We start from the raw sequence: 110,771 nt of genomic DNA on the forward strand, positions 1-110,771 counted from the left end.
CCGAACGCGACGCCATCGACCCACTCGGCACCCAGGTCACCGCCGGTGGCATGCCCGGCCGGGTCAAGTGCCTGCACGCACTGGCCGCCCACGCGCTGGCCGCGGGCCCCGGGGTGAACCCGTTCGGCGACGAGGCGCTCGCCGAGGTCGGCGAGTGGTGGTGCACCAACCCCTGCTCGGCCACCCTCCCCCCGGAGCAGTAACCCCCACCCGCGAGTTGGCCCGTCCCGCACGGCGAGTTGCCCGGTTCGGCAGGGCGAGTTGGCCGGTTCGGCAGGGCGAGTTGGCCGGTTCGGCAGGGCGAGTTGGCCGGTTCGGCAGGGCGAGTTGGCCGGTTCGGCAGGGCGAGTTGGCCGGTTCGGCAGGGCGAGTTGGCCGGTTCGGCAGGGCGAGTTGGCCCGTCCGCGAGGGACTGCCCGAGTGGCCGTCCTGTCGAGACGGCCAACTCGCCCTGCTCGGATGGCCAACTCGCGGGCGCGGGGTGGCCTACCTTGGTGGTGTGGCTGAGGAGAACACCGCTTGGGCGCCTGTCGACGCTTGCACCTTGCCGACCGCGGAGCTGCCGCTGCGGCTGGCCGAGTTCGACCAGCTGTTCACGCTGGCCCAGGGCGTCGAGCGACCGCAGCCGGAGCACCTGCGGGTGCGGCTCTCCGGTGGCCCGGGGGTGGCGGAGCAGGCGCGGGACGTGACCGCCCGGGAGTCGGCATGCTGCTCGTTCTTCGACTTCGACGTCCATGCGGACGGCGCCACCGTCGTCGTCGACGTGCGGGTGCCGGCGAACCGCGTCGACGTGCTCGACGGGCTGGCCCGCCGGGTCAGCCCTGGACGGTGAGCTCGCCCTGGGCGGCCAGTGACAGGTCCTGCCAGTCGGCCCAGTTCTGGAGGCGCTCGGCGTAGACCTTCTGGAGCATCGGGTAGAAGCCGAGGCCCCAGAGGACGCGCAGCGGCGGGCGGTCCAGGTCGACGAGCGTGAGCAGGGCCTGCGCGGCGGCGGCCGGGTCGCCTGCGGGCTGGCCCTTCATGGCGCCGGCGAGCTGCTGGCGGAGGGGGACGTAGGCCGGGTGCGCGGTGGCCATGTGGCCGTTGTCGAGCGGGTCGGGGTTCTTGCCGTTCCTGGTCGCGAAGCCGCCCGGCTCGATGATCGTCACCTTGATCCCGAACGGTGCGACCTCGGCGGCGAGGGCCTCGTTCAGCCCTTCGAGGGCCCACTTGGACGCGTGGTACGCCCCGCCGAGGGGCATCGCGACGAGCCCCGCCGCGGACGAGAGCTGGATGATGTGGCCCGAGCCCTGCGCGCGCAGCTGCGGCAGGACGGACTGCACGACCCAGACCGCGCCGAAGAGGTTGGTCTCCATCTGGTCGCGGAGGTCCTGCTCGGTCAGCTCCTCGACGGCGCCGACCTGCGCGTACCCGGCGTTGTTGACGACGACGTCGAGCCGGCCGAAGTGCGCGACCGCCTGCTCGACGGCGTCGGCGACGGCCGCCTTGTCGGTGACGTCCATGGCGAGGGGGAGGACGGCGTCGCCGTACTCGGCGGCGAGGTCCTGGAGGCTCGCGGTGGACCGCGCGGTGGCGGCGACGCGGTCGCCCCGCTCCAGCGCGGCTTCGACGAACGCGCGGCCGAGACCGCGGGACGAACCGGTGACGAACCAGACCTTGCTCATGGAAGTGCTCCTTCGGTTGCGGGTCGATGTGTTCGCGACCTGAACCGAGCGGCCCTGCGGTCCCTGACAGGCTGTGATGCACGCCACCTACGCCGTGGGCGCCACCCGCGCGAGCAGCGCGTCGGCGTGCGCCTCGGCGGGCAGCGTGCCGGACGTGCGCCACGGCCCGTCGGGCAGGAACCGCGACATGACGAACGCGGACGCCACCTCGGTGGGCGCGTGCTGCAGCAGCAGCGCGCCCTGCAGGCACAGCGCGAGCATCTCGGCGAGCCGGCGGGCGCGGCGCGGCTCCCGTCCACGCAGCTCGGTGCGCAGCTCGCGCACGCCACGGTCGTACCAGGAGTCGCGGCCGGTGGCGGCCTCGATCTCGCCCATCACGGCCTCGACGGACCCCGGCTCCTTGGTGACGGCACGCAGCACGTCGAGTGCGGTGACGTTGCCGGAGCCCTCCCAGATCGAGTTGAGCGGGGCCTCCCGGTAGAGCCGCGGCATGCCGGACTCCTCGACGTAGCCGTTGCCGCCCAGGCACTCGAGGGCCTCGGCGACGACGGTCGGCGAGCGCTTGCATACCAGGTACTTCGCCGCGGGCAGGGCGAGGCGCAGGAACGCGCGCTCGTCGCGGTCGACGGCGCCGGCCAGGCGCATGGCGAGCGCGGTGGCGGCCTCCGACTCCAGCGCGAGGTCGGCGACGACGGTCTGCATGAGCGGGGCGTCGGCGAGCCGGGTGCCGAACGCGCTGCGGTGCAGCACGTGGTGCGCGGCCTCGGTGAGGGCGGCGCGCTGCAGCGACGCGGAGCCGAGGACGCAGTCGAGCCGGGTCATGGAGACCATCTCGATGATCGTCGCGACGCCGCGGCCCTCCTCGCCGAGCCGCCAGCCGATCGCCCCGGCGTACTCGATCTCGGCGGACGCGTTGGAGCGGTTGCCGAGCTTGTGCTTGAGCCGCTGGAGGCGGATGGCGTTGCGGGAGCCGTCGGGCAGCACCCGGGGCAGCACGAAGCAGGTGAGCCCGGCCGGCGCCTGCGCGAGCGTCAGGAACAGGTCGTTCATCGGCGCCGATGTGAACCACTTGTGCCCGACGAGCTGGTAGGTGCCGTCGGCGGTCGGCACGGCCTGCGTGGTGCCGGCGCGCACGTCGGAGCCGCCCTGCTTCTCCGTCATCGACATGCCGGCGAGCAGCCCCGTCTTGGTGGACGGCTCGGCGAGCCCGAACTCGTAGGTGGTGGCGAGCAGGCCGGGCTCGTAGGCGGCGGCGATGTCGGGGTCGGCGCGCAGCGCGGGCACGGCCGCGTACGTCATGGAGATGGGGCAGCAGTGCCCCGACTCCAGCTGCCCCATCAGGTAGAACCCGGCGGCGCGGGCCACGTGCGCGCCGGTGCCGCGCTCGGCGGTCCACGGGGTGCCGTGCAACCCCCAGCCGACGGCCGTGCGCATCAGCCAGTGCCATGACGGGTGGAACTCGACCTCGTCGACGCGGTGGCCCCAGCGGTCGTGCGTGTGCAGGACGGGCGGGTGCTCGTCGACGAGCCGGGCGTGCTCGCGCGCCTCCGCCGACGCGACGAGCGCGCCGAGCTGGGCCAGCGTCGGCAGCGCCTCGCCCGCTCCCTCGCGCGTGACGGCGTCGGTGAGCGCGGGGTCGCAGGCCAGCGGGTCGAACCCGGCCAGCGGGGGCGGCTGGTTGTCGACGACGTGCGTGCGGCCGTCCCCGGGCTGCAGCGGCGGCTCGGGTGCCCGGGCCGGTGCGAACGAGACGGCGGTGACGGTGGTGTCGCGCGGCAGCGGGGCCGAGGGAGTGAACCGGCGAGGCAGCTCCGCCTCCGTGACCTGCCGTTCCGCCATTTCCGGAGCGTAGCCCGCGACCCACCCGCTCCGGGCCGGGTTCGCCGCATCCGTAGGGTCGAGGGCCCGAGGTGAAGGAGCGCGCATGGCACGGGTGGCAGCGATCGACTGCGGGACGAACTCGATCCGGTGTCTGATCGCCGACGTGACGGAGGCCTTCGACGGCCGCCCCGAGCTGCGCGACCTGTACCGCCAGCAGAAGGTCGTCCGGCTCGGCCAGGGTGTGGACGCGAGCGGCGAGTTCGCGCCGGAGGCGATCGAGCGCACCCGGGTCGCGCTGGCCGAGTACACCGCGATGCTGCGGCGCAAGGGTGCCGAGAAGGTGCGCATGGTCGCCACCAGCGCCGCTCGCGACGTGGCCAACCGCGAGGCGTTCTTCGGCATGGTCCGCGACACCCTGGGCGTCGACGCAGAGGTGATCTCGGGCGACGAGGAGGCGCAGCTGTCGTTCGTCGGCGCGGTCGGCGACCTCGATCCGGACGACGGCCCGTTCGTCGTCGTCGACACGGGCGGCGGCTCGACCGAGCTGGTGGTCGGCACGCTGACCGACGGGAACGCGACGGTGACCGCCGCCCGCTCGGTCGACATCGGCAGCGTCCGGATCACGGAGCGCTGCCTGCACGGCGACCCGCCCACGGCCGACGAGGTGGCGGAGGCGCGTGCGGTGGCCCGCGGCATCCTGGATCAGGCGTTCGACGCGGTGCCTGTCGAGGGCGTGCGGACCTGGGTCGGGGTGGCGGGCACCATCACCACGCTGTCCGCGGTGGCGCAACGACTGGAGGAGTACGACTCGGCCGCCGTGCACCTGTCGCGGCTGCCGCTCGACCAGCTGCACGCCGTTGCGGAGGACCTCCTCGGCCGCACGCGCGAGCAGCGCCGGGAGCACAAGGGGATCGACCCCGGCCGGATCGACGTGATCGGCGGCGGCGCCCTGATCGTCGACATGCTCGGGGCCGAGCTGCACGAGCGGGCCGGCATCACCGAGCTGGTGGTGAGCGAGCACGACATCCTCGACGGGATCGCGCGCAGCCTTGTCTGAACCCCGACGTCACACATCGAGCGCGGTCCTCACACACGTCGCAGCATGTGTGACGACCGCACTGGGTGTGTGACGTCGAATGACCGTGGACGGCTACACCTCCGTCGCCGAGCTGGACGCCGCGCTCGTCGAGTGCCGGGCGTGCCCGCGGCTCGTCGAGTGGCGGGAGCGGGTGGCGCGGGAGATGCGGGCCGCCTTCCGCGACCAGACGTACTGGGGACGGCCGGTGCCCGGGTTCGGCCCGACCGACGCACCGCTGGTCATCGTCGGGTTGGCGCCTGCGGCACACGGCGCCAACCGCACCGGCCGGATGTTCACCGGCGACCGGTCCGGCGACGTGCTCTACGCGGCGCTGCACGCCGTCGGGCTGGCCAACCAGCCGACGGCCGTCCACGCCGGCGACGGCCTGGAGCTGCGCGGCGTCCGCATCACGGCGCCGGTGCACTGCGCGCCGCCGGAGAACAAGCCGACCCCCGCCGAGCGCGACACGTGCGGGAACTGGCTGCGCGCCGAGCTGCGACTCCTGTCACCACGCGCCGTGGTCGTGCTGGGGGCGTTCGGGTGGCAGTCGCTGCTCCCGGTGCTGGCCGACGCCGGGTGGGCGGTACCGCGGCCGAGACCGGTGTTCGGGCACGGTGTGCACGTCGAACTGCCTGGTCACAACAGTGTGCTTCACCTCTTCGGCTGCTACCACGTCAGCCAGCAGAACACGTTCACCGGACGGCTGACCCCGGCGATGGTCGAGGACGTGCTCACCCGAGCGGCGGACGTAGCCGGTCTCACTCGGTAGCGATGGGGTGAACCGGTCCAGTTGGTGGGAGCATGAAGACATGGCTCGCAACACGCGGATCGTTGTGGTAGGCGGCGGCTACGTCGGCATGTACACCGCGCTGCGGCTGCAGAAGAAGCTGCGGCGCGGCGAGGCCGAGATCACCGTCATCGACCCGCAGCCGCACATGACCTACCAGCCGTTCCTCCCCGAGGCGGCGGCCGGTTCGATCGAGCCGCGGCACGTGGTGGTGCCGCTGCGGCGGGTGCTGCGCAAGTGCCACCACCTCACCGGACGGGTCACGGCGATCAACCACGCCGCCCGCGAGGTCACCGCCGAGCTCTCCGCTGGCCACGTCACCACCGTCGGCTACGACGTGCTGGTCGTGGCGCCCGGCTCGGTGGCGCGCACGCTGCCCGTCCCCGGGCTCGCGGAGCAGGGCATCGCGTTCAAGACCGTCGGCGAGGCGATCTTCCTGCGCAACCACGTGCTGTCGCGGCTGGACGCCGCAGCCACCACGATCGACCCGGCCCTGCGCCGCCGGCTGCTCACCTTCATGGTCGTCGGCGGCGGGTACGCGGGCGTCGAGGCGCTGGCCGAGCTGCAGGACATGGCCGTCTACGCCACCCGCTACTACGAGAACATCGCCCCGCAGGACATGCGCTGGGTGCTCGTCGAGGCGGCCGGGCGGATCATGCCCGAGGTGAGCCACGACCTGGGCCTCTACACGGTCGAGCGGCTCCTGGAGGCCGGCATCGAGGTCTTCCTCGACACCCGGGTGAAGTCGATGGTCGGCGGCCACGTCGTCCTCGACGACGCGACCGAGTTCGACGCCGACACCATCGTCTGGACGGCCGGCGTCAAGCCCAACCCGATGCTGGACCACACCGACCTCCCGCGCGACGAGCGCGGTCGCGTGATCTGCGGCGCCGACCTGCAGGTCCAGGGCATGCCCGAGGTGTTCTGCGCCGGCGACTGCGCCTCGGTGCCCGACCTCACCAAGGACGACCCGGAGGCGCGCACGGCCCCGTCGGCGCAGCACGCGGTGCGGCAGGCGAAGACGCTGGCCGACAACATCGTCCGGCACCTGCGCAACAAGCCGCTCACTCCGTACAAGCACGCCAACGCCGGCTCGGTGGCGAGCCTCGGCCTCTACAAGGGCGTCGCGATGATCTACGGCATCAAGATGCGCGGCGTCATCGCGTGGTTCCTGCACCGCACCTACCACGTGAGCCGCATGCCCACGTGGAACCGGCGGATCCGCATCGTCTTCGACTGGACGGGTGCGCTGTTCCTGGGTCGCGAGGTCGTGTCCCTCGGCCAGATCAACGAGCCGCGGGCCGACTTCGACCGGGTCGTGGGCGCCGGGCGGCGCCCGGCCGACCCGGCGCAGCCGAGCACGCCGGCGCGCACGGGTTAGCGGCCGCGCGCCGTCTCGATCACGTCGTCGAGCACCTCACGGGAGCGCGCGAGGTCGGCCATCGTGCGGTCGATGCGCTCGCGCTCGAGCTCCAGATCGGCCACCAGCTTCTCGTCGGCGATCTCGCTCGGCCCGCCGTCGGCGTCGCGCATGCACGGCAGCAGCCGGGCGATGCGGGCGCTGGACAGCCCGGCGGCGTACAGCTCCTGGATGCGGATCACGCGGTCGACCGCGGCCTCGGAGTAGCGGCGCTGCCCGCCGTTCGTGCGCTCGGACGCGAGCATCCCCTGCTCCTCGTAGTAGCGCAGGGAGCGCTCGCTGACGCCGGTCCGTGCGGCGAGTTCACCGATCTTCACCTTGAACCTCACATGGGTGTCAGGAACTAGCGTACCGAGGTGACGAACCTCTTCGCGCCCGTCCGAATGGGCGACCTCGACCTCCCGCACCGGCTCGTGATGGCCCCCGTGACCCGCAACCGCGCCACCGCCGACGGCGTGCCCACGCCGATGATGGCCGCGTACTACGCCGAGCGGGCCTCCGCGGCCCTGCTCATCGTGGAGGCGACGACGCCCAGCGCGGTGGGGCAGACCTACCCGAACATCCCCGGCATCCACTCCGCCGCGCAGGTGCAGGGCTGGCGCGCGGTCACCGACGCCGTCCGTGCGGCCGGCGGGCACGCGTTCGTGCAGCTGCAGCACGGTGGCCGGGTCGGGCACCCGGCGACCAGCGGCCTCGTCCCCGTCGCGCCGTCGGCGGTGGCGCTGCCGGAGACCCTGCGCACGCCGCTCGGCGAGCGGCCGGCGCCCGTCCCGCACGCGCTGACCGAGGACGGCATCCGTTTGACGATCGGCGAGTTCGTGACGGCGGCCTGCAACGCGATCGACGCCGGGTTCGAGGGCGTCGAGGTGCACGGCGCGAACGGCCACCTGCTGCACCAGTTCCTGGCCGGGGCGGCCACGAACCGGCGCACCGACGGCTACGGCGGCAGCGTCGCCGGACGGATCCGCTTCGTGGTCGAGACCGTCGCCGCGGTGGCGGAGGCGATCGGGCCGCAGCGCGTCGGGCTGCGGATCTCGCCCGGCAGCACGGTCAACTCGATCCGCGAGGACGAGCCGGAGGAGCTGTACCGCGCCCTGCTCGGCGCCCTCGATCCCGGGCTCGCCTACGTCCACGTGGTGTTCGCCGACCGCGACGAGCGGCTCTACCGGCTCGTGCGCGACACCTGGCCGGGGTTGCTGGTCGCCAACCCCGGCGTGGATCTGAGTGATCCGGTGCCCGCCGACGGTGGGCTGGCCGCAGCGGAGCGGTTGCTCGGTGCGGGAGCGGACGTCATCGCGGTGGGTCGGGCGTTCGTCGCCAACCCGGACCTCGTGGCCCGGCTGCGCTCGGGTGCGCCGCTCAACCCCGTCCGCGACGAGTACTTCTACACCGGTGGCGAGCGCGGCTACCTCGACTACCCCCACCCTCGCCGGAGCTACGACGGGTCAGTTGGAAGGAAGGTCCATCTGATCGAGCAGCGCTACTAGTCCACGACGCTCGGGCGGCGGCGGGTCGTAGGGTGAGGTGCCGGCAGCCCCTGTAGCCCAACCGGCAGAGGCAGGCCCCTTAAAAGGGTCACAGTGTGGGTTCGAATCCCACCGGGGGCACGTACAGCATCTGCACGTGCGCCGGTGTCAGCGTTCGACATCGCCACATAAATCGAACACCGGTGTACAGTTTACTTGGGTCGGGCGGGCCTCGCGTGGAGCAGAGCTCCTCGATCGGGAGCGGTGGGATGGTCGTGGCACAGGTGGAGACGTCCGGTGGGCTGGCGTTCGAGCGGCGGGGACGCGGATTCGCCGTCGTGCTGCTGCACGGTGTCGGTCACGACCGAACGGGCTGGGATCCCGTCGTCGAGTACCTCGAAGCCGATCATGAGGTCGTCGCCGTCGACCTGCCTGGGCACGGCGACTCCCCGTTGGGGGACTCATCCGGTCCGCTGGGGGTCGTCGAGCTCACCGACCGCGTCCAGCAGTTCCTCGACGACACCGGGCTGGAGTGCCCGACCGTCGTGGGGAACTCGCTCGGCGGCGCGATCGCGCTGGAGCTTGCCGCCAGAGGCAGGGCCGGCAAGGTGGTGGCGTTGGCGCCGATCGGCTTCTGGTCGCGGTTCGAGGTCGGTTACGCGGTGGCCGTGTTGCGTGCCTCGCGCGCGTTGGCCGCGCTTCTCGCGCCGGTCAGGTCGGCGTTGCTCGGCTGGACGCCGGCGCGCGCCGCGCTGCTCGGGATCTACTGCGCGCATCCCGGCCGGATGAGTTCGGCGCTTGCCCTCCGCACGGTGGCCGGTTTCGTCGCCGCCGAGGGGCTACCGGCGATCCTGCCCCACAGCCGCCGCTACCGCTTCGAACGGGCCGGCGATCTCAGCCGTGTTCCGGTCACGATCGCGTGGGGCGACCGGGACCGCCTGCTGATCGGCGGTCAGGCACGCCGCGCCCGGGCAGCCTTGCCCGCCGCCCGGCACGTTCGACTGGCCGGCTGCGGCCATGTCCCGATGTTCGACGACCCCAGGCTGGTCGCCGAGGTGATCCTCGGGGCGTAGCCGCTCGGCGACGGACTCCTGAACGCTGATGGCGAGGTGTGGCGTCGACACCGGAGGGGGCCCGGCCGATGCGCTGATCGGGGGCCTGTCGGTCACCCCGTCGGCGGTTCGCCGCGCATCGCCACGGCCGACAGGACGGTGGCCTCGAGCACGCGGCCGGCGTCGCGTTGGGGTAGGCGGTTGGTGTTGACGTCGTCCGCGGCCGCGTGCATCAGGGCGTAGACGGCGGTCACCAGCCAGCTGAGCGGCAGGTCGGTGCGGATCGTGCCTTCGGACCGGCCGCGGGCGAGCAGGGCTTCGATGCGGCTGAACGCGGGGTCGTGGCGCTGCCGGAGGCGGGCGGCGCCGAACTCGCGTTGGGTGGCCTCGAACAGTCCGCGGTGGCGGTCGAGGACCTCCCAGGAGGAGCGCACCAACCGCTGCAGCGCGACATCGGCCGGACCGTCGTCGGGCCTGGTCTGCTCGATCACGGCGGCCGCCTGCGCGATGGCCCGGTCCAGCACCGCCTCGAGCAGCACCTCGCGGGAGGAGAAGTGCGCATACAGCGTGACCCGGCCCACCCCAGCGGCGGTGGCCACCTCGGCCATGCTGACCTGGGATCGCCGACTCAGGCATGCCGCCGCCGCATCCAGGATCGCGGTGATGTTGCGCTCGGCGTCGGCGCGCCGCCGGGGCGGGTTCTGCGCCTGGGCCCCGGCGCCGCGTGGACTCGTGCTCACGACGTCGAGCGTAGAGCCGGTCAGTGCGCGAAGACCGGTCCGGCCGCTGCCGGTGGCCGCCCGGCCGGCACCAGCCACGCCGCGACCACCAGCATGACCACCGCCGCGACGGCAGCACCGGTGAACGCCGTCGAGAACCCGTCGACCCCCGGTATGCGCCCGGCAGCGGCGCCCAGGCTGGCAGCCGCCAACGTCGAGACGAACGCGATCCCGAGGCTCGCGCCGACCTCGTGACCGCTGTTGATCAGCCCCGCGGTGATCCCGGCGTCGGCGGGTTCGACGTGCGCCATCGCCGTCGTGGTCGCGGTGACGAACGCCGCGCCCAGACCCAACCCGGACACGGCCATCCCCGGCGCCAGCGTGAGCCACGGGTTGCCTGCGCCCGGCAGCTCGCTCAGCATCAGCGCCCCGGCCGCGGCCAGCGCGAACCCGGCCACCGCAGCGGGGCGCCCGCCGAACCTCCCGACGATCCGGACCCCGACGTGCGTGCCCAACCCGATCACCAGCGCAACCGGCAGGAACAGCAGCCCCGTCGACAACGGGTCGAACCGCAGCACGTGCTGCAGGTACTGCGACCCGAGGAAGAAGTTCGACAGCAACAGCCCGGACGCGACCAGCATGACCAGGTTGCCCGCAACGACCGGACGGCGGGTGAGAGCGCGCAGCGGCACCAACGGGTTCCCGACCCTCCGCTCGACGCCGAGGAACACCGCGAGCAGCACCACGCCCACGACCAGCCCAGCCAGCGTCAGACGATCACCCCATCCCGCGTCTCCCGCTCGAACCAGCCCGTAGATCAGCGCCGCCATCCCACCGGTGGCGAGCAGGGCACCCGGCGCATCGACCCGGCCACGTCGTTCCGCCGCACCGCCGGGCAGCAGCATCGGCAGGACCACCGCGACCAGCACAACGGTCGGGACGTTGATGAAGAACACCCACCGCCACCCCGGTCCGGCGGTGAACAACCCGCCCAGCACCACACCGATCGCGGCCCCGGCCCCACCCAACGCCGCCCACACGCCCAGTGCCTTGTTCCGGTCGGGGCCATGGAACGTCGTGGTCACGATCGACAACGCGGACGGCGACAGCATGGCCGCCCCGACACCCTGTGCGGCACGGGCAACGATCAGCATGCCCGCGTCCGCCGCCAGCCCGGAGACCAGCGAGGCCCCGGTGAACACGACCAACCCGGCCAGGAACAGCCGCCGGCGCCCGAACGTGTCGGCCAACCTCCCACCCAGCAGCATCAGCCCGCCGAAGCACAGCGTGTAGGCCGTCACCACCCAGGTCAGGCCCGCACGATCCAGACCGAGCTGGTCCGCGATCACCGGCAACGCCACGTTCACCACCGTCACGTCCAGGATGACCATGAACTGGGCGAGCGACAACAACGCCAGCACCCACCACCGGTGCTGCACCGACGGGGCCCGTCCCGGCCCTCCGCTCGTGAGTCCGACCCGATCCATCACCACTCCTTAACCTGAACAACCATGTACGGGTTAAGGTACCGCTCGCACGTTGCTAAGTCGAACACGCGAGTTCGGGTTGTCGGCGTAAGCCCGTGGGTTGGAGGGGTCATGCCGCTGCTCGTCGTCGTCGGCGTTGTCGAACTCGCCGTCGCTGTGGTGTCGGGATGGCTGATGGTCCTCGTGGTCCAGTCGCCGGCCCTGCTGCGCCGCGCGGGCGTGAGGCAGCTCAAGAGGATCCGTCAAGCCCACCTGGACCTGGTGATGATGGGTGCTGTCCAGGTCGCGGTCGGAGGGGCCGTACAGCCCGTCCCCGTCTGGATCGCCGTCTTGATCACCTTTGGTGCGATTGCTCAGCCGCTCGGCTTCCTGCCACTGGCCGTGCGTCCGCAACTCGTCCACCTGCCCGCGTTCCAGGTCCTTGCGGCGACGGTCTTCGCCGTCACGACCGTGGGCTGGGTCGCACTGGCCATCACGGTGATCACGTAGCGATGCCGCGGTCCGTTGCCGACGTCAGTCGTCGTCGCCCGAGTCCGGTTGGTCCCGCCCGTCCGGCGCGGCGGGCTGGGCCGGATCGGGACGCGTCGGGCTGTCGCTCGGTTCGGTCGGCTCCTCCCGCTGGTTCGTGATCGGCGACGCGGCGGCGCCGGACGGCACGCCGGCCGCGGCGACGGCGAATCCGGTGACGGTGAGCGCGACAGCGACGATGATCGTCGCTGCCCGCTTGCGCGCTGAGACCGCGGACGTCGCGGACGGGGAGCTGACGACGGCGTCGACGAGGGTGCTGACGCCGGTTTCGAGAGGACCGCGCCCGACCCGTCGCTGCCACAGCATCCCGACCACCAGGGCGAACGAGAGCTGGAGGAGGTAGAGCACCCACGGGTCGAGATCGCCCGCGACGCCGGCGACGATGACGTGGAGCGTGTAGAAGGTCAGGGTCATCGCCCCGGCGGCCGCCAGCGGCGCCTGCACCGCGCCGGCAACCCGCAGCGCCGGGTTCGGGCGGGCCCGGTCGAGTGCGCGGTCCAGCAGCAGCATGGCGCCCAGTACCAGCAGCGACGTCCCGATCGTGCGTGCCATCGACAGCGGGGTCGAGGTGTGCGCGGTGTCGACGGCGAGCCACCACCAGGTCGTGGTGGGCGTGACGCCGCCGAGTCCCTCCGTCAGCGCGGCGCGCAGTTCCTCGGCCGGCAGGCCGGGGTTTGCCTTGATGGAGTCCAGGCCCCCGAGACCGATCAGCGCGATGCGGGAGATGGCGGCGGCCGCGACGGCGAGCACGACGCCGCTGACCACGAGCCGGCCGGCGGTGCGGATGTGCGTGAGCGAGCAGCGCCCCACGCCGATACCCACGCAGAGGTAGGCCAGCCACGGCAGGACGGGGTAGGCGCCGGTGAAGAACAGCGTCGTGAGCAGGCCGCCCGGATCGGCGACGAGCGCGGTGAAGGAGGGGTCGATCAGCTCGGTGGGGGGCAGCTGTGCGCGTACGGCGAAGCTGATCACGGGGGCGATGACGACGATCAGCGCTGCGCCGACGAACAGCGCCCGCGTGGAGAGCAGCACGAGCGGCACGGCGAGCAGGAACAGCACCCCGTAGTAGGTGAGGATGATGTCGACGCTGCCCACCGCGACCTGGCCGAGCGCCAGGCCCAGCATGCCCACCGCCAACCCGCGAACGGCCAGGCGAAGCCCGTGCCGCGCGGCCGATCCCGTGTTGGGGACGACCCGCTGCCGGCCCGTGAGCAGGGCGACCGAGACCCCGGCGAGGACGGCGAACAGAGCCGCCGAGTTGCCGCCCGCCACGAGGCCGACGGGGGTGATGCCGTTGTCGTCGGACAGGGGGAACGTGTGGACCGCGATCATGCCCAACAGGGCGAGACCGCGAGCCGCGTCGATGCCGCGGACCCGCCGCTTCGGCTCACCGCCGGAGCGACGGCGCGGGAGGCGTTCGGTCGGCCCATCGGGGGCAGCCGCGGCGAGCCGACCCGGGATCGTGCCGGTCATCCGCGCCACCGGTTGGTCCACCACGGCGTGTGCCCCGCGCATCGGTTCGGTGAGTTGATCCGCGGCCGCCCGCGCACGGTGTGCCCCTCGCCGACGAGGAGGCACGAAGCCGCCGCGGGCCGTGGGCTCCGCGCGCCGGGTCCGAGCGGTTCCGCGTCGGTCCGGGGAGGGGTGGTCGTCGTACCGCAGAGGTGCGGTATTGGTCATCGCGGGCTCCAGGGCACTGGGGCAGGTTCTGCTCTGCGAGCGTCCAAGCCCGAGCGCTCTCGCCCCATCACCGCCGGGACGACAGTTCTCCGGTATCGGATGCAGAGTTTCCTTGCCCGACGGCAAGGGCCCGGCCAGGTTCATCGTCCTGCATCGCGAACTACGGAAGATCTCGACGATGACGCGTCCTACGCCGGCTGCCGGTCCTCGCATAACGTTTCCACGTGGTGCGGCCGCGCCTGGGGCAGCGACGGTCGCGGTGAGGCACTCGCTCATGGTGCGCCGGCACTCGGCAGACAACGCGGACGCGATCAGCGAGGTCGTCGTCCACGGACGACACCGACGCGATCGCTAACCTTCAGCGTGGTACGTGCAGATGCTGGACGAGCCGCGCCGGGGGTACACCCGGATCGGTGCTGAACACGGGGGTGCCGCGCGCCTCCCCGACCTCCAGGAGCCACCGTGTCCGATCCCGAACTCGTCGAGCACGCGCAGGCCCTGCTCGCCCGCAACGCGTACCTGACCCTGGGCACCGTCGACGCGAGCGGTCGTCCGTGGACGTCGCCCGTCTACTTCGCCGCCGACGGGCTCACCGACTTCTACTGGGTGTCGAGCCCGCAGGCGCGCCATTCCCGCAACCTCGCCGAGGAGGCTGCGGCGAGCCTCGTCGTCTTCGACTCGACGGTGCCGCCGTACCACGGCCGTGCCCTCTACGCGGAGGGCGCGGCCCACGAGATCGACGCCGACGAGCTGGACCGCGCGGTGCAGGTCTACCCCGGCCCGCCCGAGCGCGGCGGCTCCGCGCTGACCGTCGCCGACGTCACCGGTGCGGCGGCGTGGCGGCTCTACCGGGCCCGGGCCAGGCTGGTGTGGTGCTCTGCCCGCGCGAACCCCGGCAGGCCTGCCCGCGCCACGGGCGCACCGACGACCACCGCGTGCTGGTCGAACCCGATCAGTGAACGGCCCGGTACGCGGTCGTGCGGAGCCGGCGGGAGGCCTGCCGGACGTCGCGGAGGCCCGCGCGGCGCATCAGCTCGGGGATGGTGCCGCCGGCGCTGAAGCGCCCGGCGAAGGGACCGTGGGCGACGATGTCGACGAGGTGCACCTGCGCGCCAGGGCGCAGCACGCGCCGGACCTCCTCCAGCGTGCGGGCCCGGTCGGCGGGCCGGAGGTGGTGGAACATCAGCGCCGACACGACCCGGTCGATGCTGGCGTCCGGGTAGGGGAGCACCGCCGCGCTGCCCTGGTCCCACTGCACCGAGACACCGGCCCGGCCTGCCTTGGCCCGCGCGATGTCGAGGGCGTGTGGATCGGGATCGAGACCGGTGACGTGGGCGTCGGGATGGCGCCGGGCGATCATCAGGGCCAGGTTGCCGGTGCCGCAGCCGATCTCCAGTACCTGGTGGCCGGCCGCGATCTCCGCGTCCTCGACCAGGTCGCTGTGCAACCGGGGGACGCCGAGGAGCCGGGTGAGCGGGTCGTAGAGGCGCAGCAGCCGGTCGGTGCTCATCGCGGGCAGGTAGGTGTGCTGGTCGCGGGCCATCGGGCTCCTCCTGTGTGACGATGGGGACGAGTCCGATCGTGGAGCGCGGACGGGCCGGCCGGTGGGACGGAGCATGGGCGAAGTAGCACGTTCGTCGGTTCTGCTGACGGCCCGGCGGATCCGCTGGGACGCGGCCGGTGTGCCGGTGTACGGGTACCGCTGCGAGCCGGGCGCACCGCCGGTGAACGTCGTGCGCACGCACGATCCGGGGTCGGGGCTGCGGCGGCACGAGCACGCGCACGACTTCGTGGTGCTGGTGCTGGTGGAGAAGGGGACGGGCAGCGTGCAGGTGAACCGTCGCCGCATCGAGCTGCGGCCGGCCGACCTGGTGATCGTCGGACCGGGTGCGTCCGTCGACCCCGGGTCGCTGGCGAGCGACGCGGTGGAGGGCCGAGCCGTCACCTTCCCGCCGGAGGTGGTCACGGGCGGCAGCGACCTGATCTCCTTCGTGGGTGGGATCGGGGACCGCGCGCACCGCGTGCCGGTGCCCGAGCACCGCCGCGCCGCCGTCCTGGCGCGGTTCGCGGACGTCGAGCGGGAGCTGACCGAGCGTCCCGACGGGTGGACCGAAGCGGTCGTGGCCCACCTGACGCTGCTGCTGATCGAGGTGGCGCGCATCGCCCCGGCGGACCCTGCGATGCGGGTGGATCCGCTGCTCGCAGCGGTGCTGGCCGTCATCGACGAGCGGTACGGCGAGGCGCTCGCGGTCGCCGATGTCGCGGCTGTGGTCGGGCTCAGCCCCGGCCACCTGTCGACGGTCGTACGGCGGCGGTCCGGCCGCACCGTGCAGACCTGGATCGCGGAACGGCGGATGCACGAGGCGCGCCGCCTGCTCGCCGAGACGGACCTGCCGGTGCAGGAGGTGGCGGCGCGGATCGGCATCCCGGACGCGAGCTACTTCATCCGCCGATTCCGCCGCGTGCACGGCCGCACACCGCTGCAGTGGCGGCGCGCGGGCGGTCACCTGGTGCCGACGATGCAGCGGGCCATGCCCGGGACGCCGACCTCGTCACCGTCCGCGTAGGCGGCGACCTCGGCGATCACGCTCTCCGCGACGCGGGCGCGCGCCGGTTCGTCGAGCTGCTGGAGCGCGGCGACGGCGAGGGAGACGTGCTCGCTGATCATCGCCCAGTACTCGGCGGGGGATCGCGTCACGAGCACGACGGGCACGTCCCACTCGACGACGTCGTGCAGGCCCGCCGCCGTGTACAGGGCGCTGATGCAGCCGGGTGCAGCGCACCGGTACATGTGCGGCCGGTCGGGGTCGGGCGGCGCCTGCGGTGCCTCCTTCGCGATGGCCTGCACGGCGATCGTCGTCCACGGGTTCGCCTCCGGCCGCACCCACACGGACGAGGCGAGCCGGCCGCCGGGCCGGAGCACGCGGACGAACTCGGCCGTGGCCCGGGCGAGGTCGGGGAAGAACATGTACCCGAACCGCACCGTCACGCTGTCGAACGTGGCGTCGGCGAACGGCAGGTCGTCGGCGCTGCACGTGCGCGTCTCGACGTTGGTGATCCCTTGCGCGCGGGCTCGGCGGATCGCGACGTCGAGCATCTGCGGGGCCAGGTCGGTCAGCACGACGTGCCCCTTCGGCGCGCGCCGGGCGACGGTCAGGCCCGGCTCCCCGGTACCGGCGGCGACGTCGAGGTGCTGCTGATCCTCGGCGATGTCGAGGCTGTCGACGAGCGCGGCGCCGACGGGGGCCAGCTGGCCCATGATCACCGCGTCCCACTTCTCCCAGCCCGTGGACAGCGCATCCCAAGCGGTGCGCTGGCTCTCGAACGGGCTGGTCATGGCGAGATGGTCCTCGCCACACCGGCCACGTCAAGGGCCGCACGTCCAGCAGCTTGCCGCCGCTCGAGCGCCGCACGAGACTGGTCGCAGTGATCCGGCGCGTGCTCAGGAGGCGGTGAGGTGCGCACAGCCCGAACCGCCGGCCCGGTGGGTCGACGTGCCGAGATCGCGCGCATCGACGGATTGCTGACGGAGGCCGCCGCGGGGGTGAGCGGCGTCGTCGCGGTGGCCGGCGCGGCCGGTGTCGGGAAGTCCGTGCTGACGCGGCACTGCCTGGCCGGGGCGGTTGCGCAGGGGTTCGTCGAGCTGCACGGCACGCCTGCGCCTACCAGGGCGACCTGTCGTTCGCGCCGGTCGTCGAGGCGCTGCGGTCGCTCGTGCGCGGCGGTGACCGCGAGCTGCTCGCCAGCCTCCATCGTCGGCCGCGTGGGGGAGCCGGCCGCGCCCACCGTGCCGACGCTCAGCGCAGCAGCTTCGTGAAGAACACCCGCCGGTACCCGTTCTGCTCCCGGCGGTCGGTCTCCACGTACCCCTTGCGCGGGTAGTAGGCGAGGTTCTCCGTCATGGCCTCGTTGGTGTAGAGCTCGACGCGGTCGTGGCCGCGGCGGCGGGCCTCGGCCTCGGCGAGGTCCAGGAGCCGCCCGCCGATGCCGCGGCCCTGCGCCTGCGGGTCCACCGCCACGTTCTCCAGCAGCAGGTGATCGGCGGCGTCGAGCAGCACGGCGAAACCGAGGATCCGACCGTCGCTCTCCGCCACCCAGGTCGTGCCGGCGGCCACGGCGGCGGCGTAGTCGGCCGTCATCGGTGCCGGTGGCCGGCCGATGCGGGCCGTGTAGTGCTGGTAGGCGTCGTGCGCCAGCCGTGCGATCGCGGCGACGTCCGCGGGCTGCGCCGGTCGGGTCGCGGCCGTCTCTCCGACCATCAGACGCAGCGCAGCGGGGTGCCGCGCACGCTGCACCAGAACGCGCCGGCGAGGGCGTCCGTCATGCCGAGCGTCACCCGCGCCGTGGCGTCGGCCCCGAACCGCCGCTTGAGCGCCTTGCGGGTGACCTTCTGGAGGCGTGCCTCCAGGTCGTCGGGCACGTCGCGGATCGACAGGAGCGCGACGAAGCCGTGCCGGCGCAACCCGTGCCGGCGCGGCGGGCCGGCCTCCGTCGCGAGGGTGAGCTCGGCCGACATCGGGCGCTTGCGGTAGGTGCAGATCGCGCGCGTCAGCTCGGCCTCGATCACGTGCGGGTCGAGCTCGGCGGGCGCCTTGACGTGCACCACGGCCATCACGGCCTCGTCCCGTCCCATGGCGCATCTCCTCCGCTCGGCTCCCTGCACCGTAGGCCATCCGCGGCCCGGACGGTCCTGACGCGTCCCGCGGACGGGTCGCCCGGCGGCGAGGCTTTGCGGTGATCAAGGGCAAAAGGTCGCTGGACGATCTTCCAAGACGACACTTTGCCCTTGATCACCGCCACCTCCAGCCCGGGCACCGGCGCGACGGCCGAAGGCACGACCGGTCGCGCGGAACTCGATCCACGCCGAGTCAGGGCAATGCCGCGACCTGCACGGCCACCGGCGCCGCCCCCGCGCGGTTGTCGATCTCCACGTGCGGAACGGGCGGCGGCTCGTCCGGCCGCATCCGCGCGACGAACGCGGCGAAGTCGGCCAGCTTCCCCCCGTCCGCCGGTCGACCGCGGGCCACCAGGCGCGCGTGCAGCGTGGCCGGGTCGCAGCGCACCCACACCAGCCGCACCGGGGCGCCGCCGAGCTCGTCGACCCACGCCGACCAGCGCGCCGGCTCCCGGATCTGCTGCGTGAACGGCGCGCACAGCAGCACCGGGCAACCCGGCGCGCGGATGCGCCGTGCCGCCGCCGTCAACCCGCCGTACTCGTGCACCTTGACGTGCGCGTCGTACCACGGTCCTTCGCGCTCGCCGTCCGGGCGACCGGCCGCGGCGAGCGTCGCCGCGACGAACCCGCCGAACAGCACGTCCTTGTCCAGCAACGCCGGCGTCGGCTGCAGGTGGGCGAGCAGCGCGTCGGCGACGGTGCTCTTCCCGGCGCCGGGCGCCCCGGCCACGACCCACACCTCGGCAGGGGACATGCCGGCGAGGGTAGGCGCCGCATCGACGTCACCGGCCCTCCTCCCGCAGCTCCGCGATCCGCTCGTCGGCCATCCGCACCAGCGTCGCGAGCGAGCACGGGTGCAGCACCCACGGCGTCCCGCGGCCCGGCGTCGTGCACTCCCGGCAGCGGCCCGTCCCGTCGTCCACGTGCTCGGCGCGCAGTCGCGGCAGCGCGCCGGGGAGGTGGATCAGCTCGTCGATCAGCTCGGACCAGTCATGCACGCCAGCGAGCATAGTGGTCTAAACGGTTACAACAGAAACAACGGCTCGAACAGATGCAACGATCACAGTGGGTTACATCGGTCACGCAGCGCGACTAGCGTCGATCACGTGGCACTTGTGACGACCGGACAGCTCGCCGAGGAGCTAGGCGTCTCGCGCGGCGCCGTCAACAAGTGGCACCGCGAAGGCCTGATCACCCCGGTTCTGACCACGCCGGGGGGCCACCACCGGTGGGACGTCGACCAGGTGCGCGAGCAGCTGTCGGCCGGCAATCCGCGGTCGCGCGAGCGGTAGCGGCGTCGTCCGGCGGCGCCGGCCCCGGGCTTGGTGTGTTGATCATGGGCAAAACGTTGCCGTTGAAGATCAACTAGCCACGGTTTGCCCATGATCAACGGCGATGCGCCGCACCCTCGAACCGCCACCCCGGCCTGACCCTTTCGCCCACGACCGAAACGGTCGGCCCGACGCCCCCGCGCGAGTTGGATCACCGCCATGGACGCATTCGACGCGCGCCGCTACGGCGAGGACTGGGCCGACGTCTACGACGAGGTGCACGAGGGGGCCGTCGATACCCGGGCGACCGTCGACGGGTTGGCGAGTCTCGTGGGGGAACCGGCCGCGATCCTCGAGTACGGCGCCGGCACGGGGAGGCTGGCGATCCCGCTGGCCGAGCGCGGGCACGAGGTCGTCGCGGTCGAGATCAGCGAGCCGATGCTGGCGCAGCTGCGCGCGAAGCCGGGTGCCGACCGGGTGACGGCGGTGCTCGGCGACATGACCGACGTGGCGCTGGACCGCACGTTCGACCTGGTGTTCGTCGCGTTCAACTCGATCTTCGCGTTGGGTTCGCAGGACGACCAGGTGCGGTTGTTCGCCAACGCGGCCACCCATCTGCGTCCGGGTGGCCGGTTCGCGCTGGAGACCGTGGTGTCGCGGGAGCCGAAGCCGCGGATCGTCCAGCTGGGCGGCACGCGGGTGGCCATGACGACGGGCGAGCTCGATCCCGTGACCGGCCGCTACTCGGGCACCTGGGTGCTCGTCGGCGCGGACGGCATCTCGGTGCGCCCGATCACCGGCCGGCACGTCGGGCACGCCGAGATGGACCTCATGGCCCGGCTGGCCGGCCTGGAGCTGGAGCACCGCTGGACGGACTGGTCGCGGGCTCCGTTCACGGCCGGGTCGCACGGCATCGTCACGGTGTACCGGAAGCCCTGAGGAGCAGGTGCTCGCGCTCGCGCCGGTTGTCGGTGAGCTCCGCCGCCCTGGTGAACGCCGCGGTCGCCTCGGCGGTGCGTCCGAGCCGGGCGAGCAGATCCCCGCGCACGGCGTGGAAGACGTGGTAGTTCTCCAGCGCCAACCCGTCGACGACGTCCAGCGCGGTGGCCGGGCCGGCGACCTCGGCGAGCGCCACGGCCCGGTTGAGCGCGACGACGGGGCCGGGGTCGAGCCGGGCGAGCTGGTCGTAGAGGGCGAGCACCTGCGTCCAGTCGGTGACGGGGTCGGTGTGCACGGCGTTGATCGCGGCCTGGAGCTGGTAGCGACCGGGCCGGTTGCGGCGCAGGCAGGCGCGCACGATCGCCCGGCCTTCAGTGACGAGCGCGGCGTCCCAGCGGCTGCGGTCCTGCGCGGCGAGCCGGACGAGCGCGCCGTCGGCGTCGGTGCGGGCTTCGCGGCGCGCCTCCGTGAGCAGCATGAGGGCGAGCAGTCCTGCGGCCTCCGGCTCGTCGGGCATCAGCTCGACCAGCTGCCGGGCCAGCCGGATGGCCTCGGCGCAGAGGTCGGCGCGCAGCAGCTCGTCACCGGCCGACGCGGTGTAGCCCTCGTTGAAGATCAGGTAGAGGACCGCGAGCACACCGTCGAGGCGCTCGGGCAGGTCGGCGGCGTGCGGTACCCGGTAGGGGATGCGCGCATCGCGGATCTTCGCCTTCGCGCGGACGATGCGCTGCGCCATGGTCGGCTCGGGCACCAGGAACGCCCTGGCGATCTCGGGCGTGGTCAGCCCGCCGAGCAGGCGCAGCGTGAGCGCCACCTGCGCAGGGCGGGCCAGCGCCGGGTGGCAGCAGGTGAACACGAGCCGGAGTCGGTCGTCGGGCACGGCACCCTCCTCGACGGGCTCGGCCGGCGCGAACGTCATCGCCGCTTCTGCGTGCTTGCGCGGGCGGGCGGTCTCCCGCCGGGCCTCGTCGATGGCGCGCCGGCGGGCGGTGGTGATGATCCATCCGGCCGGGCTCGGCGGGGCGCCGTCGGCCGGCCAGCGCTGCAGAGCGATCGTGAACGCGTCGGCGACGGCGTCCTCGGCGAGCCCGATGTCGCCGAGGACGCGCGTCAGCACGGCCACCGCCCGCCCGTACTCGGTGCGGAACACGGCCGCGATGTCGTCCGGCGTCATCAGAACGGCGGGCGGTCCTGGAAGGCCCGGACCTCGATCGGCAGCGTCGTCGCGACGGCGACCCGTCGACCCCACTCGAGCGCTGCGTCCAGGTCCGGCGCCGTGATCACGTAGACGCCGCCGACGTGTTCCTTGCCCTCCAGGTACGGGCCGTCGGTGACCATGCCGTCGGCCCGCACCACAGCGGCCCCGGCATCGAGGCCGCCGGTGAAGACCCACGAGCCCGTGTCGCGCAGCTCCTCGTTGAGCCGTCCCAGCTCGGCCGCGATGCGGTCCATCACGGCGGGCTCCGGTGTGCCCGCGGGCTGGTAGAGCGACAGCAGGTACTGCGGCACGGACGGTCCTCCCTCAGCGGCGGACGTACCTGGCGATGATCACGCCGGTGGTCGACGGAACGCAACCGACGAGCTCGAACTCGGTCGCCGGCGCCGGACCGTCGAACAGCCGCGCGCCGCAGCCCAGCGTGATCGGCGTGATCAGCAGCGTGTACCGGTCGATCAGCCCGGCCGCGTGCAGCGTCCGCACCAGTGACGCGCTGCCGACGATCCCGAGGTTGCGGCCGGGTTCGGCCTTCAGCTTCCGCACGCTCTCCACGGCGTCCCCGTGCAGCAGCACGGAGCCCTGCCAGTCGTCGACGTCCTTGAGCGACTGCGAGACGACGTACTTGGTCGTCGAGTTCATGCGCGCGCTGTACGGGTTGCCGTCGGTCGCCCTGCCCCACACCTGCGCGAAGTCCTGCCAGGTCCGGCGGCCGAGCAGCATGTCGCCGGGCGCGGTCAGGTCGGCGCCCATCTCGCGGGCCAGCACCTCGTCGTGGAAACGCACGCCCCAGCCGCCGTGGGGGAAGCCGCCGCGGGTGTCCTCGTCCGCCCTGGCCAGGCCTTGGACGACGCCGTCGAGGGTGACGTGCATGGTCGCGGTGATCGTTCGCATCGGGTTGTCCATGCCCCTACACGAACGGGCTTCCGCGGATTCGACAGCTATCCCGCGCGGACGAGGAAGCCGCCGATCAGCTCGGACACGACGTCCGGCACCTCGACCGCGGCCAGGTGCGCCACGCCGGGTAGCACCACGAACTCCGCGTGCGGGATCGCGCCCGCCAGCTCCGCGCACTCGGCGACGGGGAAGGTGGCGTCCTCGTCGCCGGCCACCACCAGCACCGGGCAGGTGACGGCCTGCAGCAGCCGGCGCTGGTCGGGGCGCTGCGGCACCACGCTGGTGACGGCGTGCCCGACCGACGCCGGGTCGGCGGCGTGGACGGCCTTCCGCACCCGTGCGACCACCTCCGGCCGTGCCCGGCGCGTGGTCGGACCGAGGAACGCGTCGAGCGCCGGACGCGTGAGCGGTCCCCGGATGCCACCGAGGAGTGCCGCGGCCCGCACCAGCAGCGGGTACTCGATCCGCTGGCGCAACCCCGCCGGAGACGCCGTGCCGTTGAGCAGCACCGCGGCGCGCACCCGTTCCGGACGGGTCGCGGCACACCGCGCGCTCACCATGGCGCCCCACGAGTTGCCGACGAGCACGGCCTGGTCGACGGCCAGGTCGTCGAGGATCGCGGTGATCACCTCGACGCAGTCGTCGAACGTGAACGGGCCGGTCAGCGGCTCGGACGCGCCGTGCCCCGGTGGGTCGACGGCGATCGTCGTGTGGGTGGCGGCGAACCGGGCGACCTGCGCCGACCACAGCTCACCCGTCATCAGCAGGCTGGGCCAGAACAGGATCGCGGGGCCGTCGCCGGCGACCGACACGCGGATCCGGCCGAGCGGAGTGGCCACGTCACGTGGCGTCGGCTCCATCGCCGCACCCTATGCGAACCCGTGAGTAACCGGCGAGGACGGCGGTGATCCTGCCCGGGTTGTGCAGGGCACGCGCGCCGGTGCCGTCGAAGCAGAGCACCGCGCCCTCGCGGAACAGCAGCACGTCGCCGAATCGACAGTGCAGCTCCACGCAGCCGCGTTCGAGCAGCACCAGCGTGCCCAACCAGTCGGCCTCGATGAGCGCGTGCCAGTCGTCGGGCTCGATCCGCAGTTCTCGACGGCGGATGCGGCGCCCCGTGAACACCTCGCCGTCCGGCCAGGACATGCCCACCCCCGTCGGGCCGCGGGGTGCGGCCCACACAAGTAGGACCACGGCGGGCACCGGAAGTAATCGGCGCCGCGTCCCTCAGCGGTACCAGAGGCGGTAGGTGAAGCCGACGGTACGGCCGTCGGGATCGGGCCCCGTCCACGGCTTGGTGATGGTCAGGAGCGCGATGTTGCCCTCCTCGGTGATCACGCAGATCGAGCGGCCCACCGCCACGCCCGGCACGTTCTTCGTCCAGCCGGGGACGGCCGGGTCGCAGTCCTGCCGGGTGTAGGGCCCGGAGCGGGGCGGCAGCCGTTTGAGGAGTCCGCCTTCGCCCGTCGCCAGCGAGTCGAAGTGGTACTGGTCCGACTGGCCGCTGATGTCGAGCCCGGGCTTGTCCTCGGGGCCGCCCGCCTCGTCGAGCTCGAAGTCGAAGCCTTGCTCCGGGACGAGGCCCGTCACCTGTCCGGTCCGCTCGGTCGGCGCCGCACTCGGCGTGGCCGCGTCGGGTGTGGGGAGCGCCGCCGACGTCGACGGGCCGGCCGAGGTGCGCATGCCGAGCGCGGTGACCCCGGCGCCGACCGCGAGCGCGGCGAGGAGCGCGGCCGTCGTCAGGAACCACCGCCGGGGTCTCGGCTCGGCGGCCACCGGCGTGCCCGGGACGTCGGTGACCTGCGACAGCGCGTCACCGGTCGAGTCGAGCCACCGGCGCAGCTCGCGCGGGCGGCCCTCCGGCGGTGCCGTGATCGCCTCCATGACCGTGCGGACGAGCAGCGGGCGCCGCCTCGTCACGGGTGCGGCGCGCAGGAGCGAGTGGAGGGCGGGCAGGTCGGTCCAGCCGTCCGGGCCGGTGGGCGGCCGTTGACCGGTGAGGACCTGGGCGGTGGTCACGGCGAAGGCGTAGCGGTCCGCCTCCGGTGTCGCCTGCGCGCCGGGGACGCGCAGCTCCGGGGCCGCGTACGGGGCGCTGCGGCCCGACCCGCCCGCCGCGTCGGTGAGGCGGACCAGTCCGAGGTCGACCAGGACGGAGCCGGCGCCGTTCTCGCGCACCACGATGTTCGCCGGTTTCACGTCACCGTGGGCCACGGGGACGCCCGTGGCGGCGCCGGAGTGCATCTCGTCGAGCGCGGCCGCGACGGTGCGCAGCATGCGCAACCGCTGGCTGCCGGTCGCGTCGGGGTTCTCGTCGCACCATTCCCGCAGGGTGGGCCCGTCGATGTGGTCCATGACGACGTACCCGGCCACCGACGCGGGATCCGCCTCACCGCGGCGGTGCCGCAGCGGGCCGGTGAACACGTCGGTGACCCGCACCAGGCCAGGGTGCGCGAGGCTGCGCAGCAGGTGCCCGTACGGCACCCAGTCCACCGCCGCGTCGGGTTGCACGATCTTGACCGCCACCGTCGTCCGACCACTCGTGGACAGCGGCAGCTCCGCGCGCCACACCTCGCCCTCTCCGCCGCCACCGAGCAGCGCGACCAGGCGATACGTGTCGGGTGCTGCGGCGGGGCCGACCCAGACGTCACCGTCGGTCATGCGGTCGCCGCGAGATCGCTACCGTGCGTCCGATGGCCGAGCAGCGGTGGGTGCTGGCGTACGAGCACGACGACGTGCGGTCGTCCGTGCCCGTCGGCATGAAGATCGAGGTCGGGGCGTCGCTGACGGTGGGGCGGCACGGCGACGTCCCGCTCGGCGTCGAGATCGAGGACCGCGGCATCTCGCGCGAGGCGGCGCACGTCACCGCCACCGAGCAGGGCTGGCACGTGGAGATCGGCAACCGGAACCTCGCGATGCTGCACCCGTGGGGCCAGGGCCCGAGCCTGGCCGACCCGACGCTCGACCTCACCTGGCCGCGCGTCGCGATCCGGCTCCTCAACGGCTCCCCCGCGGACGGCACCGACCCGCGACGCCACTGGCTCCTGCTGGAAGCCGACATGCTCGACCCCACCCCGGCAGGCGCCCGGCGCGCGGCCGACTCCGCCACCAGCACCCACCGCCCGCCCCGACCGGGGAAGCTGGCTCCCGGTCAGCTCGCGGCACTGCAGGTGGTGTTCGCCGAGCACCTGCGCTGGCCCCCCGTGTCGCGGGCCGAGCCGCGCACCCTGACCGCAGCCGGCCGCGCGCTCGGCATCACCGAGTCCGGGGTGCAGGACCGGCTCGACGGCGCCGTGAAGCGCGCGGTCGCCCTGGGCCTGCACCGCCCGCTCGGCTCGACCAACCCCGAGTACCTCTACGTGCTGGTGAGGGCGGGCTACTTCCCGCCGCCCCAGCGGGAGCTGCACCGGATCCTGCTCGGCTGACGGCGAGGCGCGCATGGTCGCGTTCCTTCCACATCGGACGACCCGGCGCAAACCTGCTGCGCAGCAGGATGTCCGGTTCGCCCGATCGTTGCTTCGCTGTCGTCACCGGTTCGGACAAGGAGGCGACGGGTGATGCGCACGATCACGAGGAGCACCGCACGTGTGGCCGTGGCCATCGCGGTGCTCGCCGCGGCGATGGCGGGATCGTTCGCCGGAACGGCGAGCGCCGCACCGCTGCCACAGCGCACCGCTGTCCAGGAGTGGACGGCCCTCGGCACGACGCCGAGCCCCACCTGGTGCCCGCTGGGGAAGGCGCACAAGGGTGGGAAGGGCTGCCGGGGCGGCAGCCTCGTGCCCAAGGTCGACGTGGGCAGCGTGCACAAGACCGTCGGCGCCGTGACGGTGAACTGCAGCGTCGGCTCCTGCTCGATCTACATCTCCCGTTCGGCGACGAAGGAGCTGAACGAGCACGGCGACCTCCTGGTCGGCGGCTCGACCTCCGGGGCGACCGGGCTCGCCGCTGCGCTCGGCATCAGCGGCCAGCTGGCCGTCGTCGTCGGCGCCGCCGTCACCCTGAACGCGCAGGTGGTCCGCGACACCATCAAGCAGGCCGCCGAGCACCACGGCAAGAAGGGCGCCTGCTTCAAGATCACCAAGCCGCACGTCCCAGGCCTGGGCGGTCTGGGGATGGCCGTCAACTCCTACACCCACTACTCGACGAACAACGGCCCGTTCTGCAAGGACTAGGAGCAGAGCACCAGCGCCAGGACCACGACCAGCGTGGCGCCGGTGGCGAGCCTCGCCACCGGGCGTCCGACCCGGGCCAGCAGGGCCCGGGTCGGACGCGCGACGGGTGCAGCCGCGGCCGGTGCCACCCGCATGTGCGGCAGCCGCAGCTCCACCTCGACCAGGCCGTGCCGCCCGTGCTCGACGTGGGCCCGGCACCCGATCCGTTCCCCGGCGTCGAACCGCGCTTCGAGCTCGGGGAGGTAGTCCTGTGCGGTGCGGTAGGGCAGTTCGCCCACCCGGCCGCCGTCGATGCGGACCTCGATGCCGGCCCGGCCGGCCCAGCTGCCGCCGGTGACGGGCGCGCGCACCAGCTCCGCGAGGAGCCGACGGGGCGGCTCGCCCACAGCCGGGAGCAACCCGGCGAGCACGAGCTGGTGGTGCTCCACCTCGCCGACGGCTACCTCGCGCTCGGGCGCGAGGACACTCAGGGCGACGGTCGAGTGGTCTGTCACGGGCGCGGTGCCTCCACGGACGGAGTGACGGCGGACACACCGGAATTCGCAATCGGACGCGATCCGTTACGGACCACTGGTCCGAACGGGTGCCGGACCGGTCAGTGCGGCACCAGCGCGCGGCTGATGACGAGGCGCTGGATCTGGTTGGTGCCCTCGAAGATCTGGGTGATCTTCGCTTCGCGCATGTACCGCTCGACGGGGAAGTCGCGGGTGTAGCCGTAGCCACCCAGGACCTGCACGGCGTCGGTGGTGACCTTCATGGCGGCGTCCGTCGCGACGAGCTTGGCGACCGATGCCTGCCGGCTGTACGGGCGGCCGAGGTCGCGCCGGCGGGCGGCGTCGAGGTAGGTCGCGCGGGCGGAGTCGACCGCAGCGGCCATGTCGGCGAGCAGGAAGCCCAGCCCCTGGTGGTCGGCGATGCGCTTGCCGAACGCGGTTCGCTCCTGCGCGTACTGCACGGCCGTGTCCAGCGCGGCCTGCGCGATCCCGGTGGCGACCGCGGCGATGCCGAGGCGGCCGCCGTCGAGCGCGCTGAACGCGATCGGCAGGCCCTGCCCCTCCGCGCCGATCAGCCGGTCGGCCTCGATGACGGCGCCGTCCCAGTGGGCGGTGACGGTGGGGATCGCGTGCAGGCCCATCTTCTCCTCGGGACGGCCGAACGACAGGCCGTCGGTCTGGCCGGGGGCGAGGAAGCAGGAGACGCCGCGGCTGCCCTCGCCGGTGCGGGCGAACAGGGCGTAGTAGTCGACCTTGCCGCCGTGCGTGATCCAGGCCTTGGTGCCGGTGATCCGGAAGCCGGCGTCGACGCGCTCGGCGCGGCAGGTCAGCGCGGCCGCGTCGGAGCCCGCCTGCGGTTCGGAGAGGCTGTAGCCGCCGATCAGCTCGCCCGCGAGCATGCGCGGCAGCCAGCGCTCCTTCTGCTCGTCGGTGCCGAACGCCGCCAACGGGTGGCAGGACAGCCCGTGGACGCTCACGGCGACCGCGACCGCCGCCCAGCGCATCGCCAGCTCCTCGAGGACCTGCAGGTAGACCTCGTACGGCTGCCCACCCCCGCCGAACTCCTCCGGGTAGGGCAGGCCGAGCAGGCCGGCGGCGCCCAGGGTGCCGAAGAGCCCGTCGGGGTAGGTCTCGCGCCGTTCGTGCTCCTCGACGCGGGTGGCGAGCTCCTTGTCGGCGATCTCGCGCGTCAGGTCGATGAGGTCGTGCGCCTCGGCGGTCGGCAGCAGCCGGTCGACGGTCATTGCGGCTCCAGGGATACGGAGTGCTGTACGATCGTACGGTGAATCGTACTGTACGGCAGGCGGAGCTGTTCGACCAACTCGTCGAGACGTTCCTCTCCGACGGCTTCGGCACGCTCACGATCGACGCGCTCGCCGCGCGCCTGCGCTGCTCCAAGAGCACCCTCTACGCGCTCGCCGGCACCCGCGACGAGCTGGTCCGCGCCGTCGTCGTGCACTTCTTCCGGCGGGCCACCGAGCGCGTCGAGGCCGGCCTGGCCGAGGCCGTCGACCCGCGGGCGCGGCTCGTCGCGTACCTCGAAGGGGTCGCCGCGCAGCTCAAGCCCGCGTCGGCCGCCTTCTTCGACGACGTCGCCGCCTCACCCGCGGCCCGCGAGATCTACGAGCGCAACACCGCGGCCGCGGCCCGACGCGTCGAGCAGCTGGTCGCCGAGGGTGTGGCGAGCGGGGCGTTCCGGCCGGTGCACGTCGGGTTCGTGGGGGACCTGATCAGCGCCGCGATGGTCCGCATCCAGCAGCGCCGCGTCGCCGCGGCCACCGGCCTGGACGACAGCGCGGCGTACGCGGAGCTGGCCGCGCTGGTGGTGGACGGCCTGGCCCCGCGCCCCTGACGACCTCGCGTAGTCCATCAGGGGCATTTCCCCTCGCTAGGCCTCAGCGCCCGGCGTACCGTGCTGATGCATGCCAGGTGGGCCGCCGCCCCTGGTGGGGCTGGTGCTCTTCGTCGTGGCTGCCACGTGTCCGGCGCTGATCGCATGGCTCGCGGTGCGCATCGCCCCGACGCTCCTCGGCGCGCTCGGGCACTGCCTGCGCGACCGCCGGCCGCGCCCGGAGTGCCAGCCGCTGGAGACGGTCGTCGCCTCGCTGCGGCGGCTGCGTCGGGAGATCCGCGACGTCCCGCCCACGACGAACGTGCGCGCCCAGGCCCTCGCCGCCGCCTACGACGACGTGCTGATCGACGTGTGCCGCATCGTCGGGGTGGAGACCCCGCTCGCCGGAGCGGAGGCAGCGGAGCGCCCGTTCGCGCGCCTGCAGACGGAGGCGGCGCTGGAGCAGGCCGGGATCGCGCTGGACCCGCCGGGAAGCGTTACGGCAGGGTGATCCACACCCCTAGTCCCGCACGGTAAATTTTCCTTTACCCCCTTGGGAACGTGCTGGACCCCCCGCTCGTTGTAACCCATGGAAGCGCCCACATCGCGCCCAAGATCCTTGGAGGAGGCCCAGGTGCGCACCAGCAGCAACCCGGCGTTCCGCAACCTGCCCGGAAACGGGCAGTCCGGCGGCTACGCCACGTTCGACCGCTCCGGCGGTGCACTCGGTGCCGCCGGTGCCTACGGCGAGATGGCCGGACCCGACGTCGATCCGGGCCGCGCCGGCGTCGACGAGCGCCCGCTCACCATCGACGACGTCGTCATGAAGACCGCGATGACGGCGGGTACGGCGATCATCGCCGGCGTGCTGACGGCCTGGTCGGGCCTGTACGTCCTCGCGCTCCCGGCGGCCATCGTCGGCCTCGTGCTCGGCCTGGTGCTCACGTTCAAGCCGCAGTGGGCCAACGCGCCGATGGTGCTGCTCTACTCGGCCGTCGAAGGTGTGTTCCTCGGCGGGCTCACCGGCATCCTCGAGCGGATCCCGAACCTCCAGGGCGTCGGCTTCCAGGCCATCGTCGGCACCATGGGCGTGTTCCTGGGCATGCTGTTCGTCTACAAGACGGGCGCCGTGCGGGTCACGCCGCGGTTCACGAAGTGGCTGACGGGTGCCATGATCGGCGTCGTCGTGCTGATGCTGGTCAACCTGGTGGTCAGCTTCTTCACCACCGGCGGGATCGGCCTGCGCGACGGCTCGCCGCTCGCGTACCTCTTCAGCATCGTCTGCATCGGGGTGGCCGCGTTCAGCCTGCTGCTCGACTTCGACCAGGCCGAGCGGGCCATCCGCAACGGCGCCCCGGCCCGGTTCGCCTGGTACATCGCGTTCGGCCTCATGGTCACGCTGGTCTGGCTGTACCTGGAGATCCTGCGCCTGCTGTCCTACCTGCGCGGGGACTGACACCCGCCCGCCCCACGGCCCGTCCCTCGCACGAGGGGCGGGCCGTTGTGTTCCGTCAGTAGTACGTCACCCCGGGCACGCCGCCGCCGACGGCCACCGCGTCACCGTTGATCGCGACGCTGCGCGGCGAGCACAGGAACGCGATGACGTCGGCGACCTCGGCGGCGGTCACCAACCGGCCGATGGTGGTGCCGGCGGTGAGACTGGCCATCGCCTCGTCCTCGGAGATGTCCTGTGCCGCGGCCATCGCCGCCACCGCGGCGGGCGTCTTCTCGGTGACCGTGATGCCGGGGTGCACCACCGTCACGTTGACCCCGTGCGGGCCGAGCTCGGCGGCGAGCGCGCTGGTCATCGAGGCGACGGCGACGTTGCGCACCGACCCGACCAGCGACGTCGACCGGCGCGCGTTGAGCCCGCTGACGTTGACGATCCGGCCCCATCCCTGCGCCGTCATGTGCGGCGCGACCGCGCGGGCGCAGCGCAGGTAGCCGAGCACCTTGATCTCCAGCTCGGCGCGCACGACGTCGTCGGAGGTGGCGCTGGCGGCCAACTGCTGCCCGGCGGACGCCGGCCGAGCGGCGGCGTTGACGAGCACGTCGACGCCCCCGAACCGCTCCACCACGGCGTCCACCATCGCCCGGACCGACTCGTCGCTGCCGGTGTCGGCGCTGAACGGCTCGGCACCGATCCCCTGCGCCGCAGCGTCGAGCGCGTCGGCGTCCCGCGCGACAACCGCCACCCGCGCCCCTTCCGCGATCAGCGCGGTGGCCGCGGCCAACCCGATCCCGCGACTCCCACCGGTGACGATCGCCCGCTTCCCGGTGAGCTGAAGATCCATTCGACGAGCCTACTGCTCACGCACGTCGTCGTGTGCTCACGCACATGGCGGAACATGTGCGCGAGCACGTCAGCGTGCGCGTGAGCGGCACCTCAGTCCTCCATCGACGACGCCACGCGGAGGCAGAAGTCCGCCGCGGCCTTGCCGGTCAGTGCTGCGTCGACGAGCAGGTCGAGCCAGCGGGAGTAGCGAGCGACGGACCGGTCGTCGGTCAGCTGCAGGACCCCGCCCGCGGTCTCGATCCGCACCAGTGCCCGGTCGTAGATGGCGAAATTGGCGGGCGGCGCCGGGCACGGGGTCGTGAACGGGATGACGCCGAATGTGTGGCCGGGCAGGGTGGCGAGCTCGGCGAGGTGCGTGAGCTGTGCGCGCATCGACGTGACTGAGATGGTGCCGATGCGCAGCCGCAATGCTGCTTCGGTCACGACGTGGACGAACTGCCGGCCCGGTTCATGCAGGAGCGCCTGTCGACGGATCTTGGCGGCGACGATCCCGCCGTGCGTCTCCGGCGGCGTCCCGTCCTCGGCGTCCTCAGCGGGAGATGCAGTGTCCATGTCGCGCATGTACGTGGCGGTCTGCAGCAGGCCGGGAACCAGGGCTGGCCAGAACTCGGCCACGAACGTGCTCGACTCGATGAGTGCTGTGAGGTTGTCGTGGAGTTCCAGAACCCCGCCGGCCTGTTGGATCCGGTCCTTGTGCGAGCGGTAGTCGATCGCGGCTCGGTCGCGCAGCTCGATGAGCGGTGCGGGGTCGCTACCGGTAGCGGCGCTCCATGCCTCGATGTCGGCATGCGTGGGCAGCTGCCGGCCCGTCTCGATCTTCGAGATCTTCGACTGTCGCCATCCGTCGCCAAGCAGCTCGGCGAACTCGGCGCCGGTCGCGCCGGCCCGCTCACGCATGTTGCGCAGCCGGGCACCGAGTTCGCCGAGGCTTCTGCTGACGGGTCGTTCGCTCACTCTGTGGCGGGCTCCTTGCCTGACGGTCGCGACGCAAGGTACTCGTCGAGCGATACCGCCATCGCGAGCGCACGGTCGCGGGCGGCGCGGTGCTCCTCCAGCGCTGCCGGGTCATCGATCCGCTCGGCGCCCTTCCACCGGAAGTTCTCGTGGTAGTGCATCAGCCAGAGCTCGCGATCGTCGAAGATCCAGTAGTCATGGTGCGGCTGCTCTTCTGGCCATTCGCCCTGCTGGACACCCACGAACCGAATGTCCTCCCCGATCTCCAGCAGCTCGGGATAGATCGTGAGCGCCATCTCCGTGTACAGCGTCGCCGGCTCGACGACCACGCGTACCCGTGTCTTCGTGCGACCTGCTGCGATCTGCGACCCGGCCGTGGCCCTCATGAAGCCCCAGCTCGTCTTCGGGCGCTGCCCGCTGAGGAACTGGGTGAGGTACTCGTCCTCCTCCGGGCTGGCGTACACCTGCTGGCATTCAAGACGGTACGACGAGACCTCGTACGAGGTGAGCAGGGCGCGCCAGCTCTCGTCATCCCCGGGACGGATCCAGCGACTCATCCGGCCGCCGCCGCGACTTCGAGTTCGGCGAGCACGTTCTCCAGCTCGGTCGCGAGGTCCGGACGGCCCCGTTCCACCAGCAACTTCTCCACTGCGCGAATGACCGTCTCGGTTGCGATGCGGACTGCTGTCTCGTCGTCCATGAGCTCCAACAACCCCGCCAGCGTTGGCGCATCGAGGAGCTTGCCCTGGACGATCATCGTCAGCAGGTCCTCGCCGAGGTACACAGCCGGGCAGCCGTCGGCCTTGCTCAATGAGTCGTTCGACTTGCAGAGTCGCCGGAACTTCACGCCCACATCGCCCCCCAGAGTCGATTTCGGAGACTCAGGATCGCATCTTTGCGCGTCATCCGACAAGGGCCTTGCATCGGAAGAATATCTGAGGATATCGTGTGGTTTGCACAGGGCGGGCCCGGTGGTTGCACCCACCGGGCCCGCGAGCAACCACCTCTCGGCCAGGAAAGGCGTTGCCATGACGATGCTATCTGCCCTCAGCCGGCTGTTCGGCTCGCGCGGACGGCACAGCCGGCCCGTCGCGCACGCGACCCTCGTGCTGCGGTCCCGTGGTTGAGCCGAGGTTCGTCGTGGCCGAGCTGATCGCCGCATACGATCCGGGTATCGCCACGCGCCTGATGGCGCAGCACCGGCCGACGGCTGGTGTCGGGTGTGCCGGGCGACCGCGCCTTGCTCCACGCGCACGCTGGCCGATGCCGTCGAACGTTGTGCCCGGGAGGCCCGGAGTTAGCGGGTCAGGCAGTTGCGCCCGCACAGGCGCTCGCCGATCAAGGGCAGAAGGTCGCCGCCGAAGATCCGCCAGCAACCTTCTGCCCTTGATCAACAAAACCTGGGCCGAACCACCGCGCCTCATCCGCCGCGGCTGGGCCCTCTCAGCTGAGCCGCTCCAGCACCATGGCCATGCCCTGCCCGCCGCCGACGCACATGGTCTCCAGGCCGATGGACTTGTCCTTGGCCCGCAGCCCGTTGAGCAGCGTGTTGGTGATGCGGGCGCCGGTCATGCCGAACGGGTGGCCGACGGCGATGGCGCCGCCGTGCACGTTCAGCTTGTCGCCGAACGGGTCGATGCCCAGGTCGCGCGCGGACGGGATGACCTGTGCGGCGAACGCCTCGTTGATCTCGACGAGGTCGACGTCGTCGATGGTCATGCCGGCGAGCGCCAGCGCCCGCTTCGACGCCTCTACGGGCCCGAGGCCCATGATCTCCGGTGACAGCGCGGACACACCGGTCGAGACGACGCGGGCCAGCGGGGTGATGCCCAGCTCGGCGGCCTTCGTGTCCGACATGATCACGAGTGCGGCGGCGCCGTCGTTGAGCGGGCAGCAGTTGCCCGCGGTGACGAGCCCGTCGGGCCGGAACACCGGCTTGAGCTGCGACACCGCCTCGTAGGTGACGCCGGCGCGCGGGCCGTCGTCCTTGCTGACGACCGAGCCGTCGGGCAGCGTGACGGGCGTGATCTCGCGCTCGTAGAACCCGTCGGCGATGGCGGCCTCGGCGAGGTTCTGCGAGCGCACCCCGAACCTGTCCATGTCCTCGCGCGTGACGCCCTTGGCGCGGGCCAGGTTCTCCGCGGTCTGGCCCATCGGGATGTAGACGTCGGGCACCAGGTCCTGACCGCGCGGGTCGTCCCAGGTGTCGAGGCCACCGGCGGAGAGGCCGGCCGTGCGCGCCTCGGCATCGGCGAACAGCGGGTTGCGGGTGTCGGGCAGCGAGTCGGAGCTGCCCTTCGCGAACCGCGACACCGTCTCGACGCCGGCGGAGATGAACGCGTGGCCCTCGCCGGCCTTGATCGCGTGCAGGGCCATCCGCGTGGTCTGCAGCGACGACGAGCAGTAGCGCGTGATCGTGGTGCCGGGCAGCTGGTCGTACCCGAGCAGGACGGCGACGACGCGACCCATGTTGAAGCCCTGCTCACCGCCGGGGAGCCCGCAGCCGAGGATGAGGTCGTCGATCGTGTTCGGGTCGAGCTGCGGCACCTGGTCCAGCGCTGCCCTCACCATCTGCGCGGCCAGGTCGTCGGGCCGGATTGTGGGCAGCGAGCCCTTCACGGCGCGACCGATCGGGGAGCGGGTCGCAGCGACGATCACGGCTTCGGGCATCGTCTTCTCCTCACAGGGCGGATGGTCCTCGCTCCCGAGCGTACTGCCGGGTAACACCACTGGCACCAGAGCTGTGACGCGACGAACGATCGTTCGGTTGAGCCTGCGTGGAAGTCTGCCGAGAATTTCTCCCGGCAACGTGTCGATGTCGGGCCGCCCCGTTCGTCATCCCCTCGTCACCACCCCCGAACTCGAGGAGACACCGTGAAGTACATGCTGCTCATCGCCGCCCGCGACCCCCAGCAGTACGCCGACGAGGCATTCGTCGGACGAGAGATGCAGGCCTACATCGACTTCGAGAAGGCGGTCGCGGAGGCCGGTGTGAAGCTCGCCGGCGAGGCCCTGCAGGGCGTCGAGACGGCCAGCACCGTCGCTGTCGCCGAGAGCGGCGAGCGGGTCGTCACCGACGGTCCGTTCGCCGAGACCCGCGAGGGCCTCGGCGGCTTCTACCTGCTCGACGTGCCCGACCTGGACGCCGCGCTGGACTGGGCGGCCCGCTGCCCGGGCTCGCAGTTCGGCGGCAAGATCGAGGTCCGGCCGATCCAGAGCTACGACTACTGATGCACGCGCGGGCAGCCGGCCCCGGAACGTCCGAGGTCGAGGCGGTCTTCCGGGAGGACCGGGGCCGGCTGCTCGCGATGCTCGCCGCGCGGCTGGGCGACCTGGACCTGGCCGAGGAGGTCGTGTCCGAGGCGATCGAGTCGGCGCTCGCCCGCTGGCCCGTCGACGGCGTGCCGGACAAGCCGCTGGCCTGGCTCGTCACCACGGCCCGGCGCAAGGCCGTCGACCGCATCCGCCGCGACCGCAGCTATGCCCAGCGCCTGGCGATGCTGCAGGTGGAGGCCGACCGCGCCGCACCGGTCGCGGAACCGAGCCCCGAGATCGACCTGCCCGACGAGCGGCTGCAGCTGTTCTTCACCTGCTGCCACCCGGCCCTGCCGCCAGAGGCGCGCACCGCGCTCACCCTGCGGTTCCTCGCCGGCCTGACCAGCGCCGAGGTCGCCCGCGCCTTCCTCGTGCCGACGGCGACGATGCAGCAGCGGATCGTGCGCGCGAAGCGGAAGATCCGCGACGCGCGCATCCCGTTCCGCGTGCCGGAACCGGCCGAGCTGCCCTCCCGGCTGCCCGGTGTGCTGCGCGTCGTCTACCTGATCTTCACGGAGGGCTACTCCGCCACCGGCGGCGACGACCTCGTCCGCGCCGACCTCACCGACGAGGCCATCCGGCTCGCCCGCATCCTGCGCGTCCTGATGCCGGGGGAGCGGGAGGTCGCCGGCCTGCTGGCGTTGCTGCTGCTCGTCGACGCCCGCCGCGCCGCCCGCGTCGGGCCGGACGGCGAGCTCGTGCTGCTGGAGGACCAGGACCGTGCCCTGTGGGACGCCGACCGCATCGCCGAGGGTCGCGCGCTGGTCGTCGACGCGCTCAGCGGTGGCCCGCCCGGCCCGTACGGCGTGCAGGCGGCGATCGCCGCCCTGCACGACGAGGCCGCCGACGTCACCACCACGGACTGGCCGCAGATCGTCGCCCTCTACGACGTGCTGGGCTGCCTGGAGCCCTCACCCGTGGTGGCGCTGAACCGGGCGGTCGCCGTCGCGATGCGCGACGGCCCCGCCGCCGGACTGGCCCTGGTCGACGAGCTGGCCGGCGAACTCGGCGACTACCACCCGCTGCACGTCGCCCGCGGTGAGCTGCTGCGCCGGCTCGACCGCCCCGCCGATGCGCTCGTCGCGTTCCGCAGAGCCCGCGAGCTGGCCGGCAACGCCACGGAGCGACGACACGTGGACCGACGGATCGCGGAGCTGGGGTAGCTCAGGTGGCCGGCTCGGAGAGCTGCTCGGCCATCATCGCGCGCAGCTTCGAGAGCGCGCGGTGCTGCGTGACGCGCACGGCGCCCGGCGTCGAGCCGACGGCGCGCGCCGTCTCCTCTGCGCTGAACTGCATCGCCACCCGCAGCACCAGCACCTCCCGGTGCGACGACGGGAGCATGTCCAGCAGCACCCGCAGCTGACGGGCCTCCGCGGAGCGCAGCGCGCCCGTCTCCGGCTCCAGTGCGTTCGAGACCCGGTCGGGCACGTCGTCGGTGGGGTCGGACTTGTCGCGGCCGGACGCGCGCAGCGAGTCGGCGACCTTGTTGCGGGCGATCCCGTAGATGAACGCCATCGCCGGCACCTCGCTGGGCCGGTACCGCGGCAGTGCCTCGACGACGGCCATCAGCACGTCCTGGGCGACGTCCTCGCCCGTCTGCAGGCGCACAGCGGGACCCACCCTGGCCCGGCAGTAGCGCAGGATCGGCTGGCGGATCAGCTCCAGGAGGTGGTCGCGGGCCCGACGGTCACCGGCCGAAGCCGCGGCCGCGGCGTCGTTCAGTTCGGCCGTACGATCGGCGCGCGAGGAGTCTCTGCCCTCCCGTTCCGCCTCGCTGCCCGTCAACGGACCTCCCGGTCCCGTGGTCCAGCTGGACCAATGCCGTGATGTGTAGGGACGAACCCTAACCCGTTAGAGGGCATTCCCGCCCTCCCCGGACGAGATCGTGATCCGGCGCCGGTCGACCCTGGGCGCCCAGTGGATGGGAGCATGACGGGCATGCGTTACGTGGAGCACGTCGCCGATCTGGTCGGCAACACGCCGCTCGTTCGGCTCGGACGGGTTGCGGAAGGCATCGTCGCACCGGTACTGGCGAAGGTGGAGTACTTCAACCCCGGCGGCAGCGTGAAGGACCGCATCGCGCTGCGGATGGTCGAGGCCGCGGAGGCCTCCGGCGAGCTGAAGCAGGGCGGCACGATCGTCGAGCCCACGTCCGGCAACACCGGTGTCGGGCTGGCGATGATCGCGCAGCGCAAGGGCTACAAGTGCGTGTTCGTGTGCCCCGACAAGGTCAGCGAGGACAAGCGCAACGTCCTGCGCGCCTACGGGGCCGAGGTCGTGGTGTGCCCGACGGCCGTGGAGCCCAGCCACCCGGACTCCTACTACAACGTGTCGGACCGGCTCGTCACCGAGATCGACGGCGCCTGGAAGCCCAACCAGTACGCCAACCAGCAGAACCCCGAGTCGCACTACCTCACCACCGGCCCGGAGCTGTGGGAGCAGACCGAAGGGCGGATCACGCACTTCGTCGCCGGCATCGGCACGGGCGGCACGATCAGCGGCACCGGCCGGTACCTCAAGGAGGTGTCCGACGGCCGGGTGCAGATCATCGGCGCCGACCCCGAAGGCTCGGTGTACTCCGGCGGCACCGGGCGGCCGTACCTCGTCGAAGGCGTCGGCGAGGACTTCTGGCCCACCACGTACGACAAGAACATCTGCGACCGCATCGTCGCGGTCTCCGACGCCGACTCGTTCCACATGACGCGCCGGCTCGCGCACGAGGAGGCGCTGCTCGTCGGCGGGTCCTGCGGCATGGCCGCCTGGGCGGCGCTGGAGGTCGCCCGCGAACTGCCCGCGGACGCGGTGGTCGTCGTCCTGCTGCCCGACGGCGGCCGCGGCTACCTCGGCAAGGTGTTCAACGACTCGTGGATGGCGAGCTACGGCTTCCTGCCGCCCACCGAGGGCGCCACCGTCGGCGACGTGCTGCGCCGCAAGGACGGCTCGATCCCCGACCTCGTCCACGCGCACCCGAACGAGACCGTCGCCGACGCCGTGCAGTACCTGCGCGAGTTCCACGTCTCCCAGATGCCGGTCGTGCGGGCCGAACCGCCCGTGATGGCGGCCGAGGTCGCCGGGGCCGTGGTCGAGCGGGACCTGCTCGACGCGCTGTTCACCGGTCGTGCCCAGCTGTCCGACCGGCTGGAGCGGCACATGTCCGCCGCCCTGCCGACGATCGGGGCGGGGGAGGCGCTCGAAACCGCGATGAGCGCGTTCGCCACGGCCGACGCCGCGCTCGTGCTGGTCGACGGCAAGCCCGCCGGGGTGGTGACGCGCTCGGACGTGCTCGCGTTCCTCGGCTCAGGGGCCTGACGACCCGCTCACGCACACCGTCGTGTGGTCACGCACATGGTCGACGGTATGCGCCGGCACACGAACGTGTGCGTGAGCGATCGGCCGGCGTGAGGGCCGCACCGCCACCCGCGTAGCCTCGCTCCATGCCCGGCTTCTCCACGAACGCCATCCACGCGGGTCAGGAGCCCGACCCCACCACCGGTGCGGTCACGGTGCCCATCCACCCGTCGTCGACCTTCGCCCAGGACGGCGTCGGCGGCCTGCGCGGCGGCTACGAGTACTCGCGCAGCGCCAACCCCACCCGCACGGCCCTGCAGGAATGCCTGGCGGCGCTGGAGGAGGGCCGGCACGCGGTCGCGTTCGGCTCGGGCATGGGCGCGTCCGACGTGCTGCTGCGCGCCACCCTCACTCCGGGCGACCACATCGTCATCCCGCACGACGCGTACGGCGGCACGTTCCGGCTGGTCGACAAGGTGCTCGCCGGCTGGGGGATCACGTACACGGCCGTCGACCTGGGCGACGTCGACGCCCTGCGCGCCGCCCTCACCCCGCGGACCAGGCTCGTGTGGTCGGAGACGCCGACCAACCCGCTGCTCGGCATCGCCGACATCGCCGCGATCGCGCAGATCGCGCACACCGGCGGCGCCCGGCTCGTCGTCGACAACACGTTCGCCTCGCCGTACCTGCAGCAGCCCCTCACCCTCGGCGCCGACGTGGTGCTCCACTCCACCACCAAGTACGTCGGCGGGCACTCGGACGTCGTCGGCGGCGCCGTCGTGACCAGCGACGACGCCCTCGCCGAGAAGATCACGTTCCTGCAGAACGCCACCGGCCAGGTGCCCGGCCCGTTCGACGCGTGGCTCACCCTGCGCGGGCTGAAGACGCTCGCCGTGCGCATGGAGCGGCACAGCGACAACGCCGAGCGGATCGCAGAGCTGCTCACCACGCACCCCGCCGTCGACCGCGTGCTCTACCCCGGCCTGCCCGAGCACCCCGGCCACGAGATCGCCACCAAGCAGATGCGCCGGTACGGCGGGATGGTGTCGTTCACCGTCAAGGGCGGCCAGGAAGCGGCGCGGAAGGTGTGCGCGGCGACGAAGGTCTTCACCCTCGCCGAGTCGCTCGGCGGTGTGGAGTCGCTCATCGAGCTGCCCGCGGCCATGACGCACATGTCCGTCGCCGGCTCGGAGCTGGAGGTCCCCGACTCCCTCATCCGCCTCTCCGTCGGCATCGAGGACGTCGAGGACCTCACCGAAGACCTCCGCACGGCCCTCGCCCAGGCCTGAGGTCTCCCCGCGCGAGTTGCCCGGTTCAGTACGGCGAGTTGCCCGGTTCGGGACGGCGAGTTGCCCGGTTCAGTACGGCGAGTTGCCCGGTTTGACGTTGCGATCGGCCGATCGGATGGCCAACTCGCCCTGTCAGGATGGCCAACTCGCGGTCCTGAACGGGGCAACTCGCGGACACCAAACCGCGACTCGCGGACACCAAAACCGCAACTCGCGGGCAGGGACGGGCGCTGCCCGGTCGTCGGTGAACCTCAGCCCTTCGCGGGCTCGCCCACGGGGGCAGTGGGCGGCGCGGGGACCGCGGCGGGTACGACGATGTCGCCGGGGGCCACGCAGCCGCCGACGAGCCGGTAGCCGTCGCTGGTGCGCTCGATGCGCCCCGGGTCGGCGCACCCAGCGTTCGATGCCGCGACGAACGCCCCCGCCATCAGCGCCGCTGCCGCAACGAGCGGTGCGACGCTGCGCAACCGAACCACCCGAACCTCCCCGATCCGCCCCCTGGATCGAGGCTACCGGTCCCGCCGGAGCGACGCTGCCGGACCCGCAGAACCGACCGGTGCGAGGATGCGCCCCATGGCCGAACCGACCACCCCTCCCGTCAGCGTCGACGAGATCCGGGCTGCCCGGGAGCTCCTCCGCGGAGTGATCAACGAGACGCCGGTGGCCGGTTCCCGAGCGCTGTCCGAGCTGGCCGGCGGGCCGGTGTGGCTCAAGTGCGAGAACCTGCAGCGCACCGGCTCGTTCAAGATCCGCGGCGCGTACACCCGGCTGTCCCGCCTCGACGACGCGCAGCGAGCCCGCGGCGTCGTGGCGGCGAGTGCCGGCAACCACGCGCAGGGCGTGGCGCTGGCCGCGTCGATGCTCGGCATCGCGGCCACCGTGTACATGCCGGAAGGGGCGGCCCTGCCCAAGGTCGGGGCCACCCGCGGGTACGGCGCCACCGTCGAACTGGTCGGCGACACGATCGACGACAGCATCGCCGAGGCGACGGCCTTCGCCGCGCGCACGGGCGCCGAGTTCGTGCACCCGTTCGACCACCGCGACATCGTCGCCGGTCAGGGCACCGTGGGGCTGGAGATCCTCGAGCAGGTGCCCGACGTCGCAACGGTGCTGGTGTGCACGGGCGGCGGTGGGCTGCTGGGTGGCATCGCGGCGGCCGTGCGTGCCGAGCGACCGGACGTGTGCGTCGTCGGTGTCCAGGCGGCGGGTGCAGCGGCGTGGCCGGCGTCGATCGCCGCTGGCGCGCCCGTCGCGCTGGAGTCGATGCGCACGATCGCGGACGGGATCGCGGTCGGCCGGCCGGGCGATCTCACGTTCGACCAGGTCAGATCGCTGGTCGACGACATACTGACGGTCGACGAGGACGCGCTGTCCCGCGCGCTGCTGCTCCTGCTGGAACGGGCGAAGATGCTCGTCGAGCCGGCCGGTGCCGCGGCCGTGGCCGCGCTGATGCAGGAGCCGCGCCGGTTCGCCACGCCGGCCGTGGCGGTGCTGTCCGGCGGCAACATCGACCCGCTGGTGCTGTGGCACGTGCTCCAGCACGGCATGGCCGCGACCGGGCGCTACCTCACGCTGCGGGTGCGGGTCGGCGACCGGCCCGGCGCGCTCGCCGGGGTGGTCTCGCTGGTGGGACGGGCCGGCGCCAACGTCGTCGACGTGGCGCACAGCCGCATCTCCGGCGCGCTCCCGCTGGGCGACGTCGACATCGACCTCGTGCTGGAGACGCGCGGACCGGACCACTCCGCCGAGGTGGTGGCGGCGCTGGGCGCCGCCGGCCACCACGTGGCGGGCTGGCCAGGGTGAGGCTCAGGCGGCGCGGAACGGCTCGGCCGAGACGAGGGTGACCGTCATGCGGCCGCCGTCGGGCAGCGGGTACTCGCGGGTGTCGCCCACGTGCGCGCCGAGCAGCGCGGCGCCCAGCGGGGAGTTGGGCGAGACGACCTCGAGGTCGGCGCGGCTGCCCTCCTCGCGGGAGCCCAGCAGGACGGTCTCGGTCTCGTCGTCGCCCTCGTAGCGCAGCTTGAGCACCATGCCGGGCGTGGCTGTGTCGGAGCTGGTGGGAGCGACGCCCACCTGAGCGGTGCGCAGCAGCTCCTGCAGCTGCCGGATCCGCGCCTCCTGCTGGCCCTGCTCCTCGCGGGCGGCGTGGTAGCCGCCGTTCTCCTTGAGGTCGCCCTCCTCGCGGCGGGCGTTGATCTCCGCGGCGATGACGGGACGGTTCGCGATGAGTCCGTCGAGCTCACCCTTCAGCCGGTTGTAGGCCTCCTGGGTCAGCCAGCTCACCTGCGTTTCCGTCACTGTCACCACTCCTCAGCATGGGTCACGGGCACTCGCGGTCTGCGACGCGCCCTGGTTGCGGCGGCCGCCGACCGGCGGTCCCGGTACGGGGCAGTAGGGCCCCCGAGTAAAGGAAAACACGACCCGCCCGCGGGTCGTGTGCCGTTAACGGTAACACGCTGCAGTCCGCTCGTCGCTTCTTTTGCGGTGAACGGTCGGAACTCCTCCTGAGTTCCCGGGCCGTTATACGTGCTGGTCACGGCCTTGCCGCCGCACGCTCGGCGCAGTGCTGAGCGATCGCGGAGCGCTCACCGTAGCGGCCCTTTCCGTCCCACGCCAACGCTGCGGCCGAGCGTGGTCGGCGACCTGGCAGTGACGCCCATTTGGTCACCACGCGTGACCGCGGCAGGATGGGAAGTCCGTGGCCCGTTGCGCTGTTGTGGGAATGGAAGAAGGCCGTCCGACCCATCGACGGCCGGAGGAAGAGAGGACGTCGAGCGCGCCCATGTCCCAACCCGGAACCGCTTCCGCGCTGCGCCTGATGACGGTGCACGCACACCCCGACGACGAGTCGAGCAAGGGCGCCGCGACCACCGCCAAGTACACCGACCAGGGCCACGAGGTCATGGTCGTGACGTGTACGGGCGGCGAGGCCGGCAGCATCCTCAACCCCGCCATGGACCGGCCCGACGTGCTGGAGAACATGGCCGCGATCCGCCGCGAGGAGATGGCGAAGGCCGCCGAGATCCTCGGCGTGCAGCACCGCTGGCTCGGGTTCGTCGACTCCGGGCTGCCCGAGGGCGACCCGAAGCCGCCGCTGCCGGAGGGCTGCTTCGCGCTCGTCGACGACGAGGTGGCCACCGAACGACTCGTCCGGGTCGTCCGCGAGTTCCGCCCGCACGTCCTCGTCACCTACGACGAGAACGGCGGCTACCCGCACCCCGACCACATCAAGACGCACGTCATCTCCGTCGCCGCCTTCGACGCGGCGGGTGACCCCGACCGGTTCCCCGACGCCGGCGAGCCGTGGCAGCCGCTGAAGCTGTACTACTCGATCGGGTTCACCCGGGCCCGGCTCGTCGCCTTCGACGCGGCCATCCGCGCCCGCGGCGAGGAGTCGCCGTACACGGAGTGGCTGGCGAACTGGGACCCCAGCCGCCCCGACCTGCAGGACCGCGTCACCACCCGCATCGAGTGCGCGGAGTGGTTCGACCGCCGCGACGCCGCGCTCATCGCGCACGCCACCCAGATCGACCCCACCAGCCGCTGGTTCGCCGTCCCGCGCGAGGAGCAGGCGGAGATCTGGCCGTGGGAGGACTACGAGCTGGTCCGCTCGCTGGTCGACAGCCCGACCCCCGAGGACGACCTGTTCGCCGGCATCTCGGAGCGCGTCGGCGTCAGCTGAGCGGGACGGACCAGGCGCGCCGTCGGGAGCTGCGCGACCGGTGCAAGGCGGCGCATCGCACCGTGCCCGCTCGACTTCGGACGATGACCGGCACTTCGGCGTGTGCGCCACGCCGGAAGTGCCGGTCGCCCGCGGTGATCCTCAGACCCGGCCCGCCGAGAAGTCCGCCACCAGCTGCGGCACGGCCGCGTCGAACCCGGCGACGTCGAGCATGCCGGCGTCGTCCGGGTCGGCGATGGAGAAGCCGGTGGAGCTCAGGGCCGCCACCACCAGCCGGGCGTCGATGCCGGTGCGCTGCCGGTAACGCTGCAGCGCCTGGTGCGGGTGGATGTCGCCCGCCCACGTCTCGTTGTCGGTGTAGACGACGAACGTGTCGAACTCCCGGCCCGTGGCCTCTGCCCACAGCATCGGCTGCGCGCAGTCGGTGCCGCCGAACTCCAGGCGCGAGATCGACCGGATCACGTCGTCGATCCGCTGCCGCGGGCTGATCGCGAGCGGCGCCAGCTCCGTGGTGAACCCGACGACCTCGGTGGCCGGCTCGGTGCGCATCGTGACCAGCGCGAGGGCCGCCGACACCTCCCGGCAGGTCGCCCCCTGACCGGCCGCGCTCCAGCCCATGGAACCGGACACGTCCAGCGCCAGCAGGGTCCGCTTCCCGGCCGGCTCGACGACGTCGAACGCGGCGTAGAACGCCGCGTCCAGCGCGTCGACGACCTCCCGGACCGGATTCCAGGTGCTCGAGCCCCGGACGCTCATCCCCAGGGCGTAGGTGCGCTGCGCGACCAGCACGTTCACCGGGTGCACGCGTGCCTTCAGCAGCCGCCCCGGATCCGCGAGCTGCGCCGCGACGGCCGCCCGGCGGGCGCGGTCGTCGAGCACGCCGAGACGGGTCAGTCGCGGGAGCTGGCGCATCAGCGCCGTCTGCGGCAGCCCCTTGTCGACGAGCGCCGCCCACACGTCCGGCTCGACGAGCGCGGCGTCCGGCAGCATCTCCCAGCTCAGCGGGTGCTCGCCCACGAGCCGTACCCACTCGGCCGCCGTGGTGGCCTCCTGGGCCGCGACGAAGGCGCTGACCAGCGGCGGAACGTCCGGGCCCAGTGCGCCCGAGACGATCCACGCGAACAGGTCGCGGCGGGCCTGCTCGGTGGTCGCCGGGTGCGCGAGCCGCAGCAGGTCACGGTGCGACCAGCCCACGCGCTGCCGGTACTTGACGCTCTGGAAGGCGACGTCGTCGACCGGGCGCTCGGTGTACCAGCGACCCACGGCGCGGCGCAGCCCGCGACCCCACCCGCGGAACTGCTCCACGTACTGCGCGAACAGGAACAGGTGGGTGCCCGTGCGGCAGACGGCGCCGAGTGCGTCGAGGGCGGCGCGGCGGCCGTCGTCGTCGGCCAGGGCGGCCGCTGCGGCCAGCGCGAAGATCGCCGGGTTCTGGCGCGGCGCCCGTCCCGCGCTGGAGACGGCGACGGCCTGCGCGACCAGCCACGAGCCCCGCTCCCGGGCAGCGCGCAGCACGACCTGCGCGTTGTCGGCGGTCAGGTCGGCGGCCGAGCTGTAGTAGGTGCCGCCCTCGGTACCGAGGGTGAGGAACCGCGCGACGCGGACGTCGTCGGTGACGGCGAAGCCGTAGCCGCCCGCGGAGTTGGGCACCTGCCGCTCGTCGGCAGGGGAGTGCTGCGGCGTGGTGCGGGTGGAGACGGAGGTCAGCGGATCCATGGCGGCCCCCTCTCGGAGCGGCGCGGGCGGACGGAAGGGCGAGGACGGGCGTGGGTGTGATCGCCGGAAGGCGCTCTACCGACTGAGCTACGCCGGCCGCAGCCGGCGGCGGGACTCGAACCCGCGACATCCCCATCTGCAGTGGTAACCGATGATCTCCGGCCCGCCCCCGACGACGACCGTAGCGGGACGGGTCCGGCCGTGGCGAGGAGGTTTGCGAGGGCGGGCGTGGGTGCAGCCGCCGGAAACACGGATGCTCGTCCATCGAGCTGCACACGCCAGGCGTGCGGCGGGAATCGAACCCGCACCTTCCGTCCCGGTTAACCGACGACCTCCGGCCCGCCCTCCCCTCGGAGGATAGCCGGGGAGCAGGGCGGGCATGGCGTCGATCAAGGGGAGAACGTCGCTGCTGCATCGATCCCGAACGACATTCTGCCCTTGATCACCGAACCTCCGGACGGCCGGCCCGCCCGGCGTGCGCATCCCCACACGGCGACCAGGCCCGTCGTCCGTGATCTACCGTTGGCCGGTGCAGGGATCGAGCCGGGCCTTGGCGCTGCTGGTCGCGGGCGCCTTCTTCATGGAGACGCTCGACTTCACCGTCATCGCCCCGGCGGCGCCGCACATCGCGGCCGATCTGGGGGTCGACCCGGTCGCGGTCACCACGGCGGTCACGGCGTACGTCCTCACGCTGGCCGTGCTGCTGCCGGTCAGCGGCTGGCTGGCCGACCGGTTCGGCGGCCGCCGCGTCTTCGCGACGGCGCTGGTCGTGTTCACCCTCGCCTCGGCCGCGTGCGCGTTCGCGACGAGCCTGCCCATGCTGATCGCGGCACGGGCGCTGCAGGGCGCGGGTGGCGCGCTGCTCGTGCCCGTCGGCCGGTTGGTGGTGCTGCGCGCGACCGCCAAGACCGACCTGGTCCGCGCCATCGCCTACCTGACGTGGCCCGCCCTGCTGGCGCCGGTCTTCGCGCCGGCGCTCGGCGGGTTCCTCGCCGACCACGCGTCCTGGCGGTGGATCTTCCTGATCAACCTCCCGCTCGGGATCGTGGCGCTCGTCGTCGCGCTGCGGATCGTGCCGGATACGACCGCAGCGGAGCGCAGGCCGCTCGATCGCACCGGGCTGGTGCTGACCGTGCTCGGGGTCGCCGGTGTCGTCGTCGGCATGGACGCGGTCAGCGCCGTCGTTCCCCACGGGACCGTGGCCGCCGTCGCGCTCGGCGTCGGCGCGGTCGCGCTGGTCGCGGCTGTTCGGCACCTGCTGCGCGCGGAGTTCCCGCTGGTCGACCTGCGGGTGCTGCGCACCCCGACGCTGCGGTTGCAGGCCGCCGGCGGCTCGGTCTACCGCGGCACGATCCTCGCCATCCCGTTCCTCGTGCCGCTGTTCCTGCAGCTCGGGTTCGGCTGGACCGCCACCGCGGCCGGGCTCGCCGTCGTGGCCGTGTTCGTCGGCAACGTCGGCATCAAGCCGATCACCACCCCGCTGATGCGCCGCTTCGGCATCCGAACCGTGCTGCTGGGCTCGGTGGGCGCCGGGATCGCCTGCGTGCTCGCGCTGGCGTTCGTGCAGCGCGACACACCGGTGCCGGTGCTCCTGGCCGTGCTCCTGGCCGGCGGGGTGTTCCGCTCGATCGGGTTCACGGCGTTCAACAGCGTCGCGTTCGCCGACGTGCCGGAGGGCGAGCTGGCGCACGCCAACACGCTCGTCTCGACGGTGCAGGAGCTCGCCGTCGGCGTCGGGGTGGCCGCGGCCGCGCTGTTCGTCCGGCTCGGCGAGCTGGTCGTGCCGGGAGCCGACGGGCCGTTCCGCGTCGCGTTCTGGCTGCTCGCGGGGCTGCTGCTGGTGCCGGCCTACCAGTCGTGGCGGCTGGCGCGCACGGCCGGCGACCACGTCACCGGACGGGCGTGATCAGGCGGTCGTGATCGCGATCGCCCGCCCCGCCTGCCGGCCGCTGAACAGGCAGCCGCCGAGGAACGTGCCCTCCAGCGAGCGGTAGCCGTGCACCCCGCCGCCGCCGAACCCGGCCACCTCGCCCGCCGCGTACAGGCCGGGGAACGGGGTGGCGTCGGCGCGCAGCACCCGACCGGATAGGTCGGTCTGCAGGCCGCCGAGGGTCTTGCGGGTCAGGATGTTCAGCTTCACGCCGATCAGCGGCCCGTTGGCCGGGTCGAGGATGCGGTGCGGCGCCACCGTGCGTGAGAGCCGGTCGCCGCGGTAGTTCCGCGCTCCGCGGATGGCCGTGACCTGCTGGTCCTTCGTGAACGGGTTCTCGATCTCGCGGTCCCTGGCCGCGATCTGCCGCTCGATCTCGGCGGCGTCGAGCAGCGGCTCCTCGGTCAGCTTGTTCATGGCGGCGACGAGCTCGCCGATCGTCGCTGCGGTGACGAAGTCGGCGCCCTTGTCGATGAACGCCTGCACCGGGCCCGGCGCACCGCCGCGCACCCGCGAGAGCACCTGCGTCACGCTCTTGCCCGTCAGGTCCGGGTTCTGCTCGGAGCCCGACAGCGCGAACTCCTTCTCCACGATCTTCTGCGTGAGCACGAACCAGGAGTGGTCGTAGCCCGTCTTCATGATCGACTCGAGGGTGTGCAGGGTGTCGAACCCGGGGAAGTCGGGTGCGGAGAACCGGCGGCCGAGCGCGTCGAACCACATCGACGACGGGCCGGGCAGGATCCGGATCGCGTGGTTCGGCCAGATCGGGTTCCAGTTGCGGATGCCCTCGGTGTAGTGCCACATGCGGTCGCGGTTGACGATGCGCCCGCCCGCCTTCTCCGTGATCCCGAGCATCCGCCCGTCCACGTGCGCGGGCACGCCGGTGATCAGGTTCTTCGGCGGTGCACCGAGCCGCTCCGGCCAGTTCGCGCGGACCAGGTCGTGGTTGGCCCCGATCCCGCCGGACGTGACGAGCACCGCCTGCGCCGACAGCTCGAAGGTGCCCACCTCGGTGCGCGAGCTCTCGGTGCCGCGGGCAGCGGTGGTCGGTTCGAGGACCGCGCCGCGCACCCCGTCGACGATGCCGTCGGTGACCGACAGCTCGTCCACGCGGTGCCGGAACCGCAGCTCGACCCGGCCCTGCGCCACCGCGGCGCGCACCCGCTCCACGAACGGCGCGACCACCCCGGGGCCGGTGCCCCACGTGACGTGGAACCGCGGCACCGAGTTGCCGTGCCCGTCGGCGAGCCCGCCACCGCGCTCCGCCCAGCCGACGATCGGGAACCAGCGCACGCCCATCGCGTGCAGCCATGCGCGCTTCTCGCCGTTGGCGAAGTCGAGGTAGGCGGTGGCCCACTGGCGGGCCCAGAAGTCCTCGCCCGCCGGGTCGTCGACGCCGCGGTCGAAGCGGGCGCTGCCCAGCCAGTCCTGCATGGCGAGGTCGAACGAGTCGCGGATGCCCATCCGCCGCTGCTCGGGCGAGTCGATCAGGAAGAGGCCACCGAACGACCAGAACGCCTGGCCGCCGAGGTTCGCCTCGTTCTCCTGGTCGAGCAGCAGCACCTTCCGCCCGGCGTCGGCCAGCTCGGCCGTCGCCACCAACCCGGCCAGCCCGGCCCCCACCACGACGACATCGGCGTCCATGGCACGACCCTAGCGACGTCACACATCGTTGGGCCCGTTCACACACGTCCGGACATGTGTGAACGGGCCCAACCGTGTGTGACGTCGGTCAGCGCGGGTCTGTCGCGCGCGACAGGGCCGCCATGAGCGCCGTGTAGCCGGAGTCGGCGGCCTCCCGTACGCGCGGCACGTCGATCGTGAGGCCGCGGACGCCCAGACCGTGCGGCGGCGCCACGGCCAGCACGTGCGCGCCGGCGCGCTGCGGGTGCCCGGCGTTGCTCAGCAGCGCCACCACCTCGCCGTGCCGGCGGCTCTCCTGCGCCATCGCCCCCAGTCCAGGCACCACCCGGTCGATCGCGGACGCCCACCGCGCAGGCGGCGCGTCCGGTTCGGCGCGGACCAGCTCCGGCACCGAGCGGTTGAGCAGCGCGAGCACGTGCGTGGCGCCCTCGCGCAGCGCCCGCGGTACGGGCAGCGGCTCGGCCACCGACCCGTCGATCCACAGCCGCCCGTGCAGCGCGACCGGCGACCCCGCGACGAACGGGATCGTGGCCGTGGCCCGCAGCGCGCGGCGCCACTCGTCGATCGTGCGCGGCGCCAGTACGTGCCCGGACAGGTCGTCGGCCGCCGTAGCGACGACGCGCAGCGGTATCCGCGAGTCGCGCAGCCGCGCCCACGGCATCGGCTTCGACCGCACCATCACGTCGTCGATCAGGTAGTCCAGCGACACGATCGGCTTCCCGGCACCGAGCCGCCGCGGGTCGACGAACGCACGGCGGGCCATGTCCTCGTAGAAGATGGCCGCGGCGTCCGCTCCGTGGCCGAGCACGACCGCCGACCCGACGAACGCCCCTGCGGAGCTGCCGTAGACCACGTCGAACCACGGTGCGAGCCCGGCGTCGTCCAGCGCGTGCGCCATGCCGCCGGAGTACGCGCCGCGCATCCCGCCACCGCCCACGACCAGCGCGATGCGGTGCCCGTCGTCGCGCCGCCCGCGGTCACGGCGGTGCACCAGCGCGCGCAGCACCTCGTCGTCGCCCGCGAGGAGCTCGTCGGTGGTGACGTCGAGGTCGGCGGTCACGCGCGGATTCTCGCCCCCGAACCCGATCGGGTACCGAGGGGGAGCGGCAAATGCGGTGCCCACCGGCCGTCCGCCTCGACGTAGAGCACGGCCTGGTCGATCTCCGCGACGACGGGCAGGCCGCCGGCCAGCTCGGCCGCCACCGCCTGCAGCCGCTCCGCCGGCGCGTCGTAGGCCACCGTGAGGTGCGGGACGGGTTCGTGCTCGCCGCCGTACGGCTGCAGCCCGAACCGCTCGCCGACGGCTTCGGTGAGCGCGACGAACGGGGCTGCCGGTTCGGGTGCCAGGTACACGAGCCGGTCGTCGAACCAGCGCACCTGCGTGAACGCGACGTCGAACGCGGGCACCGTCGCGACCACCGCGGCCAGGTCGGCGACGGTCGCCGCGTCCAGCGCCGCGGCCGGCAGGAACGGCGCCATCACGGTGACGTGCGCCGGCACCCCGAGCGCCGCGTGCCGGTCCAGCTCCGCCCGCAGGGCACCGACCAGCGGCTCGGCGGCCGGCACCGGGACGATGACGGCACTCAGCAGGTCCACGTCTCCATGATGCCGTGGCTACAGTCGAGCCCGTGGCATCCCTCAAGATCGACGCCGAGCCCGCCGAGGTCGGCCTGGACGCAGCGCGCCTGCAGCGCGTCGACACCCACTTCCAGCGCTACCTCGACGACGGCCGCCTGGCCGGCTGGTCGGTCGCCATCACCCGGCGCGGCCGGGTCGTCCACTACAGCCACGCCGGGGTCACCGATCTCGACACCGGCGCACCCGTCACCGACGACGTGCTGTGGCGCATCTACTCCATGACGAAGCCCGTCACGTCGGTGGCGGCGATGATGCTGGTCGAGCGCGGCCTGATCGACCTCAACGAGCCGGTCTCGCGGTTCATCCCCGCGTTCGGCGATACGCGGGTGTACGTGGCCGGTTCGGCCGGGAACCCGGCGACGGTGCCGGCCACCGAGCCGATCCGCGTGTGGCACCTGCTCACCCACACCGCCGGTCTCACCTACGGGTGGCACCACGCGCACGCCGTCGACGAGATCTACCGCTCCCGCGGGTTCGAATTCGGCACCCCGCGCGGGGTGGACCTGGCCGGTGCCTGCGACGTGTGGGCGAGCTGGCCGCTGCTGTTCGAGCCCGGTTCGGCGTGGAACTACTCGGTGGCGACCGACGTGCTGGGGCGGGTCGTCGAGGTGGCGTCCGGGCAGCCGCTCGACCGGTTCTTCGCCGACGAGATCACCGGTCCGCTCGGCATGACCGACACCGGGTTCGCCGCGCCGGAGGACGAGCTGCACCGCCTCCCGCCCGTCTACACGATGACCGCCGAGGGGCTGCGCCCCAACGCGTTCTTCGCGGGTACCGGATCCCGTACCCCGACCATGCTCTCCGGCGGTGGCGGCCTGGTCTCGACGGCGGGCGACTACCACCGCTTCACCCAGATGCTGCTGCGCGGCGGTGAGCTGGACGGGGTGCGGCTGCTCTCGCCGCGGACCGTCGCGCACATGACGCGCAACCACCTCCCCGGCAACGCCGACCTCGACACCTTCGGCCGCCGGCTCTTCGCCGAGTCGACGAACGTCGGCGTCGGGTTCGGGCTCGGGTTCTCCGTCGTCCTCGATCCGGTGGCGAGCAAGGCCCTGACGAGCGTGGGCGAGTACGCATGGGGTGGGATGGCCAGCACCGCGTTCTACATCGATCCCGTCGAGGAGATCACAGCGATGTTCTTCACCCAGTTCGTACCGTCGAGCACGTACCCGATCAGACCGCAGCTGCGCGCGCTCGTGACCCAGGCGGTGGTGGACTGATGCGTCCCATCCCGTTCGTCGTCCACGTCATCGTCGTCGCCGTCGCGCTGTGGGTCTGCACGCTGCTGCCCATCGGCGTCCACGCCGGCGGCAGCTCCACCGGCGCCCGGATCGGCACGCTGCTGGTCGTCGCGCTGATCTTCGGCCTGGTCAACGCCGTGATCAAGCCGATCGTGAAGACCGTCGGCTGCGCCTTCTACGTGATCACGCTCGGGCTGATCGCGCTGGTCGTGAACGCGCTGCTCTTCCTGCTGGTCGGCTGGATCGCCGACAAGGTCGGCCTGACGTTCTCCATCGACGGCTTCTGGAGCGCGTTCTGGGGCGCGATCGTGGTCGCGGTCGTCAGCTGGCTGCTGCACGTGATCATCCCGGACAGCATCGACGAGCGCTGAGGGATCAGAGCGGCCACTGCTCCTGCCGCCACGCCGCGTCCCAGAACATCCACTCGTAGCGGGACGTCGTGGTGAAGTGCGTGCGCATGGCCGCGAGCTCGGCGGGGCTCGCGGCGGCGCCGATGCGGTCGGTCTCGGCCAGCACCTCGTCGACGACGGTCTGGAACTCGGCGCCGCCGTAGGTCGCGATCCACCGCGCGTACAGCGGGTCGGCCGAGCCGGCGGCGACGAGCTCCGCGCCGACCTTCGCGTAGATCCAGTAGCAGGGCAGCACCGCCGCCACGGCCTCGGCGTAGGAGCCGCCGTGGGCCGTGGCGAGCAGGTAGCTGACGTAGGCCTGCGTGGCCGGTCCGACCGGCTCGGCCGCCGCCTCCGCCGCCGACGAGCCCAGGTCGGCCATGAGGGAGGCGTGCAGCTCACGCTCGGCCGCGATGGCACCGCCGGCGTGGGCGGCGAACATGGCGGTGGCGTCCGCGGTCGGCGCCTTCGCCGCGCAGACGGCGAGTGCCTTCGCGTAGCCGCGCAGGTAGTGCGAGTCCTGCACGATGTAGTACCGGAACGCGGGACGGGGGAGCGTCGCGTCGGTCAACCCGGTGACGAACGGGTGGGCCAGGATCGCGGCGTGGACGGGCTCGACGTCGGACCAGAGGAGATCGCGGGTGCGCACGTCTGCGCACGCTAATGCGTGAGATCGCGGCCACCACGACTCGCCGTCGAAACATCCATCAGTCACCATCGTTGTCACAGTGGGTGGCGCTCAGCGCTGAGATGCACCGCACCGCACGTGAAAGCGGAGGTGAGTGATGGATCCCGTCCCCATGGACCACCACGAGAAGATGCGGCTGCGGGCCGCCGCGTTCCGCGCGACCCGGTTGTACCCGGGACCCGTCGGAGAGCTCGTGTCCCGTGAGTTGCTGACCTGGGAGGAGTTCGGCTACCGGCTGGGTGGCAGCGCGCTGGTCATGCGCCTGGTCGACCAGGTGCTGCAGAGCCCGCTGGACGGCCGGCAGGAGAGCGCGGCCTGATCCGGCCCGTCACCTCGCCATCTCGAAGGTGACGACCTTGGTGGGTGGCTCGTGCGGCACGACCGACAGTCCGGCGGCGGCACCGGCCACCACGACGAGCGCGGCGAGCGTCACCGCGCTGCCCACCTTCGCCGTCACGTCCAGCACCCGGGTGCGGACGGGGTTGCGGCGGTGGCGGGGCAGCACGAAGGCACTTCTCACCATGGTGATCACCGGGTTCCGGGTGTGGGGACGGGTTCTCTGCTCGTCCGGTTCCCGGTTGCGCCGCCGGTGTCCGTACGCCCGGGGTATCGCGGACGACCCGCCGGGCGTTAGCTCAGCGTCACCCGATCGTGCCGGACGGTGATCGTTCCGGCAGCTTCTCGCGCAGCTCCCGCTTGAGCACCTTCCCGGCCGCCGACACCGGGATCGCGTCCACCAGGTGCAGCTCCCGCAGCCGCTTGTACGGCGGGACCTGCGCGTTCACCGCGTCCATGAGCTCCTGCTCCGCACCGGCGCGAGCGGGTGCGACGACGAACGCGACGGGCAGCTCCCCGACCGCGGCGTCCGGCCGCCCGACCACGGCCGCACCGACCACGCCGTCCTGGGCGAAGAGCAGCTCCTCCAGCTCCCGCGGGTACACGTTGTACCCCTTGTAGAGCAGCATGTCCTTCTTGCGGTCGACGATCGTGAGGTAGCCGTCGGCGTCGAGCGTGCCGACGTCGCCGGTGCGCAGCCAGCCGTCCACGAGCACGGCCGCGGTCTCCTCCGGCCGGTCCTTGTAGCCGACCATCACCTGCGGGCCGCGGATGCACACCTCGCCGGGTTCCCCGGTCGGCACGTCGACGAGCTCGGTGTCGGCGGGGTCGACGATCCGCACCTCGGTGTCGTAGACGGGCAGGCCGACCGTGCCCACCTTGCGCAGCGCCGAGCGCGCCGCCGGGCCGATCGTCGCGCCCATCGTGACCTCGGTGAGCCCGTAGCCCTCCGCGATGACGACGTCGGCGCCGAGCCGGCGCTGCAGCGCCTGGATCATCTCGACGGGCAGCGGCGCGGCGCCCGAGCTCAGGCCGCGCACCGACGACAGGTCCCGGGTCGCGAAGTCGGGGTGCTGCAGCAGTGCCCCGTACAGCGGTGGCGCCCCGCCCATGGTGGTGACCTGGAACTTCTCCGCGTCGGCGAGGTAGGCGCCGGGGTCGAAGCGGTCGTGCAGGATCGTCGTCGCGCCGCTCAGCATCGGCACGTTGAGCCCGCCGATGGTGCCCATGGCGTGGAACCACGGCGTGAGGTTGATGCCGCGGCCGGTGCCCAGCCGCACCGGGTACTCCGACTCCGGCTCGACCTGCTCGATCGTGATGCCGGCGCCGGTCGTGCGCGGCACCGAGCCCGTCCCCCAGCACGCGTACTGCAGCGCGTTGACCACGACGTTGCGGTGCGGCAGCTGCACGCCCTTGCTGCGGCCGGTCGTGCCGCCGGTGTACGCGAGGTGCGCCAGATCGCGGCGCACGTCCACCGCGACGGCCGGATCGGTGGTGGGCGCGCCGGCGTGGAACGCCTCGAAATCCGCCATCCCGTCGACGGTGACGGCGTGCGTGGGGTCGAGCGCCTGCTCGCGGTCGGTGACCAGCACGAGCCGGACGGCGGTGCGGTCGCGCACCGCCGCCAACGCCGGGGCCGCAGGCGCCCAGGTCACCGCGGCGACGGCGCCGCAGTCGGCCAGCTGCGCAGCGAGGTCGGCCGGGGGCAGCAGCGGGTTCGCGGGCGAGAACGTGGCGCCCGCCAGCAGCGTGCCGTAGTAGGCGATCGGGTACTGCGGGCAGTTCGGCAGGTGCAGCGCCACCACGTCGCCGCGGCCGATCCGCGCCGCCACCAGCGCGTTCGCGAACGCGCACGCCCGCTCGTACAGCTGCGCGAAGGACAGCTCGCGGCCGTAGTAGTGGACCGCTGTGCGGTCTCCCCAGCGGTGCGCAGCGCCGGCGAGGATGGCGCCGACCGGCAGGTCGGGGTACTCCAGGGAGCCGGTCACCGCGCGCCGCCTGGCGTGAACGCCACCGGCAGGTGCTTGATCCCGTTGATGAACATCGACCGCAGTCGTTGCGGCGGTGCGGTCGCGTGGATGTCGGGCACCCTGGTGAGCAGCTCGCGGAACATCACCGCCATCTCCCGTCGGGCCAGGTGCGCGCCCAGGCAGAAGTGCGGACCGGGCCCGCCGAAGCCGACGTGGTTGTTCGGGCTGCGCCGCACGTCGAACCGGTCCGGGTCGGCGAAGACCTGCGGGTCCCGGTTGGCCGCCCAGTAGAACATCCCGACCTTGTCGCCGGCGTGCATCGGCTGCCCGCCCAGCTCGGCGTCCTGCGACAGCGTGCGCCGCATGAAGATCACCGGAGACGCGAGCCGCACGATCTCCTCGACCGCCGTCGGCGTGACGCCGTCGAGGTCGGCGAGCCACACGTCCCGCTGCTCGGGGTTCTCGGTGAGCAGGTGCAGGCCCCAGCTGATCGCGTTGCGGGTGGTCTCGTTGCCCGCCACCACCAGCAGGATGAAGAAGCTGCCCAGCTCCTCCGGTGTGAGCCGCTCGCCGTCGACCTCCGCGTTGACCAGCGCCGACACCACGTCGTCCGTCGGGTGCTCCATGCGGTGGCGGCCGAGGTCCTGCATCAGCGCCGTCAGTGCCACGCCGGCCTGCATCAGCGCCGCGCCGATGTTCTCCGCGTCCGGCACGTACTCGGGATCGCTCGCGCCGAGCACGACGTTCGACTGCTCGAACACGAACTGGTACTGGCTCTCCGGCACGCCCATCATGTCGCAGACGATCTTCAGCGGCAGCCGGGCCGAGATCTCCGTGACCGCGTCGCACTCGCCCTTGTCGATCACGTCGTCCACGATCGAACGGGCGGTGAGCGCGACCTCGTCCACCAGGTCGTTCAGCCGGCGCGGGGTGAAGCCGCGCGACACGATCCGGCGCAGGCGGGCGTGCCGCGGATCGTCCATCTCGATCATCGAGCCGAAGAACTCGCGGAACTCCGGCGGCATGTCCGTGACCGAGGTGCTGCCCTGACCCGAGGTGAAGATCGCCGGCGTGCGGCTCGCCTCGACGATGTCGGCGTGGCGGGTCAGCGCGTAGAAGCCGGCGCCGCGCGGGAAGTAGGCGAACTCCGGCTCCTGGTAGAACGGCACCGGCTCCCGCTCCCGCAGCGCCGCGAACCCGGCGGCCCGCTCGCTGATCGGCGCCGTCCAGAACCCGTCGATGTCGCTCAGATCGGGCCGTCCGGCCCAGACCTCGGTTGCCGTCACCCGCAGCCTCCCCAGTGAGTTCGGTCACCTCACCGTAGCTGCGCGAGCACGGCCCTCAAGGGTCCGCGAGGCCCAAGACTGGCCCGCGCGGGTCAGCTACCGGTCGGGGTGAGGAGCCCGCGCGCGTACGCGACGCTGACCGCTTCCGTGCGGCTGCTCGCACCGAGCTTCGCCATCACCCGGGAAAGGTGCACGCTCACCGTCTTCTCGCTGATGTACAGCTCGGCGCCGACCTGCCGGTTGGTGCGCCCCTCGGCGACGAGGTCGAGCACCGCGCGCTCGCGCGGGGTGAGCGGGTCGCCGCCCGGCTGCGGTGCCGTCGACGGGCCGGACAGCCTGACCCCGGCGCGCCGCGCCGCTGCGGCGACGGCCTCGGCGAGCGGGGCCGCGCCCAGCCGCGTGGCCGTGCCGTGCGCTGCCTCCAGATCCTCGGCGACGGCGGCGGCGGGTTCGCCGAGCTCGAGCCGGGCCTCCGCCCGCCGCAGCAGCGCGTACCCCTGCCGGTAACCCGGCTTCGACGGGCTGCCGCCCTCGTAGGCGAACGCCTCGACGGTGTCCGTCCAGGCGTCGGGATCGGGCCCGGTGAGGCGCGTCAGCTCGGCCCGTGCGCAACTCAACCACGCCACCCCCTCCGGGCCGAGCCGGCTCGACCGGGGGATGCCGTTGGCCGCGGCGTCCTCCGCGATACCCACGAGCCGCTCCGCCTCGACCCGGGCCGCCTCGGGCTCGATCGTGCCCGCCGCGGCCAGCGCAGCCTGCGCGTTGACGCCGATCGCAGCCAGCGCGATCTGGCCGAGGTGGCGCGCCAGCACCTTCTGCAGAGCGCGCATCGCCGCGGCCACCCGGGCCTGTGCCACCTCGGGCGCGCCGGCCCACAGCGCGGCCTCCGCGCCGGCGACGCCGGAGAACACCACCACCTGGTCCTCGCGGGCCGGCTGCATCTCCAGCTCCTTGAGCTGCGCCTCGACGTCGGCCAGCCGGCCCCTCGCCGTGGCCACCAGCATGCCCGCCGCGGCGAGCCGGGTCGCGACGATGGCGGAGACCATGTGGCCGGCGATCCGCGCCGCCGCCTCCGCCCGCTCCCAGTTGCCGAGCATGTACATGGTGACGACGTGCACCACCCGCAGGTCGATCCCGTACCCGCTCCACGCGAGGCCGGCCTCCTCCGCCCGCCGCTCGCCGTCGTGGAACGCGACGGCCGCCTCGGCCAGCTGCCCGGCGTCGAACAGAGACATCCCGAGGTTGAAGTACGACCGCAGCTCGACGGTGAGGAAGCCGGAGCGGTGGGCCAGCTCGCGGGCCTCGGCGAGCAGCTGCCGGCTGCGCTCGTCCTCGGCGACGTGCTGGGCGTAGACGGACATGGTGACCAGCCCGTCGGCCTTGGCCCCGAGCGCGTCGTCGGCGTCGCAGCGCGACATCGTGGCGAGCGGGAGCGAGTCGACGACGGCGACGGCCGCGCGCGCGTGCTCGTCGCACTCCGCGGGCCGGTCGATGCGCCACAGCGTGCGGGCCAGGGTGCCGTGCGCCCAGGCCAGGTTGGCCGAGGCCGGCCCGTCGATGAGCAGGGCCAACGCCCGCTCCGCCGTGGAGTGCGCCTCATGGTCGTGGCCCGGCAGGTCGAGCAGCTGCAGTGCGAGGCTGCGGGAGTTGCGGGCGGTGAGGACCTCGTCGTGCGCGGCCTCGGCCAGCTCGACGGCCCGCCGGCTCAGCTGCACCGCGCGGTCGGGGTCGCCCGTGTAGCTCGCGTACCAGCTCGCGGAGCGGGTGACGACGGCCTCCTGCTGCCCGGTGACGGTCTCGGCGTCGGGCACGGCGTGCCACAGCTCCAACGCCCGCTCGAGCTGGAACAGCGCCTCGGCGGGTGCCGACCGGGCGTCGGCCTCGTCGGCCGCGGCCACGGAGGCGGCCAGCGCTCGCGGCAGGTCGTGGCCGGCGTAGGCGTGGTGGGCCAGCTCGGCGGCCGTGCCCGGCTCGGCGCGCGCGGCGAGCCGCTCCGCGAACCGGGCGTGCAGCCGGGTGCGCTCGCCGGGCAGCAGCTCCTGGTAGATCGCCTCGCGCAGCAGCGCGTGCCGGAACACGTAGCCGTCCGCGACCGGACCGCCGGGGCCGCCCGGCCGGTCGGGCACCAGCACGTGCTGGGCAACGGCCTCGCGCAGCGCCTGCTCCAGCTCGTCGTCGCCCATGTCGGTGGCGGCGGCCAGCTGCTCGTGGCGCACCTTCCGACCCGACACCGCAGCGATGCGCAGCACTCGCTGCGTGCCCGGCGGGAGCGCCTCGATGCGGGCCATGAGCACCTCGGCGAGCCCGTCTGGCACACCCGTCGGCGACGCGGTGACCAGCTCCTCGGCGAAGAACGCGTTGCCCTCGCTGCGCCGGGCGATGCGGCGCAGCTGGCTCTCGTCGACCTCGTCGTCGACCCACCCGGCGGAGAGCCTGCGCACCAGCTCCAGGGACTCCTCGCCGCCGAGCGGTTCGAGCTCGAGGCGTTCCACGGCGGGCAGCCGCACCAGCTCGGAGAGCACCGGCCGCAGCGGGTGGCGCCGGTGCAGGTCGTCGCGGCGGTAGGTGGCCAGGACGACGAGGCGCTGCCCGGTGAGCCGGGAGAGCAGGAAGACGAGCAGGTCGCGGCTGGACCGGTCGGCCCAGTGCAGGTCCTCGACCACGAGCAGGGTGGGCGACACCGCGCTCACGGCGTCGAGCGCGGAGAGGACGGCGTCGAAGACCCGCAGCTGGCCGAGCGCGGGGTCGTCGCCGGTGGCGAGCTCGCGCACGACCGCGCCGGGCAGCAGGCGGCGCAGCGCCGGACGCTCGTCGACGATCTCCGGCTGCGCGGCGGCCAGCGACGCGACGACCTCGGTGAAGGGCAGGTAGGGGAGCGCGGCGTCGGCCGTGTCGAGGCATCGGCCGACGAGCACGGTGAACCCGGCGGCAGCAGCGCGCTCGACGGTCTCGGCGACCATCCGCGACTTGCCCACCCCCGCATCACCGGCGAGCAGCACCCCGCTGGGCCGCCCGGCCTCGGCACGACGAAGCGCGGACTCGAGCTCGGCGAGCTCGGGCCCGCGCCCGACGAGATCGATCCCGACGCCCAGACGTGCCACGGAGGTCATCGTGACACGGCGTACCGACGATCACGCGAGGTTTCCTCGGTCGGCCGAGTCACTCTGGTGGCGGCCGGGGGCGGCGGTGGCGCGGGCGGTACCTCCGGGGCACGCCGCCGGGCGGCGCGGGCGATGCGGACGAGCCGGGAGCGCTCGGCCTCGGCCTGCAGGATCCGGCGGTGGTGGTCGGCGTCGGCGGCGGTGGAGTTGAAGGGCAGGTGCGATGTCCGGTTCATGCCGGAAACGATCGTCCTGAGGTGGGCCTCGGCACATCGGACGATCACGTCGTCCCGGGTGCGACAGACCCCTCAGGCGGCGCCTGAGGGGCCCTTACCCGCCCACCCGTGAGGTCTCGGGAACCTGCCGGTATCCTCGTGGGAACGAGTTTCGGTAAGGAAGGTGGGGCGTTACATGCCCGGCAAGCCGTTGCGCCCGATGAAGAAGAAGGCGAACCCCCTGCACGCGAAGGGGATCAGCGAGATCGACTGGAAGGACACGGCGCTCCTGCGCCAGTTCATCAGCGACCGCGGGAAGATCCGCGCCCGTCGCGTCACCGGTCTCACCCCGCAGCAGCAGCGACGCGTCGCGGTGGCGATCCGCAACGCCCGCGAGATGGCGCTGCTGCCGTACCCGCGCGCGGGTCGGGGCTGATCGCAGTACCCGCGCCGTCCGGCGGGAACCCGGTGTCGGGTCCCCGCCGGAGGTGTGTAAGCTCTTCCAGGCCGCCACGGGAGCGATCCCACCGGCGGCTGCCGCCCCTTTAGCTCAGTCGGCAGAGTGACTCCATGGTAAGGAGTAGGTCCACGGTTCGATTCCGTGAAGGGGCTCCGCGAGGCGGCTGTGTCCTGTCTCGCACGGCGGCGTAGCTCAGTTGGTAGAGCAAACGGCTCATAATCGTTGTGTCGCCGGTTCAAGTCCGGCCGCCGCTACCGGACGACTCGTCCCACCGATCCACCCGTAAGCAGGAGGCACCCGCGATGGCCAAGGCCACCGATGTTCGGCCGAAGATCACGCTGGCGTGCGAGCAGTGCAAGCACCGCAACTACATCACGAAGAAGAACCGTCGGAACGACCCCGACCGCCTCGTGATGAAGAAGTTCTGCCCGAACTGCGGCACCCACCGCGAGCACCGCGAGACCCGCTGAGCGCGTGCCCGACGCGTCGTTCGTCGGCCGGTCGTTCCCGGCTGCTGAGCCGTACCAGGTCGGCCGCGAGAAGGTCCGCGAGTTCGCTCGCGCCATCGGTGAGACCGCGCCCGTCTGCCACGACGTGACGGCGGCCCGCGCCGCGGGCCACTCCGACGTCGTCGCTCCGCCGACGTTCGCCGCGGCGTTCACGATGCCGCTGATCGAGCAGCTGCTGCGCGACCCCGACTTCGGCTGGGACTACGCGCACATGGTGCACGGCGACCAGTCCATCACCCTGCACCGCCCGATCTGCGGCGGCGACGAGCTCACCGTGACGGTGCACGTCGAGGACCTCGCGACCCGCGCCGGCAGCCACCGGCTGACGCTGCGCTGCGAGATCGCGGACCCGGCGGGTGCTGCGGTCGCCACCACGAAGCTGCTGCTCGTCACGGCGGAGGCCGCCTGACATGGCCGACATCGACACCGGCATCGAGGTGGGCACCGAGCTGCCGACGACCCCCGTCCACGTCACGCGGGCCGATCTCGTCCGCTACGCGGGCGCGTCGGGCGACTTCAACCCGATCCACTGGTCCGACCGCGTCGCCGGCGAGGTGGGCCTGCCCGGCGTGATCGCGCACGGCATGCTCACGATGGCGCTCGCGGGCCGGTTCGTCAGCGCGTGGGCCGGTGACCCGTCCGCGGTGCGCGGCCTCTCGGTGCGGTTCACCCGCCCGGTCGTCGTCCCCGACGACGAGGAGGGCGCGCTGGTCGAGCTCGCCGGCACCGTCACCGGCATCGCCGACGCGGCCGGCGGCGGCCGGCTGGCCACCGTCACGGTGAAGGCCGTCTTCGAGGGCCGGACGGTGCTCGGCAAGGCCGTCGCCGAGGTGCTCGTTCCCTGATCGACTCGGTCAACAGGTGCGGTCGTCAACGCGCTCGCGGGGTGCCGTACACTCGACTCGCTGGGTTCACCGCAGTAGCGGTGTGTCTCGTCCACACGGCGGGACGGGCCTAGGGGTGTAGCTCAATTGGTAGAGCAGCGGTCTCCAAAACCGCAGGTTGCAGGTTCGAGTCCTGTCGCCCCTGCCATCAAGGTTCGACATCGGCAGGTACCGATGCGGCGTTCGTCAGAGGCCGTCGCACACACTGGAGGACGCGGGCGTGGCTGAGGAGCACGAGTCGGACGGCACTGAGCGGGAGCGCCCGCGCAGCGCCGCCGATCGTCGGGGCCGCCGGTCCGAATCCGCGCCCGAGGGCGCGAAGGGGCGGGCCACGGCGGTCCGCGACACCCGTCCGGCGAAGGGGTCACCGTTCGCCCGGATCACGCGGTTCCTGCGCGAGGTGGTCGCCGAGCTGCGGAAGGTCTTCTGGCCGAGTCGACCGCAGTTGGTGACCTACACGATCGTCGTGCTGGTGTTCGTGTCGTTCATGGTGGCGCTGGTCGCCGGGCTGGACTTCCTGTTCGGCCTCGGCATCGACGCCGTGTTCGGCACCAGCTGACCCGCACCGCACGACGGCCATGGACGAGGAAGCGAGTGAGAACGTGACATCCCAGGACGGCGGCCAGTGGCCGACCGACGTCGACGACGACGTCGAGCAGGTCGCGGACGACCAGGCTGCGGACGCCGACGTCACTGCTGCTGACGACACCGCTGCTGACGACACCGAGGCGGACGACACCGTCGACGAAGCCGCTGATGACACGGCCGACGAGGTCGAGGAGCCGGTCGCTGCGGTCGAGGAGATCGACGAGGACGTCGACCCGGTCGAGGAGATGCGCGCCGCGCTGCGGCGCGCGCCCGGCGACTGGTACGTCGTGCACTCCTACGCCGGCTACGAGAACAAGGTGAAGGCCAACCTCGAGACCCGCGTGCAGACCCTCGACGTGGAGGACTACATCTTCCAGGTCGAGGTGCCCACCGAAGAGGTCACCGAGATCAAGAACGGCCAGCGCAAGCAGGTGCAGCGCAAGGTGCTGCCCGGCTACATCCTGGTGCGCATGGAGCTGAACGACCAGTCGTGGGGCGCCGTGCGCAACACGCCGGGCGTCACCGGTTTCGTGGGGGCGACGAACAAGCCGTCGCCGCTCTCCCACGACGACGTGATCAAGTTCCTGCTGCCGAAGGTGGAGCCGAAGCAGGCCGCGTCGGACGCGAAGGCCGACCGGGGCGCGGGCGCGCCCAGCAAGCCGGCCGTCGAGGTCGACTTCGAGGTCGGCGAGTCGGTCACCGTCATGGACGGCCCCTTCGCCACCCTCCCGGCCACGATCAACGAGGTCAACGTCGACGCCCAGAAGCTCAAGGTGCTCGTGTCCATCTTCGGTCGCGAGACGCCCGTCGAGCTGGCGTTCAGCCAGGTCTCGAAGATCTGAGAATCGTCGCTGCGGCACGGCAGGTCCGCGGCGAAGCTGTAGAAGAGGAAACCAGACATGCCTCCCAAGAAGCGGAAGCTCTCCGCGATCATCAAGCTCCAGATCAAGGCGGGCGCGGCCACGCCGGCGCCGCCCGTCGGCCCGGCGCTCGGTCAGCACGGCGTCAACATCATGGAGTTCTGCAAGGCCTACAACGCGGCCACCGAGTCGCAGCGCGGCGACGTCGTGCCGGTCGAGATCTCCGTGTTCGAGGACCGCTCGTTCACCTTCGAGCTCAAGACCCCGCCGGCGGCGCGACTGCTGCTGAAGGCGGCCGGTGTCGAGAAGGGCAGCGGCGAGCCGCACAGCAAGAAGGTCGCGACGGTCACGATGGACCAGGTCCGGCAGATCGCCGAGACCAAGATGCGCGACCTGAACGCCAACGACATCGACCAGGCCGCGAAGATCATCGCCGGGACCGCCCGGTCGATGGGCATCACGGTCAAGGGCTGACCCACCTCCCAGAACGCGTGGGAGAGCCGGGCGCGGCTCGTACCACGACCTGATCCGAATTCCGAGGAACAGACATGGCACAGCGCAGCAAGGTCTACCGCCAGGCAGCCGAGAAGATCGACCGCGAGCGGCTCTACAGCCCGCTCGAGGCCGCCGGCCTGGCGAAGGAGACCGCCAGTTCGAAGATGGATGCCACCGTCGAGGTCGCGATGCGGCTCGGCGTGGATCCCCGCAAGTCCGACCAGATGGTCCGTGGCACCGTGAACCTGCCGCACGGCACGGGCAAGACCGCACGCGTCGTCGTGTTCGCCACCGGTGACAAGGCCGCCGAGGCCGAGGCCGCCGGCGCCGACGTCGTGGGCTCCGACGACCTGGTCGAGCGCATCCAGGGCGGGTGGCTGGAGTTCGACGCCGCCATCGCCACCCCCGACCAGATGGCCAAGGTCGGGCGCATCGCCCGCATCCTCGGCCCGCGCGGTCTGATGCCGAACCCCAAGACCGGCACCGTCACCCCGGACGTCACCAAGGCCGTCGCCGACATCAAGGGCGGCAAGATCAACTTCCGGGTCGACAAGCAGGCCAACCTGCACATCGTCATCGGCAAGGCCTCGTTCGACACCGAGAAGCTGGTGGAGAACTACGGCGCCGCCCTCGACGAGATCCTGCGGGCCAAGCCGCCGGCCGCGAAGGGCCGCTACATCAAGAAGATCACCGTCTCCACGACGACGGGCCCGGGCATCCCGGTCGACCCGAACCGCACGCGCAACCTGCTGGTGGACGAGCCCAGCGTCTGACGCGCAGCACTCCCGACGGCCCCGCACCGCGCTGGTGCGGGGCCGTCGTGCGTGCGGCGGGGGTTGGGTTGATCATGGGCAAAACGTTGCTAGTTGATCTCTGGGAGCCACGTTTTGCCCATGATCAACGCGCCACGCTGCGCCGGGGCGACGCCGCCTCGGCCGCCCCGTCTCCGGCCGCTGGCCTCAGCTCCAGTCGGCCAGCACCGACTCGACGGGCTCGGCGGGGGCCGGGCCGTCCGGTGCCTCGGTGCGCGTCCGCGAGAACCGCGGGGCGGGCGCGGCCTGCGCCACCCCGCCGCGCTCGACGATGGTGCCGCGGGCGGCCAGGTGCGGATGAGCCGCGACCTCGCCGAAAGCGAGCACCGGGGTCACGCACGCGTCGGTGCCCTCGAACACCTTCGCCCACTCGTCGCGGGTGCGGGTGGCGAACACCTCGGTGAAGCGCTGCTTCAGCGCCGGCCAGGCGGCGCGGTCCAGCTGGTGCGGCAGCTCGGCGTCGGCGAGGCCGAGGCCCTCCAGGAGGGCCGCGTAGAACTGCGGTTCGATGGCGCCGACGGCCACGTGCCGCCCGTCCGCGCACGGGTAGGTGTCGTAGAACGGGGCCGCGCCGTCGAGCAGGTTGCTCTCCCGCTCGTCGCGCCACATGCCCTGCGCGAGGAACCCCCACATCATCTGCAGGAGCACGCTCGACCCGTCGACCATCGCGGCGTCGACGACCTGGCCCTGTCCCGACCGCTGCGCCTCCCAAGCCGCGGCCAGCACGCCGATGACGAGCAGCATCGAGCCGCCGCCGAAGTCGCCGACCAGGTTGAGGGGCACGGCCGGGCGCTCGCCGCCGCGGCCGATCGCGTGCAGCGCGCCGGTGAGGGAGATGTAGTTGATGTCGTGGCCGGCCCGCGCGGCGAGCGGGCCGTCCTGGCCCCAGCCGGTCATCCGCCCGTAGACCAGGCGCGGGTTGCGGGCGTGGCAGTCGGCCGGGCCGACCCCGAGTCGCTCGGTGACCCCGGGCCGGTAGCCCTCCAGCAGCACGTCGGCGTGTTCGACGAGCCGCAGGACGGTCTCGCGGCCCTCCGGGTCCTTGAGGTTGGCCTCGACGCGCCGGCGGCCGCGCAGGGTCGGGTCGGCGGCCGCGTCGCCGAGCTTGAGCCCACCGGTCGGACGGTCGACGCGCACGACGTCGGCGCCCATGTCGGCCAGCATCATCGCCGCGTGCGGCCCAGGACCGATGCCCGCGAGCTCCACGACCTTGAGTCCCGCCAGCGGGCCCGTGCGTGCCACGTTCGTCCGACCTCCCGTGTCGATAGTTGCGGTCAGTATTGACCGTTTCCGGCGCTCACGCCACGGAGTAGTCCGCGGGATCGGCCATCGGCGTCGTCCGGTCGATCTCCGACCACGCCACCGCGATGCGGTCCAGCGCCTCGTCCATGCGGTCCTGCCGCAGCACGTACGGCACGCGCAGGAACCGCTCGAACGCGCCGTCGAGCCCGAAGCGGGGACCCGCTGCGAGCACCACGTCCCGGCGCCGCGCGGCGGTCACCAGCCGGCTGGAGTCGGGGGAGCCGAGGTCGACCCAGTGGGACAGCCCGCCCCCGGGCCGCCCGATCCGCCAGGACGGGAAGAGCGCCGCGATCCGGCCCGCCACGCGGTCGCGCGCCGCGCGCAGCTCGGCCCGCCGCGCCGGCGCGAACGTCTCGATGTCGGCCAGCAACCGGGCCGCGAGCAGCTGCTCGAACAGCGGGCAGCCGAGGTCGATGGTCGCCCGGAACGTCGCGAGCCGCCGCACCATCGGCGCCGACGTGCGGATCCAACCGACCCGCAGGCCGCCCCAGAACACCTTGCTGGCCGAGCCGATGGTCAGCACCAACGGCGAGTCGACGGCCCCGTGCGCGGCCACCGGTGGCGGTGGCGCCTCCTCGAGCCACAGCTCGGCGAGGGTCTCGTCCACGATCATCGGGGTGCTCGTACGCCGGGCCAGGTCGACGACGCGCTCGCGGCCCGCCGCGTCGAGGACGGCGCCGGTCGGGTTCTGGTGGTCTGGGATGAGGTACGCGAGCTTCGGCGCGGCGTCGCGCACGGCGGCGGTGGCCAGGTCGAGGTCCCAGTCGGCCGTGCCGTCCGGCCCGGGCACCATCGGCACCGGCACCGGCCGCGCACCCTGCCGGGCGATCGCGCCCAGCGCGTTGGGGTAGGAGGGGTGCTCGACGAGCACCCGGTCGCCCGGCGCCGTCAGCGCGGTGACGATCAGCGACAGCGCGCCCTGCGCGCCCGTCGTGACGAGAACCTGGTCGGGCGTGGTCGGCAGCCCGCGGGCGGTGTAGCGGGCGGCGATGGCGGTCCGCAGCTCGGGTACGCCGTGCAGCTCGTAGCCGGGTTGGCAGAGGTGGGCGTCCAGGTCGCGCGCTGCCTCGGCGACGGTGGCCCGCATCCCGTCGGTCGGGGAGGGCAGTGCAGCGAGCGCGAGGTCGAACACGTCCGGATCGGTGCTCGGAGCGAACGGCTGGACCCGCGAGCCGAGTGCGCCGCCGGGCAGCTGGGTCCAACTCCCGGCACCGCGCCGGCTGTGCAGCACCTCCTCGTCGCGCAGCGCGTCGTAGGCCGCCGCGACGGTCGTGCGGCTGACGTCCAGGACCGCGGCGAGTTCCCGCTCGGCCGGCACCCGGGTCTGCAGGGGCAGCCGCCCGTCCAGCACGAGGAGGCGGACCCGCTCGGCGAGCGCCGTGGCCAGGCCGCGGCCGTCCTGCGGACGCCACTCGCCCAGCAGCCGGGCGAAGCTGCGGGCTCCGATGCGCTGGTCGAACTGGTGATCGAGTGCCATTCAGTCCACCTCTGCGGAATTGGCCATGCCGAAGAAGGCCAATACTACGCATACTGAGGCCATGGACCTGCCACTCATCATCTTGGCCGTACTCGTCGTCATCGCCGCCGCGGCTCCGCGGTACGGCGTCGACAGCCGTCGCCTGCGTCCCGGCGAAGGACCGGCGCGCCGCGGACCCACGCCGTGGGGCGACGTCGCCACCTTCGTCGCGTTCCTGCGCCGGCTGGAGATCGCTTCCGTCCGCCCCCACCGCGGGACGGCGTGGATCAGGAGGTGAGCAGGTCCGATCGCCCGGCGTCCTCCAGCTGCTGCTTGTAGCGCCCGAACAGGCCCTTGGCGAGCGGGAGCAGCTTGAGCACCTTGGCGATCGGGCCCTTCGCCCGCACGTCGCCCTTCGCCAGCGCGACCGGCAGCACGACCTTGCCCAGCCAGAACCGGTTGCCGGTGTCGGCGGTCATGAAGAGCTCGACGTTCGGGTCGGGGCCGGCGCCGGCACCTTCGTGCAGCTCGGCGTTCGGGAAGTCGACGGTGAGCACCGCGTCCGGCTCGGTGTAGGTGATCCGCAGGACGATGCCGGTTGGCTTCAGCTTGGCCACCAGCTCCGGGTCCTCCATCCCGATGCGGAACACACCGCCGAGGAACCGGTAGACCTCTTGCTCGTCGCTGAACACGGCCACGTCGACATCTCCTTCGCTGGTTACCGGCAGTCTGGCGGAAGGAGGGGCTGGTCGCGACGACTCGATCGGGCCACTCTCGGCCCGGACGGGCCGAGATCTACTCGTCCAGCAGCCCGTACCGCCCGGCCAGCGCCGCCGCCTCGATGCGGTTGGCCGCACCCAGCTTGTGCAGCAGCGACGCGATCATCCGCTTGGCGGTCCGCTCGCTCACCAGCATCGGCCGGGCGATCTCGCTCGTGTCGAGCCCGCGGGCCAGCAGGGTCCACAGCTGCAGGTCGCGCTCGTCCAGCCGCTCCAACCGGCCGTCGCCGGTGCGGTCGCCTGCGGCGAGCAGCGCGTCCAGCAGGTCGCCGCGCACCACGCGGACGCCGGCGGCGATCGTCAGCAGCGGGGCCACCAGCACGTCCGGGTCGGCCGACTTGCCCAGGAACCCCGACGCGCCGGCGCGCAGTGCCGCGGCCGCGAGCCCCAGGTCGTCGGTGCCCGAGAGGGCCAGCACCTTCGTCGCCGGGTACGCCGCGACGATCCGGCGGATCGTCTCCACCCCGCCCAGCGGTGGCAGGGCCAGGTCCACGATCGCGATGTCGGCGGCCTCGCGGCCGACCAGCGCCACGGCCTCCTCGCCGGCCGTCGTCGACCCGGCGACGGTGAACGTGTCACCCGCGCGCGACTCCAGCAGCAGGGCCAGGCCCTGCGCGAAGAGCGCGTGATCGTCGACGATGACCACGGCGTACCGGCCGTCCCGCACGCCGAGAGGTTAGTCTCCCGCATGAGCACCGAGGACCGGACCGCGCTGCAGGCGATCGAGGATCGCCCGGCCGTGGTCATCCGGCTGCTCGTGGTGCTGGCGGTGGCGCTCGCCATGCTGATCGGCCCCGAGCTGGCGCGCGGCCGGCTCGTGATCGTCGTCGTGCTGGTCGTGGCGACGTTCTGCTACGCGCTGGTGCTCGCGGTGGCCGAGTGGCGCGGCCGGCGGTTGCTCCGGCCGTCCGTCGCGACAGCGGTCGACTCCGTGCTGGCGCTCGTCGCGTGCGGGCTCACCGGCGGTGCCGACAGCATCATGGTCACGGTCCTCCCGCTGGTGGTGATCGCCGCGGCCGTCCGGGGCGGGGCCGTGCTGGGCCGGCTCGCGGCCCTGACGGTCGGCGTCGGGTTCACGGCCGCCGCCGTTCTGGGTGCCGACCCCGGCAAGCGCCCGCTCGAAGCGTGGCTCGCCGGCGCGTGGTGGACCGGGTTCCTGGTGGCCGCCGCCGTGCTCGTCGGGGTGCTGGTGAAGATGCTGGAACGCCAGGTCGACGCGGCCGCGACGGCCCGTGCCCGGGCCGAGGCCGAGCACGAGGCCCTCGTCGAGGAGCGGGACCTGCGCGAACGGCTCTCCCAGGCCCAGCAGGCCCGCATGGACGGGGTGCGGGTCGTGCTGCACGAGTTCCGCACGCCGGTGGCGTCGCTGACCGCGCTCTCGGCGGACCTCGCCGCCGACCGGCTCTCCGAGTCGGCCCGGCGCACGGCCGTCGCCCTGCTCGCCGACCACGCCGTCCACCTGCGCGACATGCTCGACGGGCTCGCCGACGTCGCCGTCAGCAGCGGCAGCCCGATCGGGCGGGTGCGGGAACGGCCCGTCCGGCTCGCGGAGCTCGCCGACGCCATCCTCGACGCGGCCGGGGTGGCGCCCGCCCGCCGCGCGCCGCGGATCGAACCCGGCGACGTCGCCGTGCGCACGGATCCGCAGCGCCTGCGCCGGCTGCTCACCAACCTCGTCGAGAACGCGGCCCGGCACTCCGGCGAGGCACCCGTCGAGCTGGACATGCGGCACGCCGACGGCGTGCTCGTCGTCGAGGTGCGCGACCGTGGGCCCGGCCTCCCACCCGGCCAGGAGGGTGTCGTCACCGCGAAGGGCGTCGCGCTGGGGGAGCGGCGCGGCACCGCCGGGCTCGGGCTGTGGATCGTCGAGACGCTGGTGGAGGCGATGCGCGGCGAGCTCACGCTGCGGCCCCGGGACGGCGGCGGGGTGACCGCGCACCTGGAGCTGCCGGTCCCCGCAGCCCCCTGACCCGTCACTCCGGCGGGTGGTGTGGCACCGCCGGGCCACGGTCGGAACGGTCGGGCCGGTGTGCCCGGGCGTGATCCGCGTCATGCTGGCCCCATGCGGACCACAGCAGCGGTGCTCTGGGAGTTGGGTGGCAAGTGGGAGGTCGAGGAGGTCGAGCTCGACCCGCCCAACGCCGGCGAGGTGCTGGTCGAGCTGGCCGCCAGCGGGCTCTGCCACTCCGACGAGCACCTGGTGACGGGTGACCTGCCCGTCGCGTACCCGATGGTCGGCGGCCACGAGGGTGCCGGACGCGTCCTGGAGATCGGGCCCGGGGTCACCGACGTCGCGGTCGGCGATCCGGTCGTGATGACGTTCCTGCCGTCGTGCGGACGCTGCAGCTACTGCGTGCGCGGCTTCACCAACCTCTGCAACGACGGGGCGGGCGCCACGCTCGGCCCGCAGCTCGACGGCACCTACCGCTTCCACGGCCGCGGCGAGGACATCGGTCAGATGTGCCTGCTCGGCACGTTCGCCAAGCACACGGTGGTGCCGGTGAAGTCGGTCGTGAAGATCGACGAGGGCTTTCCGCTGCACCTGGCGGCGCTGGTCGGCTGCGGCGTGACGACCGGTTTCGGCTCCGCGGTCCGCACGGCGGAGCTGCGCGCGGGCGACACCGCCGTCGTGATCGGCGTGGGCGGCATCGGTGCGAACGCGATCCAGGGCGCGCGGATCGCCGGGTGCCGGTACGTGGTGGCGGTCGACCCGGTCGAGTTCAAGCGGGAGAAGGCCGTCGAGCTGGGTGCCACGCACGTCGCGGCCAGCATGGACGAGGCCTGGAACGTGGTCTCGGAGATCACCCGCGGGCAGCTCGCCGACGCCGCGATCCTGACGACGGGCATCGCCGAGGGCAGCTACCTCCAGCCCGCGCTGCAGCTCGTCGGCAAGAAGGGGCGCGTGGTGATCACCGCGCTCGGCCACCCCGACGAGGACACGGCGAGCATCTCGCTGCTCGACCTCACCCTCTACGAGAAGCAGGTCCGCGGCTCGCTCTTCGGCAGCTCGAACGGCCAGCACGACGTGCCGCGGCTGCTGGAGCTGGCCAACCTCGGGCAGCTCAAGCTGGAGGAGCTGGTCACGCGCGAGTACACGCTGGAGCAGGTCAACCAGGGATACGAGGACATGCGGGAGGGCCGCAACATCCGCGGCCTGATCCGCTACTGAGCCCAAGGAGGACGACGATGTCCCGACCGACCATCGCCCACGGCAAGCGCACCGGGTTCGCCTCGCTCAGCAAGGGCGGGCTGAACTTCGACTCGTTCCCGATGCGCCTGTTCACCAAGGGCAACGCGAAGCACTGGAACCCGGCGGACATCGACTTCACCCAGGACGCCCGCGACGTCGCGGCGATGACCGACCTCGAACGCTGGTGGACGTGCACCCTGGCCGCCCAGTTCATGGCGGGCGAGGAGTCGGTGACGCAGGACCTGCAGCCGTTCGTCGCGGCGATGGCGGCGGAGGGCCGGTTCGCCGACGAGATGTACCTGACGCAGTTCGTGTTCGAGGAGGCCAAGCACACCGAGGCCTTCCGCCGCTGGTTCGACGCCGTCGGCCTGACCGACGACCTCCACGAGCACGTGGAGGAGAACCCGGCGTACATGGAGATCTTCACCCAGCACCTGCCCGAGAGCCTGTACGCGCTGGCCGACGACCCGTCGCCGCGCAACCAGATCCGGGCCTCCGTCACGTACAACCACATCGTCGAGGGCACGCTGGCGCTCACCGGCTACTTCGCCTGGTCCAAGGTGTGCGCGAGCCGCGGGATCCTGCCCGGCATGCAGCAGGTGATCAAGCACATCGGTGACGACGAGCGCCGGCACATGGCGTGGGGCACGTTCACCTGCCGCCGGCACGTCGCCGCCGACGACGCCATGTGGGACGTCGTCGACGAGCGCATGCAGGAGCTGCTGGTGCCGGCCATGGGCGTCGTCGTCGGCGTGCGGGACGAGGAGGAGCGCCCGTTCGGCATCGACATCAACGACATGGCCGAGTACGCGATGGACAAGGTGGGCCGCCGGCTGGGCGCGATCGAGTCGGCGCGCGGGGCGAACCTGCTCGACATCGACCGCGACGCCAGCCCGGAGGTCCTGGAGGAGAAGTTCCACGCGGAGGACCAGGCGGAGCTGGCTGCGGTCAGCTGAGCGGTCGAGGCGTGCGCTTGCGGCTCGGCACCACCGCGTCGACCAGGCCGTAGGCCAGCGCCTCGGTGGCGCCGAGGTGCAGCTCCCGTTCGAGGTCGCTGTGGACCTGGTCGGGGTCGCGGCGGGTGTGCCGGGCCAGCGTCTCCTCGAGGAAGCGCCGGCTTCGGCTGACCTCGGCGGCGCGCCGGTCCAAGTCGGGCAGCGTGCCGCGCACCGGGTCGATCGACGGCTGGTGCAGCACGGCCCGCGCGTTCGGCACCATGGCCCGCTTCCCGGGCTCGCCGGCAGCCAGGAGCAGCGCCCCCGCCGTCTCGACGTGCCCGAGGCACGTCGTGTGCACGGGGCTGCGGACGTAGTTGATGGTGTCGTAGACGGCTGCGGTGGCGGCGAGCGAGCCGCCGGGTGAGTTGATGTAGAGCTCGATCGGGTTGTCCGGCTCCATCGACTCCAGGCAGAGCAGCTGGGCGACGATCGCGTTGGCGGCCGCGTCGTCGACGGGCCGGTCGACGAGCACGATCCGCCCGTCGAACAGCATCGAGTACGGGTTGGTCTCCCGTTCGCCGTAAGGGGTGCGTTCCAGGAAGGTCGGTACGTACATGAGGCAGAAGCTAGGGCGGATCCAGGCCCCTGAGCTGCGGTTTCGCCGCAAGACGACGATGTTTGCCGGCAGCGAACGCCCCGCTACCGGCGGAACCGGTCGCCGTGCTCGACGGCCCAGTCGGCCAGCCCCGACAGCGGGCCGAGGAGGCTCGCGCCGAGCGGCGTCAGGCTGTACTCGACGCTCGGCGGCACCGTCGGGAGCACCTCCCGGTGCACCAGCCCGTCGGTCTCCAGGCCGCGCAGCGTGCGGGTGAGCATGCGCTGGCTGATGCCTTCGATGGCCCGGTGCAGCTCGTTGTAGCGGTACGGGCGGGTGCCCAGCACGATCACCAGCAGCATGCTCCAGCGGTCGCCGACGCGCCGGAACACCTCGGTCACCGGACAGGCCGCCATCTCCGCCTGCGGAACGGGTCGCGGCAGCTCGTGCGCGAGCACCGAGGGCACACGGGTGTGCGCAGCAGACATTGAACTGCCTTCTACCGGGACGGGCACAGGTCCTCCCACGATGGTCCTACCCAGAGCGTAGGAGGAAGAAGTGCCGAAGTCCGTCGTGATCGCCGGAGGGACGAGCGGGATGGGCCGCGCGACCGCCCTGGCCCGCGTCGCCCGCGGCGACGACGTCACCGTGATCGGGTCCGATCCGGCGAAGGCCGTGCCCGGTGCCCGGTTCCTGGTCGCGGACCTGTCGTCGATCGCTGAGGTGCGCCGCGTCGCCGCCGAGATCACCGGGCCGGTGGACGCGCTCGCCCTGTTCGCGAACCGCCTGCAGCCCACCCGCACGGAGACGCCGGACGGCCTGGAGTACACCTTCGCCCTCTACTACCTGAGCCGCTACCTGCTCGGCGAGCTGCTCGCCCCGCAGCTCGACGCCGCGGAGCACCCGGTGATCGTCAACGTCGCCGGCGTCGGGGCGAAGGCCGGCGCCGTCCACTGGGACGATCCACAGCTGGGGACGGGCTACGGGATGATCAAGGCGCAGATGCAGGCGGGCCGCGCGATCGACCTGCTGGGTGTCGCCCACGCCGCGCGCGACCGGCGGGCCCGGTACGTGCTCTACCACCCCGGCTTCACCCGCAGCGGCCTGGACGCGCACCCGAACCCGGTGGTGCGCGGGCTGCTGAAGACGCTCGCCCGGTTCGCCGCCCGTCCGGTGGAGGAGTCGGTGCGCCCGATCGTCGGGTGGATCGACGCGCCGCCGTCCGCGCCGCTGACGGCCGTCGACCGGGGCAAGGAGCTGCCGCTCACGTACCCGACGCTGGATCCCGCGGCTGCGGCGAGGCTGGACCGCTACACGACCGACCTGCTGGCGCGGCTACCCGTCTAGGAGGTCCGCGGCCAGCCGCAGGGTGTCCGGAGTGCCGCTCACCACCAGGGTCGTCACCAGCGAGTCGCGCCACGCCGGCAGCTCCTCGGCGATCTTCGCCCGCGGCCCGACCAGCGCCACCTGCTCCACCAGCTCCAGCGGCACCGCCGCGATGGCCTCGTCCTTGCGTCCGCCCAGGTAGAGCTCCTGGATCTGCGCGCAGGCGTCCTCGTAGCCCATGCGCGCGAACACCTCGTAGTGGAAGTTGGCGCCCTTGGCGCCCATCCCGCCGATGTACAGGGCCAGCATCGGGCGGACGCGGTCCGCCGCCGCCTCGACGTCGTCGTCCACGACGAGCTGCACCATGTTGACGACCTCGAAGCCGTCCGGCCGGCCGCCGCGCCGGGCGAAGCCCTCGTCCAGCGCGGCCCGGTAGTGCGCGTCGTGGCGGGGCGCGTAGAACAGCGGCTGCCAGCCGTCCGCGATCTCGCCGGCCAGCGCCACGTTCTTCGGTCCTTCCGCGGCGAGCAGGATCGGCAGGTTGGTGCGCAGCGGGTGGATGGTCGAGCGCAGCGGCTTGCCCAGCCCGGTGCCGCCCGCGTACGGGATCGGGTAGTGCGGCCCGTCGGACGTGACGCGCTCGCGGGCGATCGTCGCGCGCAGGATCTGCACGTACTCGCGGGTGCGGGCCAGCGGCTTCGGGTACGGCTGCCCGTACCAACCCTCGACGACCTGCGGCCCGGACGCGCCGATGCCGAGCACGACGCGGCCGCCGGAGAGGTGGTCGAGCGTCATGGCGGCCATCGCGGTGGCCGTCGGGGTGCGCGCCGACATCTGCGCGACCGAGGTGCCCAGCTTGATCCGCGACGTGCGTGCGCCGTACCAGCTGAGCGGGGTGAACGCGTCCGAGCCGTACGCCTCCGCAGTCCAGAGCGAGTCGAAACCGAGGTCCTCCGCCGTCGCGACCTGCTCGTCGGTGCCCGGGGGCGGGCCCGCACCCCAGTACCCCAGCGCCAGACCCAGCTTCATCGCGCCTCCTGCCCGAGGTTCACCGGCAACCGCTTGATCCCGTTGATGAAGTTACCGGCCAGCCACTGCGGTTCCCCGACGGTGAGGTCCGGCAGCCGGTGCAGCAGCTCGTCGACGATCGATCGCAGCTGCGTGCGGGCGAGGTGGCTGCCGAGGCAGAAGTGCGGGCCACCGCCGCCGAACCCGACGTGCGGGTTGGGGTCGCGGGTGACGTCGAAGCGGTCGGGCGCGGCGAACACGTCGGCGTCGCGGTTGCCCGACAGGTAGAACATGACCACCTTCTCGCCCTCGACGATGCGCTGCCCGCGGATCTCGGTGTCGCGCCGCGCGGTGCGCCGGAACGTCAGCACGGGGCTGGCCCACCGCACGAACTCCTCGACGGCCGATCCGATGCGGCCGGCGAAGTCCGCGAGCAGCAGCGCCTTCTGGTCGGGGTGGCGGTCCAGCGCCAGAATCGCGTGCGAGGTCGTCTGGCGCGTCGTGTCGTTGCCGGCCACGCAGAGCAGCACGAAGAACGCGGCGATCTCCTCGTCGGTGAGCCGCACCCCGTCGACCTCGGCCTGCACCAGCGCCGTCATGAGGTCGTCGGCCGGTCGGCTGCGACGGGCATCGCTGAGCGCGAACGACGTCTGGTGCAGGGTCATCAACGACTCGAGCAGCAGCCCGATGGCGTCGCCGTCGCCGAGGAACTCGGGGTCGTTCCAGGACACCATCGCGTTCGCGGCGCGGGTGACCGGTGCGCGGTCGGGGTCCTCGATGCCGATCATCTCGGAGATCGTCCACATGGGCAGGCGCGCGGACACGTGCTCGACGAGGTCGACCTCGCCCCCGGTCGCCACCAGGTCGTCGACGATGCGCCGGGCCTGCCCGCGGATCTGCTCCTCGATGGTGCGGACCCGCCGCGGCGTGAAGACCGACGCGATCACCCGGCGCTGCCGGGCGTGCCGCGGCGCGTCCATGGCGAGGATGGAGTGGGCGGCCTCCAGGAGGTCCTCCGGGACGTTCTCCAGCATCACGCCGCCGTAGCGCTGCCCGGAGCCCCAGGTCTCGGCGTCGCGGCTGACGGCGACGATGTCGGCGTGCGTGACCAGCGCCCAGAAGCCCGGGTCGTCCTCGTCGGGCAGCAGGTCGGTCTCGGCCGGCGGGTGCCACGACAGCGGACGCTCGCGGCGCAGCTCGGCGAACGCGGGCTCGCGCTGGTCCGGCGGCAGCGCCCAGAACGCGCGGCTGGAGATGTCCAGGGCGTCGTGGACGCGGATCACGAGAGGACCAGGTCGTCGCGGCCGTCGGCGCGCAGCCGCTCGACGTAGACGGGGAACAGCCGCTTCGACAGCGGCGCGAGCTGCACGAGCCGGGTGACGTTGCCCTCGACCTTGACGGTGCGCTTGGCCATCGCGAACGGCAGGTTCACCTTGCCCTGCCAGTACGCGTTCGCGGTGGCCGTGGTCATGGCCATGGTGGCCGACGGGTCGGGCGCGGTCGGGTCCGAGCCCTTGTAGACGGTCGCGCCGGGCAGGTCGATCACGAGCGAGCAGTCCGGCTCCGTGCAGAGGCTGCGCAGGACCATGCCGGTGTTCTGCAGCTTGGGGCGCAGCTCGGGGTCGGCCAGTGCGGTCTCGAAGATGCCGCCGACGTAGCGGTACAGCTCGTCCTCGCCTGCGAATCCGGTCATCGCGTGCTCCTCGTCGAGTGTCGCTGACCTTGCCGACGGAACATAACATAGATTATGTTACTGTCACCCGCCACCATCGGATGGAGTCGACGATGACTGCCGCCCCCGAACGCGCCGATCTCGACGCGCCCGCCGTCGTCGACGCCTTGCGGGCCACCTTCCGCAGCGGCCGCACGCGCGACCTCGCCTGGCGCATCGCCCAGCTCGAGGGGATCGAGCGCATGTGTGCCGAGCGCGAGGCCGAGTTCGCGGCGGCGCTGGCCCTCGACCTCGGCCGCCCCGCCGTCGACGCGTGGTTGGCCGACCTGGCCCCGAGCACCGCCGAGTCGGTGTACGCGCGCAAGCACCTGAGCGGCTGGGCCCGCCCGCGCCGGGTCGGGCTGCCGCTGTCGGTGCGCCCCGGCCGTGCCCGCTACGAGTACGAGCCGCTGGGCGTCGTCCTGATCATCGGGCCGTGGAACTACCCGGTGTACCTCACGCTCGCGCCGCTGGTCGCAGCGCTGGCGGCGGGCAACTGCGCGGTCGTCAAACCGTCCGAGCACGCCCCGGCCGTCGCCGACGCGCTGGCCCGGCTGCTGCCGCTCTATCTCGACCCCGAGGCCGTCACCGTCGTCACCGGCGGCCCGGAGGAGACGCAGGCGCTGCTCGGGCAGGGCCTCGACCACGCGTTCTTCACCGGAAGCCCGGAGGTCGGGGCGAAGGTGATGGCCGCCGCGGCCCCGCACCTCACCCCGGTCACCCTGGAGCTGGGCGGCAAGAGCCCGGTGATCGTCGCCGCGGACGCGGACGTCGCCGTCGCGGCCCGGCGGATCGCGTGGACCAAACTGATGAACTCCGGCCAGACCTGCGTCGCGCCCGACTACCTGCTCGTCGAGGCCGCCGTCCGGGACGAGCTGGTGGAGCGCATCGTCGCGGCCACGAAGAAGTTCCGCGGCGGCGCCACCGGCGGGCTGCGGATCGTCGACGAGCGCCAGGCCCGCCGGCTGGCCGGCCTGCTCGACGGGTGTGGCGGCACGATCGTCGCCGGCGGCCGGTTCGACGCGGCGGAGCGGCTGGGGGAGCCGACCGTCGTGGTCGACCCCGACCCGTCCTCGCAGCTGATGCGCGAGGAGATCTTCGGACCGATCCTGCCGGTGATCACCGTCGAGTCGGTGGACGCGGCGATCGCGCACGTCAACTCGGGGCCCAAGCCGCTGGCCACCTACGTCTTCTCGCGGTCGAAGGAGATCGTCGCGCGCGTGACCAGGGAGATCAGCTGCGGGGCCACCGTCGTCAACCACCTGATGTTCCACGTCCTGGTGCCGCAGCTCCCGTTCGGCGGGGTCGGCCGCAGCGGCATGGGCGCCTACCACGGGCGGTTCGGCTTCGAGACGTTCAGCCATCGCAGGTCGGTGCTGGTGAAGTCGACGCGGCCGGACCCCGGGTTCGTCTACCCGCCGTACGGGGCTCTCGCGGAGAAGCTGTTGCGGAAGCTGTTCTGATGCCGCGCCGCGCGGGGGTCCAGGTCGGGCCCGCCCAGTACTTCGCCACCGCCATGGACCTGCTCGCCGAGCGCGGGCCGGGCGAGCTGAAGATCGGCACGCTGTGCGCGGCGCTGGGCGTCACGAGCGGGTCGTTCTACCACCACTTCGCCGGGTGGTCGGGGTTCGTGCGCGCGCTGCTGGAGCACTGGGAGACCGAGCAGACGGCACGGGTCGTCGCCCTCACGCAGTCGACCACCACGGACCCCGTCCAGCGGCTGGACGTGCTCAAGCACCTGGCGGTGGACCTGCCGCACGCCGCCGAGGCCGCGATCCGGGCCTGGGCCGCAGGCGACGTCGACGTGGCCGTCGCGCTGCGCCGGGTCGACGACCGCCGGTTGGCCGCGCTGGAGGGTGTGCTGGCCGGTGCGGTGCCCGACCGGGCCGTCGCGGCGCGGCTGGCGTCGTTCGGGCAGTCGATGCTCGTCGGGTTCCAGCAGATCCACCACCCGCCCGACCCGGCGCTGCTGCGCGCACTGCTCGACGACTACCACCAGCTCGTGCTGCGGCACGTCGATCCGGGTGCCGGCGGTCCCTCGATCGTGGACTCTCGCTGACCGTCGGTGCGGCTCAGGGCCGTTCTGCGGTCACGTGCCCTACGGTCGGCGGCGGTTCGGCAGTCCGTTCGGAGCAATATGAGGCTGGCGTCTAACTGATGAGTAACCCGCCCCAACGGAAGTCGTTGGGCCGTTGTGGGCCGCCGACCGCCCGCTCCCCGGCGTCCGGCGCTGCGGTGGCCCCACGATCCAATGAGGGAGGCACGTCGGTGGGTGTCGAGGTCAAGGTCGAGGGACTGACCAAGTCCTTCGGTCGGGCGAACATCTGGTCCGACGTGACCCTGACGCTGCCTCCTGGAGAGGTCAGCGTGCTGCTCGGCCCGTCGGGCACGGGCAAGTCGGTGTTCCTGAAGTCCCTGATCGGGCTGCTCAAGCCGGAGAAGGGCTCGATCATCATCCACGACACCGACCTCGTGAAGTGCAGCGAGGCGCGGCTCTACGAGCTGCGCAAGCTGTTCGGCGTCCTGTTCCAGGACGGCGCGCTGTTCGGCTCGATGAACCTGTTCGACAACATCGCCTTCCCGTTGCGCGAGCACACCAAGAAGTCCGAGGCGGAGATCCGCGACATCGTCCTGGACAAGATGGACCTGGTCGGGCTCACCGGCAGCGAGGGCAAGCTGCCGGGCGAGATCTCCGGCGGCATGCGCAAGCGCGCCGGCCTGGCGCGCGCGATGGTGCTGGAGCCGGAGATCATCCTGTTCGACGAGCCCGACTCCGGCCTCGACCCGGTGCGCACGGCCTACCTCAACCAGCTGATCATCGACCTGAACGCGCAGACCGACGCGACGTTCCTCATCGTCACGCACGACATCAACTCGGCGCAGACGGTGCCCGACAACATCGGCATGCTCTACCGCAAGCACCTGGCGATGTTCGGCCCGCGCGAGGTGCTCCTGACCTCGGACGACCCGGTGGTCAGCCAGTTCCTCAACGGCCGCCGGCAGGGCCCGATCGGCATGTCGGAGGAGAAGGACACCGCGCAGGCCGAGCGGGAGATGGCCGAGCTGGACGGCGAGCTGGAGGGCCTGCCGCCGCTCAAGCCGCAGCTCGTCGCGAGCGCCGGTCTGCCGGAGCGCAAGGCGGTGGCCCGGCGCCAGCAGCGGGTCGACGCGATGATGCACACCCTGCCGCCGGCCGCGCAGGAGGCGATCCGCAAGAGCCGCGAGGAGGCGGCCGCCGCGGCGCGGAAGGCCGGCAACGCGCCCACGCAGCAGTACGACAGCAGCGCCACCGACCAGTTCACCAGGTGGGACGGGCAGGGCGAACCGCCGTCCGAGCCCGGCCGCCACCGCCCCTGGACCGACTGACAGATGACCGCTCCCACCGTCGTCACCCGCGCCCTCACCCCGGTCGGCAGGCTCTTCCAGCTGTCGCTCGAGATCGGCCGCATGACGTTCAAGCCGCCGTTCCAGCTGCGCGAGTACATCGAGCAGACCTGGTTCGTCACGAAGGTCTCTGCGCTGCCCACCGCGCTCTTCACCATCCCGTTCGGCGCGACGATTGCGCTGCTGCTCGCGGAGCTGACCCGCCAGTTCGGCGCGCAGAGCCAGACGGGCGCGGGTTCGGTGCTCGCGATCGTGCAGCAGGCGGCCCCGATCGTGACGGCGCTGCTGATCTCGGGCGCCGGCGGCAGCGCGGTCTGCGCCGACCTCGGCGCGCGCACGATCCGCGAGGAGATCGCCGCCATGGAGGTGCTCGGCATCTCGCCGATCCAGCGCCTCGTGGTGCCGCGGGTCCTGGCCATGGCCACCACCGCCGTCATCCTGAACGGGCTCGCGACGGTCGTCGGCGTGGCCGGCGGCTACTACTTCAACGTCATCGTCCAGGGCGGCACGCCGGGCGCGTACATCGCGAGCTTCTCGGCGATCGCGCAGGTCAGCGACATCCTGGTGAGCGAGCTCAAGGCCGTCCTGTTCGGTCTCGCGGCCGGGGTCGTGGCCGCCTACCGGGGGCTCAACCCGCCGCCCGGCGCGAAGGGCGTCGGCGACGCGGTCAACCAGGCCGTTGTCATCTCGTTCGTGCTCGTGTTCCTCATCAACCTCGTCCTGACGGCTCTGTACCTGCAGATCGTCCCGCCGAAGGGGAGCTGAGCATGGCGTTGTTGAACGGACGCGCCCGCCGGATCGCCGAAGGGCCGCTGAACCAGCTCGAGGAGCTGGGCGACCAGCTGTCGCTGTACATCCGGGCCATCGCCTGGATCCCGGCCACGATCACCCGGTACTCCAAGGAGATCCTGCGCCTGCTGGCCGAGGTCAGCTTCGGCTCGGGCGCCCTGATCGTCATCCTGGGCACCGCCGGCGTGATGGCTGCGCTGTCGCTCTTCGTCGGGTCGCTCGTCGGTCTGCAGGGCTTCCGCGCTCTCGACTCGCTCGGCGTCGAGGCGCTGACCGGGTTCATCACCGCGTACTTCAACACGCGCGACATCGCGCCGCTGGTCGCCGCCGCCGCGCTCACCGCGACGCTCGGCGCCGGGTTCACCGCGCAGCTGGGCGCGATGCGCATCTCGGAGGAGATCGACGCGCTGGAGGTCATGGCGGTGCCGTCGGTGCCCTACCTGGTCACCACGCGCGTGCTCGCCGGGATCATCGCCGTCATCCCGATCTACACGATCGGCCTGCTCGCGAGCTTCGCCGCCTCCCGGATCAACGTGACGCTGATCAACGGGCTACCCGGCGGCACGTACGACCACTACTTCGACCTCTTCCTACCGCCGCGCGACATCCTCTTCTCGTACCTCAAGGTGATCGTGTTCGCGTCGGTGATCATCCTGATCCACTGCCACTACGGCTACCGCGCCAAGGGCGGGCCGGCGGGTGTGGGCGTCGCGGTCGGCCGCGCGGTCCGCCTCTCGATCGTGTCGACCGCGATCCTGGACTTCTTCCTGACGCTCGTCATCTACGGCACCACGACCTCGGTGAGCGTGGCCGGATGAGGAACAACAAGCTGGTCCTGCAGGGCCTCGCGTTCGTGGCCGTGGTGGCGCTGCTGATCGGGCTCGCCGTCGCCCAGTACGCCGGGGCGTTCCGCAGCGGGGTGCCGGTGATGCTCAAGGCGACGACCGCGGGCAGCCAGCTCAACCCGCGCGCCGACGTCAAGGTCCGCGGCCTGATCGTGGGCCGCGTCGACTCCATCACCTCCACCGGCAACGGCGCCGACATCCTCATGAGCATCGACCCCGACAAGATCGGGCAGATCCCGTCGAACGTCACGGCGCGGCTGCTGCCCAAGACGCTGTTCGGCGAGAAGTTCGTCTCGCTGGAGCCGCCGGCCGCGCCCAGCACCACGCACCTGGTCGCGGGCGACGTCATCGGGCAGGACCGCAGCAGCACGGCCGTCGAGGTCGACACGGCGCTGGACGACCTGGAGCCGGTGCTCACCGCGGTGCAGCCGGAGAAGCTCAAGGCCGCGCTGGGCGGGATCGCGATGGGCCTCGAGGGACGTGGCGAGCAGCTCGGGCAGACCCTGGTCGGCCTGAACGTGCTGGTGGAGGGCATCACGCCGTCCGTGCCGGCGCTCTCGGACGACCTGCGCGACCTGGCCAAGTTCTCCGACACCGCCGCCGACACCGCGCCCGAGCTGCTCTCCGCGCTGGACGACCTGACGGTGCCGGCGAACACGATCGTCGACCAGGCAGACAACCTGCGTGACGTCTACAGCTCGGTCATCGGCGCGTCCGACGACCTGCGCGCGTTCCTCGACGAGAACGGCGAGAACATCATCCAGCTCGTCGCCACGTCGCGGCCGACGCTGGAGACGCTGGCCTTCTACGCGCCGGAGTTCCCCTGCTTCTTCGGGAACCTGGTGTCGGTGATCCCACGCGGCGAGGAGGTGTTCGGGGCGCCTGGCTCGGTCAACGCGGGCAAGCCCGGCATCCACGTCACGATCGAGCTGCCGACCAACCCCAAGCGCGGGAAGTACAAGTACCCGGACGACCTGCCGGAGTTCAGCGACAACCGCGGGCCGCGCTGCTACCCGCAGGAGCTGCCGGCGCCGTACGACAAGGGCAACTTCCCCCAGTACGCGCCCGACGGGCCGTTCCGCGACGGCACGGTGCCGCCGCCCGGGCAGCCCAACCAGCCCAAGGGCAACCCGGAGAACTACGGCATCGACACCTACGGCACGTACGACCCGAGCAAGGACTCGTGGGGCCTGGTCAAGGACCCCGGCCCACTGGCCGGCACGCCGCTGGCCAACTTCCTGGCCTCGCCGGCGTCCGTCGACATGGGCCTGCCCAACTCGCCCGGTGAGCAGGCCGTGGTCACCAGCCTGATCGGCGCCCAGCAGGGCCGTCCGGCGAGCTCGGTGCCCGGCTGGAGCACGTTCCTGGTGGGTCCGCTCTACCGCGGGTCGGAGGTGACGATGACATGAGTCGCATACCTGTTGCGCCGCTGGTCAAGTTCCTCGTCTTCGCCGTCGTCACGATGCTGGCCACCACGGTGCTCGGCCTCACGATCGCCAACTCGCAGGGCGGCGACCGCACCACGTACTCCGCGCGGTTCGAGGACGTCACCGGCCTCCTGCGCGGCGACGACGTGCGCATCGCCGGCGTCGTCGTCGGCAGCGTGAAGGACATCGAGGTCGTCGACCGGCGGATCGCGCGGGTCGACTTCGAGATCGACTCCTCGCTGCGGCTGCCGGCCACCACCCACGCCGCCGTGCTCTACAAGAACCTGATCGGCCAGCGCTTCCTCGGCCTGTCCCAGGAGCAGCAGGCCTGCAACCCGCAGGCGCCGCAGACGCTCGCCGCCGGCGCGGTCATCCCGGAGGGCTGCACCCGCAAGCCGCTGAACCTGACCGAGCTGTTCAACGGGTTCCGCCCGCTGTTCCAGGCGCTGGATCCCGAGCAGGTCAACACGCTGGCCAACGAGATCATCCAGGTCCTGCAGGGGCAGGGCGGCACGATCGACAGCCTGCTGTCCTCCACCGCGTCGCTGACGAAGACGCTGGCCGACAAGGACAAGGTCATCGGCGAGCTGATCGACAACCTGAACGGCGTGCTGGACACCGTCACCTCGCGCAACGACCAGCTCAACGACCTGATCGTGTCGCTGCGCGAGCTGGTCGCCGGGCTCGCGGAGGACCGGGAACCGATCGGCAACGCGATCAGCTCGATCGGCGACCTCGCCGCGACCACCAGCAGTCTGCTGGAGGAGGGTCGGCCCGCGCTGAAGGCGGACATCGCGGCGCTCGGCGACCTCGCCGACCAGCTGCACGAGGGCGAGCCGATCATCGAGCACTACCTGCAGTTCGCGCCCTACAAGCTGAACAAGATCGCCCGCGCCGGCTCGTACGGCAGCTGGTTCAACTTCTACCTGTGCGGCCTGTCGGGCCAGATCGGGATCACCCTGCCGCCGCCGTTGCCGAAGATCGGGCCGTTCCAGATCCCGGTGACCCAGTCGGAGGAGCCGCGCTGCAGCGCCGACCCGGACGGCCTGGGCAACGACCTGGAGATCGGCCCGCCGTGGCCGGTGCCGGGCACCGAGTACGGCGACGGGGACCACGGCCACGGTGACGGTCATGACGGCGATCACGGGGACCCGAACAAGAAGGCCGTGCACGAGGACCAGCTGAAGGAGCCGCAGGCGGACCTGCCGCTCCCGGCGGTCGGAGGTGGCACCTGATGGCGCAGGGCGATCCCATCACCCACCGGCTCAAGCCGGTGCCGCTGGCCATCGGCGGCTCGCTGGCGATCCTGCTGGTGGTGCTGCTGGCGTTCAACGGGAAGACGCTGTTCAGCGGCGGCACCACGTACACGGCCAACTTCACCGACGCGGCCGGCCTGCAGTCCGGCGACATCGTCTCGGTCGCCGGTGTCGAGGTCGGCCGGGTCACTGACGTCGGCCTCAAGGACGGACAGGTCCGGGTGCGGTTCCGGGTGCAGGACACGTGGGTGGGCGACCGCACGATCGCCTCGATCCAGATCCGCACCCTCCTCGGCGCCAAGTACCTCGCGCTCGATCCGCAGGGCGACCGCGAGCAGGACCCGAGCGTCGCGTTCGGCATCACCGACCAGCGCACCGTCACCCCGTTCGACGTGGTCGAGGCGTTCAACGGGCTCTCGGACACGATTGACAAGCTCGACACCGACCAGCTGGCGAAGAGCCTGCAGACGCTGTCGGACACCTTCCGCGGCAGCGCCCCGGAGATTCGCGGCGCGCTCGACGGGCTGTCCCGGCTGTCCACGACGATCGCGAGCCGCGACGCGCAGCTGCGCACGCTGCTGGCCGGCACCCACACCGTCGCCACCACGCTGGCCGACCGCAAGGACGACGTCCAGTCCCTGCTGTCCGACGGCAACCTGCTGCTCGGCGAGCTGCAGAAGCGCCGCGACGCGATCGCGAAGCTCATCACCGGCATCCGCGACCTCTCCCAGCAGCTCTCCGGCCTGGTCGCCGACAACGCCGAGCAGCTGCGACCCACCCTGGAGACCCTCGACAAGGTCGTCGAGGTGCTGCAGCGCAACCAGGACAACCTGGCCCAGCTGCTGAAGAAGGAAGCCGTGTTCGTCCGCGTCTTCAACAACGCGATCGGCAGCGGTCGCTGGTTCGACAACTGCATCGCCGGCCTCCTCTCCCTCCCGATCCTCGGCACCATCACCCCCGGTGGATGTGGCTCATGAGCGGCTCCTGGGCGAACGACAAGCGGCAGCTCACCGTGGTCGCGCTGGTCGCGGTGGTCGCCGTGCTGGTGGCCGCGGGCGTGTGGCAGATCAGCCGGATGGGCGCCGGCCGGCACCTCACCGCGTACTTCGCCAACGCGTCGGCGTTGTTCGAGGACAACGCGGTGCAGATGAAGGGCGTCGCGATCGGCACGATCGACAAGATCACGCCGGAGGGCGACAAGGTGCGCGTCGACATGACGATCACCGACCCCGAGGTGAAGCTGCCTGCTGAGCTGAAGGCGGCCGTGGTGTCGCCGAGCCTGGTCACCGGCCGCAACGTCACCGTCTTCCCGGCCTACACCGGCGGCCCGGAGCTGCAGGACGGCGCGGTCATCCCGATCGAGCGCACCGCCGTGCCGCTGGGTGTCGACGACCTGACCCGCTCGGCCACCAAGCTGTCGAAGGCGCTCGGCCCGCAGGGGCTCAACAAGCAGGGAGTCCTCAACGACTCCCTCGGCGTGCTGTCGTCGAACCTCGACGGCAACGGCCAGGCGATCAACGACACCATCCGCAACCTCGGCGCCCTCGGCTCGACCCTGTCCGGCTCCAGCGACGACCTGTTCGGTACCGTCACCGAGCTGCAGAAGTTCGTCGCCATGCTGAAGGACAACGACAGCACCGTCCGCGAGTTCAACGAGCGGATCGCCGACGTCAGCGGCGTGCTGGCCGACCAGCGCGAGGAGCTGGGCGAGGCGCTGCGCGACCTGGCCACCGCCCTGGACGACGTCACCGTGTTCATCCGGGACAACCGCGCGGCGCTCAAGTCGAACGTCGACCGGCTCGCCGAGGTCACGCGCGTGCTCGTGGAGCAGCGCAAGGCGCTCACCGAGACCCTCGACCTCGCGCCGGCCGCGCTGTCGAACCTGGCGAACACCTACGACGCGTCGACCGGCACGCTCAACACGCGGGCCAACCTCCAGGAGCTGGCGCAGCCGCCGATCTACACGATCTGCAAGCTGATCGACGGGCAGGCCAACCTGCCGGTGAAGCTCATCGACCTGTGCAAGCAGCTGCCGCTGGCGAACCAGCTGCCGACCGCGCAGCAGCTCATCACCGGGCTGCAGAACGGCCAGCTGCCGCCGTTCCCCGGGCTGATGCCGCTGCCGAAGGAGTCGAGCGGAAGCGCCGCGGCGCCCGCGCCGAAGCAGGCGACTCCGCCTGCGGACGACTCGTCCGACGACAGCTCGTCCGGGGGTGGGGCATGACCAGCCTGCGTACCCGCGCGGTGGCGCTCGTCGCCACCGGTCTCGCGATCACCGCGGTGTCCGGGTGCGGGGTGATGTCGAGCGGCCTGCGCGGGGTGAACCTTCCCGGTGGCGCCGACCTCGGCCCGAACCCGTACGCGGTCACCGTCGAGTTCGCCGACGTCGTCGACCTGGTGCCGCAGTCGCTGGTGAAGGTCGCGGACGTGTCCGTCGGCTCGGTCCGGTCGGTCACCCTCGACCCGGCCACCTGGCACGCGGTGGTCACCGTCGACATCAACCACGACGTCAAGCTGCCGGCCAACGCGGTCGCCAGGGTGCGCACCACCAGCCTGCTCGGCGAGAAGTTCGTGCAGCTCGGCCTGCCGGAGTCGGGGGCGAGCGGCACGCTGGCCGACGGCGCGCGGATCCCGATCGACCGCTCCGGCCGAGCCGTCGAGGTCGAAGAGGTCTTCGGGGCCCTCTCGATGGTGCTCGACGGCGGCGGCGTCGGGAACATCCGCACCATCGCCGTCGAGCTGAACAAGGCGTTGAAGGGCAACGAGCCGGAGATCCGCTCGCTGCTCACCAACCTCGACACGCTCATCAAGGCGCTCGACGGGCGCAAGGCCGACATCACGCGCGCGATCGACGGGCTCAACCGGCTCGCCGCCACGCTCAACGACGGCCGTCCGAAGATCGAGAACGCGCTGGACAACCTGGCCCCGGGCATCAAGGAGCTGGCGTCGCAACGCGAGCAGCTCGTCGACATGCTGCAGTCGCTCGACCGCCTCTCCGGGGTCGCCACGGACGTGATCGACCGCAGCCGCGACGACCTGCTCGCCGACCTGCGCGCACTCACCCCGACGCTGCAGAAGCTCGCCGAGTCGGGCCAGAACCTGCCGAAGTCGCTCGAGGTGCTGGCCAGCCCGCCGTTCACCGACGCGGCCACCGACGGGTTCGCCGGCGACTACTCCAACCTGTACGCGAGTCTCGACCTCGACCTCGGCGACCTGCTGACCAACATCCTCAACAACGCGCTGCCGTTGTTGCCCGGGCTGGACAAGCTGCCCGCGCCCGCGCAGGTGCTCGCGCCGCTGCTGGGCGCCAACGACGGCACGTCGCCGCTGCCGCTCCTGGGCGCGCTCGGCGGCGGCCAGCCGGCGCCCCAGCAGGCCCAGAAGCCGCAGGACGACCAGGAGCAGCCAGCACCGACGAAGGCGCCCAGCAGGGGCGGGCTCGGCGGGCTCCTCGGAGGTGGCGCATGATCTCCCGCACCACGCGGCTGCAGCTGCTCGCGCTGCTGGTCGTGGCCGTCGTCGGCGTGCTCTACACCGGGATCCGGTACGCGAACCTGGGCGCCGTCGTGGGGGCCACCAGCTACCCGGTCACCATGCAGGCGGCGAAGTCGGGCGGCATCTTCACCGGCGCCGACGTCACCTACCGGGGGGTCAGCGTCGGCCGGGTCGGGCCGCTCACGCTCACCCCCAACGGCGTCGACGTGCAGCTGGACATCGACACCTCGGCGCCGCCGATCCCGTCCGCCGTCACCGCGCAGGTGCGCAACCTGTCGGCCATCGGCGAGCAGTACGTCGACCTCCTGCCCGACTCCGCGAACGGGCCGATGCTGCACGCCGGCTCGGTCATCTCGTCGGCCGACGACCGGGTGCAGGTCCCGGTGCCCGTCGAGGACCTCGTGGCCAACGTCGACGAGCTGGTGAAGTCGGTGCCGCTCGACCACCTCCGCACCGTCGTCGACCAGCTGGGCACGGCGTTCGCCGACACGGGCGCGCCGCTGCAGCGGCTGCTCGACACCACCGGCGAGTTCACGCAGGCGGCCACCGACGCGTTGCCGCAGACCACCGCGCTGATCAACGACTCGCGCCCGGTGCTGAAGACGCTGAACGACACGTCCGGCCAGTTCCGCGAGTTCAGCTCGAACCTCGCGCTGTTCGCGGCCCAGCTGAAGGACTCCGACGAGGACCTGCGCCGGGTCATCCAGTACGCGCCGCCGGCGACCGAGGAGCTCTCCGCGCTGCTCGACGAGAGCGGTAGCGAGCTCGGCGAGGTCATCGCGAACCTGTTGACCGTCACGCGCATCGCCGAGCCCCGCCAGCCGGGCCTCCGGCAGGTGCTCGTCACCTACCCCGCGCTCGTCGCCGGCGTGCTCACCGCCGTGCCCGGTGACGGAACCGGCGCCCACCTCGGGCTGGTGCTCAACTTCTTCGACCCGCCGGCGTGCGTCCGGGGCTACGAAGGCACCCCGAAGCGGCCCGGTCCCGACGTCGCGGAGACCCCCGTCAACGCGAACGCGCACTGCGCCGAACCCCCCGAGAGCGGCATCGATGTGCGGGGGTCGCAGAATGTTCCTCGGCCGGACACCTCCGGACCGGCCGATCCGCACCACGGCAAGAAGAAGCACGGGGACACGGACAAGGCGAGCGCGGCCACCCCGAAGACGCCGCAGCTCGTCGACACGACCGCCGTCCCGCTGGGCTCCCCGGCCCAGATCCTCGCGAGCGGCTGACCCGCCGTCCTGCCAAGGCTGTCCCCAGCAGCCGTTTGGAGGAAGACATGACCGTGCTCGACGAGCAGACGCCGACACCGGTGCAGCCGCAGGCGTCGGCCCGCCCGGTGATCGGCCGGATCGTCCAGGTCGTCACCGCGCTGGCGGCGATCGCGGCGATCACCTTCGGCGTGCTGTGGGCGGTGTCGCTGAACAGCGGCAACGGCTACCTGGCCACCCAGCGGGACGACGTGCTCGGTGCCGCCCAGCAGGCTGCCGTCACCCTCAACACGCTCGACTACCACGATGCTGCCGCCGGCATGGACGCCTGGATGGGCGCCTCGACGGGGCAGGTGCTGGAGGAGTTCAAGAAGAACCGTGACGACTACATCAAGGTCGTCACCAACTCCAAGCGCGTCACCACGGCGAAGGCGACCGACGTCGCGGTCACCGAGCTCGACGACCGGGCGGGCGTCGCGCGCGTCATCGCCGGCGTCGACGTGACCGTCACACCCGACGGCCAGAAGCCCGTGCTGACCCGGCAGCGGCTCCAGCTGGAGATGAACCGCACCCCCGACGGCTGGAAGGTCGGGCGGCTGGCCCCGGTCCGCAACCCGGGTGCCGCGGCGAACTAGCCGCTCCCCGCCGCCCCCGCCCACTCGAGGTCGACCGACTCCAGGAGGTCACCGACATGCCCCCCACGAACCGCCGCACCGCCGGGATCCGCAGGCCGCGCGTCGCCGGCCGCACGCAGCGCGAGGCGAGCACCGCCACCGAGGTGCTGGAACCGCCGGTGGCCCGCCGCACGACGGGCGGGTCCGGCCGCACGGCCACGATCGAGGCCCCGGTCCTGGACGACGCGCTCCTCGACGTCGCAGAGACCGACGACGTGGAGACCGCGACGGCCACCGAGACCGTCGAGCGGCCAGCCGACGAGGGCAGCAGCGTCTCCCTCTCGAAGCCCGCCCGCCCGAAGGGGCGGCGCGCGGTGCAGGCCGCCCGCGAGGAGACGACCACCGCCGTGGAGGCGCCTCCGCGACCGTCACGGCTGCGCGCGCTCGCGGCCGCACCCGCCACGACCAGGGCGTTGATCGTGTGGGGCGCCGTCGCCGTCGTGCTGGCGCTGCTGGCATCCGTGTTCGGGGCGATGTGGTTCAACCGCGAGCACAACGGGCCAGCCGCGAACCACGCGCTGATCGACGTCGGCGCCACGTCGCTCGTCGCGCAGCAGGTCGGCGAGGCCGTCAAGACCATCTACTCGTACGACTTCGCGCGCCTCGACGAGAACGAGAAGAACGCCCGCGCCGTCATCACCCCGGAGTTCGAGCAGCAGTTCACGCAGCTGTTCGGCGAGGTCCGGGCGCGCGCCCCGCAGCAGAAGGCCGTCGTCACCGCGACGGTGGCGCTCACCGGCGTGCGGGAGCTCTCCGACGACACCGCGGTGCTGGTGATCTTCATGAACCAGATCGCCACCCGCACGGCCGAGAACGGCCCGGCGCAGCAGCTCGCCTCGGCCGGCCGCCTCACCGTGACCGCGAAGAAGGTCGACGGCACCTGGAAGGTCGCCGACGTCCAGGCGGTCTGACCCCGAGGACCGGGACGTGTAGCTCGCGCACACCGTCGGGCGGCCGCGCACATGGTGGAACGTGTGCGCGGGCACCGCAGCGTGTGCGTGAGCCGAGGCGCGGCTCGGGAGGCCCCATCGGTCGGGTACCCGAACCGTTCGCGTATCCTGGTCGACGGTTCCACCGAAGACCGCAGGTTCGGGCCCGCTCGCGGGTCCGCGAAGGTCCCGTCTCGCACGGGCGGCCCGCGCAGGAGGACGAGGTCAACGAGCACGCGCGCTTCGGCGCGCTGCCCTTCACGCCCCGTGCCCTGCGCACGGGGCGTTCGTCGTTTCAGGCCCCGAGCACTCCCGGGTCGTCGCGGTGGACACCACGTACCGACACCCGAGAGGAGGCACGGATGGCCAGAGCTGACAAGGTCGAGGCGGTCGAGGAGATCGCCGACCGGTTCCGCGGCTCGTCCGCCTCGGTGGTCACGGAGTACCGGGGCCTCACCATGGCCCAGCTCACCACGCTGCGTCGCTCGCTCGGCGCGGGCGCCACGTACCGCATCGCCAAGAACACCCTGGTGAAGCGGGCGGCGGAGGACGCGGGCGTCGAGGGTCTCGAGCAGCTGCTCGTCGGCCCCACGGCGATCGCGTTCATCGAAGGTGAGCCGGTCGATGCAGCCAAGGCGCTGCGCGAGTTCGCCAGGACCAACCAGGGCCTGGTGATCAAGGGTGGCTTCATGGACGGTCGCGCGCTGACCGAGTCCGAGGTCAACCAGCTCGCCGACCTGGAGTCCCGCGAGGTCCTGCTGGCGAAGCTCGCCGGCGCGATGAAGGGGTCGCTGGCGAAGGCTGCCGGCATGTTCGCCGCCCCGGCCGGGCAGGTCGCCCGGCTCGCACAGGCCCTCGCCGACAAGCGTGCCGCGGAGGGCGAGGCTCCGGCCGCGTCCGACGCTGCCGCTGACGCTGCGGCCGACTCCGCCCCCGAGACCGACACCGAGAGCTGACCACCCCCAGCCTTGCGTTTCACCAGAGAGGAACCGCCACCATGGCGAAGCTGAGCACCGACGAGCTGCTCGAGGCCTTCAAGGACCTCACCCTGATCGAGCTCTCGGACTTCGTGAAGAAGTTCGAGGAGACCTTCGACGTCAAGGCCGCCGCGCCGGTCGCCGTCGCCGCCGCCCCCGGCGCGGCTGCGGGTGCCGCCGCTGCCCCCGCCGAGGAGGAGAAGGACGAGTTCAACGTCGTCCTCGACGCCGCAGGCGACAAGAAGATCCAGGTCATCAAGGTCGTCCGCGAGCTGGTCTCGGGCCTGGGCCTGAAGGAGGCGAAGGACCTCGTCGAGAGCGCTCCGAAGCCGATCCTCGAGGGCGTGGCCAAGGAGGCGGCCGACGCCGCCAAGGCCAAGCTCGAGGAGGCCGGCGCCAAGGTCAGCCTGGTCTGATCTGCGCCTGCGCAGTCCCTGAGGGGCGGCACCCGCACCGGGTGCCGCCCCTCGACACGTTCAACGGTCGTCGACAACGCCTCTGTGACCGAGATCTCACGACGTTCTTCCGACCGGCGGTCTTGACCCCATCCTGGCCGTGTCACCAGGCGAAACGCGTGGCGACGGGCGGCCGACACGCCGCCATGTTCACTCGAAAGTGGCAAGCGACACGCCGCGCCAAATGCTGGCGTGACGACCGTCCGGCGACGTCGCGCCCACGTTCGGGTGACGGACAGTCGTGGCCCGACCACCGCCAGGCGGTCGGTGTTGCGGGACGAGGACCCGCGCCGAGTGGCCGTTCCTGGCCGTCCAGGCTGGTCACAACCCGGTTGTCCCGCAAAACAGACCACTTACCGTCGCGTAGCGTCTTGACTCCACGGCGTCGGCGCGTCACGCTTAGGTCTCGACGGTCACCTTGGTGACGTGTCTCGACAGCGGCTGCATTTGCAGCTAGACTGCCTCTTTGCGCTGCCTCCGTCCAGCTCACGCGCGCAGAGAGTGCTCCCCCTCGGAGTTCCCCGGCGAGTGCTGTGGTGGTCGGCGGTTGCGCACTGACAACTGACGGCGGACCTCGACGGTCCGCGCTCCGAGCAACACGGCTCGGCCCGGACCTCCCGCCCGGGTCGGTGATCGAGACGGTAGCGCGCGACCCCGGTGCCCGCCAGACGAGAGCGCAGTTCCGGAAGGACGCACCTTGGCATCGCCTCGCGCCACTCAGACTCCAGCGACCTCCGTCTCGGCCAACCCGAGCTTTCCCGGTGCACCGACCCGGGTGACCTTCGCGAAGATCCGCGAACCCCTCGAGGTGCCCGACCTCCTCGACCTGCAGACCCAGTCGTTCGAGTGGCTGGTCGGCTCCGAGGACTGGTTCCAGCGGCGGATCGACGCCGGAGACGAGAACCCGGTCGGTGGCCTCGAGGAGATCCTCGCGGAGATCTCTCCGATCGAGGACTTCTCGGGGTCCATGTCGCTGTCCTTCTCGGACCCGCGCTTCGACGAGGTCAAGGCCTCCGTCGAGGAGTGCCGCGACAAGGACATGACCTACGCGGCCCCGCTGTTCGTCACGGCGGAGTTCACCAACAACACCACCGGCGAGATCAAGAGCCAGACGGTGTTCATGGGTGACTTCCCCGTGATGACCGACAAGGGCACGTTCATCATCAACGGCACCGAGCGCGTCGTCGTGTCGCAGCTCGTCCGTTCGCCCGGCGTGTACTTCGGGCACGACATCGACAAGACCACCGAGAAGGACGTCTACTCGGTGCGCGTCATCCCGAGCCGCGGTGCGTGGCTCGAGTTCGACGTCGACAAGCGCGACACCGTCGGTGTCCGCATCGACCGCAAGCGCCGCCAGCCCGTCACGGTGCTGCTGAAGGCGCTGGGCTGGACCGAGGAGCAGATCCGGGCCCGCTTCGGGTTCTCCGAGACGATCCTCGCCACCCTGGAGAAGGACCACACCGCCGGGCAGGACGAGGCCCTGCTCGACATCTACCGCAAGCTGCGTCCGGGCGAGCCGCCCACGCGCGAGAGCGCGCAGGCCCTCCTGGAGAACCTGTTCTTCAAGGACAAGCGCTACGACCTGGCGAAGGTCGGTCGGTACAAGACCAACCGCAAGCTCGGGCAGAAGACCGACCTGTCGGTCGGCACGCTCACCGAGGAAGACATCGCCCTGGCGATCGAGTACCTCGTGCGGCTGCACGCCGGCGAGACCGAGATGACGGTCGGCGAGGGCGAGGACGCGGTCACGATCCCGGTCGAGACCGACGACATCGACCACTTCGGCAACCGGCGCCTGCGCACCGTGGGCGAGCTGATCCAGAACCAGATCCGGGTCGGCCTGTCGCGCATGGAGCGGGTCGTCCGCGAGCGGATGACCACGCAGGACGTCGAGGCGATCACCCCGCAGACCCTGATCAACATCCGCCCGGTGGTGGCGGCGATCAAGGAGTTCTTCGGCACCTCGCAGCTGTCGCAGTTCATGGACCAGCACAACCCGCTGGCCGGCCTCACCCACAAGCGCCGCCTGTCGGCGCTGGGTCCGGGCGGTCTGTCCCGCGAGCGGGCGGGCTTCGAGGTCCGCGACGTGCACCACAGCCACTACGGCCGCATGTGCCCGATCGAGACCCCTGAGGGCCCGAACATCGGTCTGATCGGCTACCTGTCCACGTTCGCGCAGGTCAACCCGTTCGGCTTCATCCAGACGCCGTACCGGAAGGTCGTCGACGGCCGGGTCACCGACCAGATCGACTACCTGACCGCCGACGAGGAGGAGCGCTACGTCATCGCGCAGGCCAACGCGCCGCTCGATGCCGACGGTCGCTTCCAGGAGGACCGGGTGCTGTCGCGTCGCAAGGGCGGCGAGCCGGACCTGGTCGCCCCGAGCGGCGTCGACTACATCGACGTCTCGCCGCGGCAGATGGTGTCGGTCGGCACCGCGCTGATCCCGTTCCTCGAGCACGACGACGCCAACCGCGCGCTGATGGGCGCCAACATGCAGCGCCAGTCGGTGCCGCTGCTGCGCAGCGAGTCGCCGCTCGTCGGCACGGGCATGGAGCTGCGGGCCGCCGTCGACGCCGGTGACGTCGTGGTCGCGGAGAAGGCCGGTGTGGTCGAGGAGGTGTGCGCCGACTACGTCACGGTCATGGCCGACGACGGCACGCGCCACACCTACCGGCTGTACAAGTTCCGCCGGTCGAACCAGACCACCTGCATCAACCAGAAGCCGATCGTCGACGAGGGTCAGCGGGTCGAGGTGGGCCAGGTGCTCGCCGACGGTCCGTGCACCGAGAACGGCGAGATGGCGCTGGGCAAGAACCTGCTCGTGGCGATCATGCCGTGGGAGGGCCACAACTACGAGGACGCGATCATCCTCTCGCAGCGCCTGGTGCGGGACGACGTGCTGACGTCGATCCACATCGAGGAGCACGAGATCGACGCCCGCGACACCAAGCTGGGCGCCGAGGAGATCACCCGGGACATCCCGAACGTCTCCGAGGAGGTCCTCGCCGACCTCGACGAGCGCGGCATCATCCGCATCGGTGCCGAGGTCCAGCCCGGCGACATCCTGGTCGGCAAGGTCACGCCGAAGGGCGAGACCGAGCTGACCCCGGAGGAGCGGCTGCTCCGCGCGATCTTCGGCGAGAAGGCGCGCGAGGTCCGCGACACGTCGCTGAAGGTGCCGCACGGCGAGACCGGCAAGGTCATCGGCATCCGGGTCTTCTCCCGCGACGACGACGACGAGCTGGCCCCGGGCGTCAACGAGCTGGTGCGGGTCTACGTCGCCCAGAAGCGCAAGATCCAGGACGGCGACAAGCTCGCCGGCCGGCACGGCAACAAGGGCGTCATCGGCAAGATCCTCCCCGAGGAGGACATGCCGTTCCTGCCCGACGGCACGCCCGTCGACATCATCCTGAACACGCACGGTGTGCCGCGACGGATGAACATCGGCCAGATCCTGGAGACCCACCTCGGGTGGATCGCCAAGTCCGGCTGGGAGATCGAGGGCAATCCCGACTGGGCGTCGAAGATGCCGGAGGAGCTGCACGCGGTTCCGCCGAACACGCGCACGGCCACGCCGGTGTTCGACGGTGCCAAGGAGCACGAGATCTCCGGGCTGCTGGCGTCCACGCTGCCCAACCGCGACGGCGAGCGCATGGTCGGCCCCGACGGGAAGGCCACGCTGTTCGACGGCCGTTCCGGCGAGCCGTACCCGTTCCCGGTGGCCGTCGGCTACATGTACATCCTGAAGCTGGCCCACCTGGTCGACGACAAGATCCACGCGCGGTCCACCGGCCCGTACTCGATGATCACGCAGCAGCCGCTGGGCGGTAAGGCCCAGTTCGGTGGCCAGCGGTTCGGCGAGATGGAGTGCTGGGCCATGCAGGCCTACGGCGCGGCCTACACGCTGCAGGAGCTGCTCACGATCAAGTCCGACGACGTGGTCGGCCGCGTGAAGGTCTACGAGGCGATCGTGAAGGGGGAGAACATCCCCGAGCCGGGCATCCCGGAGTCGTTCAAGGTGCTCCTGAAGGAGCTGCAGTCGCTCTGCTTGAACGTCGAGGTGCTCTCCAGCGACGGTGCGGCGATCGAGATGCGCGACACCGACGACGAGGACCTCGAGCGGGCCGCGGCGAACCTGGGCATCAACCTGTCCAGCCGCCCCGGATCCGACTCGATGACCGTCGACGACGTCGTCAACTGACCGCCCAGAGCCGAGACTTAGAGAAGGACACACTTTGCTCGACGTCAACTTCTTCGACGAGCTTCGTATCGGCCTGGCCACCGCGGAGGACATCCGGCAGTGGTCGCACGGTGAGGTCAAGAAGCCGGAGACCATCAACTACCGCACCCTCAAGCCGGAGAAGGACGGGCTCTTCTGCGAGAAGATCTTCGGTCCCACCCGCGACTGGGAGTGCTACTGCGGCAAGTACAAGCGCGTCCGCTTCAAGGGCATCATCTGCGAGCGCTGCGGCGTCGAGGTCACTCGCGCCAAGGTGCGTCGTGAGCGGATGGGCCACATCGAGCTGGCCGCCCCCGTCACGCACATCTGGTACTTCAAGGGTGTGCCGAGCCGGCTGGGCTACCTGCTCGACCTGGCGCCGAAGGATCTCGAGAAGATCATCTACTTCGCCGCCTACGTGATCACCTCGGTGAACACCGAGCAGCGCCACGAGGACCTGTCCACGCTCGAGAACGAGATGGGCGTGGAGCGCAAGCGGGTCGAGAACCGCCGCGACACCGACGTGGAGGCCCGGGCCCAGAAGCTCGAGGCCGACCTCGCCGAGCTCGAGGCCGAGGGCGCCAAGAGCGACGTCCGCCGCAAGGTCAAGGAGGGCGGCGAGCGCGAGATGCGCCAGCTCCGCGACCGGGCCCAGCGCGAGCTGGACCGGCTCGACGAGATCTGGAGCACCTTCACCAAGCTCGACGTCCAGCAGCTGATCGCCGACGAGTCGATCTACCGGGAGCTCTACGACCGGTACGGCGACTACTTCACCGGCGCCATGGGCGCCGAGGCGATCCAGACCCTGCTGCAGAACTTCGACATCGACGCCGAGGTCGAGTCGCTGCGCGAGACGATCCGCAACGGCAAGGGGCAGAAGAAGCTCCGCGCGCTGAAGCGGCTCAAGGTCGTCGCCGCGTTCCAGGCCACCGGGAACTCGCCGATGGGCATGGTGCTCGACTGCGTGCCGGTCATCCCGCCGGACCTGCGCCCGATGGTGCAGCTCGACGGTGGCCGCTTCGCGACCTCCGACCTGAACGACCTGTACCGCCGGGTCATCAACCGCAACAACCGCCTCAAGCGACTGATCGACCTCGGCGCGCCCGAGATCATCGTCAACAACGAGAAGCGGATGCTGCAGGAGGCCGTCGACGCGCTGTTCGACAACGGTCGCCGTGGCCGTCCGGTCACCGGGCCGGGCAACCGCCCGCTCAAGTCGCTGTCCGACCTGCTCAAGGGCAAGCAGGGCCGGTTCCGCCAGAACCTGCTCGGCAAGCGCGTCGACTACTCGGGCCGTTCGGTCATCGTGGTCGGCCCGCAGCTGAAGCTGCACCAGTGCGGCCTGCCCAAGCAGATGGCGCTGGAGCTGTTCAAGCCGTTCGTCATGAAGCGGCTGGTCGACCTCAACCACGCGCAGAACATCAAGTCCGCGAAGCGCATGGTGGAGCGGGGTCGCTCGCAGGTGTGGGACGTGCTGGAGGAGGTCATCTCCGAGCACCCCGTGCTGCTGAACCGCGCGCCCACGCTGCACCGGCTGGGCATCCAGGCCTTCGAGCCGCAGCTGGTCGAGGGCAAGGCGATCCAGCTGCACCCGCTGGTCTGCGAGGCGTTCAACGCCGACTTCGACGGTGACCAGATGGCGGTGCACCTGCCGCTGTCGGCCGAGGCGCAGTCCGAGGCCCGCGTGCTGATGCTGTCGTCGAACAACATCCTGTCGCCGGCGTCCGGGCGTCCGCTCGCGATGCCGCGGCTGGACATGGTGACGGGTCTGTTCCACCTGACCCGTCAGCGCGACGACGCCGCCGGCAAGGGGCAGGCGTTCTCGTCCGTGTCCGAGGCGATCATGGCCTACGACCGGAAGGTGCTGCACCTGCAGGCGCCGGTGAAGATCCGGCTGGAGGGCGTCGTCCCGCCGGCCGAGGTGTTCCCGAAGCTGAAGGAGGCCGGCTGGTCGCCCGGCGAGCCGTGGACGGCCGAGACCACGCTGGGTCGCGTCCTGTTCAACGAGCTGCTCCCGGCGGACTACCCGTTCGTCAACGAGCCGCTGCCGAAGAAGCGTCAGGCCACGATCATCAACGACCTGGCCGAGCGCTACTCGATGACCGAGGTCGCGCAGGTGCTCGACCGACTCAAGGACGCCGGCTTCTACTGGGCCACCCGGTCCGGGGTCACGATCGCCATCTCCGATGTCGTCGTCCCGCCGAACAAGCAGGACATCCTCGACACGTACGAGGCAAAGGCGTCGCAGGTCGACAAGCGGTACCAGCGCGGTGCGCTCTCCCACCAGGAGCGCAACGACGAGATGGTCAAGATCTGGACCCAGGCGTCCGAAGAGGTCGCCAAGGCCATGGAGGACAACTTCCCCGACGACAACCCGATCCCGACGATCGTGAAGTCGGGCGCGGCGGGCAACATGACCCAGGTCCGGCAGCTCGCCGGTATGCGTGGTCTCGTGGCCAACCCGAAGGGTGAGTACATCCCGCGGCCGATCAAGACCAACTTCCGCGAGGGTCTGAACGTGCTCGAGTACTTCATCTCGACGCACGGCACCCGGAAGGGTCTCGCCGACACCGCGCTGCGGACGGCGGACTCGGGTTACCTGACCCGTCGTCTGGTCGACGTGTCGCAGGACGTCATCGTCCGCGAGACCGACTGCGGCACCGAGCGCAGCATCACGATGCCGGTCACGGAGGAGACGGCCGACGGCCGCCTCATCCCGCACCGCTACATCCGCACCGGGGTGTACGCACGCACGTCCGCCGAGGACGTCGTGGGTCCCGACGGCGAGTTCGTGGTCCAGAAGGGCGACGACCTCGGCGACCCGGCGCTCGACGCGCTGGTCGAGGCGGGTGTCCGCACGATCAAGGTGCGCAGCGCGCTGACCTGCATGTCGGCCACCGGCATCTGCGCGATGTGCTACGGCCGCTCGATGGCCACCGGCAAGCTGGTGGACGTCGGCGAGGCCGTCGGCATCGTGGCCGCGCAGTCCATCGGTGAGCCCGGCACGCAGCTGACGATGCGCACGTTCCACCAGGGTGGCGTCGCCGGCGACGACATCACGACCGGTCTGCCCCGCGTCACGGAGCTGTTCGAGGCTCGCGTGCCGAAGGGCATGGCGCCGATCGCCGACGTCGACGGCCGGATCTCCATCGAGGACGGCGAGCGGTTCTGGAAGATCACCCTCACCCCGGACGACGGGTCCGAGGAGATCGTCTACGACAAGCTGTCCAAGCGGCAGTGGCTCGCGATGACGACGGTCGACGGCCAGGAGCGTCCGCTGGCCGACGGCGACCACGTGCAGGTGGGTCAGCTGCTGCTCGAGGGCACGGCGAACCCGCACGAGGTGCTGCGGGTCATGGGTCCGCGCGAGGTGCAGCTGCACCTGGTGCGTGAGGTGCAGAAGGTGTACCGCACGCAGAGCGTGGACATCCACGACAAGCACATCGAGGTGATCGTCCGGCAGATGCTGCGCCGGGTCACGATCATCGACTCCGGTGCCACGGAGTTCCTGCCGGGTGCGCTGGCGGAGCGGGCCGAGTTCGAGGCCCAGAACCGCCAGGTCGTCGCCGAGGGCGGCGAGCCCGCCTCCGGCCGTCCGGTGCTCATGGGGATCACGAAGGCCTCGCTGGCCACCGAGTCGTGGCTGTCCGCGGCCTCGTTCCAGGAGACCACCCGGATCCTCACCGATGCCGCGATCAACGGAAAGCGCGACAAGCTCGTCGGGCTCAAGGAGAACGTGATCATCGGCAAGCTGATCCCGGCGGGTACGGGCATCAGCCGGTACCGCAACATCCAGGTCCAGCCGACGGAGGAGGCCCGCGCGGCCGCCTACGCGCTGCCGACGTACGACGACGGCTACTACAGCCCCGACGTCTTCGGCACGGGCACCGGCGCTGCCGTCCCGCTGGACGACTACGACTTCGGGCGTGACTACCGCTAGTCGGTAGGCACTCCGGGTCCTGAACGGGGCCGGTCACCTCTCTCCCGTGGAGGTGGTCGGCCCCGTTCGTGTTTCCGGGCTTGACCTGGCCCTCGGGGCCGCCCCGACGGTGGACGTACCGGTCACCCGACCGGTACGAGGAGGGATCCGTGGAGCTGCTCACCACCGGCGCGTTCGCCCGCGAGGCGGGGTTGTCGCGCAAGGCGCTGCGCGTCTACGAGGAGCAGGGCGTGCTCGTCCCGGCTGCTGTCGACGCGCAGTCCGGGTACCGCTACTACGACCGGGCCCAGTTGGGCACGGCGCAGTTGGTGGCCAGGCTGCGGCGGATCGACATGCCGTTGCCGCTGGTCCGCGAGGTGTGCGCGTTGCCGGGGCCAGCCGCTGCGGCGGCGGTCGCGGAGTTCCGCGACGGCATCGCGGAGAGCGCCGCGGAACGGGTGCGCGCAGCGGACCTCCTCGTCGTCGAGCTGTCGGAAGGAACCACCGTGTCGTTCACCCTGCACTGCGGGGCGGCGAGCCACATCGGCTCGGTCCGCACCACCAACGAGGACGTCGCGTACGGCGACGACCGGATCGCGCTCGTCGCCGACGGGCTCGGCGGGCACGTCCGGGGCGAGGAGGCGAGCGCCGCCGTCACGGAGGTGCTCGTGCTGGCGTCGGCCGGCGAACCCGGGATCGACGAGCTGGACGAGCTGATGCGCCGGGCCGACGCTGCCGTCGTCGCGCTGGCGTCGGGCGACCAGCGACCGATGACCACGGTCACCGCGCTGCTGCGCACCCGCGGCCGGTTGGCGCTGCTGCACGTCGGCGACGGCCGGGCGTACCTGCTGCGCGGCGGCGACCTCTCCCGGCTCACCCAGGACCACACGCACGTGCAGAACCTCGTGGACGCCGGCCGCGTCGGCGCGAGCGAGCTGCGGACCCACCCCGACCGCGCGCTGCTCGTGCGCGCGCTCGGCGCAGGGGAGGGGCGCAGCGAGGCCGACATCGCGCTGCGGGCCCCGCTGGCCGGCGACCGGTACCTGCTGTGCACCGACGGTCTGTGGGCTCCGGTGCCGCCCGACGAGATCGCCGAGGCATTGCCCGGTGGCACGCCGGAGGAGGCGGCCGAGCGGCTAGTCGCGCTCGCGCTGCAGCACGGCGGGCCGGACAACGTCGCCGTCGTCGTGGCCGACGTGCACTGATCAGGCGGGTCGCCGCCGGCGCAGGTGGAGCGCGGTCGACCTGGCCACGAGCACGAGGAGCACGCCGAGCAGGTACCCGATGGGGGCGGCCGTGGCGACGACCGTCTCCGTCGGGAGCCCGGTGGGCGTCGCGGTCCCGGCGGGCGGCTGGCCCACCGTGAGGCGGACGGGACCGATCTTCTGCTCGGCGACGGGCATCCCCTTGTCGAGCAGCGCCTGCGCGGCGCGCTCCGCGTCCGCCGCCGACCCGGCCGTGACGGTGAGCGTGATGGATGCGGGCGTCGCCTTGGCGGAGACCGTCGCTCCGGTGACGGGCGAGGTGACCGCCGATGCGAACCCCGAGTCGGACAGGATCGCGGCAGCCGCCTGCGCCGGCGCTCCCTTCTCGACGAACCTCGCCATCCGCTTGTCCCAGCGCGGGCCGCGATCGTCGGGGCCTGGTTGGAAGCGCTCGTCCGGCGCGACCGCGATCACGGCGCGGGCGCGGAACGTGCCCGTGTCCGAGAGCACGCCGGTCGCCACCCTGGCCGCGACCACCGCCAGGAGCGCGCCGACGGCCAGGGCGACGATGGTGCCCACCCAACCCAGGCGCGACTCCACGTTCTCCCCCGACGTCACGACAACGGACGCTAGGAGACCGACCTCTGCGAGGACCTCACATCAGGTAAGGCGCTCGCAAGGCTTTCCCCCTGATCACGAAAACTGGCTGGTGCTGGAGAAGTTGATGCTCACCCGCGGGCCGGACGGGGTGCGCTGCTTCGGGACGCAGTGCTTCCAGTCGCTCTGGCAGCGCCCACCCATCACGACGAGGTCACCGCTGGTGGGGGAGAAGCCCGTGCTCGCCCCGCCGTCGGCGGGCCGGAGCAGGAACCGGCGGGTGGCGCCGAGCGTCAGCACCGGCACGACGCACTCCGGCAGGCGGCAGGTGGCGTGGTCGCGGTGCCAGCCGGTGCTGTCGCGCTCGTCGCGGTAGAGGTTGATCCACAGACCGTCGTACGGCACGCCGTAGTGCGTCGACAGGGCGTCGGCGAGCGCGCGCAGGAACGGCGGCGCCTCGTCGAGCTCGCGGTACTCGGCGGTGAGCCGCGGCTCGTCGACGCGCTTGTCGTACATCCACCGCTGCCGCTGCTCGAACGGGGCGCTCTGCACGATCTGCTGCAGCAGCGCTTCGCCGCCGCTGACCCATCCCCGCACGATCTCCACCCACGACGTGGCGTCGAGGGCGTGCCGGCGAGCGCCGGTGAACGCGTGATCGAGGGCGGGCTCGGGTTCGGGGTCGGCGAAGAGGTCGGGTTGGGTCATGCGGCCTCCTCGACGGCAGCTGCGGCCAGCAGGAGGTGCGCGGCGGCGACAGCGCGCCAGCGCCCGGGATCCGGGCCGAGCCCGGGGCGGGAAGGCGTCGCGGTGGCCCAACCGCAGCGCGACCTGCTGCGCGGCGGCCGGGCCGAGACCGGCTCCGATCAGACCCGCGACCCGGTCGTCCAGTGCGCCTCCCGGCGCGTGCAGGTCGGGGTCGGCGGCCAGCGCGGCAACCACTCGTCCGGCCGGGCCGGGCAGTACGTGGGCGGCGCCGCCAGACAGCGCCGCAGCCGACGGGAACAGGTGGGTGAGCCCGGGCCCAAGCCCGGCTACCGGCTCGCCCAGCTCCTGAACCAGCCGGCTCGTCAGCTCGCGTGCGGCGGCCGGAGCGTGGTGCTCGGCGATCGCGGCCGTGACCGCCACCTCCAACGGGCTCCACGCGCCGGGCATCCGCACCCCGGGACGGGCCCGGAGCTGCGATCCGAACACCGGGTCGGCACCGAGCTGCGCGACCGCCCCCGTGACGTCGACGTCCGCGGCCAGCACGCCGGCGATCCGCTCGACGATGTGGATGAGCCCTTCCCAGTACGGCAGGTGCAGGACCAGCAGCAGGTGCCCGGGGTCGGCCGCGGCCCGCACCTCGACGAGCCCGGGTGCGTCGCCGACGGCGATGGTGCGCCGATAGCCGTCGGGGCCCACCGACTCGACGCCCGGCACCGCCTCGCGGGACAGGAGGGTCAGGACGGCGTCGAGGTCGTACGGTGCGGCGACGGGCAGGCGCAGCGCGAGCCCGCCGTCGGCGACGAGCCGGTCGGCGCGCCGGCGCCGGGCGCGCAGCTCCCGCGGGGTGGCCCGGAAGACGTCCTGCATCGTTCGGTTGAACTGCCGCAGGCTGCCGAAGCCCGACGCGAACGCGATCTCGACGACCTCCAGGTCGGTGTCGTCGAGGAGGCGACGGGCGAAGTGGGCGCGGCGGGAGCGCGCGAACCGGTCGGGCGTCGTGCCGAGGTGCTCGGCGAACATCCGCCGGAGGTGGCGCGCCGACACCCCGATCCGCCGGCCCAGCTCGGCCTCGCCGCTGCCGTCGAGCGCTCCCTCGAGGATCAGCCGCACGGCGCGGCAGACCAGCTCGGGCGCCTGCCACGGCGCGGATCCGACCTCCCGGTACGGCCGGCAGCGCAGGCACGCCCGGTAGCCGGCGGCCTCGGCGGCTGCGGCCGTGGCGTAGCTGCGGACGTTCTCGACGAGCGGTCGCGCACCGCACCCCGGCCGGCAGTAGATGCCGGTGGTCACGACCGCGGAGAACGTCACAGAGGCTGTCTACTACGCGACACCGACAGGATCAGGCCCACGTGCGCCGCGCCCGTGCCGCCCAGTAGTCGTCGGCGTCCTCGGCGTCGGCGAGGAGGTCCTGCAGCACGTCGACGGGGAGCTGGTGCCGGGCGGCCGCGACGTTGCTCCGCACCTGCTCGACGGTGACGGCGCCGGACAGCACTCGCCATGCCCACGGCTGCGCGAGCGCGGCCGCGATGGCGAGCTGGTCGACCGGGACACCGAGCTGCTCGGCCGCTGCGGTGACGGCCTTCACCGCGGGCGCGGCGTCACCGCCGCCGGGGGCGAGGCGTCCGTTGGCCACCGCCTCCTTCACCACGACCAGCGTGCCGGCCGCCGCGGCGTCGGCGAGCGCCGGGCCGACGGAGGGTTCGAGCAGGTTCCAGGTGCACTGGACCGCGGTGAAGAGCGGTGTTCCGTCGACGGTGATGTCGAGGACGCGGCGCACGACCTCTGCCTGGTGCGGTCCCGACGTCGACGCGCCGACGCGCACGCCGGTCCGGCGCAGGTCGGCCAGTGCCCGATGCAGGGCGGGGTCGGTGAGGGCGGCGCTCTCCGGCGTCACGGAGTGCACGTAGTAGATGCCGAGCCGGTCGCCCAGGGTGGCCGCCGTGGCGGCGCGCTGCTCGTGGAACGCGCGGACCGAGTGCTCCTTCCGTTCGTGGACGTCGGCGTCGAGCCGCCATTCGCCCACGTAGCGGTAGCCCCACTTGGAGCCGACCTCGACGTCGTCGATCTCGGGGTGCGCGGCGAGCCACCCGGCGAGGAACTCCTCGGCCCGGCCGTAGGAGCGGGCGGCGTCGAGGTAGCGGACGCCGGCCGCGTAGGCGGCGTCGAGGACGGCGTGGGTGCGTTCGCGCAGGTCGTCGACCGAGCGGCCGGTGCCGAGGTCGCTGCTCCGGCCGGAGGTGATGTAGGCGGGCCGGCCGAGCGCGGCGAGGCCGAGCCCCACCCGGTCGGCGTTCATGCGGTGGCCGGCGGGCTCGCGGGGGCGGGCAGCCCGGCGGGGGCGCCCAGCTCACGGCAGATCGCGCGAGCGGTGGTGCGGAGGGCGTCGAGCGCGGCGGGGTCGAGCGGCCACTCCGTCGCCGGGGTGACCAGGCCGATCGCGCCGGCCACCGCGCCGGTGGCGTCGAACAGCGGGGCCGCAGCGCCGCACTCGCCCAGCACCGCCTCCTCGTTCTCGGTCGCGATGCCGGTGCGACGCACCTCGGTCAGCTGCTCGGCGAACGCGGCGGGGTCGATGACGGTCTCGCCGGTCATCCGCCGGCCCGGTGGGCGTGGCGGGTCGCCGGGCTCGTCGTCGAAGGCCAGCAGTGCCTTGCCCAGCGCACAGGCGTGCGCGGGGATGACGATGCCGACCTCGGGCATCTGTCGGGTGCCGTCGGGGCGCGGCACGTGGTGGACCACGACGACGTCGTCGAAGAGGCGGACCGCCGTACGGACGGCGCACCCGGTGCGGGCCGAGAGGTCCTCGGCCCAGGTGGCCGCGCGGGAGCGCAGCTCCAGGGTGTCGAGGTAGACGTTGCTCATGCGCAGGGTCGCCGGCCCCAGGCGGTACTGCTGGGAGTCGCGTTCCTGCACGACCATCCCGTGCGCGAGCAGCGTGCGGACGATCCCGTGCGTGGTGGACGGCGCGAGGTCCAGCCGCGCGGCCAGCTCGCCCAGGGTCATGCGGCGCGCACCCTGCAGCGTCGTCAGGATCCGTAGGGCACGGTCCACCGACTGGATCACCGATGCTCTCCCCTCGTCGCGGACACCTCTTGTGTCCGGCACCACAGTAGCGTACTTTCCGTTCGCCGTTCGAGATTATCGAATGGCATTCGGGATCCACGCGGAGGTGGACGATGGACGAACCGACGACGCTCCAGCAACTGGCGGCCGAGGTGATCGGTACGGCCCTGCTCGTGTTCGTGGGGGTCGGCGCGGTTCCCGCGACGCTCATGGTGAACGGGGACGCTCCCTTCACCATGGCCGACCTGGGGATGATCTCGCTCGCGTTCGGCACCGTCGTCGTCGCGACCGTGTACGCCCTGGGCCACGTCTCGGGCAACCACATCAACCCGGCGGTCACCGTCGGGCTGGCGGTCACCGGGAAGTTCCCGTGGTCGCGCGTACCCGCCTACATCGCTGCGCAGCTGGTCGGTGCCGTGCTCGGCGCCGGCGCGATCCTGGCCGTGCTCGGCCCGCGCGCGAGCGAGGTCGGGCTGGGCGTCGCCGCGTTCGGGAGCGGCGTCGGCGTGGCGCAGGCCTTCGCGGCGGAGTTCGTCGGGACGTTCGCGCTGGTGTTCGTCGTGTTCGGCGCCGTGCACCGCAAGGCAGCGGCGGGGTTCGCCGGTGTCGCGATCGGCCTCGTCGTCTTCGCGGTCATCATCCCGGTCGCGCCCGCGACGTCGGCGGCCATCAACCCCGCGCGCACCGTCGGTCCGATGATCGTGCAGGCACTGGCGGGCGGTTCGGTGCACTGGGGGCAGCTGCCCGTCTACGTCCTCGCCGAGCTGCTCGGCGGTGCCGCTGCGGCGGTCGCCTACACGGCCGTTTCCCGTACCCCCGCCGACCGTGCAGAAACTACGGTCGACTCGCAGCCGCTGGTCGCCGAGACCGCCGAGTGAGGAGCATTCGATGAAGAAGCTCATCAACCACCCCGCCGACGTGGTGCGCGACGCCCTCGCCGGCATCGCCGCGGCCCACCCGGACCTGACCGTCGATCACGAGCAGCGCTTCGTCCGCCGCGCCGACGCGCCCGTCGCCGGCAAGGTCGGGCTCGTCTCGGGCGGCGGCTCCGGTCACGAGCCACTGCACGCCGGCCTCGTCGGCCACGGCATGCTCGACGCGGCGTGCGCCGGCGAGGTCTTCACCTCGCCGGTGCCCGACCAGATCCTCGCGGCCACCCGCGCGGTCGACGGCGGCGCCGGCGTCCTGCACATCGTGAAGAACTACACCGGTGACGTCCTGAACTTCGAGATGGCGGCGGAGCTGGCCGCCGAGAGCGGCATCGAGGTGGCCTCGGTCGTCGTCGACGACGACGTCGCGGTGCAGGACAGCCTCTACACCGCGGGCCGCCGTGGGGTGGCCGCCACGCTGCTGGTGGAGAAGATCGCCGGCGCCGCGGCGGAGCAGGGCCGATCGCTGGCCGCGGTCGCCGCCCTCGCGCAGCGGGTCGACGACTGCAGCCGCAGCATGGGAGTCGCGCTGACCTCGTGCACCGTGCCGGCCGCGGGCACCCCCACCTTCGACCTGCCGGAGACCGAGATGGAGCTCGGCATCGGCATCCACGGGGAGCCCGGACGGAGCCGGGTGCCGCTCGCCCCTGCGGCGGAGATCGCGCGGCTGCTCGTGGACCCGGTCCTCGCCGACCTGGACCGCGGCGGGGACGACGTGCTCCTGTTCGTCAACGGGCTGGGTGGGACGCCGTCGATCGAGCTGTACGTCATGTACAAGGAGGTCGCCACGCTCCTGGCGAAGGAGGGTGTGCACGTGGCGCGGTCGCTCGTCGGCTCCTACGTCACGAGCCTGGACATGGCGGGCTGCTCGGTCACGCTCCTGCGCCTCGACGACGAGCTGGCGGCGCTGTGGGACGCGCCGGTCCAGACCCCGGCGCTGCGCTGGGGTCGGTGACCGGGATGAGCGAGCGTGCGAGCGAATCATCAGCACAGCGCCTGCGCGAAGCGGCGGCCGAGCGCAGCGAGGCCGTGCGATGAGCGGGGCAGCGGACAAGATCGACGCAGCCGCCGTCGAGCGGTGGCTGCGACGGTTCGCCGAGCTGATCGCCGAGCACGAGTCGGACCTGACCGCGCTGGACGCCGCCATCGGGGACGCCGATCACGGCACGAACATGATGCGCGGGATGCAGGCCGTCGTCGCCGTGCTCGACGGCGGCGCGGCCGAGCAGCCGGCGGATCTGGTGCGTCAGGTCGGCATGACGCTGGTCAGCAAGGTGGGCGGGGCGAGCGGCCCGCTCTACGGCACGTTCTTCCTGCGGATGGCACCCGCGCTGAGCGCTGCGGCCGACGGTGGTTCGTTCGCCGCTGCGCTGCGCGCGGGTCTCAACGGCGTGGTGGCCCGCGGACGGGCCGAGCCGGGCGACAAGACGATGTTCGACGCGCTCGCCCCCGCCTTCGACGCGCTCGACGCGGCGTTGGCCGAGGGCCGTGACCTCGCCGCGGCCCTGCGGGCAGCGGCACAGGCCGCGGACGCGGGCCGCGACGCCACCGGCCCCATGGCCGCGCGCAAGGGCCGGGCCAGCTACCTGGGCGAACGCAGCGTCGGGCACGTCGATCCAGGCGCGACGTCGGCGGCGCTGCTCGTGGCCGCCGCGGCTGCGCTCGTCGACGGTGACGGAGTCGCATGAGCGAGCTTGCGAGCGAATCATGCTCACAGCGCCGCGCGGGACTCGTCGGGCTCGTGGTGGTGTCGCACAGCCAGGCGCTCGCGGACGCGGCGCTGGAGCTGGCGCGCCAGATGCTGCACGGAGCGGACGGCCCGGACGTCGTCGCGGCGGCCGGGTTGGACGACGGCACGCTCGGCACCGACGCCACCCGCATCGCGGGCGCCATCACCAAGGCGGACCGCGGGGCAGGGGTCGTGGTGCTCATGGACATGGGCAGTGCGGTGCTCTCCGCGCAGGTCGCGCTGGAGCTGATAGACCCGGCGCTCGCCGAGCAGGTGGTGCTCTGCTCGGCGCCGCTGGTCGAAGGGCTCGTGGTCGCGGCGGTCACGGCGGCGGGCGGCGCGGCCACTGCCGTGGTGGCCGCCGAGGCCGAGGCGGCGCTCGGGGCCAAGCGCGCTGCCGTCGGCGGGCCGGTGGCGTCCGCGACCCCGGTGGAGGCACCGGCGCAGCCGGCCCGCACGGCCGTCGTCCGGGTGTCCAACGAGCACGGGCTGCACGCACGTCCGGCCGCCCGGCTGGTGCAGACCGTCCACCGCCTCGACGCCGACGTGCGGCTGCGCAACCGGACGACCGGCTCGGACTGGGTGTCGGGGGGAAGTCTCAGCGCCGTCGCCACGCTGGGCGTCCTGCACGACCACGAGCTGGAGATCGAGGCCAGGGGCGACCGCGCCGATCAGGCACTCGCCGAGGTCACGGCGCTGGCGGACCGTGCGTTCGACGAGCAGGGGGGCCGCCCGGTCGGCACCCGAGCGGCGACGACCGGGCCGTTGCCCGCGTCCCCGGGGATCGCGGTCGGCCCGGCGCGGGTCTGGCGCACCGGCTCGCTCGACGTCGCCACGGCCATGGCCGACGACCCCGCGGCCGAACGGGCCCGGCTCGCCGCCGCCCTGTCGGACACGCGTTCCGCCTTGCACGCGCTGCGGGAGCGGGCGCAGCGGGAGCTGGGGACCGCCGAGGCGGACGTGTTCGAGGCGCACCTGCTCCTCCTCGACGATCCCGACCTCGTCGCGCACACCCACGCCCGGCTGGCCGACGGGCTGGCCGCCGAGTCGGCGTGGGCGGAGTCGGTGCGGGCACTGCGGGACCGCTTCGCCGCGCTGCCCGACCCGTACCAGCGGGCGCGCGCAGCGGACGTCACCGACGTCGGCTCGCAGGTGCTGCAGGCCCTCGGCGGCGAGCGCTCCGCACACCTCGATGCGGACGGCGTCGTCGTCACCGGCGAGCTCACCCCGGCCGCGGCCGCCGAGCTGGACCCCGCCCGGGTGGCGGCGGTGGTCCAGGCCTACAGCAGTCCGACGGCGCACAGCGCGATCCTGCTGCGGGCCCGCGGCATCCCGGCCGTCGCCGGTGCCGGGCCCGAGGTCCTCGACCTCGCGGACGGCACCCCGATCGCCGTCGACGGGACGCGCGGTGTGGTCGTGGTCGACCCGACCCCCGACGTGGCCGACGAGTACCGGCAGCGGGCCGCCGCACTCGCGCAGCGTCGACGAGCCGCGCTGCGGACCGGGGCGGCCCCGGCACACACCAAGGACGGGGTGGCCGTGTCGGTCGGCGCGAACGTCGACTCGGTGGCCGCGGCGACCGCGGCGGCCGCGAACGGCGCGGATCTCGCCGGGCTCGTCCGCACCGAGTTCCTGTTCCTCGACCGGACCGCACCACCCGACGTCGACGAGCAGCACGCCGCCTACCGGGCGCTCGCGGACGCCATGAACGGTGCCCGCATCACCCTGCGCACCCTCGACGTCGGCGGCGACAAGCCGCTGCGCTACCTGCCCATGCCCGCGGAGGCGAACCCGTTCCTCGGCGTGCGCGGCATCCGGCTGTCGATGGCGCGTCCCGACGTCTTCGCCGACCAGCTGCGGGCCGTCGTGCGGACC

114 protein-coding genes and 4 tRNA genes (2 of these 118 only partly in view) are annotated in these 110,771 nt (G+C 72.3%); 67 read left to right on the top strand and 51 right to left on the bottom strand.

Features of this window, described 5'->3' with window-relative positions:
* On the top strand, window positions 1-203 hold the final stretch of the coding sequence (locus tag ACQEVB_RS10570) for a DUF501 domain-containing protein (RefSeq protein ID WP_432968230.1). The gene continues 295 nt to the left of window position 1, outside the view; the window shows 203 of its 498 coding nt (coding positions 296-498); its start codon lies beyond the left edge, outside the window; its stop codon occupies window positions 201-203.
* A 341-nt stretch (window positions 204-544) separates the two neighbouring features.
* Complete coding sequence (locus ACQEVB_RS10575) at window positions 545-832, top strand: hypothetical protein (RefSeq protein ID WP_432968233.1); 288 nt, start codon at window positions 545-547, stop codon at window positions 830-832.
* Here the strand turns inward: ACQEVB_RS10575 and ACQEVB_RS10580 are convergent.
* Both ACQEVB_RS10580 and ACQEVB_RS10585 read right to left on the bottom strand, forming a co-directional pair.
* Window positions 816-1,664: an SDR family NAD(P)-dependent oxidoreductase gene (locus ACQEVB_RS10580; RefSeq protein ID WP_432968236.1), complete on the bottom strand. Its 849-nt coding sequence runs from the start codon at window positions 1,662-1,664 to the stop codon at window positions 816-818. The genes ACQEVB_RS10575 and ACQEVB_RS10580 overlap by 17 nt on opposite strands.
* Before the next feature lie 87 nt (window positions 1,665-1,751).
* The gene (locus ACQEVB_RS10585; protein ID WP_432968239.1) at window positions 1,752-3,503 is read right to left on the bottom strand and encodes an acyl-CoA dehydrogenase family protein; all 1,752 of its coding nucleotides are present in this window, start codon (window positions 3,501-3,503) and stop codon (window positions 1,752-1,754) included.
* 85 nt (window positions 3,504-3,588) lie between these two features.
* On the opposite strand from ACQEVB_RS10585, the gene ACQEVB_RS10590 reads away from it, so the two are divergent.
* The 3 genes from ACQEVB_RS10590 to ACQEVB_RS10600 all read left to right on the top strand — a co-directional run bounded on the left by ACQEVB_RS10590 (window position 3,589) and on the right by ACQEVB_RS10600 (window position 6,731).
* Window positions 3,589-4,542, top strand: a complete 954-nt coding sequence (locus ACQEVB_RS10590) for an exopolyphosphatase (protein WP_432968242.1) — start codon at window positions 3,589-3,591, stop codon at window positions 4,540-4,542.
* Between the two features lie 79 nt (window positions 4,543-4,621).
* Entirely contained in the window at window positions 4,622-5,332 is a 711-nt protein-coding gene (locus tag ACQEVB_RS10595; RefSeq protein WP_432968245.1) for a uracil-DNA glycosylase, read from the top strand.
* A gap of 40 nt (window positions 5,333-5,372) precedes the next feature.
* Complete coding sequence (locus tag ACQEVB_RS10600) at window positions 5,373-6,731, top strand: NAD(P)/FAD-dependent oxidoreductase (RefSeq protein WP_432968248.1); 1,359 nt, start codon at window positions 5,373-5,375, stop codon at window positions 6,729-6,731.
* Here the strand turns inward: ACQEVB_RS10600 and ACQEVB_RS10605 are convergent.
* Entirely contained in the window at window positions 6,728-7,087 is a 360-nt protein-coding gene (locus ACQEVB_RS10605; protein ID WP_432968251.1) for a MerR family transcriptional regulator, read from the bottom strand. The genes ACQEVB_RS10600 and ACQEVB_RS10605 overlap by 4 nt on opposite strands.
* 39 nt (window positions 7,088-7,126) lie before the next feature.
* On the opposite strand from ACQEVB_RS10605, the gene ACQEVB_RS10610 reads away from it, so the two are divergent.
* From ACQEVB_RS10610 to ACQEVB_RS10620, 3 genes are all read left to right on the top strand, one after another.
* Window positions 7,127-8,257: an alkene reductase gene (locus tag ACQEVB_RS10610; protein WP_432968254.1), complete on the top strand. Its 1,131-nt coding sequence runs from the start codon at window positions 7,127-7,129 to the stop codon at window positions 8,255-8,257.
* Window positions 8,258-8,303: 46 nt separating this feature from the next.
* A tRNA-Leu gene (locus tag ACQEVB_RS10615) sits at window positions 8,304-8,377 on the top strand.
* Window positions 8,353-9,309, top strand: coding sequence for an alpha/beta fold hydrolase (locus ACQEVB_RS10620; protein WP_432968257.1), 957 nt, complete (start codon window positions 8,353-8,355; stop codon window positions 9,307-9,309). The genes ACQEVB_RS10615 and ACQEVB_RS10620 overlap by 25 nt, the downstream gene beginning before the upstream one ends.
* 92 nt (window positions 9,310-9,401) lie before the next feature.
* Here the strand turns inward: ACQEVB_RS10620 and ACQEVB_RS10625 are convergent, their stop codons facing one another.
* Both ACQEVB_RS10625 and ACQEVB_RS10630 read right to left on the bottom strand, forming a co-directional pair.
* Complete coding sequence (locus tag ACQEVB_RS10625) at window positions 9,402-10,028, bottom strand: TetR/AcrR family transcriptional regulator (protein ID WP_432968260.1); 627 nt, start codon at window positions 10,026-10,028, stop codon at window positions 9,402-9,404.
* A 20-nt stretch (window positions 10,029-10,048) separates the two neighbouring features.
* Complete coding sequence (locus ACQEVB_RS10630; RefSeq protein WP_432968263.1) at window positions 10,049-11,494, bottom strand: MFS transporter; 1,446 nt, start codon at window positions 11,492-11,494, stop codon at window positions 10,049-10,051.
* A 111-nt stretch (window positions 11,495-11,605) separates the two neighbouring features.
* On the opposite strand from ACQEVB_RS10630, the gene ACQEVB_RS10635 reads away from it, so the two are divergent.
* On the top strand, window positions 11,606-11,983 hold the full coding sequence (locus ACQEVB_RS10635) for a hypothetical protein (protein WP_432968266.1): 378 nt from the start codon (window positions 11,606-11,608) through the stop codon (window positions 11,981-11,983).
* Between the two features lie 24 nt (window positions 11,984-12,007).
* Here the strand turns inward: ACQEVB_RS10635 and ACQEVB_RS10640 are convergent, their stop codons facing one another.
* Window positions 12,008-13,495 carry a heparan-alpha-glucosaminide N-acetyltransferase domain-containing protein gene (locus tag ACQEVB_RS10640; protein WP_432968269.1) on the bottom strand — a complete coding sequence of 496 codons (1,488 nt, stop codon included), beginning with the start codon at window positions 13,493-13,495 and terminating at the stop codon, window positions 12,008-12,010.
* A 669-nt stretch (window positions 13,496-14,164) separates the two neighbouring features.
* On the opposite strand from ACQEVB_RS10640, the gene ACQEVB_RS10645 reads away from it, so the two are divergent.
* Window positions 14,165-14,761, top strand: a complete 597-nt coding sequence (locus tag ACQEVB_RS10645; RefSeq protein ID WP_432968272.1) for a pyridoxamine 5'-phosphate oxidase family protein — start codon at window positions 14,165-14,167, stop codon at window positions 14,759-14,761.
* On the opposite strand, the gene ACQEVB_RS10650 is transcribed toward ACQEVB_RS10645, so the two are convergent.
* Complete coding sequence (locus ACQEVB_RS10650; RefSeq protein ID WP_432968275.1) at window positions 14,655-15,245, bottom strand: class I SAM-dependent methyltransferase; 591 nt, start codon at window positions 15,243-15,245, stop codon at window positions 14,655-14,657. The genes ACQEVB_RS10645 and ACQEVB_RS10650 overlap by 107 nt on opposite strands.
* 73 nt (window positions 15,246-15,318) lie before the next feature.
* Here ACQEVB_RS10650 and ACQEVB_RS10655 point away from each other — a divergent pair, with 73 nt between their 5' ends.
* Complete coding sequence (locus ACQEVB_RS10655) at window positions 15,319-16,269, top strand: AraC family transcriptional regulator (protein WP_432968278.1); 951 nt, start codon at window positions 15,319-15,321, stop codon at window positions 16,267-16,269.
* On the opposite strand, the gene ACQEVB_RS10660 is transcribed toward ACQEVB_RS10655, so the two are convergent.
* Complete coding sequence (locus ACQEVB_RS10660) at window positions 16,206-17,039, bottom strand: class I SAM-dependent methyltransferase (protein WP_432968281.1); 834 nt, start codon at window positions 17,037-17,039, stop codon at window positions 16,206-16,208. The two genes, ACQEVB_RS10655 and ACQEVB_RS10660, sit on opposite strands and share 64 nt — an antisense overlap.
* 207 nt (window positions 17,040-17,246) lie before the next feature.
* Between ACQEVB_RS10660 and ACQEVB_RS10665 the strand changes: the two genes are divergently transcribed.
* A complete protein-coding gene (locus tag ACQEVB_RS10665; RefSeq protein WP_432980293.1) occupies window positions 17,247-17,519 on the top strand; it encodes a hypothetical protein in 273 nt (90 codons plus the stop codon).
* Here ACQEVB_RS10665 and ACQEVB_RS10670 read toward each other — a convergent pair.
* From ACQEVB_RS10670 to ACQEVB_RS10685, 4 genes are all read right to left on the bottom strand, one after another.
* Window positions 17,500-17,961 carry a GNAT family N-acetyltransferase gene (locus tag ACQEVB_RS10670; protein WP_432968284.1) on the bottom strand — a complete coding sequence of 154 codons (462 nt, stop codon included), beginning with the start codon at window positions 17,959-17,961 and terminating at the stop codon, window positions 17,500-17,502. The genes ACQEVB_RS10665 and ACQEVB_RS10670 overlap by 20 nt on opposite strands.
* Window positions 17,961-18,335, bottom strand: coding sequence for a hypothetical protein (locus tag ACQEVB_RS10675; RefSeq protein WP_432968287.1), 375 nt, complete (start codon window positions 18,333-18,335; stop codon window positions 17,961-17,963). The genes ACQEVB_RS10670 and ACQEVB_RS10675 overlap by 1 nt, the downstream gene beginning before the upstream one ends.
* Window positions 18,336-18,570: 235 nt before the next feature.
* Window positions 18,571-19,131 carry an AAA family ATPase gene (locus ACQEVB_RS10680; RefSeq protein ID WP_432968290.1) on the bottom strand — a complete coding sequence of 187 codons (561 nt, stop codon included), beginning with the start codon at window positions 19,129-19,131 and terminating at the stop codon, window positions 18,571-18,573.
* 28 nt (window positions 19,132-19,159) lie between these two features.
* Window positions 19,160-19,375: a hypothetical protein gene (locus ACQEVB_RS10685; RefSeq protein ID WP_432968293.1), complete on the bottom strand. Its 216-nt coding sequence runs from the start codon at window positions 19,373-19,375 to the stop codon at window positions 19,160-19,162.
* 108 nt (window positions 19,376-19,483) lie between these two features.
* On the opposite strand from ACQEVB_RS10685, the gene ACQEVB_RS10690 reads away from it, so the two are divergent.
* Together ACQEVB_RS10690 and ACQEVB_RS10695 are read left to right on the top strand one after the other, a co-directional pair.
* On the top strand, window positions 19,484-19,669 hold the full coding sequence (locus tag ACQEVB_RS10690; RefSeq protein WP_432968296.1) for a MerR family DNA-binding transcriptional regulator: 186 nt from the start codon (window positions 19,484-19,486) through the stop codon (window positions 19,667-19,669).
* Window positions 19,670-19,867: 198 nt separating this feature from the next.
* Window positions 19,868-20,587 (top strand): class I SAM-dependent methyltransferase, encoded by a 720-nt coding sequence (locus ACQEVB_RS10695; protein WP_432968299.1) that lies wholly within the window; start codon window positions 19,868-19,870, stop codon window positions 20,585-20,587.
* Here the strand turns inward: ACQEVB_RS10695 and ACQEVB_RS10700 are convergent.
* From ACQEVB_RS10700 to ACQEVB_RS10725, 6 genes are read right to left on the bottom strand one after another with little or no spacing between them, the layout of a single operon-like run.
* Window positions 20,565-21,761 carry an RNA polymerase sigma factor gene (locus ACQEVB_RS10700; protein ID WP_432968302.1) on the bottom strand — a complete coding sequence of 399 codons (1,197 nt, stop codon included), beginning with the start codon at window positions 21,759-21,761 and terminating at the stop codon, window positions 20,565-20,567. The two genes, ACQEVB_RS10695 and ACQEVB_RS10700, sit on opposite strands and share 23 nt — an antisense overlap.
* Window positions 21,761-22,096, bottom strand: a complete 336-nt coding sequence (locus ACQEVB_RS10705; protein WP_432968305.1) for a YciI family protein — start codon at window positions 22,094-22,096, stop codon at window positions 21,761-21,763. Before ACQEVB_RS10705 ends, ACQEVB_RS10700 begins: the two co-directional genes overlap by 1 nt.
* 13 nt (window positions 22,097-22,109) lie before the next feature.
* On the bottom strand, window positions 22,110-22,694 hold the full coding sequence (locus tag ACQEVB_RS10710) for a dihydrofolate reductase family protein (RefSeq protein ID WP_432968308.1): 585 nt from the start codon (window positions 22,692-22,694) through the stop codon (window positions 22,110-22,112).
* A 47-nt stretch (window positions 22,695-22,741) separates the two neighbouring features.
* Window positions 22,742-23,557: an alpha/beta fold hydrolase gene (locus ACQEVB_RS10715; protein ID WP_432968311.1), complete on the bottom strand. Its 816-nt coding sequence runs from the start codon at window positions 23,555-23,557 to the stop codon at window positions 22,742-22,744.
* Window positions 23,538-23,891 (bottom strand): hypothetical protein, encoded by a 354-nt coding sequence (locus tag ACQEVB_RS10720; RefSeq protein WP_432968314.1) that lies wholly within the window; start codon window positions 23,889-23,891, stop codon window positions 23,538-23,540. The genes ACQEVB_RS10715 and ACQEVB_RS10720 overlap by 20 nt, the downstream gene beginning before the upstream one ends.
* A gap of 33 nt (window positions 23,892-23,924) precedes the next feature.
* Window positions 23,925-25,358, bottom strand: a complete 1,434-nt coding sequence (locus ACQEVB_RS10725) for a protein kinase domain-containing protein (RefSeq protein WP_432968317.1) — start codon at window positions 25,356-25,358, stop codon at window positions 23,925-23,927.
* A gap of 32 nt (window positions 25,359-25,390) precedes the next feature.
* Between ACQEVB_RS10725 and ACQEVB_RS10730 the strand changes: the two genes are divergently transcribed.
* Together ACQEVB_RS10730 and ACQEVB_RS10735 are read left to right on the top strand one after the other, a co-directional pair.
* The gene (locus ACQEVB_RS10730) at window positions 25,391-26,122 is read left to right on the top strand and encodes a hypothetical protein (protein ID WP_432968320.1); all 732 of its coding nucleotides are present in this window, start codon (window positions 25,391-25,393) and stop codon (window positions 26,120-26,122) included.
* 132 nt (window positions 26,123-26,254) lie between these two features.
* Window positions 26,255-26,869, top strand: a complete 615-nt coding sequence (locus tag ACQEVB_RS10735; protein WP_432968322.1) for a hypothetical protein — start codon at window positions 26,255-26,257, stop codon at window positions 26,867-26,869.
* Here the strand turns inward: ACQEVB_RS10735 and ACQEVB_RS10740 are convergent.
* Complete coding sequence (locus ACQEVB_RS10740) at window positions 26,866-27,363, bottom strand: hypothetical protein (protein WP_432968325.1); 498 nt, start codon at window positions 27,361-27,363, stop codon at window positions 26,866-26,868. The two genes, ACQEVB_RS10735 and ACQEVB_RS10740, sit on opposite strands and share 4 nt — an antisense overlap.
* Window positions 27,364-27,464: 101 nt before the next feature.
* Window positions 27,465-28,607 (bottom strand): acyl-CoA dehydrogenase family protein, encoded by a 1,143-nt coding sequence (locus ACQEVB_RS10745; protein WP_432968328.1) that lies wholly within the window; start codon window positions 28,605-28,607, stop codon window positions 27,465-27,467.
* A 38-nt stretch (window positions 28,608-28,645) separates the two neighbouring features.
* Between ACQEVB_RS10745 and ACQEVB_RS10750 the strand changes: the two genes are divergently transcribed.
* The 3 genes from ACQEVB_RS10750 to ACQEVB_RS10760 all read left to right on the top strand — a co-directional run bounded on the left by ACQEVB_RS10750 (window position 28,646) and on the right by ACQEVB_RS10760 (window position 30,650).
* The gene (locus ACQEVB_RS10750; protein ID WP_432968331.1) at window positions 28,646-29,215 is read left to right on the top strand and encodes a TetR/AcrR family transcriptional regulator; all 570 of its coding nucleotides are present in this window, start codon (window positions 28,646-28,648) and stop codon (window positions 29,213-29,215) included.
* Window positions 29,216-29,285: 70 nt separating this feature from the next.
* Window positions 29,286-29,705, top strand: coding sequence for a hypothetical protein (locus ACQEVB_RS10755; protein WP_432968334.1), 420 nt, complete (start codon window positions 29,286-29,288; stop codon window positions 29,703-29,705).
* A gap of 123 nt (window positions 29,706-29,828) precedes the next feature.
* Window positions 29,829-30,650 carry a Bax inhibitor-1/YccA family protein gene (locus tag ACQEVB_RS10760; protein WP_432968337.1) on the top strand — a complete coding sequence of 274 codons (822 nt, stop codon included), beginning with the start codon at window positions 29,829-29,831 and terminating at the stop codon, window positions 30,648-30,650.
* Between the two features lie 55 nt (window positions 30,651-30,705).
* On the opposite strand, the gene ACQEVB_RS10765 is transcribed toward ACQEVB_RS10760, so the two are convergent.
* From ACQEVB_RS10765 to ACQEVB_RS10785, 5 genes are all read right to left on the bottom strand, one after another.
* Window positions 30,706-31,488 carry an SDR family NAD(P)-dependent oxidoreductase gene (locus tag ACQEVB_RS10765; RefSeq protein ID WP_432968340.1) on the bottom strand — a complete coding sequence of 261 codons (783 nt, stop codon included), beginning with the start codon at window positions 31,486-31,488 and terminating at the stop codon, window positions 30,706-30,708.
* A gap of 92 nt (window positions 31,489-31,580) precedes the next feature.
* A complete protein-coding gene (locus ACQEVB_RS10770) occupies window positions 31,581-32,444 on the bottom strand; it encodes a helix-turn-helix domain-containing protein (protein WP_432968343.1) in 864 nt (287 codons plus the stop codon).
* On the bottom strand, window positions 32,441-33,001 hold the full coding sequence (locus tag ACQEVB_RS10775; protein WP_432968346.1) for a DUF6879 family protein: 561 nt from the start codon (window positions 32,999-33,001) through the stop codon (window positions 32,441-32,443). The genes ACQEVB_RS10770 and ACQEVB_RS10775 overlap by 4 nt, the downstream gene beginning before the upstream one ends.
* Window positions 32,998-33,291 (bottom strand): hypothetical protein, encoded by a 294-nt coding sequence (locus tag ACQEVB_RS10780; protein ID WP_432968349.1) that lies wholly within the window; start codon window positions 33,289-33,291, stop codon window positions 32,998-33,000. The genes ACQEVB_RS10775 and ACQEVB_RS10780 overlap by 4 nt, the downstream gene beginning before the upstream one ends.
* A 596-nt stretch (window positions 33,292-33,887) precedes the next feature.
* Window positions 33,888-35,114, bottom strand: coding sequence for an acetyl-CoA C-acetyltransferase (locus ACQEVB_RS10785; RefSeq protein WP_432968352.1), 1,227 nt, complete (start codon window positions 35,112-35,114; stop codon window positions 33,888-33,890).
* A 204-nt stretch (window positions 35,115-35,318) separates the two neighbouring features.
* Between ACQEVB_RS10785 and ACQEVB_RS10790 the strand changes: the two genes are divergently transcribed.
* The gene (locus ACQEVB_RS10790; protein WP_432968355.1) at window positions 35,319-35,675 is read left to right on the top strand and encodes a YciI family protein; all 357 of its coding nucleotides are present in this window, start codon (window positions 35,319-35,321) and stop codon (window positions 35,673-35,675) included.
* The gene (locus tag ACQEVB_RS10795) at window positions 35,675-36,922 is read left to right on the top strand and encodes an RNA polymerase sigma factor (RefSeq protein WP_432968358.1); all 1,248 of its coding nucleotides are present in this window, start codon (window positions 35,675-35,677) and stop codon (window positions 36,920-36,922) included. The genes ACQEVB_RS10790 and ACQEVB_RS10795 overlap by 1 nt, the downstream gene beginning before the upstream one ends.
* Window position 36,923: 1 nt before the next feature.
* Here the strand turns inward: ACQEVB_RS10795 and shbA are convergent, their stop codons facing one another.
* Window positions 36,924-37,544: an RNA polymerase sigma factor ShbA gene (gene shbA / locus ACQEVB_RS10800; protein ID WP_432968361.1), complete on the bottom strand. Its 621-nt coding sequence runs from the start codon at window positions 37,542-37,544 to the stop codon at window positions 36,924-36,926.
* A 153-nt stretch (window positions 37,545-37,697) separates the two neighbouring features.
* Here shbA and ACQEVB_RS10805 point away from each other — a divergent pair, with 153 nt between their 5' ends.
* Window positions 37,698-39,068, top strand: coding sequence for a cystathionine beta-synthase (locus ACQEVB_RS10805; protein ID WP_432980296.1), 1,371 nt, complete (start codon window positions 37,698-37,700; stop codon window positions 39,066-39,068).
* A 125-nt stretch (window positions 39,069-39,193) separates the two neighbouring features.
* Window positions 39,194-40,336: a cystathionine gamma-synthase gene (locus tag ACQEVB_RS10810; RefSeq protein WP_432968364.1), complete on the top strand. Its 1,143-nt coding sequence runs from the start codon at window positions 39,194-39,196 to the stop codon at window positions 40,334-40,336.
* A gap of 251 nt (window positions 40,337-40,587) precedes the next feature.
* Here ACQEVB_RS10810 and ACQEVB_RS10815 read toward each other — a convergent pair whose 3' ends face one another.
* Window positions 40,588-40,812: a hypothetical protein gene (locus ACQEVB_RS10815; protein WP_432968367.1), complete on the bottom strand. Its 225-nt coding sequence runs from the start codon at window positions 40,810-40,812 to the stop codon at window positions 40,588-40,590.
* 97 nt (window positions 40,813-40,909) lie between these two features.
* Between ACQEVB_RS10815 and ilvA the strand changes: the two genes are divergently transcribed.
* Window positions 40,910-42,139, top strand: coding sequence for a threonine ammonia-lyase (gene ilvA / locus ACQEVB_RS10820; protein WP_432968370.1), 1,230 nt, complete (start codon window positions 40,910-40,912; stop codon window positions 42,137-42,139).
* A 3-nt stretch (window positions 42,140-42,142) separates the two neighbouring features.
* Here ilvA and greA read toward each other — a convergent pair whose 3' ends face one another.
* Entirely contained in the window at window positions 42,143-42,640 is a 498-nt protein-coding gene (greA, locus tag ACQEVB_RS10825) for a transcription elongation factor GreA (protein WP_432968373.1), read from the bottom strand.
* A gap of 478 nt (window positions 42,641-43,118) precedes the next feature.
* Between greA and mca the strand changes: the two genes are divergently transcribed.
* Window positions 43,119-44,018: a mycothiol conjugate amidase Mca gene (gene mca, locus ACQEVB_RS10830; protein ID WP_432968376.1), complete on the top strand. Its 900-nt coding sequence runs from the start codon at window positions 43,119-43,121 to the stop codon at window positions 44,016-44,018.
* 141 nt (window positions 44,019-44,159) lie between these two features.
* Here mca and ACQEVB_RS10835 read toward each other — a convergent pair whose 3' ends face one another.
* Complete coding sequence (locus ACQEVB_RS10835; protein WP_432968379.1) at window positions 44,160-45,734, bottom strand: TROVE domain-containing protein; 1,575 nt, start codon at window positions 45,732-45,734, stop codon at window positions 44,160-44,162.
* Window positions 45,735-46,263: 529 nt separating this feature from the next.
* Here ACQEVB_RS10835 and ACQEVB_RS10840 point away from each other — a divergent pair.
* A complete protein-coding gene (locus ACQEVB_RS10840; protein ID WP_432968382.1) occupies window positions 46,264-47,640 on the top strand; it encodes an MFS transporter in 1,377 nt (458 codons plus the stop codon).
* Here the strand turns inward: ACQEVB_RS10840 and ACQEVB_RS10845 are convergent, their stop codons facing one another.
* The 3 genes from ACQEVB_RS10845 to ACQEVB_RS10855 all read right to left on the bottom strand — a co-directional run bounded on the left by ACQEVB_RS10845 (window position 47,641) and on the right by ACQEVB_RS10855 (window position 50,904).
* On the bottom strand, window positions 47,641-49,308 hold the full coding sequence (locus tag ACQEVB_RS10845) for an FAD-binding dehydrogenase (RefSeq protein WP_432968385.1): 1,668 nt from the start codon (window positions 49,306-49,308) through the stop codon (window positions 47,641-47,643).
* 88 nt (window positions 49,309-49,396) lie between these two features.
* Window positions 49,397-50,368 (bottom strand): patatin-like phospholipase family protein, encoded by a 972-nt coding sequence (locus ACQEVB_RS10850; RefSeq protein WP_432968388.1) that lies wholly within the window; start codon window positions 50,366-50,368, stop codon window positions 49,397-49,399.
* Entirely contained in the window at window positions 50,365-50,904 is a 540-nt protein-coding gene (locus ACQEVB_RS10855) for a 2'-5' RNA ligase family protein (protein WP_432968391.1), read from the bottom strand. The genes ACQEVB_RS10850 and ACQEVB_RS10855 overlap by 4 nt, the downstream gene beginning before the upstream one ends.
* A gap of 32 nt (window positions 50,905-50,936) precedes the next feature.
* Between ACQEVB_RS10855 and ACQEVB_RS10860 the strand changes: the two genes are divergently transcribed.
* Window positions 50,937-52,166: a serine hydrolase domain-containing protein gene (locus tag ACQEVB_RS10860; protein ID WP_432968394.1), complete on the top strand. Its 1,230-nt coding sequence runs from the start codon at window positions 50,937-50,939 to the stop codon at window positions 52,164-52,166.
* Window positions 52,166-52,558 (top strand): phage holin family protein, encoded by a 393-nt coding sequence (locus ACQEVB_RS10865; RefSeq protein WP_432968397.1) that lies wholly within the window; start codon window positions 52,166-52,168, stop codon window positions 52,556-52,558. The genes ACQEVB_RS10860 and ACQEVB_RS10865 overlap by 1 nt, the downstream gene beginning before the upstream one ends.
* 4 nt (window positions 52,559-52,562) lie before the next feature.
* On the opposite strand, the gene tenA is transcribed toward ACQEVB_RS10865, so the two are convergent.
* The gene (gene tenA / locus ACQEVB_RS10870) at window positions 52,563-53,225 is read right to left on the bottom strand and encodes a thiaminase II (protein WP_432968401.1); all 663 of its coding nucleotides are present in this window, start codon (window positions 53,223-53,225) and stop codon (window positions 52,563-52,565) included.
* Window positions 53,226-53,361: 136 nt separating this feature from the next.
* Here tenA and ACQEVB_RS10875 point away from each other — a divergent pair, with 136 nt between their 5' ends.
* Window positions 53,362-53,583 (top strand): hypothetical protein, encoded by a 222-nt coding sequence (locus ACQEVB_RS10875; protein ID WP_432968404.1) that lies wholly within the window; start codon window positions 53,362-53,364, stop codon window positions 53,581-53,583.
* 9 nt (window positions 53,584-53,592) lie between these two features.
* On the opposite strand, the gene ACQEVB_RS10880 is transcribed toward ACQEVB_RS10875, so the two are convergent.
* From ACQEVB_RS10880 to ACQEVB_RS10900, 5 genes are all read right to left on the bottom strand, one after another.
* Window positions 53,593-53,787, bottom strand: a complete 195-nt coding sequence (locus ACQEVB_RS10880) for a hypothetical protein (RefSeq protein ID WP_432968407.1) — start codon at window positions 53,785-53,787, stop codon at window positions 53,593-53,595.
* Between the two features lie 118 nt (window positions 53,788-53,905).
* Complete coding sequence (locus ACQEVB_RS10885) at window positions 53,906-55,588, bottom strand: class I adenylate-forming enzyme family protein (RefSeq protein WP_432968410.1); 1,683 nt, start codon at window positions 55,586-55,588, stop codon at window positions 53,906-53,908.
* The gene (locus tag ACQEVB_RS10890) at window positions 55,585-56,856 is read right to left on the bottom strand and encodes a cytochrome P450 (protein ID WP_432968414.1); all 1,272 of its coding nucleotides are present in this window, start codon (window positions 56,854-56,856) and stop codon (window positions 55,585-55,587) included. Before ACQEVB_RS10890 ends, ACQEVB_RS10885 begins: the two co-directional genes overlap by 4 nt.
* Window positions 56,857-56,948: 92 nt before the next feature.
* Complete coding sequence (locus ACQEVB_RS10895) at window positions 56,949-59,957, bottom strand: helix-turn-helix transcriptional regulator (RefSeq protein ID WP_432968417.1); 3,009 nt, start codon at window positions 59,955-59,957, stop codon at window positions 56,949-56,951.
* 5 nt (window positions 59,958-59,962) lie between these two features.
* Window positions 59,963-60,193 carry a hypothetical protein gene (locus ACQEVB_RS10900; RefSeq protein WP_432968420.1) on the bottom strand — a complete coding sequence of 77 codons (231 nt, stop codon included), beginning with the start codon at window positions 60,191-60,193 and terminating at the stop codon, window positions 59,963-59,965.
* Window positions 60,194-60,368: 175 nt separating this feature from the next.
* Between ACQEVB_RS10900 and rpsR the strand changes: the two genes are divergently transcribed.
* From rpsR to rplA, 11 genes are all read left to right on the top strand, one after another.
* Window positions 60,369-60,608, top strand: coding sequence for a 30S ribosomal protein S18 (gene rpsR / locus ACQEVB_RS10905; RefSeq protein ID WP_432968423.1), 240 nt, complete (start codon window positions 60,369-60,371; stop codon window positions 60,606-60,608).
* Window positions 60,609-60,711: 103 nt separating this feature from the next.
* Window positions 60,712-60,784, top strand: a tRNA-Thr gene (locus ACQEVB_RS10910).
* A gap of 29 nt (window positions 60,785-60,813) precedes the next feature.
* A tRNA-Met gene (locus ACQEVB_RS10915) sits at window positions 60,814-60,886 on the top strand.
* Between the two features lie 48 nt (window positions 60,887-60,934).
* Entirely contained in the window at window positions 60,935-61,102 is a 168-nt protein-coding gene (rpmG, locus tag ACQEVB_RS10920) for a 50S ribosomal protein L33 (protein ID WP_432968426.1), read from the top strand.
* A 4-nt stretch (window positions 61,103-61,106) separates the two neighbouring features.
* Window positions 61,107-61,550, top strand: a complete 444-nt coding sequence (locus tag ACQEVB_RS10925) for an FAS1-like dehydratase domain-containing protein (protein ID WP_432968429.1) — start codon at window positions 61,107-61,109, stop codon at window positions 61,548-61,550.
* 1 nt (window position 61,551) lies between these two features.
* Entirely contained in the window at window positions 61,552-61,986 is a 435-nt protein-coding gene (locus ACQEVB_RS10930; RefSeq protein WP_432968432.1) for a MaoC/PaaZ C-terminal domain-containing protein, read from the top strand.
* Window positions 61,987-62,097: 111 nt separating this feature from the next.
* Window positions 62,098-62,173, top strand: a tRNA-Trp gene (locus ACQEVB_RS10935).
* A 72-nt stretch (window positions 62,174-62,245) separates the two neighbouring features.
* Window positions 62,246-62,584 (top strand): preprotein translocase subunit SecE, encoded by a 339-nt coding sequence (gene secE, locus ACQEVB_RS10940; protein WP_432968435.1) that lies wholly within the window; start codon window positions 62,246-62,248, stop codon window positions 62,582-62,584.
* 43 nt (window positions 62,585-62,627) lie between these two features.
* Window positions 62,628-63,455, top strand: a complete 828-nt coding sequence (gene nusG, locus ACQEVB_RS10945; protein WP_432968439.1) for a transcription termination/antitermination protein NusG — start codon at window positions 62,628-62,630, stop codon at window positions 63,453-63,455.
* 57 nt (window positions 63,456-63,512) lie between these two features.
* Window positions 63,513-63,947 (top strand): 50S ribosomal protein L11, encoded by a 435-nt coding sequence (rplK, locus tag ACQEVB_RS10950; RefSeq protein WP_432968442.1) that lies wholly within the window; start codon window positions 63,513-63,515, stop codon window positions 63,945-63,947.
* 74 nt (window positions 63,948-64,021) lie between these two features.
* On the top strand, window positions 64,022-64,741 hold the full coding sequence (rplA, locus tag ACQEVB_RS10955) for a 50S ribosomal protein L1 (protein ID WP_432968445.1): 720 nt from the start codon (window positions 64,022-64,024) through the stop codon (window positions 64,739-64,741).
* A gap of 186 nt (window positions 64,742-64,927) precedes the next feature.
* On the opposite strand, the gene ACQEVB_RS10960 is transcribed toward rplA, so the two are convergent.
* Window positions 64,928-66,022 carry a CaiB/BaiF CoA transferase family protein gene (locus ACQEVB_RS10960; RefSeq protein ID WP_432968448.1) on the bottom strand — a complete coding sequence of 365 codons (1,095 nt, stop codon included), beginning with the start codon at window positions 66,020-66,022 and terminating at the stop codon, window positions 64,928-64,930.
* Between the two features lie 55 nt (window positions 66,023-66,077).
* Window positions 66,078-67,559, bottom strand: a complete 1,482-nt coding sequence (locus ACQEVB_RS10965) for a PLP-dependent aminotransferase family protein (RefSeq protein WP_432968451.1) — start codon at window positions 67,557-67,559, stop codon at window positions 66,078-66,080.
* Window positions 67,560-67,620: 61 nt separating this feature from the next.
* Between ACQEVB_RS10965 and ACQEVB_RS10970 the strand changes: the two genes are divergently transcribed.
* Window positions 67,621-67,836: a hypothetical protein gene (locus tag ACQEVB_RS10970; RefSeq protein ID WP_432968454.1), complete on the top strand. Its 216-nt coding sequence runs from the start codon at window positions 67,621-67,623 to the stop codon at window positions 67,834-67,836.
* Here the strand turns inward: ACQEVB_RS10970 and ACQEVB_RS10975 are convergent.
* Together ACQEVB_RS10975 and ACQEVB_RS10980 are read right to left on the bottom strand one after the other, a co-directional pair.
* Complete coding sequence (locus tag ACQEVB_RS10975) at window positions 67,826-68,236, bottom strand: sterol carrier protein (RefSeq protein ID WP_432968457.1); 411 nt, start codon at window positions 68,234-68,236, stop codon at window positions 67,826-67,828. The genes ACQEVB_RS10970 and ACQEVB_RS10975 overlap by 11 nt on opposite strands.
* 97 nt (window positions 68,237-68,333) lie before the next feature.
* The gene (locus ACQEVB_RS10980; RefSeq protein WP_432968460.1) at window positions 68,334-68,984 is read right to left on the bottom strand and encodes a response regulator; all 651 of its coding nucleotides are present in this window, start codon (window positions 68,982-68,984) and stop codon (window positions 68,334-68,336) included.
* A gap of 21 nt (window positions 68,985-69,005) precedes the next feature.
* Here ACQEVB_RS10980 and ACQEVB_RS10985 point away from each other — a divergent pair, with 21 nt between their 5' ends.
* The 3 genes from ACQEVB_RS10985 to ACQEVB_RS10995 all read left to right on the top strand — a co-directional run bounded on the left by ACQEVB_RS10985 (window position 69,006) and on the right by ACQEVB_RS10995 (window position 72,463).
* On the top strand, window positions 69,006-70,286 hold the full coding sequence (locus tag ACQEVB_RS10985) for a sensor histidine kinase (protein WP_432968463.1): 1,281 nt from the start codon (window positions 69,006-69,008) through the stop codon (window positions 70,284-70,286).
* Window positions 70,287-70,379: 93 nt separating this feature from the next.
* Window positions 70,380-71,486 (top strand): NDMA-dependent alcohol dehydrogenase, encoded by a 1,107-nt coding sequence (locus tag ACQEVB_RS10990; protein ID WP_432968466.1) that lies wholly within the window; start codon window positions 70,380-70,382, stop codon window positions 71,484-71,486.
* A 17-nt stretch (window positions 71,487-71,503) separates the two neighbouring features.
* Window positions 71,504-72,463, top strand: a complete 960-nt coding sequence (locus ACQEVB_RS10995; RefSeq protein WP_432968469.1) for a R2-like ligand-binding oxidase — start codon at window positions 71,504-71,506, stop codon at window positions 72,461-72,463.
* Here the strand turns inward: ACQEVB_RS10995 and ACQEVB_RS11000 are convergent.
* Both ACQEVB_RS11000 and ACQEVB_RS11005 read right to left on the bottom strand, forming a co-directional pair.
* Window positions 72,456-73,061, bottom strand: coding sequence for an ATP-dependent Clp protease proteolytic subunit (locus ACQEVB_RS11000; protein WP_432968472.1), 606 nt, complete (start codon window positions 73,059-73,061; stop codon window positions 72,456-72,458). The two genes, ACQEVB_RS10995 and ACQEVB_RS11000, sit on opposite strands and share 8 nt — an antisense overlap.
* Before the next feature lie 83 nt (window positions 73,062-73,144).
* Complete coding sequence (locus tag ACQEVB_RS11005; protein ID WP_432968475.1) at window positions 73,145-73,528, bottom strand: winged helix-turn-helix transcriptional regulator; 384 nt, start codon at window positions 73,526-73,528, stop codon at window positions 73,145-73,147.
* Between the two features lie 70 nt (window positions 73,529-73,598).
* Here ACQEVB_RS11005 and ACQEVB_RS11010 point away from each other — a divergent pair, with 70 nt between their 5' ends.
* The gene (locus ACQEVB_RS11010; protein ID WP_432968478.1) at window positions 73,599-74,387 is read left to right on the top strand and encodes an SDR family NAD(P)-dependent oxidoreductase; all 789 of its coding nucleotides are present in this window, start codon (window positions 73,599-73,601) and stop codon (window positions 74,385-74,387) included.
* Here the strand turns inward: ACQEVB_RS11010 and ACQEVB_RS11015 are convergent.
* From ACQEVB_RS11015 to ACQEVB_RS11025, 3 genes are read right to left on the bottom strand one after another with little or no spacing between them, the layout of a single operon-like run.
* Window positions 74,376-75,395, bottom strand: coding sequence for an LLM class F420-dependent oxidoreductase (locus tag ACQEVB_RS11015; protein ID WP_432968481.1), 1,020 nt, complete (start codon window positions 75,393-75,395; stop codon window positions 74,376-74,378). The two genes, ACQEVB_RS11010 and ACQEVB_RS11015, sit on opposite strands and share 12 nt — an antisense overlap.
* Window positions 75,392-76,657 carry a cytochrome P450 gene (locus ACQEVB_RS11020; protein WP_432968484.1) on the bottom strand — a complete coding sequence of 422 codons (1,266 nt, stop codon included), beginning with the start codon at window positions 76,655-76,657 and terminating at the stop codon, window positions 75,392-75,394. The genes ACQEVB_RS11015 and ACQEVB_RS11020 overlap by 4 nt, the downstream gene beginning before the upstream one ends.
* Window positions 76,654-77,067 (bottom strand): SCP2 sterol-binding domain-containing protein, encoded by a 414-nt coding sequence (locus tag ACQEVB_RS11025; protein WP_432968487.1) that lies wholly within the window; start codon window positions 77,065-77,067, stop codon window positions 76,654-76,656. Before ACQEVB_RS11025 ends, ACQEVB_RS11020 begins: the two co-directional genes overlap by 4 nt.
* Before the next feature lie 92 nt (window positions 77,068-77,159).
* Here ACQEVB_RS11025 and ACQEVB_RS11030 point away from each other — a divergent pair, with 92 nt between their 5' ends.
* The 18 genes from ACQEVB_RS11030 (at window position 77,160) to ACQEVB_RS11115 (ending at window position 101,873) form a co-directional block, all read left to right on the top strand.
* Window positions 77,160-78,548, top strand: a complete 1,389-nt coding sequence (locus tag ACQEVB_RS11030) for an aldehyde dehydrogenase family protein (RefSeq protein WP_432968490.1) — start codon at window positions 77,160-77,162, stop codon at window positions 78,546-78,548.
* A complete protein-coding gene (locus ACQEVB_RS11035) occupies window positions 78,548-79,144 on the top strand; it encodes a TetR/AcrR family transcriptional regulator (protein ID WP_432968493.1) in 597 nt (198 codons plus the stop codon). Before ACQEVB_RS11030 ends, ACQEVB_RS11035 begins: the two co-directional genes overlap by 1 nt.
* Window positions 79,145-79,353: 209 nt before the next feature.
* Window positions 79,354-80,451, top strand: coding sequence for an ABC transporter ATP-binding protein (locus ACQEVB_RS11040; RefSeq protein WP_432968496.1), 1,098 nt, complete (start codon window positions 79,354-79,356; stop codon window positions 80,449-80,451).
* A 3-nt stretch (window positions 80,452-80,454) separates the two neighbouring features.
* Window positions 80,455-81,234, top strand: coding sequence for an MlaE family ABC transporter permease (locus ACQEVB_RS11045; RefSeq protein ID WP_432968498.1), 780 nt, complete (start codon window positions 80,455-80,457; stop codon window positions 81,232-81,234).
* A gap of 2 nt (window positions 81,235-81,236) precedes the next feature.
* A complete protein-coding gene (locus tag ACQEVB_RS11050) occupies window positions 81,237-82,076 on the top strand; it encodes an MlaE family ABC transporter permease (RefSeq protein ID WP_432968500.1) in 840 nt (279 codons plus the stop codon).
* A complete protein-coding gene (locus ACQEVB_RS11055; protein ID WP_432968503.1) occupies window positions 82,073-83,512 on the top strand; it encodes an MCE family protein in 1,440 nt (479 codons plus the stop codon). Before ACQEVB_RS11050 ends, ACQEVB_RS11055 begins: the two co-directional genes overlap by 4 nt.
* Complete coding sequence (locus ACQEVB_RS11060) at window positions 83,509-84,765, top strand: MCE family protein (protein WP_432968506.1); 1,257 nt, start codon at window positions 83,509-83,511, stop codon at window positions 84,763-84,765. Before ACQEVB_RS11055 ends, ACQEVB_RS11060 begins: the two co-directional genes overlap by 4 nt.
* Window positions 84,765-85,763 (top strand): MCE family protein, encoded by a 999-nt coding sequence (locus ACQEVB_RS11065; RefSeq protein ID WP_432968509.1) that lies wholly within the window; start codon window positions 84,765-84,767, stop codon window positions 85,761-85,763. Before ACQEVB_RS11060 ends, ACQEVB_RS11065 begins: the two co-directional genes overlap by 1 nt.
* Window positions 85,760-87,010: an MCE family protein gene (locus ACQEVB_RS11070; protein WP_432968512.1), complete on the top strand. Its 1,251-nt coding sequence runs from the start codon at window positions 85,760-85,762 to the stop codon at window positions 87,008-87,010. The genes ACQEVB_RS11065 and ACQEVB_RS11070 overlap by 4 nt, the downstream gene beginning before the upstream one ends.
* Window positions 87,007-88,254, top strand: coding sequence for an MCE family protein (locus ACQEVB_RS11075; RefSeq protein ID WP_432968515.1), 1,248 nt, complete (start codon window positions 87,007-87,009; stop codon window positions 88,252-88,254). The genes ACQEVB_RS11070 and ACQEVB_RS11075 overlap by 4 nt, the downstream gene beginning before the upstream one ends.
* A complete protein-coding gene (locus ACQEVB_RS11080) occupies window positions 88,251-89,513 on the top strand; it encodes an MCE family protein (RefSeq protein ID WP_432968518.1) in 1,263 nt (420 codons plus the stop codon). The genes ACQEVB_RS11075 and ACQEVB_RS11080 overlap by 4 nt, the downstream gene beginning before the upstream one ends.
* A gap of 47 nt (window positions 89,514-89,560) precedes the next feature.
* Entirely contained in the window at window positions 89,561-90,127 is a 567-nt protein-coding gene (locus ACQEVB_RS11085) for a hypothetical protein (protein ID WP_432968521.1), read from the top strand.
* Between the two features lie 56 nt (window positions 90,128-90,183).
* On the top strand, window positions 90,184-91,077 hold the full coding sequence (locus tag ACQEVB_RS11090) for a hypothetical protein (protein ID WP_432968524.1): 894 nt from the start codon (window positions 90,184-90,186) through the stop codon (window positions 91,075-91,077).
* A 380-nt stretch (window positions 91,078-91,457) separates the two neighbouring features.
* Window positions 91,458-92,051, top strand: a complete 594-nt coding sequence (gene rplJ / locus ACQEVB_RS11095; RefSeq protein WP_432968527.1) for a 50S ribosomal protein L10 — start codon at window positions 91,458-91,460, stop codon at window positions 92,049-92,051.
* Between the two features lie 41 nt (window positions 92,052-92,092).
* Window positions 92,093-92,488, top strand: coding sequence for a 50S ribosomal protein L7/L12 (gene rplL / locus ACQEVB_RS11100; RefSeq protein ID WP_432968530.1), 396 nt, complete (start codon window positions 92,093-92,095; stop codon window positions 92,486-92,488).
* A gap of 736 nt (window positions 92,489-93,224) precedes the next feature.
* Complete coding sequence (locus tag ACQEVB_RS11105) at window positions 93,225-96,731, top strand: DNA-directed RNA polymerase subunit beta (RefSeq protein WP_432968533.1); 3,507 nt, start codon at window positions 93,225-93,227, stop codon at window positions 96,729-96,731.
* Between the two features lie 34 nt (window positions 96,732-96,765).
* The gene (locus tag ACQEVB_RS11110; RefSeq protein WP_432968536.1) at window positions 96,766-100,689 is read left to right on the top strand and encodes a DNA-directed RNA polymerase subunit beta'; all 3,924 of its coding nucleotides are present in this window, start codon (window positions 96,766-96,768) and stop codon (window positions 100,687-100,689) included.
* 149 nt (window positions 100,690-100,838) lie between these two features.
* Complete coding sequence (locus ACQEVB_RS11115; RefSeq protein ID WP_432968539.1) at window positions 100,839-101,873, top strand: MerR family transcriptional regulator; 1,035 nt, start codon at window positions 100,839-100,841, stop codon at window positions 101,871-101,873.
* On the opposite strand, the gene ACQEVB_RS11120 is transcribed toward ACQEVB_RS11115, so the two are convergent.
* The 4 genes from ACQEVB_RS11120 to ACQEVB_RS11135 all read right to left on the bottom strand — a co-directional run bounded on the left by ACQEVB_RS11120 (window position 101,874) and on the right by ACQEVB_RS11135 (window position 106,238).
* On the bottom strand, window positions 101,874-102,491 hold the full coding sequence (locus ACQEVB_RS11120; protein ID WP_432968542.1) for a hypothetical protein: 618 nt from the start codon (window positions 102,489-102,491) through the stop codon (window positions 101,874-101,876).
* Window positions 102,492-102,566: 75 nt separating this feature from the next.
* On the bottom strand, window positions 102,567-104,483 hold the full coding sequence (locus ACQEVB_RS11125; RefSeq protein WP_432968545.1) for an AlkA N-terminal domain-containing protein: 1,917 nt from the start codon (window positions 104,481-104,483) through the stop codon (window positions 102,567-102,569).
* 31 nt (window positions 104,484-104,514) lie between these two features.
* Window positions 104,515-105,471: an aldo/keto reductase gene (locus ACQEVB_RS11130; protein WP_432968548.1), complete on the bottom strand. Its 957-nt coding sequence runs from the start codon at window positions 105,469-105,471 to the stop codon at window positions 104,515-104,517.
* Window positions 105,468-106,238: an IclR family transcriptional regulator gene (locus ACQEVB_RS11135; protein WP_432968551.1), complete on the bottom strand. Its 771-nt coding sequence runs from the start codon at window positions 106,236-106,238 to the stop codon at window positions 105,468-105,470. Before ACQEVB_RS11135 ends, ACQEVB_RS11130 begins: the two co-directional genes overlap by 4 nt.
* 113 nt (window positions 106,239-106,351) lie before the next feature.
* Here ACQEVB_RS11135 and ACQEVB_RS11140 point away from each other — a divergent pair, with 113 nt between their 5' ends.
* The 4 genes from ACQEVB_RS11140 to ptsP form a co-directional block, all read left to right on the top strand.
* The gene (locus ACQEVB_RS11140; RefSeq protein WP_432968554.1) at window positions 106,352-107,116 is read left to right on the top strand and encodes an MIP/aquaporin family protein; all 765 of its coding nucleotides are present in this window, start codon (window positions 106,352-106,354) and stop codon (window positions 107,114-107,116) included.
* A gap of 10 nt (window positions 107,117-107,126) precedes the next feature.
* Complete coding sequence (gene dhaK, locus ACQEVB_RS11145; RefSeq protein WP_432968557.1) at window positions 107,127-108,122, top strand: dihydroxyacetone kinase subunit DhaK; 996 nt, start codon at window positions 107,127-107,129, stop codon at window positions 108,120-108,122.
* Between the two features lie 79 nt (window positions 108,123-108,201).
* Window positions 108,202-108,855, top strand: a complete 654-nt coding sequence (gene dhaL, locus ACQEVB_RS11150) for a dihydroxyacetone kinase subunit DhaL (protein ID WP_432968560.1) — start codon at window positions 108,202-108,204, stop codon at window positions 108,853-108,855.
* A protein-coding gene (ptsP, locus tag ACQEVB_RS11155; protein WP_432968563.1) for a phosphoenolpyruvate--protein phosphotransferase crosses the window boundary here: on the top strand, window positions 108,852-110,771 show its 5' portion. The gene runs 546 nt beyond the window's last position; the window shows 1,920 of its 2,466 coding nt (coding positions 1-1,920); its start codon is at window positions 108,852-108,854; its stop codon lies beyond the right edge, outside the window. Before dhaL ends, ptsP begins: the two co-directional genes overlap by 4 nt.

Source organism: Pseudonocardia sp. CA-107938, assembly GCF_050936315.1.
Classification (GTDB): Bacteria; Actinomycetota; Actinomycetes; order Mycobacteriales; family Pseudonocardiaceae; genus Pseudonocardia.

Coding starts and splice junctions, on each gene's coding strand:
- ACQEVB_RS10580 (WP_432968236.1), bottom strand. CDS start 1,664: ATGAGCAAGGTCTGGTTCGTCACCGGTTCGTCCCGCGGTCTCGGCCGC.
- ACQEVB_RS10585 (WP_432968239.1), bottom strand. CDS start 3,503: ATGGCGGAACGGCAGGTCACGGAGGCGGAGCTGCCTCGCCGGTTCACT.
- ACQEVB_RS10590 (WP_432968242.1), top strand. CDS start 3,589: ATGGCACGGGTGGCAGCGATCGACTGCGGGACGAACTCGATCCGGTGT.
- ACQEVB_RS10595 (WP_432968245.1), top strand. CDS start 4,622: ATGACCGTGGACGGCTACACCTCCGTCGCCGAGCTGGACGCCGCGCTC.
- ACQEVB_RS10600 (WP_432968248.1), top strand. CDS start 5,373: ATGGCTCGCAACACGCGGATCGTTGTGGTAGGCGGCGGCTACGTCGGC.
- ACQEVB_RS10630 (WP_432968263.1), bottom strand. CDS start 11,494: ATGGATCGGGTCGGACTCACGAGCGGAGGGCCGGGACGGGCCCCGTCG.
- ACQEVB_RS10635 (WP_432968266.1), top strand. CDS start 11,606: ATGCCGCTGCTCGTCGTCGTCGGCGTTGTCGAACTCGCCGTCGCTGTG.
- ACQEVB_RS10640 (WP_432968269.1), bottom strand. CDS start 13,495: ATGACCGGCACGATCCCGGGTCGGCTCGCCGCGGCTGCCCCCGATGGG.
- ACQEVB_RS10650 (WP_432968275.1), bottom strand. CDS start 15,245: ATGGCCCGCGACCAGCACACCTACCTGCCCGCGATGAGCACCGACCGG.
- ACQEVB_RS10655 (WP_432968278.1), top strand. CDS start 15,319: ATGGGCGAAGTAGCACGTTCGTCGGTTCTGCTGACGGCCCGGCGGATC.
- ACQEVB_RS10660 (WP_432968281.1), bottom strand. CDS start 17,039: ATGACCAGCCCGTTCGAGAGCCAGCGCACCGCTTGGGATGCGCTGTCC.
- ACQEVB_RS10670 (WP_432968284.1), bottom strand. CDS start 17,961: ATGGTCGGAGAGACGGCCGCGACCCGACCGGCGCAGCCCGCGGACGTC.
- ACQEVB_RS10675 (WP_432968287.1), bottom strand. CDS start 18,335: ATGGGACGGGACGAGGCCGTGATGGCCGTGGTGCACGTCAAGGCGCCC.
- ACQEVB_RS10680 (WP_432968290.1), bottom strand. CDS start 19,131: ATGTCCCCTGCCGAGGTGTGGGTCGTGGCCGGGGCGCCCGGCGCCGGG.
- ACQEVB_RS10695 (WP_432968299.1), top strand. CDS start 19,868: ATGGACGCATTCGACGCGCGCCGCTACGGCGAGGACTGGGCCGACGTC.
- ACQEVB_RS10700 (WP_432968302.1), bottom strand. CDS start 21,761: ATGACGCCGGACGACATCGCGGCCGTGTTCCGCACCGAGTACGGGCGG.
- ACQEVB_RS10710 (WP_432968308.1), bottom strand. CDS start 22,694: ATGCGAACGATCACCGCGACCATGCACGTCACCCTCGACGGCGTCGTC.
- ACQEVB_RS10715 (WP_432968311.1), bottom strand. CDS start 23,557: ATGGAGCCGACGCCACGTGACGTGGCCACTCCGCTCGGCCGGATCCGC.
- ACQEVB_RS10725 (WP_432968317.1), bottom strand. CDS start 25,358: ATGACCGACGGTGACGTCTGGGTCGGCCCCGCCGCAGCACCCGACACG.
- ACQEVB_RS10730 (WP_432968320.1), top strand. CDS start 25,391: ATGGCCGAGCAGCGGTGGGTGCTGGCGTACGAGCACGACGACGTGCGG.
- ACQEVB_RS10735 (WP_432968322.1), top strand. CDS start 26,255: ATGCGCACGATCACGAGGAGCACCGCACGTGTGGCCGTGGCCATCGCG.
- ACQEVB_RS10745 (WP_432968328.1), bottom strand. CDS start 28,607: ATGACCGTCGACCGGCTGCTGCCGACCGCCGAGGCGCACGACCTCATC.
- ACQEVB_RS10755 (WP_432968334.1), top strand. CDS start 29,286: ATGCCAGGTGGGCCGCCGCCCCTGGTGGGGCTGGTGCTCTTCGTCGTG.
- ACQEVB_RS10765 (WP_432968340.1), bottom strand. CDS start 31,488: ATGGATCTTCAGCTCACCGGGAAGCGGGCGATCGTCACCGGTGGGAGT.
- ACQEVB_RS10775 (WP_432968346.1), bottom strand. CDS start 33,001: ATGAGTCGCTGGATCCGTCCCGGGGATGACGAGAGCTGGCGCGCCCTG.
- ACQEVB_RS10785 (WP_432968352.1), bottom strand. CDS start 35,114: ATGCCCGAAGCCGTGATCGTCGCTGCGACCCGCTCCCCGATCGGTCGC.
- ACQEVB_RS10795 (WP_432968358.1), top strand. CDS start 35,675: ATGCACGCGCGGGCAGCCGGCCCCGGAACGTCCGAGGTCGAGGCGGTC.
- ACQEVB_RS10805 (WP_432980296.1), top strand. CDS start 37,698: ATGCGTTACGTGGAGCACGTCGCCGATCTGGTCGGCAACACGCCGCTC.
- ACQEVB_RS10810 (WP_432968364.1), top strand. CDS start 39,194: ATGCCCGGCTTCTCCACGAACGCCATCCACGCGGGTCAGGAGCCCGAC.
- ilvA (WP_432968370.1), top strand. CDS start 40,910: ATGGCCGAACCGACCACCCCTCCCGTCAGCGTCGACGAGATCCGGGCT.
- mca (WP_432968376.1), top strand. CDS start 43,119: ATGTCCCAACCCGGAACCGCTTCCGCGCTGCGCCTGATGACGGTGCAC.
- ACQEVB_RS10835 (WP_432968379.1), bottom strand. CDS start 45,734: ATGGATCCGCTGACCTCCGTCTCCACCCGCACCACGCCGCAGCACTCC.
- ACQEVB_RS10845 (WP_432968385.1), bottom strand. CDS start 49,308: ATGGACGCCGATGTCGTCGTGGTGGGGGCCGGGCTGGCCGGGTTGGTG.
- ACQEVB_RS10865 (WP_432968397.1), top strand. CDS start 52,166: ATGCGTCCCATCCCGTTCGTCGTCCACGTCATCGTCGTCGCCGTCGCG.
- ACQEVB_RS10875 (WP_432968404.1), top strand. CDS start 53,362: ATGGATCCCGTCCCCATGGACCACCACGAGAAGATGCGGCTGCGGGCC.
- ACQEVB_RS10880 (WP_432968407.1), bottom strand. CDS start 53,787: ATGGTGAGAAGTGCCTTCGTGCTGCCCCGCCACCGCCGCAACCCCGTC.
- ACQEVB_RS10900 (WP_432968420.1), bottom strand. CDS start 60,193: ATGAACCGGACATCGCACCTGCCCTTCAACTCCACCGCCGCCGACGCC.
- rpsR (WP_432968423.1), top strand. CDS start 60,369: ATGCCCGGCAAGCCGTTGCGCCCGATGAAGAAGAAGGCGAACCCCCTG.
- rpmG (WP_432968426.1), top strand. CDS start 60,935: ATGGCCAAGGCCACCGATGTTCGGCCGAAGATCACGCTGGCGTGCGAG.
- ACQEVB_RS10930 (WP_432968432.1), top strand. CDS start 61,552: ATGGCCGACATCGACACCGGCATCGAGGTGGGCACCGAGCTGCCGACG.
- rplK (WP_432968442.1), top strand. CDS start 63,513: ATGCCTCCCAAGAAGCGGAAGCTCTCCGCGATCATCAAGCTCCAGATC.
- rplA (WP_432968445.1), top strand. CDS start 64,022: ATGGCACAGCGCAGCAAGGTCTACCGCCAGGCAGCCGAGAAGATCGAC.
- ACQEVB_RS10965 (WP_432968451.1), bottom strand. CDS start 67,559: ATGGCACTCGATCACCAGTTCGACCAGCGCATCGGAGCCCGCAGCTTC.
- ACQEVB_RS10970 (WP_432968454.1), top strand. CDS start 67,621: ATGGACCTGCCACTCATCATCTTGGCCGTACTCGTCGTCATCGCCGCC.
- ACQEVB_RS10985 (WP_432968463.1), top strand. CDS start 69,006: ATGAGCACCGAGGACCGGACCGCGCTGCAGGCGATCGAGGATCGCCCG.
- ACQEVB_RS10990 (WP_432968466.1), top strand. CDS start 70,380: ATGCGGACCACAGCAGCGGTGCTCTGGGAGTTGGGTGGCAAGTGGGAG.
- ACQEVB_RS10995 (WP_432968469.1), top strand. CDS start 71,504: ATGTCCCGACCGACCATCGCCCACGGCAAGCGCACCGGGTTCGCCTCG.
- ACQEVB_RS11000 (WP_432968472.1), bottom strand. CDS start 73,061: ATGTACGTACCGACCTTCCTGGAACGCACCCCTTACGGCGAACGGGAG.
- ACQEVB_RS11005 (WP_432968475.1), bottom strand. CDS start 73,528: ATGTCTGCTGCGCACACCCGTGTGCCCTCGGTGCTCGCGCACGAGCTG.
- ACQEVB_RS11015 (WP_432968481.1), bottom strand. CDS start 75,395: ATGAAGCTGGGTCTGGCGCTGGGGTACTGGGGTGCGGGCCCGCCCCCG.
- ACQEVB_RS11025 (WP_432968487.1), bottom strand. CDS start 77,067: ATGACCGGATTCGCAGGCGAGGACGAGCTGTACCGCTACGTCGGCGGC.
- ACQEVB_RS11030 (WP_432968490.1), top strand. CDS start 77,160: ATGACTGCCGCCCCCGAACGCGCCGATCTCGACGCGCCCGCCGTCGTC.
- ACQEVB_RS11035 (WP_432968493.1), top strand. CDS start 78,548: ATGCCGCGCCGCGCGGGGGTCCAGGTCGGGCCCGCCCAGTACTTCGCC.
- ACQEVB_RS11045 (WP_432968498.1), top strand. CDS start 80,455: ATGACCGCTCCCACCGTCGTCACCCGCGCCCTCACCCCGGTCGGCAGG.
- ACQEVB_RS11050 (WP_432968500.1), top strand. CDS start 81,237: ATGGCGTTGTTGAACGGACGCGCCCGCCGGATCGCCGAAGGGCCGCTG.
- ACQEVB_RS11055 (WP_432968503.1), top strand. CDS start 82,073: ATGAGGAACAACAAGCTGGTCCTGCAGGGCCTCGCGTTCGTGGCCGTG.
- ACQEVB_RS11060 (WP_432968506.1), top strand. CDS start 83,509: ATGAGTCGCATACCTGTTGCGCCGCTGGTCAAGTTCCTCGTCTTCGCC.
- ACQEVB_RS11065 (WP_432968509.1), top strand. CDS start 84,765: ATGGCGCAGGGCGATCCCATCACCCACCGGCTCAAGCCGGTGCCGCTG.
- ACQEVB_RS11070 (WP_432968512.1), top strand. CDS start 85,760: ATGAGCGGCTCCTGGGCGAACGACAAGCGGCAGCTCACCGTGGTCGCG.
- ACQEVB_RS11075 (WP_432968515.1), top strand. CDS start 87,007: ATGACCAGCCTGCGTACCCGCGCGGTGGCGCTCGTCGCCACCGGTCTC.
- ACQEVB_RS11080 (WP_432968518.1), top strand. CDS start 88,251: ATGATCTCCCGCACCACGCGGCTGCAGCTGCTCGCGCTGCTGGTCGTG.
- ACQEVB_RS11085 (WP_432968521.1), top strand. CDS start 89,561: ATGACCGTGCTCGACGAGCAGACGCCGACACCGGTGCAGCCGCAGGCG.
- ACQEVB_RS11090 (WP_432968524.1), top strand. CDS start 90,184: ATGCCCCCCACGAACCGCCGCACCGCCGGGATCCGCAGGCCGCGCGTC.
- rplJ (WP_432968527.1), top strand. CDS start 91,458: ATGGCCAGAGCTGACAAGGTCGAGGCGGTCGAGGAGATCGCCGACCGG.
- rplL (WP_432968530.1), top strand. CDS start 92,093: ATGGCGAAGCTGAGCACCGACGAGCTGCTCGAGGCCTTCAAGGACCTC.
- ACQEVB_RS11130 (WP_432968548.1), bottom strand. CDS start 105,471: ATGAACGCCGACCGGGTGGGGCTCGGCCTCGCCGCGCTCGGCCGGCCC.
- ACQEVB_RS11140 (WP_432968554.1), top strand. CDS start 106,352: ATGGACGAACCGACGACGCTCCAGCAACTGGCGGCCGAGGTGATCGGT.
- dhaK (WP_432968557.1), top strand. CDS start 107,127: ATGAAGAAGCTCATCAACCACCCCGCCGACGTGGTGCGCGACGCCCTC.
- dhaL (WP_432968560.1), top strand. CDS start 108,202: ATGAGCGGGGCAGCGGACAAGATCGACGCAGCCGCCGTCGAGCGGTGG.